The sequence below is a fragment of the Streptomyces sp. NPDC026538 genome (assembly GCF_055567535.1).
Window position 1 is genome coordinate 55,772 of record NZ_JBVHQG010000010.1, and the last position, 110,391, is coordinate 166,162.

The following is a 110,391-nucleotide window of genomic DNA, read 5'->3' on the forward strand; positions in this document are numbered from 1 at the left end:
GGACTACGACGCCACCACCGGCACCGCCGGCAAGACGATCCGTGTCGAGGACCTGAAGGCCGACATGAAGGGCGTCACCTTCACCGGCGACTACAGCTCCGCCACCGCGCGGACCGCCACCGGCACCGCGCTCATCTCCTACAGCGAGCTGCTGAAGAACGTGGACACGCAGCCCACCGACCTCGGCCTCGGCTTCACCGGCAAGGTCGCCGGTCTCGCCGACGGCGGCAACGGCAAGATCAAGGTCACCCTCGACCTCACCGTCCCCGGTGTGGACGCCCACCAGAAGGTGACCGTCCTGAGCACGGTCACCGTCAAGGACAACACCGTGCAGGTGCACGCCGACAACCTGCCCAAGCTCGCCGGGGTCAGCCTCGTCGAGGACCGGTTCCGGCAGGCCTCCGACTTCCAGCAGGCGATCAGTCAGCTTCCCGGCGGCATCCAGCTGGACAAGGTGGAGGCGGCGGCGGATGGTGTGGAGATCGGGGTGAAGGGTTCGAACGTCCGGCTGGCCGGGTAGAAGGCGCCACGGCGACGGCCGACACGGCAGCCGGAACCCGTCCATCTGTCGAGACGGCGATGTCCGTACCGTAGATATGACAACGGACGCGGCGGGGCGGCGGCTGCCCGGCCATGCCCCGGACCGCCACCCCGTCCCATAATCCGGACGATCGCGTCTCATCATGCGACATGCCGGTGACATGCCCGGTCATCCGTCCCTACGATCGAGGCCATGAAGCGTCAGGCGGATCTCACGAAGCGGCGGGCAGTCGACCTGTGCCGCGTCGCCGCCATGCTCTGTCGCCCCTTCTGACGGTGGAGGCCGCTGCCTCCGCATCCCCCTGCCCTCCCACGCCGAGGGCATCCGTGCGCGCCTGCGCGCACCCACCCGCACTCGCACGCCCCGCCGCATCTGCCCCGGAGGAGAAAGAGCATGAGCCGCAGCGACGTCCTGGTCGACGCCGACTGGGTCCAGGAGAACCTGGACAACGCCGACATCGCGATCGTGGAGGTGGACGAGGACACGTCCGCCTACGAGAAGAACCACATCCGAGGCGCCATCCGCATCGACTGGACCAAGGACCTTCAGGACCCGGTCCGCCGCGACTTCATCGACCAGGAGGGCTTCGAGAAGCTCCTGTCGGCGAAGGGCATCGCCAACGACACGCTGGTGATCCTGTACGGCGGCAACAACAACTGGTTCGCGTCCTACGCCTACTGGTACTTCAAGCTCTACGGCCACGAGAACGTCAAGCTTCTCGACGGCGGCCGCAAGAAGTGGGAGCTGGACGCCCGCGAGCTGGTCGAGGAGGTGCCCGAGCGCACCGAGACCTCCTACCAGGCGAAGCCGCAGAACACCGCGATCCGCGCCTTCCGCGACGACGTCGTGGCGGCCATCGGCTCGCAGAACCTCGTCGACGTCCGTTCCCCCGACGAGTTCTCCGGCAAGCTGCTCGCCCCGGCCCACCTGCCGCAGGAGCAGTCGCAGCGCCCGGGCCACGTCCCGTCCGCGCGGAACATCCCGTGGTCGAAGAACGCCAACGACGACGGCACCTTCAAGTCGGACGACGAGCTCAAGGAGCTCTACGCCGAGGAGCAGGTGGACCTCGCCAAGGACACCATCGCCTACTGCCGTATCGGCGAGCGCTCGGCCCTGACCTGGTTCGTCCTGCACGAGCTGCTCGGTGTCGAGAACGTCAAGAACTACGACGGCTCCTGGACCGAGTACGGCAGCCTCGTCGGCGTCCCGATCGAGCTCGGCGCCAACAAGTAGGACCCGCAGGACCCCGGCAAGTCCCCAGACCGACCTTTCAAGACCTCAACAGGAGTACGACATGTGTGGAGCGAAGGCCGGCGGCCCGGACAGCTCGACGATCAAGCCCGGTGAGACCACCATCCAGGGTCAGGTGACCCGCGACGGCGAGCCGGTGACGGGTTACGTCCGTCTCCTGGACTCGACGGGCGAGTTCACCGCGGAGGTCCCGACCTCCGCCACCGGACAGTTCCGCTTCTACGCGGCGGAGGGCACCTGGACCGTCCGCGCCCTCGTCCCCGGCGCCACCGCCGACCGCACGGTCGTCGCCCAGCAGGGCGGCCTGGCCGAGGTCGCGATCGCGGTCTGACCAGCTGGAAGCAAGGGCCGCACCTCCCGGGTCGAAGTCCGGAGGCGCGGCCCTTCGCCGTGTCCGCACACCGGACCTACCCTGGATGCATGCTGGCCCGGCGTCGTCGCGTGCCCCCTTTTTGACGCGTCTCTCGCACTGCTTCGCAGGCTTCGAGACGCTGCGTCGGCGTGAACATCAGTCGCTCCGCGACGGGCGTCCGTCGATCCCGCAGCGGGGTCGTGCTCAACCTTCCCGGCCGACCTACCCTTGACTCATGCTCGCCCGGCGTCGTCGCGTGTACTTCGTCATGATGGGGATCTGCATCGGTCTCTTCGTCCTGGCCTGGGGAGTCGTGCGTATCTGGTCCGTCCCCGCCGCCGTGGGGATGTGTGTGGTGGCCATGGTCATCCCGCCCGTCGCCGCGATGGTCGCGAACCGGCGGGGGCCCGACGACCGCTGGTGGGACGACCCCTCCGGTGACCCCAAGTCCGACGAGTGGTGGGACGAGCTGGACGGGAAGAAGCGCCCCCGGTCCTGAGGTCCGACGTGCCCGGCCTACCGGAACGCCTCGACGTTGCGCAGGGCCCACGCGGCGAAGGGCCGGGGCGGACGGCCGAGCACTCCCTCGATGTCCGGGCTGAGCCGCAGCTCGCCCGCGTTGGGTTCGCCGAGGACGGCCAGCGTCGTCGCCACCACCGGCTCCGGCATGAACGCGGCCATCCGGGCGTGCGCCGCGGCCCGGCTCAGCTCCACGAACCGCACCGGCTCGCCGAGGGCCGCGCCGATGGCCTCGGCCTGCTGCCGGGGCGTGACGGCTGCCGGCCCGTTCAACTCGTACACCTGGCCCACGTGTTCGTCCTTGCGCAGAGCCACCGCGGCGACCTCCGCGAGGTCCGCCGGATCGACCACCGGGATCCCGACGTCACCGAACGGCGCGGCGACCGTCCGTTCCGCGCGCACCGACTCCGCCCAGGCGTAGGCGTTGGACGCGAAACCGCCGGCCCTGAGGATCGTCCAGGCCAGGCCCGACCCACGCACCGCGTCCTCGACCGCCCGCATCGCTCCGCCGTGCGAGGGCGACTCCGGCCTGGTCACCACGCCCTGTGAGGAGAGCAGCACCACCCGCGCCACGCCGGCGTCCCGGGCCACCGCCAGCACGGCCGGCGCGTCGAGCCCGTGTCCGCCCGTGCCGCCGTCGTGCAGGAACAGTGCCTCGGCACCGTCGAACGCGGGCCGCAGACTCTCCGGCTCGGCCAGGTCGGCCCGCACCTGTACGACCCCTGCCGGCAGGTCCACAGGGGCGATCCCCCGCGACACGGCCGTCACCCGTTCCCCGGCCGCCGCCAGGGCCGCCACCAGCGACCGGCCCACGTTCCCGGTCGCACCCGTCACCACGATCATGCTCAACTCCCGTATTTTCCGGTGGTCTTCCGCGATGACAGCGACGCTAACAGCGCCGGTATAGTAGGTACCTAGAGGAAAGTGACTACCTCAGAGGGGTGTGGCTCATGACGACCGCGACGCGACGGCCCGCGCCCGACGCCCTGTCCGACCCCGAGCTGGCCTGCCCGGTCTCCCCGGTCGTGGACATCGTCTTCAGCCGGTGGACCACACCGATCCTCTGGTCCCTGCACACCTTCGGCCGCCAGCGGTTCGTCCAGCTGGAGCGCCGTATCAAGGGCATCACGCCGAAGGTGCTCACCCAGCGGCTGCGCCAGCTGGAGCGCGACGGCCTGGTCGTGCGCACCTACCACCCCGAGGTGCCGCCGCGCGTCGAGTACGAGATCAGCGACCTCGGCACCACCCTCGCCCCGCTCTTCGCCCACCTCGCCGACTGGGCCGGCACCCACCTCGACGACGTCGAGACGGCCCGGCAGCGCTACGACGAGGCGGGATCCCCGCGCCCCTGAAGCGCGGTCGCGGAAGCGCGGTCCCAGCAGCGCGGTTCTAGTAGACGAGCGCCTGGGCCCCCTCCGCCATCGCCTCCTGCACGAAGACCTGCGCACCCGCGATCCGTACGCCCTCGATGACGTCCTTCTCCGTGATGTCCCGGCGGGCCGCGCACTGCGTACAGAGCGTGAGCGTGCCGCCCGCCAGGATCGAGTCGACCAGGTCCGGCAGCGGAGCGGCGTGCGGCAGCTCGAACTCGGCGGCCCGCCCCGGCAGCGCGAACCACGCGGACTCGCCGGTCAGCCACATCGACACCTCGACGCCGCTGGCGACGGCCACCGCCGCCACCGTGAACGCCTGAGAGCACCGCTCCGGGGCGTCCGCCCCGGCCGTCACCTTGATCACGAGCTTCTTCGCCATACGTGCAGGGTAATCGGGCCGCGTCATGGCTGGTGCGCCGCGCGCTGATGCTGGCGCAGCAGCACGTTCGCGTCGGTGGCCGCGCTGTGGTCGTACGCGACCAGCGCGGTCTCTCTTCGATCGCAGAGGGCCGCGCACTCGGCGCAGCCGGGGACGGGCCGGGGTGGTCGGCTCAGGTCGTCGGGGGACGGCGGTACGGCCCACGTACTACGGTCGTTCGCCGCGCGTACGCCGGCGCTGATCCGCTCTCTGTCGGTAGCGGGGCGTAGCGTCGCCGGGTCGGCCTGCCACTCCCTGCCGCCGCCGACGGGACGCAGCATCGCGTACGGCCCCGACTGGTCCCGGTACTCGCCGACCTGGTCGGTGGCGGTGTCGTAGAACAGGGTTCCGGGCTCCATGGCATTTGCTCCTTTCGTCCAACATCTATACGAAATGCGTGAGTTGGACTACTCTGGGTATCGAGGCTGCTACGAGCATGGCCCGGAGGTGGCGTCGGCACGCCGATGGCGAGCGGTTCTTCCCCGTCTGGCGGCGCTAATTCCACAAATTCCATGACGTACCAGGGAGGGGTGCGGTGCCGCAGAGGCGCGTGGTGACGGGGCGTAGTCAGGAGCCCAGGCAACGGTTCGCGGAGGAGTTACGGCACCTGAGGGCCGAGCGGGGGGTGAGCCTGCGGGAGCTGGCCGAGGAACTGGGCTGGGACGCGTCCAACTTCGGCAAGATGGAGAGCGGCCGGAGCCTGGGGAGCCCGGAGATCGTCGAGGCGCTGGACCAGTACTACGGGACGCCGGGGCTGCTGCTGGCCTTGTGGGAACTGGCGGTTGGGGATCCGTCGCAGTTCAAGGAGCAGTATCGGCGGTACATGGTGCTGGAGGCCGAGGCGACGAGCCTGTGGCACTACGCCGTGAGTTCGCCGCCAGGTCTGCTCCAGACGGCCGGCTACGCCCGTGAGGTCCTCGCCGTGGGCTGGATCGAGGGTATTGAGCTGGAGCAGCAGGTGGAGGCGCGCGTAGGACGTCGCCAGCTGCTGGAGGGGAACGCTCCGCCAGCGTTCCGCGTCATCCTCTCCGAGGCCGTGCTGCATACCTCGCTGCGCGACTTGAGGGCGTGGCACGAGCAGTTGAAGCACCTGGCGGAAGCCGCCGAACGCCCGAACATCACCCTGCAGGTACTGCCGTTCAGCGCCGGACCCCACGGACTGATGAACACAGCCGTGAAATTTTTGCGGTTGCCGGATGGCCGCACGGTCGCCTACACCGAGAACGATTTGCGTGGTGAACTGGTTGAGGAAATTGCCTCGGTTGAGCTGCTGCTACGTAGGTACGATGCGATGCGCGACCTGGCACTATCACCGGCCGAGTCGCGCAAGTTCATCTTGCGGATGTTGGAGGAAGTGCCGTGCGAGTCGTCGACCTGAGTGGCGTGACGTGGCGCAAGAGCAGCTACAGCAACACGAGTGGTGGCGATTGCGTCGAGGTCTCCGACGAACTCCTGGTCTCCGCGTCCTGGCGCAAGAGCAGCTACAGCAACCAGGACGGCGGCGCCTGCCTCGAAGTCGCCGCCGACATCCCCTCCCTCGTCCCCGTCCGTGACAGCAAGGACCCTGATCGCGGCGCCCTCGTTTTCTCGGCCTCCGCCTGGTCCGCGTTCATCGATGGAGTCGCCCGCTGACGTGGCGGTAGGCCTCGATCGCCACCTGGACGAACGGCCGCAGCAACGGATTGGTGTCTCCCTCGACCCATGCCACCACCACCCGGCTCGGCTCCATGTCCACGATCGGTACCGTCACGAGCCCGGCGCCCGGCTCGTGGTCGGTCGTCGTCATGCCCACCGTGCCGTTCCACAGCACCGCCTGCCGGCATTCCTGGATCGCCCGCACCGCCGGCCCCTCCCGCACCGCCCCGCCGTTCCAGTACGACTGCCAGCGGCCGTCCGTGCCCGCCGGGAACCGGAACCACTGCCGGTCGGCGAGGTCGGCCAGCGTCAGGCTCTCCCGGCGGGCCAGCGGATCGTCGGCGCGGAGCAGCGCGCCCACCGGGTCGGCCCGCAACTCCCGTACCACGAGGCCGGTTTCGTCGAAGGGTGCGCGGGTCAGGGCGATGTCCACGAGCCCGGCGTGCAGCCCGCAGGTGGGGTCGGTGAGGTCGGTCTCGCGGATCCGGATCCCGACGCCGGGGTGACGTTCGCGGTAGGCGCGGGCCAGCCGGCGCACGCCGGGATCCGTGCTGTCGCCGAGGAGACCGACGGTGAGGGTGGTGGCGCCCGCCGCCGTGGCGACCCGTACGCGCAGCCTGTCGGCCTGGTCGAGCAGCGCCCGGGCCTCGTCGAGTAGCACGGCTCCGACGGGGGTGAGCGCGACACCGGCCGAGGACCGCTCGAAGAGCGCCGCACCGATCTCGCCCTCCAGCCCCTTGATCGCACGGCTCAGCGGGGGCTGGCTCATATGGAGCCGGGCGGCGGCCCGGCCGAAGTGGAGTTCCTCGGCGACGGCCACGAAGTAGCGCAGCGTCCGTAGCTCGATCCGCTCCATCCGCTCCATGCAGCCACGATACCGATCGGGTATCGAGGCGGCGGAACAGGTCTTGGACAGCCGTACCGCCCCGGCCGTCGAATCGAGGCATGACGACCCACGACCACCACGAACCCGCCGTATCCGTCGTCGGCCCGGACGACGGCGAGGTGCTCGTCCTCGGCACCACCCGGATGCGCGTCCTGGAGGACGGCCGTACCACCGGCCACCGTCTCGGCATCGCCGAGTCCGTGCTCGCGCCGCACACCCCCGGCCCGCCGCAGCACCGGCACGCCGGGCACGACGAGGGCTTCTACGTCGTCTCCGGCTCCGTGCGGTTCACGGTCGGGGAGGACGACCACGACGCCGGCGCCGGCACCCTGGTGATGGTGCCGCCCGGCGCCCCGCACACCTTCGCCAACGTCACCGACGAACCGGCGGTCATGCTCAGCACGTTCACGCCCGACCTGTACGTGCGGTACTTCCGGGAACTGCGGGACCTGTTCGCGACCGGAGAAGCGCCGAGCCCGCGGGCCGGTCTCGAGGTGATGAGCCGTTACGCCACCGAGCCCGCCTCATGAGCGTCGCCTACTGGATCGTCGCCGGGCTGCTCGCCCTCTTCTACCTCTACGCGGGCGGGCTGAAGGCCGTCCGGAGCCGGGAGCGGCTGCGGCCGATGATGGCGTGGGTGGACGGCATCCCGATGGCGGCCGTGCGGGCGATCGGGGCCGTGGAGCTGCTCGGCGCGATCGGCCTGCTGCTTCCGCGCCTGACCGGTGTCGCGCCGTGGTCGGCGACCGCCGCCGCGGTCGGGTTGGCCGTTCTCCAACTAGGGGCGATCAGGGTGCACTTGCGTATGGGGGACCGTCAGGTCGCCCTCAACATCACGCTGCTGCTCACGGCGGTGGCCGCTGCCTGGCTCGCGGCGGTGTCCTGATCGTGATTAATCGTTGTACAACTCAGTGAGTGGACCATGAGTCTCCTGTGGCGCGTGGATCAAGGAATCCGCGCTCCCGTTTCCCCAGGGGGACCCATTGGACGCGCCAGACACACCACCCGAGAGACCCGGAAGACGCCGTCGTACCGGCGTGCTGATCGCCACCGCCGCCGTGCTCGGCGTCGTGGCCGGCGGCTGCGTCGGCTACCTGGTCCAGGCCGACCGCGAGCCCACCGCGCTGCCGCCGCTCTCCCAGCCGTCCGTCGCGCAGGCGAAGGGAGCGGCCCCCGAGCCGCTGTCGGCCGCCCAGGACCGGAAGGTCAAGGTCGACGGCGACCTGCGCAAGCTGCTGCTGAGCAGGCCGAGCGGGGCCCGCGAGTCGCGGTACCCGGTGGGCAGCGACGGGTGGATGGACGCGCGGACGCTCGCGGAGACGTACAAGTACCCGGCCACTGCCTTCCACGACCTGGTCGGCAAGAAGGAGTTCCGCCGGGCGGCCGTCACCGAATGGCGGGAGAACGGCGACCTCAACGTCGAGATCCGGCTGGTCCAGTACCGCCAGGAGGAGACGGGCACGGAGGCCGCCGATGCGGCGGGCAACGCGTACTACTTCGCCGAACCGGCCGACGACTACGACACCGACAGCTGGCCGATCCCCGGCACGGGCGACGGCAGGGCGTACGTCCACGGAAAGCCCGACACCTCCTACGGCGTGAGCCAGTACTCCGCCGAGGCGCACGCGTGGCGCGGGGACATCGATATGGAGCTGTGGATCAACGACACGAAGCCGATCCCGAAGACGAAGGTGCTGGATCTGGCGAAGCGGCAGATGGAGCGGCTGTGACCGAGAACCCGGAAACGTCCGTGAGCCCCGAGCCGGAGGCCACGCCCGCCGCCGCGCCGGTGCCCGCCGCCGACTCGGCGCCTGTCGCCGCCCCGACGTCCGCCGAGGCGAGCGCCGCTGACGTGAGCGTCGCCGAGCCGAGTGCCGTGGAGCCCGCGCACGCGGAGACGCGGCCGCGTGACCGTCGTCGTATCGCTGTCGTCGCCGGTGTCGGTGTCCTGGCCGCCGCGGTGCTGGCCGGGGCCACCTGCACCGTCGTCGCCGTCCAGGGCGCCGATCGCGACCCCGGTGCTCCCGTCTGGAGCATGCCGAAGGCCGCCAAGGACAGCAAGGCCGCCGGCACGGGCGGCCTCCAGGGGATGCTGCTGCCGTACGGCACCGGCACGTACGGGCGGGGCCCGGACATCGCCGAGTTCGGGTCGGACGTCGCGCTGTCCGGCAAGCAGGCGACCCTGCTGCGCGAGGAGTCGATCAAGGACCTGCCGCGTTCGCAGCGGCAGGCGCTGGAGCGGCAGCTCGACCGGAACCCGGTCAAGGGCATGGCGATGCGCAGCTACTTGAACGCGTCGGAGGTACCCGGCTACGAGTACACGATGGAGATCGTGCTGGCGCGGATGGGGAACCGGCGGACAGTCCGTTCCATGGCGACCGCCCAGAAGGAGATCCTCGACGCGCTGAAGGTGTTCCGGAAGGGTCCGGAGATCAAGGGGTACAAGGACTCGACCTCCTGCTTCCTACCGCCGACGGACGTGGACGAGAAGATCGACACGATGTTCTGCACCGGCTACGTGGGCGACGTCGCGGTCACCGCCACAGCGACCGCGGCCAAGCCGCTGGACAAGGAGAGCGCGGCCGGCATGCTCCGCGCACAGCTCGACCGCATCAAGGAGCCGGGGGCGTCGGTATGACCACGGACACGAACCAGCCGGAGGTCTCCGACGACCTCGGCGACCTCGGCGACCTGGACGACCTCGCCGAGTTCCCGACCCAGCTCCCGAAGAAGGACCGCCGCGTGCTGCGGGCCGCGCTTCGCTGGGTCTGCGCCGTCGCCGTCTTCGCGGTCGCCGGGGCCGGAACGGCCTACGGCATCATCCGGGTCGACCGGACCGACGTACCCGGGCTCGGCACGCACTCCGACGGGCGCTGGACGTACCCCGCCCTCGTGCGGCCGCCGCTGCCGTCCGGGAGCCCCGGGCCGAACGACGATGCCCGTAACCCGGCCGGGACCCACTTCGCCGACCTGCGGAAACTCGTTCTGCCCGCGCCGGCGGGGGCCACCGCCGACGCGGCGCTGAAGGGGGCGGACGGCTGGCTGCCGACCGGGACGTTCCTCGCGGAGTTCACCGCGTCCGAACGCCCCGGGCTGCGCCAGAAGCTCGTCGACAACGGCCTGCGGCACATCACCGCGCGCGGCTGGACCACCCCCGACGGCACGCACACCCGGATCTACCTCCTCCAGTTCGACACGGCCGCCGTCGCCGAGGAGCTGCTCAACCACCAGCTCATGAGCTACTCCACACCGGCCTACGCACTGCGCGACGGCGACCAGTACGAGCTCGACCAGAAGTTCCCGGACCGGGCCCGGACCGACGACGTCCTGATGGTGCCGTACACGGAGCTGAAGCCGTACGGTGCCGAACAGGTCCGGCAGGCCTACCTGGCCACCGGCGACACCGTCGGCGTGATCGTCCAGTCCAGGAAGGGCCGGGCACTCGCCGTCCCCTTCCAGCAGACGGTGACCCTCCAGGGCGAACTGCTCGACTGACCTCGCCAAGAGCCCCGGGCCCCGGCCGCGTAAGCTTGGGCCCGGCTCTTGTACGTACGCCCACCCCCGCTCAAGGAGCACCCGTGGAGATCTTCTTCGAAACCCTGCTGGTCCTGGTCTGCGTCGGCGTCATCGCCTTCGCCGGACTGACCGTGAAGAAGCTGTACCAGGGCCAGCGCTGATCCTCTCCGTCTAGGAACCGCCGTCATGATCGAGATTCCGTCCGACCTGCACAAGGACCTGGTCCCGCTCGCCTTCCTGCTGGGCAAGTGGGCCGGTGCGGGCGTCCACGACTTCCCGGGCTCGGAGAAGTGCAACTTCGGCCAGGAGGCCACCTTCAGCCACGACGGGCGTGACTTCCTGGAGTACCACTCCCAGACCTGGGTGCTGGACAACGACGGGAACAAGGTCCGCCCGCTGGAGACCGAGCACGGTTTCTGGCGCATCGACGCCAACCGCAGGGTCGAGGTCACCATGACCCGCGACGACGGTGTGATCGAGATCTGGTACGGCGAGATGGCCGACAAGAAGCCCCAGATCGACCTGGTCACCGACGCCGTGGCCCGTACCGCCGCCTCCGCCCCGTACAGCGGTGGCAAGCGCCTGTACGGCTACGTCAAGAGCGACCTGATGTGGGTGGGGGAGAAGCAGACCCCCGAGGTCGAGCTCCGCCCGTACATGTCCGCGCACCTGAAGAAGGTCGTCACCCCGGAGGAAGTCGAACGCTGGGCCAAGGCCCTCCCCAGCGACATGCCGGACGACGGCATCGCCTTCTTCAAGTAGTCGCCAAGTGGTCACCGCCGAGTGGTTCTAGACTTTCTGTGTGGTGAGCACCGACTGGAAGAGCGACCTAAGGCAGCGCGGCTACCGGCTGACGCCGCAGCGGCAACTCGTGCTCGAAGCCGTGGACACCCTTGAGCACGCGACCCCCGACGCCATCCTCGGTGAGGTGAGGAGGACCGCGTCGGGGGTCAACATCTCCACGGTGTACCGGACCCTGGAGCTCCTGGAGGAGCTGGGGCTGGTCAGCCATGCCCATCTGGGGCACGGGGCGCCGACGTACCACCTCGCCGACCGGCACCATCACATCCACCTGGTCTGCCGTGACTGCGAGAACGTGATCGAGGCGGATGTGACGGTCGCCGCGGAGTTCACCGCCAAGCTGCGGCAGGAGTTCGGCTTCGAGACCGACATGAAGCACTTCGCGATCTTCGGCCGCTGCCAGGACTGCGCGCACAAGAGAACCAGGGGCGCAGCCGTCCAGACTTCAACAGCCGTCCAGACTTCAATTACCGAGTCGTAGGCTACTCATATGAAGAGCCCCCTGCTGACCCTGCCCGGCGCCGTGCCCGCCGAGGGCGTGGACGAAGGTGTCGCCGCCCACTACGGCGACCTGTTCCGCGAGCAGCGCGCCCTCGCCGACGGCGCCGGTTTCGTGGACCTCTCGCACCGCGGTGTCGTCACCGTCACCGGTGAGGACCGGCTTGCCTGGCTGCATCTCCTGCTCACCCAGCACGTCAGCGAGCTGCCCGTCGGTGAGGCCACCGAAGCGCTGGTCCTCTCCGCGCACGGCCACATCGAGCACGCGCTGTACCTGGTCGACGACGGCACGACGGTCTGGGCCCATGTGGAGCCCGGCACCGCTGAGGCGTTGATCGCCTACCTGGAGTCGATGAAGTTCTTCTACCGGGTGGAAGTCGCCGACCGGACCGGCGAGTTCGCCGTCGTGCACCTTCCGGCCGGCTCGATCGCCGAACCCCCGGACGGTGCCGTCGTACGCGAGACGGCGTACGGCCGTGATCTCTTCCTGCCCCGCGCGGACCTGGAGTCGTACGCGGAGAAGGCGGGCCCGGCGGCCGGCCTCCTCGCCTACGAGGCCCTGCGGGTGGAGAACCACCGGCCCCGTCTCGGCTTCGAGACCGACCACCGCACCATCCCGCACGAGCTGGGCTGGATCGGCACCGCGGTGCATCTGCAGAAGGGCTGCTACCGGGGCCAGGAGACCGTGGCCCGGGTCCAGAACCTCGGCAAGCCGCCCCGCCGCCTGGTCTTCCTGCACCTGGACGGCAGCGACGTGCACCTGCCGCCGCCCGGCACGGAGATCCGGCTGGCCGACGACGGCGAGGACGGCCGCAGGATCGGCGTCGTGACGACGTCGGCACGCCACCACGAACTGGGTCCGGTGGCCCTGGCGCTGGTCAAGCGAAACGTCCCGGTGGACGCCCGGCTGATCGCGGGAGACACGGCCGCGGCACAGGAAGTGATCGTCGAACCGTAGGGACCCGCAGGAGCCCGGGAGGAACCCGGGATTACCGCCAGCGCCCTGCGAGATATGCCGTTGACACTCCATAATTGGCAACGGGCAGCGACTTCCTGAACACGGTGTGCAGGTGTTCGAGCGTCGGCCGGCGTGCCCCGGGGGAGGCGCCTTGACACCGCAGGAGGAGTTCGCCGAGGCCCTGCGCGTGCGCCGGGAGGCCGCCGAACTCTCCCTCGCCGAGCTGGCCAGACGGGTCCACTACAGCAAGAGCTACCTCAGCCGGGTGGAGAACGGCCTGCGGCAACCCGGCCGGCTGCTGGCCGAGCGCTGCGACGCCGCCCTGCGGGCCGACGGCGCCCTGCTCGCCCTGCTGCCGCCCGGACCCGAGCCGTACGAGCGACGGGACGGCGGAGGGGCCGGAGGGGACCAAGGGGACCGAGGGGACGGGGCCGACCGGGCCGTGCGCCGCCCCCGTCCCGACCCGGCGCCACCCGCCCGGCCGGGCCCCAGCGGCTACGGCGCCGAGTTCGACCAGCACATCCGGCGTGGCGACACCCGCCACCTCCTCGGCGAGATGTACGAGGCGGGCCGGCACTACCAGGCCGCCTACGAGGCCGCCGGCGACGACCGGGCCCGCGCCTACGCCATGGTCCGCAGTGCCCGCCGCTGGTCGGACCCCGGCCAGGTCGACCGCGACCTGCTCTTCCGCATTGACGCCTGCCTGGCCGCGCTGGCGGACCGCGAGGACGCGCCCGCCGTGGAACTGCGCCTCCAGCTCACCGCCCACCGGGCCAAGAAGCTCGCCATGGCCATCGGCTACGACACCGCGATCACCGGCGCCGAACCCCGCACCGGCGCCCGGCTGGCCCGCCAGACCCTCGCGGAGCTGCGCGAACTCGGCCGCCGGGCTCCCGGCCGGATCGGCGACGAGGCCCGCTGCGAGGTACTGACCGAGACCCGCTGGGCCCTGTACGACTTCGCCCCGGCCCGCGAACTGCTCGCCCTGTCCAGCGAACTCCGCGACCTCGCCGTACGCTCCCACTCCACCTACTTCCAGGGCGAGGCCCTGGTCGCCCTCGCCATCGACCAGCTCCGCACCGGCCGGGTGCCCGCCGCCGAGGCGACCATCAACCTCCACCGCCAGTACGCCGCCCGGCACCGCAGCCGGCTCGCCCACTGGCAGCAGCGCACCCTGGACGCCCTGATGAGCCTGTGGCGCGGCGAGTTCGCCGCCGCCGCGGAGTGGATCCTCGGGGAGGCCGGGGAGGTGGCGGCCGCGATGGAGGGCGGGCTCTCGATGCCCGCCGACACCCTCGGCCAGACCGTCCTCGGCCAGGAGTTCTGGCTGCGGCACGAGCAGGGCCGGCTGGCCGAGCTGTTCGCCTCCCCGCGGATGTCCGGCGTCCAGCAGCGCGGATACTTTCCGGTGTGGCGGGCGGGTCTGGCCATGGCCCTGTGCGAGACCGGACGGTACGAGCAGGCCGTGGACCAGTTACGGGCGTTCGCCGCCGACACCGACGGGTTCACCCGGTTCCCGCCCAGTGGCTGGGCGCTGCCCACCGCGGCGGTCCTCGCTCAGGTCTGCGCCGAACTGGCCGAGCGCACCGACCGCCGCGGCGAACTGTCGGCGTACGTCCCGCCGCTGCGCGCCCTCCTCGACGCTCACGGCGACGAGGTGGTCCTGGCCGGCTGGCCCACCGTCCTGCTCGGCCCCGCCGCCCGCTTCAGCGCGCTGCTCGCCCTGGTCGCCGGTGAACCGGAGACGGCCCTCGGGCACCTGGGCCGGGCCGTACGCCTCGCCCAGCGCTATCCGGCCCAGATGGCCCGGCTCCGCCTCGACGAGGCCCGCGCCCGGATCCGCACCGGCTCCCCGGCCGCCCGGGACACCGCCCACGACCTGGCCAGGACCGCGCTCGGCACGGCGGAGGAACTCGGCATGGCGGGCCTGGCCCGCGACTGCCGGGAACTGCTCACATCTCCAGCAGAACGGTGAACGGCCCGTCGTTGGTCAGCGACACTCGCATCTGCGCCCCGAAACGCCCGGTGGCCACGGTCGCCCCCAGAGCCCGCAACTGCGCCACGACCTCCTCGACCAGCGGCTCGGCCACCTCGCCCGGCGCCGCCGCGTTCCATGTCGGCCGCCGTCCCTTGCGCGCATCGCCGTACAGCGTGAACTGGCTGATCACCAGCAGCGGCGCGTCGATGTCACTGCAGGACCTCTCGTCGGCCAGCATCCGGATCGACCAGAGTTTCCGGGCCAGTTGGGCCGCCTTCTCCTTGGTGTCGTCGTGGGTCACGCCCACGAGCACACACAGCCCCTCGCCCTCGATCGCGCCGACCGTCTCGCCGTCCACGACGACATCGGCGCCGTCCACCCGCTGAACCACAGCTCGCATGCGGACCATCATGCCCGGTGCCCCGGCGGCCCCCGCAGGGGGTCCATTATTGATCCTTAACCTCACATCTAGGGCCGTTCGGGGGCACTCGGTCACATTGCGGCCACTTGGGGTGGCACCATGCTTCCACACGCCGGTCGAGGGGACGGTAGAGGCGTATGAGCACACCGAGTACCGGGCGACTGAAGGTGCAGGGCACGCAGAGCGCGCAGAGCCTGCCCCGGCCGCCCGCACAACGCGGGGAGGGCATCGCCCTGCCCGCGGAGCCGCCCGAGCACGACCTGACCCGCCTGAGCCTGCCCGAACTGCGCGTCCTGCGACGGGACGCGCAACGCGACGAGGCCGACCTCAGCTACGTACGACGGCTGCTCCAGGGCCGTATCGACATCCTCCGGGCGGAACTGGCCCGCCGCTCCCCGGCGGGCGCGGCCGCCGTCGTGGACCGCCTCCCGGAGATCCTGACCGACGCCCCGGCCCGCCACCGCTCCTCGGCCCGCCACGTCACCCTGGGCACCCCGCACAACGAGGAGTACGACCGGCTGGCCGCCGACATGCTGGCAGAGGTGGAACTCTCCGACCTCCAGGCCCGCACGGACGCCGAACTGACCACGGCGATGGGCCGCCTGGTCCGCTACGAGCAGGAGGTGTCGAGCCGACGACAGCGCCTGCAACGGACCGCAGACGATTCGAGTGGGGAGATCACCAGGCGCTACCGGGAGGGCGAAGCGCAGGTGGACGATCTGCTGACGTAAGCCGCAGCGCCCCTTCAGGGGCGCGAGGAACTGCGCGATCAACCCCCACGCACCCGCGCCCGAAAATAAAACTGCACCACCCCGATCGAACACCTACCGTGCTGTCATGACCGACGCCGTCGAAATCCGCGCCGTAACCGAACCCGAGCTGGAGGACTGGCACCGGGCCCTGAACACCGGCTTCCTGCAACCGCCCACCCTCACGGCCGAGCAACTCGACGCCCGCCGAAGGCAGTTCGTACCGGGCCGACTCCTCGGCGCCTTCGACGGCTCCCGCTGTGTGGCGACGTTCCGCTCCTTCGACCAGGAGCTGACCGCCGTCGGCGGCGCGACCGTCCCCGCCGACGCCATCTCCAACGTCACGGTCACCGCCACCCACCGCCGCCGCGGCCTGCTCACCCGCATGATGAGCCAGGACCTCGCCGCGGCCAAGGAGCGCGGAGACGTGGTCGCGACCCTGATCGCCGCCGAGTACCCGATCTACGGCCGCTACGGCTTCGGCCCGGCGACCACGCTGACGGAGTGGACGGTCGAGGTCGGGCGCGCCGGTCTGGACCCCCGCTGGTCGGCTCCCGAGGACGGCGGCCGGATCGACCTCCTCGACGCCGAGGACGTCCGCAAGCTCGGCCCCGAGCTGCACGAGCGGGTCCGCCGCAGCACGCCCGGCGCGATCAGCCGCAGCGAGCTGTGGTGGCAGCTGCGCACCGGCGCGGTCCGCTTCGAATCCGACTGGAAGGAGCCGTTCCACGCGGCCTACCGGTCGGCCGACGGCGAGGTCGGGGGGATGGTGGCGTACGCGGTGGACGACACCTGGCACGGCAAGCAGCCGGACGAGACGGCCACCGTGAAGTGGCTGCTCGGCGCCACGCCCGCGGCCGAGCGTGCCCTGTGGCACTACCTGTGCTCGATCGACTGGATCACCAGGGTGAAGAGCGGCTGGCGGTCGCCGGACGACCTGCTGCCGCACTACCTCCCCGACCCGCGCGCCGCGCGGATCACCACGCAGGCGGACTGGCTGTGGGTGCGGATCCTGGACGTCATACGGGCCCTGGAGGCGCGGACGTACGACATGGCGGGTTCGCTGGTCCTTGAGGTGGTGGACCGGCAGGGGCTGGCCGGCGGCCGGTTCCGGCTGGACACCTCCCCCGAGCAGGCGTCCTGCGTCCCGACCACCGACGCCCCCGAACTCACCCTCGCCATCGCCGATCTGGCGACCGTCTGGCTCGGTGACCAGTCCGTGGCACGGCTGCACGCGCTCGGCCGGGTCCAGGAAGCGCGAGTGGGCGCCGCCCGGAAGGCCGACGCCCTGCTGCGCACGCCCGGGCGTCCTTGGTGCCCGGACATCTTCTGAGACGGTCTCCTTCCGTGCGGCGACGGTGCCTGAATCACCTTGTTCACTTGTTCAGCCGCGCTCATCCGTAGCGAGCCGTTCGAGCTTGTGAAGTTGTGGCTGTGCGGGCCTGCGTGTTCGATTGCCGGTGTTCAGTTGTCGGTGTTCAGTTGTGACTGTGCTCAGGTGCGGTGCGCTGGTCGTGCATCTCGGCGGCTGCCCTGTTGACCGGGCTCCCGGCTCCCCTCCGGAAGGGAACCCGTCGGCCAACCACCGGGAAAGTATGACCATGTTGCAGAAGTTGGTGGCCAACTCCTCTGTACTTATCTCCACTTGGACACGACTCATAACCACCTTCCCGTGAACTGCCGAAAGATGGCGGGAAGTTGTACTGTTTGTCCGTGGACCCGGAACACGTCTCCGCCAGTGGACGGGAGAGGTCACAGCGGCCTCAGACGTCACACCACGCGGTGGCCGACGTGCTGCGCACCCGGATCAGGTCAGGGGTGCTGCGGCCGGGCCAGCGCATGCCCACCCAGGCCAAGCTGGCCGACGAGTTCGGCGTCGAGCGGGGGGCCGTACGGCAGGCGCTGCGCATCCTGCAGTCGGAGCATCTGCTCACCAACGTCTCGAAGGGCGCGCCGGCGACGGTCGCCCCTGCTCCGGGCCCGGTCCGGCTCGCCGTGGGCCCGGAAGCGCCGCCGCAGCCCACCATGGTGGCCCTCGCCTCCCGGATAGAGGCGGCCTTCGCGGCCCCGGAGGTGGAGATCGACGCGCTCTGCCTGACCTCGGTCTCCCTCAACCTCGCGCTCGGCGAGCCGCTGCGGCTCATCCACGCGGGGCGTCTGGAACCGGCCAAGATCGACGTGCGGGTGCTGCTGCCGAGCCGGAACATCGACCTCGCGTTCCCGACGGCGCTGGACGCCTCGGCCGAGGACGCGGTGCACGACCGCTGGCTGGCCCAGCGCAACGCCCAGGGCCAGGTCCTCCAGGACAACCTCCAGGGCCTGCGCGCCACGCACGGCATCGACGTCAGGGTCACCTTCCGGGCCCTGCCGTTCACCCCGCCGGTCAAGCTGTACCTGCTCAACGGGGTGGAGGCGCTGTTCGCGTACTACACGCTGGGGCGCCACGAGCGGGAGATCGGCCACGAGCACCTGCAGACGTACGACGCCGAGGGCACGCGGTCGATGCTCTTCGCGTTCGAGCAGGGCGCCGGCCTGCGGGACACCGCGTTCGTGGACCAGTCCACGCGATGGTTCGACGCCCTGTGGGAGACGATCAGTTCGGAACTGCAGCTGACGGCCTAGCGCTCACCGGGCCGGTCCTCACAGCGCGGGACCGGTGATCAGCAGGGCGAGCAGGACCGCACCGACGGAGCTGACCGCGGGACTCTTGGCCTTGATCCCCACGGTGAGCAACAGCAGACCGATAATGCCGGTGGCACCGTACTTCGACTGGACCATCTGTTCGAAGCCGACGACGAAGACGGCGGAGAAGAGAGCGAGGGCGGCGGGCATGTCGGTTCCCCCATCGTCGGGAAGCAAAGCTTCCACCAACTTGACCAAGTTGGTAACCAACTCTGATTAAGTTGTTCCCAGTTGGCTATGACTTATAACCAATCTTCAAACAACTCCCGGTAGATGGATCAGAGTTGTAGCGTTTGGTCGTGACCCAGGAGAACGTGGCAGTGAACGCCGGCAGCACACCTCAGGAGATCGCCGACACCCTGCGGGAACGCATCCGCAAGGGCGACATCAAGGTCGGTGACCGCCTGCCCACCCAGGCCGAGCTGGCCGAGGAGTTCGGCGTGGAGCGGGGTGCCGTACGCCAGGCCATGCGGGTGCTGCAGGACTACGGTCTCCTCGCCAACGTCACCAAGGGCAGCCCGCCGCGCGTCGCCGAACCGGCTGTCCGGCCCCTGGGCGAGCCCCAGCCGACGATGGTCGGCCTCGGTCCCCGTATGACGGAGGCGTTCGCCGCCCCGCACGTCCGTATCGACGCCGCCTGCCTCACCGCCCAGAGCCTGCTCCCGGCGCTCGCCGAACCCCTGCGCCTGATCCACGAGGGCCGGATCCGTCCCGAGAGCATCGACGTCCGCGTCCTGCTCCCCGGCCGCGACATCAACCTCGCTTTCCCGACGGCGGTCGAGGGCGACGACGACACCGTCCACAACCGCTGGCTCGGTATGCGCAACGCCCAGGGCCAGGTCCTCCAGTACAACCTCCAGGGCCTGCGCTCCACCCACGGCATCGACGTGCGGGTCACCTTCCGGGCCCTGCCCTTCACCCCGCCGGTCAAGCTCTACCTGCTCAACGGCGCGGAGGCGCTGCTCGCGTACTACATGGTCACGCGCCGCGAGGAGCAGACCGAGTCCGGCATGCTCGACATGTACGACGCCGTGGGCTCGGAGTCCCTCCTCTTCTCCTTCGAGAAACGAGCCGGCCACCGCGACGCCGCGTTCGTGGAGCAATCGCAGAAGTGGTTCGACGCCCTCTGGGAAACCATCACCACGGACCTGACACTCTCCTAGTGACTTCTGATGCGACGCAGACTGAACGGGTGGCAACCGAGAGCGAGAACCAGGCCGAAGGGCTCGCGGAACTGATCAGAAGTGCCCGTGTGGTCCTCTGGGACTTCGACGGCCCGATCTGCCGGCTGTTCGCGGGGCACTCGGCGGAGAGCGTGGCCGACGGGCTGGTGGAGTGGCTGGCGAGCCGGGGCCTGCGCGGCCTGGTCACGGAGACCGAGCGCGACTCCCTCGACCCGCACCTCGTGCTGCGCGCCGTGGACCGCAGGCATCCCGGCAGCGACCTGGTCACCGAGTTGGAGGAACGTCTCACCAAGGAGGAGCTACGGGCCACGACGACGGCGATGCCGACGGCGTATGCGGACATCCTCATCCAGACCTGGCGAGCGCGTGGCGTCCGTATGGCGGTGACGACCAACAACTCCCCCCGGGTGGTCCGCGCCTACCTCGACGACCGCGGCCTCACCCCCTGCTTCGCCCCGCACATCTACGGCCGCACCGAGGACCTGCACCGTCTCAAGCCGGACCCGCACTGCCTCAACCGTGCCCTCAACGCGATGGGCGCCGCCCCCGCCGCGGCCCTGATGATCGGCGACTCCCCGTCGGACCTTGAGGCGGCCGAGAGCGCCGGCGTCCGCTTCCTGGGCTACGCGCGTAACGCACGGAAAGCCAAGCTTTTGACCGCGGCCGGTGCGGACCGCGTCGTCGTCTCGCTGGCGCCGCTGCTGGAACTGCTGCGGGGCTAGCCGGCAGTTCCCGCCCCTGCCGTCGGCGCCTGCGCAGCCATGCCGTCAGGGACGCCAGTAAACCGGCGGCCCAGAAGGCCAGTTGACCGAGATCGTCGATCTGCAGGTCGATCCCGAGCACCTGAACGGTCATGGCTCTCCACCCCCCCTCGCCTCACGGCTTTCCGTCAACCTCTCAAGCTGACCAGTTGACTGAGAAGTTGACTGCTTGTGGCAAAGATGCCCGTCCAACTAGATCCAGTAACCCGGAACTTGACTGACGAGTTGCCTGACTGAAAGTTGTTTGCCGGGGGGCCGGGAGCGGTACGTACGGCATGTGACCAAGCGGACGACAGGTGGCGCCGGAGCCTTTCAGCGGGTCTCGGAGGAACTCCGGGTCCGGCTCTCCGACGGCGCCTACCCCATCGACTCCTTCCTGCCGTCGCAGGAGTCGCTCGCGCGGGAGTTCGGCGTCGCCCGCGACACCGTGCAACGGGCACTGCGCGAACTGAGCAGCGAAGGCTGGATCGAGTCGGGCCGGGGCAAGCGCTCACGGGTCGTGATGCGCCAGCACATACAGTCCTCGGCCCCCCGGGCCAGTCGCTCCCGGCACCACCCGGTGACCCTCGGTCCGCTCATCGGCGAGGCCTTCGAGCAGGACGAGGTCACGCTGGACATCTACACGCTGACCTCGGAGAGCCTGGACGCCCACATCCGCATCCAGGCGGAGCGGATCCGGGCGGGCGACATCTCGCCCCGGCGGATCGCCCTGCGGATGATCCTGCCGGCCACACAGCACCCCATGCCGTACCCCCGGGCCCGGGACAACAGCGCCGATCCGCGGCTGCCGAAGCGGCTGCACACCATCACCGAGGCCCACACCGGCTCCCTGCGCGCCGTCCTCGAGGAGCTGCGCGCCGAGGAACTGGTGCGGAAGGTCGAGCTGGAGGTGCGCCGCACCGAACTCACCCCGACGTTCAAGCTCTATGTCATCAACCACGACGAGGTCCTGCACGGCTTCTACGAGCCCATCCTGCGCAAGGTCATCCTCGACGACGGCACGGAGGTCGAGTCCGTGGACGTCCTGGGCTTCGGCGCCTCCCTGACCCACCACGTCCGCGACGCGAACCCGACCTCACCCGGTTCGACCTTCGTCGCCAACACCACCAAATGGTTCGAGGCGGTCTGGACGCTACTCGCCCGGTGACCACGGCCGGAGATGATCCGGAGCAGGCCTCCGCTGCGCTAGCATGCCGAAATCGACTGAGCAACCGCTCGGGTTCGTGCGTAATGGGGAAGGTGACAGAGCCGACCTCGGGCGACCGTACCGGCCGACGGCCGTACAGCTGAGTACCCCACCACTCGTCAGGGTCACTCCACTGCCCCCCGGCTCGTGCAACACGTCAGCCGGCAATACCGTTTCCCCTACTCGATCCCCGCGAACCACGCGCGAACCACCCCGGAGCGACCAGTGGGTGCACCCTCCGTCCCCCCTGTCGTGACCGGGAGAGACACCGGCAGACCTCTCTTCGACGACGAGTACGAGGCGTTCCGGGGGCATGCGGCGGAACAAGGGCTGGCGAGCAGCGGCTTCCACAACCAGAACTACGTCCTTCCGCTGAACGAGCCGGTGGCCCGGCTGCTGCGCCGGGCGCCCGGGACCGCGGTCATCGTCCGGGTCCGCAGACCCGACGCCCTCTCCGTGGTGATCCGGACCTGGGCGAACGAGGCACGGATCCTGGGCGCGCTGCAGGGCGTGCTGCCCAACGTCCCCGAGTGCCTCTTCGAAGGGAATCGCTTCACCATCCACAGCTATGTGGAGGGAGTTCCGCTCTCCAGCGTCTGCGCCAACGGCAAGCCGGTCGACACCGTGCTGCTGAAGGCCCTGGCCCGGCTGATGGCCGGGACGACCCAGGTGCGCGGTGCCGCGCTGCCGCCGCTGCCGTCGACGTGGCCCCGGAACCACTCGGACAGCCAGGCCTTCCTGCGGACACTGGCCCGGATGGCGGATCTCCAGATCCGCCAGGCCAACGGTCCCGCGTTCGGCTGGCTGTTCGCCGCCCTGGGTATCCCCGAGGACGCCCTGCTCCGGTTCGCCGACCGGGTGCCCTGGATGACCCGGCGCCCGTACAGCCTTCTCCATGCCGACCTGCACCGGGACAACCTGATCGTGTCCCAGTCCGGCGACGCGTCCCTCACCTGCGTCGACTGGGAGCTGGCCACCTTCGGCGACCCCCTGCACGACCTCGCCACCCATCTGGTCCGCATGCAGTACCCGGCCCAGCAGCGGGAGGAGGTCGTCGAGGCCTGGACGGAGGCCATGCGGGCGGTGCGGCCGGCCGCCACCCACGGGGCCGCCAAGGACCTGCGGCACTACGTGGACTTCGAGCGCGCCCAGTCCGTCTATCCGGACGTGATGCGGGCCGCGCGGTCCCTGGAGGAGTCCTTCGACCAGCACAGCCTGGACGCTGCCACCGCGGCCGTCCGGCAGGCGCTGGAGGCGGCCGCCGGACCGCTGCGGCTGCGCACGGTGCCGGGCGACCGGGAGATCGAGCGGATCCTGTTCCGCTGGGCGGCGTCCACGCCCGCCGGCGGCCCCGCCCCGCGGGGCCGGATCACCGACGTCATCGAATGGAAGCAGGACCGGCGGGTCCCCGAGCGCCCCGACTTCCCGCACTCCGCGGTGCGGGCCGCCCTGTTCCTGGAAGGCGCGACACCGGCCGGCCAGGTCTTCAAGGGCACCGCGCACCTCAACTCGGTGATCCGGGTGCCCGGCATCGACTTCCCGGTGGTGGTCCGCCGGAAGGTGCCGCACTTCCGCCGCCTGGAGCGCAGCTACCTCAGCGAGCACGCCGTGCTGCGGGCGATCGAGCGCTCCGGGGTCGCGGTGGCGGCGCCCCGCGTGCTGGCCCTGGGGGAGACCCGGGCGCGCTACCTGTGCGCCTACTCCCGGGACCGCTTCGCCATCCACACCTACGAGGGCCCGGGCGACCTCGGCCGCAGGCCCGACCACCCCGTGCACGGCCTGCGCCCGCACGAGGCCGACGTGCTCGTCGACCAGCTGGCCGCGCTCACCGGGGTCGACTACACGCAGGTGGACCCGGTCGCGGGCGAGCTGGGCGTCTTCTACGGCTGGCTGTGCGACCAACTCGTCGCCCTGGTCGCCAGCCTCCCCAGGGAGTCCCAGCAACTGGCCCGCTTCCTCGGGCTCCCCGACGCCTCCCGGCTGCGCGAGATCCTTGCCCGGCACCGGGTGAGCGACCGCGCCCCGGCCCTGCTGCACGGCGACCTCAACCCCTGGAACCTGGTCCGCCGTGACGACACGCTCGCCCTGACCATCATCGACTGGGAGATGGCCCTGGTCGGCGACCCGCTCTACGACCTGGTCCGGCACATGCACCTGACCCCGACCCGGCCGGAGATCCGGGACCGGATGCTCCGCCGCTGGGAGCGCGGGCTGGAGTCGAGGTTCACCCGCGACTGGGAGCGGGACTGGCGGGTCTACCGCTGGATTGAGATCGTCCGCTCGGCCTACGTCGATCTGGACCGCCTGGTCACCGGGGCCGGCCTGGACGCGCCGAACGTACGGCGCGCGGTGGACTCGTACGCCATGACTCTGGCGGCCGCGACCGGTTCCCTGGGCCTGCCGGGCCGGCGCCTGGCGGACCTCGCCCGCGCCCTCGCCTGACGCCCGCTGCGTAGGCTCCCCCCATGGGTGAGATGGGCCTGCGTGAGCGCAAGAAGCGGCGGATGTACGAGGACGTGTCGGACATCGCCGTACGGCTGTTCCTGGCGAAGGGGTTCGACGCGGTGCCGGTCGCCGAGGTGGCGGCCGCGGCCGGTATCTCCAAGCCGACCCTGTTCCGGTACTTCCCGGTCAAGGAGGACCTCGTCCTGCACCGGATCGCCGACCACGAGACGGAGGCCGCGCGGCTGGTCACGGGGGCCGAGTCCCCGGTCGGCGTGCTGCGGGCCCACTTCCTGGACGGCCTGCGGCGCAACGACCCGATCACCGGGCTCAACGACCACCCCCAGGTCCTCGCCTTCCACACCCTCCTCAACAGCACGGCCACCCTCGTCGCCCGCCAGCACACCTATCTGGAACGGTCCGAGGCCGCGCTCGCCGAGGCCCTCGGCGGCACCCTGGACGCGCGGCTGGCCGCCGGCCAGATCATCGCCGTACAGCGGATCCTCGCGCAGGACAACTGGCGGCGGATCGTGGCCGGGGAGCGGGTCGAGGAGGTGCGGGAGGACGCGGTGCGGGCGGCGGAGCGGGCCTTCGGGCGGCTGGAGCGGGCACTGTCCGATAGTCCCGGTTAAAAATTTAACCGGGTTACGTTTTCTCGTCTACGCTGTTCCCATGCAGCAGGAAGTCGCCCAGCAGGAGCCCGTCCAGCGCGAACCCGACCGGCATGAACCCGACCGGCGCGAACCCGACCGGCGCGAACTCGACCGGCGCGAACCCGACCGGCGTGAACTCGGCCATCGCGAACTCACCCGCGAACGCGCCTACCACGACACCTGCCGAGCCGCCCTCGCCCGCATGGTCGAAGGCGCCGCCGACCACGTCGTCACCGGCGAGGACGTCTCCGCCTCCGGCGCCGACGCCGAGGTCCTCGGGTACCGGCTGCGCAGCCGGGCCAAGGAGATGCGCGAACTGCCCCAGGGCCCGCTGTTCTTCGGCAAGCTGGACTTCGCCTCCGGCGAGCACGCCGGGCAGAGCTACCGCATCGGCCGGCTGCGGATCAGCGCGGAGCCGACCGCCCCGCCCCTGGTCGTCGACTGGCGGGCACCCGTCTCCCGGGCCTTCTACCAGGCCGGCCCCGACGAACCGCAGGGCGTCGCGGTACGGCGCCGGTTCGGCTGGGCCCCGGGCAGCCACGGCGACTCCGCAGACCTCACCGGCTGGGAGGACGAGCGGCTGAGCGTGGGCGAGTCCGGCCCCGGCACCCTCCTGGCCCGGGAGATCGAACGGCCCCGCGTCGGCCCCATGCGGGACATCGCCGCCACCATCCAGCCCGACCAGGACGACCTGGTACGCGCCGACCTCACCGCCTCCGTCTGCGTCCAGGGCGCCCCGGGCACCGGCAAGACCGCCGTCGGCCTGCACCGCGCCGCCTACCTCCTCTACACCCACCCCCAGCGCATCCGCCGCGCCGGCCTGCTGATCCTCGGCCCCAACCGCACTTTCCTCTCCTACATCTCCGAGGTGCTGCCGGCGCTGGGCGAGACCGGCGTACGCCAGACCACCCTCCACGAGGAGATCGCCCGCCATCCGGCCACCGGCACCGACTCCGCCCGCGCCGCCGCGCTCAAGCACGACCCCCGGATGGCCGAGGTGCTGCGCCGCGCCCTGTACGCCCACGTGTCCACCGAGGCCGTCCACCCCCTCTCCCTCTCCGACGGCACCTACACCTGGCGGGTGTCCGCCGCCGCACTGACCGAGATCGTCGCGGCGGTACGGCGCGAGGAACCGCCGTACGCCGTCGGGCGCGAGCGGGTGCGGGGGCGGGCGATGCGGGCCGTACAGCTCCAGGCCGAACGGCGGGCCGGGCCGCAGCCGGCCACCTGGACCCGCCGTCTGGAACGGTCGCGGGCGATGAGCGCCTGCCTCGACACCGTCTGGCCGAAGGTCCGCCCGGAGGAGGTGCTGGCCGGACTGCTCACGGACGCCGAGGTGCTGGCGCGGGCGGCCGAGGGCCTCCTCGATCCCGACGAGCAGCAGGCGTTGCGCTGGCCCCGCCCCCCACGCTCCTACAAGTCCGCCCGCTGGTCACCCGCCGACCTGGTGCTCCTCGACGAGGTCGCCGGGCTCGTCGAACACCCCGACGGGTACGGCCATATCGTCGTCGACGAGGCCCAGGACCTGTCGCCCATGGAGTGCCGGGCGATCGCCCGCCGCGCCGTCTTCGGCTCCCTCACCGTCCTCGGCGACCTGGCCCAGGCCACCACGCCCTGGTCGGCGCGGAGCTGGGACGCCGTACTGCGCCACCTGGGCAAGCCGGACGCGACGGTCGTCCCGCTCACCACCGGGTTCCGCGTCCCGGCGGCGGTCGTGGAGCTGACGAACCGGCTGCTCGAACGGCTGGACACGGACGTGCCCCCGGCCCGGTCCTACCGCGCGGACGGGGAGCTGACCATCCGTCCGACGCGGGACGTGCGGGCCGCCACGGTCACCGCGGTACGGGAGGCTCTGGCCCGCGAGGGGTCGGTGGGCGTCCTGGCGGCGGACGCACAGGTCGCCGGCGTACGCGCCGCGCTCACCGCCGCGGGTATCGAACCGGCGGAGGCGGACCAGCTCGGCGCCAGGGTGGCCGTGGTCCCGGCGAGCCTGGTCAAGGGCCTGGAGTACGACCATGTGGTGGCGGTGGAACCGGCGGCGGTGGCGGAGGGCGAGGCACGCGGCCTGCACCGGCTGTACGTGGTGCTGACCCGGGCGGTGACGAGGCTGGACGTGGTGCACGCGAGGCCGCTGCCGTTCTGAGGGATCCTGTCCCCGATGATTCTCTTCCTGGACATCGACGGCACCCTCATCCCGTTCGGCGCCCCGGCGGGGCACCCGTACCCGGCCTACGAGACCGCCCACGCCCCCCTGAACCCGCTGGTCACCCGTATCGACCCGGCGCTGGGCCCGCGCCTGGCCGCACTCGGCTGCCAGCTCGTGTGGGCCACCACCTGGATGGACGACGCCAACGCCTGCGTCGCCCCGTGGCTGGGCCTGCCCCCGCTGCCCGTCGTGGAGTGGCCGGACGAGGACGAGCCGCCCGCCCTGCTGCACTGGAAGACGCGGCCGCTGGTGGAGTGGGCGGGTGAGCGGCCGTTCATCTGGATCGACGACGAGATCACCGAGGCCGACCGCGCCTGGGTCGCCACCCACCATCACGGCCCGGCCCTGCTCCACCGTGTCACCCACGAGTTCGGCCTGACGCCGGCGGACTTCGGCGCCCTGGAGTCCTGGCTGACGACGCACCGTTGACGCCGCACGGGTGGCGGTCCGTGGCCGGCGGCTTGGACAGCGGCCTGGAGGCGCCGGGGACGGCGCCGGCCCGGCTCAGTAGCCCCGGATGATCACCTTTTCCCGCATCAGCTCCTCCAGTTCCGCGTTCGACAGCGGATGCAGTGTGTTCAGGACGCGGCGCAGACCGGGTTCGTCGAGGGACTGACTGCTGACCTCGATCTCCGCGTCGTGGTGGCGGCGGGTGAGGGTGACGGCGAGGACGCCGCCGGGGATGCGCTCGACCGTGCGCATCCCACCGTGCGCGTCCACGCTGCAGGTCACGGCCTTTTGCGCGGGCACGGGGCACTGTGGGGTCCGGGTGAGCGCCGGCCGCACCACGAGCCCCACGTACGACAGGTCGTATCCCTCCCGGACGGAGCGGTACGCGACGCTGAAGTAGGCGGGGCCGACCTCGGCACTGGCCACCCGCATCCCTGGTGGCGGGGCGCCCAGATACAGCAGCTCCGCGTGTTCCCGGTAGCGCGCGATCTCCGCCGCCTGCCGGTGCTGATCCGCCCGCGCCGGACCGACGAAGCCCCCGTAGGCGACACCGGCCGCCAGCGCGGCCACCGCCCCCAGCCGCACCCACCGGCTCGGCACGAAGAACGCCGCGGCGACGGCGTACGGCACCCCCGTCAGCGCGACCCGGGCGCCGGCGCTTCCCAGACCGACGTCCCCGCTGTAGGCGGCGAGGCCCGCCAGAACGCCGAGGGTGCCAAGGGCGAAGACCAGGGTCGCCCAGCCGAGCCGCCCACGCCCCGAGCCGCACAGCGGCACCAGGGTCCTGGCCGGTACGCCCACCACGGCCAGCAGGCCTATCAGCAGCGGCACGCTCAAGGCGAGGACCAGCGCCGCCGCCCCGACACCGCTGCCCCAGCCCGCCAGCAGCAACCCGAAGCCGAGCGCCGGCACGGTGGCCGTCATCGCCGCCCAGACCAGGAGGAGATGCAGCGCCGTCGACGTCCCTCTGCCACTCGTCATGCCGCGGAGCCTGCCAGCCCGGGCCACGGCACACATGAGTCGTCCTACTCAGGCGGGTGGGCCCTGTCGCTCTAGGGTGTTCAGCGCGGAAATCCACGGGCCGACCCGGAGGTGCCATGTCCCCGCAGATGAAGCTGGTCGCGATAACGCTCGACTGCCCTGATCCGCCGGCTCTGGCGGCTTTCTACCAGCAGGCCACCGGCCTTGAACCGCACCCGAAGTCGGACGCCGACTTCGCGGGTCTCAACGGTGAGCACGGACTCTTCATCGGTTTTCAGCGGGTCGACGACTACCGGGCGCCGCGCTGGCCGGAGCAGACCGTTCCGCAACAGCTGCACCTCTGCTTCGACGTCGAGGATCTGGACGAGGCCGAGGCCCGGCTGCTGGAGCTGGGCGCGGGCAAGCCGGAACACCAGCCGCACGAAGCCGTCAAAGCGCGGGTTCTCACCGACCCGGTGGGCCATCCCTTCTGCATCTGCCGAAGCTGATCCCGCAGCTGCCGAGGCCGACCTCATCGAGCGCGACACGCGGACACACTTTTGCAAGCGGGTGCTTGCAATTGTTAGCGAGGATGAGGCAGGGTGGAGGTATGGCATCGCTCAACGTCGGCAATCTCGGTGAGTATCTGCGCGAACAGCGGCGCAACGCGCAGCTGTCGCTCAGGCAGCTCGCCGACGCCGCCGGGGTGTCCAATCCGTACCTGAGCCAGATCGAGCGCGGGCTGCGCAAGCCGAGCGCGGAGGTGTTGCAGCAGGTCGCGAAAGCCCTGCGGATCTCCGCCGAGACGCTGTACGTCCGCGCCGGCATCCTCGACGCCGAGCGGGATCTGAACGAGGTGGAGACCCGCGCGGTCATCCTCGCCGACCCCACCCTCGACGAGCGGCAGAAGCAGGTGCTGCTCCAGATCTACGAGTCGTTCCGCAAGGAGAACGGCTTCGGGTCGGGCGGGGAGAGCGCGAGCGCCGGCAGCGAGGCCGGCGGTGTGCGGGGCGACGGAGTGCCGCGCGACGGCAGCGGAGCCGGCAGTGACATCGGCAGCGACGCCGACAGCGGTACCGGCAGCGACGCCGGCAGCGAGACCGATCCGGGGCGGACGGCCGGATGAGCCGGCCAAGCGCGCCGACCGCCACGCCACGGACCACAAAACCCTCAGCCGAACCTGAATCCGGGAGGACCATCACCATGGCCATCACCGACGATCTGCGCAAGACCCTCAGCGACCCGACTCCGTTCTACTTCGCCGCCGGCACCGCCGACCTCGCCCTCCAGCAGGCCAGGAAGGTGCCCGGCCTGGTCGAGCAGCTGCGCGCCGAGGCCCCGGCCCGCATCGAGGCCGTCCGCAACGCGGACCCGAAGGCCGTGCAGGAGAAGGCCGCCACCCGCGCCAAGGAGGCCGGTGCCAAGGCCAAGGAGGCGCAGGCCAGCCTCCAGGCCAGGGTCAACGACTTCATCGTCTCCCTCGACGGTGACCTCAAGAAGCTCGGCGAGTCCGCCCAGGACTTCGCGCTGCGCCAGGTCGGCGTGGCCGCCGAGTACGCCGTCAAGGCCCGCGAGACCTACGAGAAGGTCGCCGAGCACGGCGAGCAGGCCGTGAAGACCTGGCGCGGCGAGGCCGCCGAGGAGATCGAGGACCTGGCCATCGCCGTCGAGGGCAAGCCCGAGCCGGTCGAGGTCAAGGCCGACGAGAAGAGGGCGGAGCAGCCGAAGGCCGCCGAGGCCAAGCCGGCCGCGGTGAAGAAGGCTCCGGTCGCCAACGCCAGTGCCAACGCCAAGAAGGCCCCGGCGCCCCGCAAGGCCACCCCGGCCAAGAAGACCACCCCGCCGGCCAAGTAACCGGCAGGTCGAAGGGACGCACGGGCCGGGCACTCCTCGGGTGTCCGGCCCGTTATCGGGGTAGCGGGATCGGCCCAGCGGGTACGGTGGCCGCGTAGGAACAAGCCGAAACGGGTGGTGGACGTTGTGCTGATGCAGGGCTTCTCAAGTTTTCTGGGGCTGCTCTACCTCGCCATGCTGGTCCTCGCCGTGGTGGCGCTGGTCATGGCCGCGCTCTTCCGGAACGACGCGTACCGGGCCGCGGACAAGCAGAACAAGGGCTTCTGGCTGATCATCCTCGGTATCGCGGTCGCGGTGAACCTGCTGGTGCCCATGCTCTTCCTCCAGCTGGCGGGCCTGGTCGCCACGATCGTCTTCTTCGTCGACGTCCGCCCGGCCCTCAGGCAGGTCTCCGGCCGCGGCTTCGGCCGCCGAGGCGGCAGCAGCAGCGACGGCCCGTACGGGCCGTACAACGGCGGGCGGTGACTCCGCGGGGGGCGCGCCCGCTGAGGCGCGCCCCCCGCGGGCACCGGTCAGGCCTGCCGGTCCAGCAACACCAGGGCGACGTCGTCCGTCAGCTCGCCGCCGTTCATCTCCCGCACCTCGTTGACCGCCGCCCGCAGCAAGGCCTCCCCGCTGAGCCCCTCGCCCAGCTGCCGGCGCACCATCTCGACCATCCCGTCCTGACCGAGCCGCTCGCCGCCCGAGCCGATGCGGCCCTCGATCAGCCCGTCGGTGTAGAGCATCAGGCTCCACTCGGCGCCCAGCTCCACCTGCATCCGCGGCCACCGAGCCCCCCGCAGCAGCCCCAGCGCCGGCCCGTTGTTGTCGTATGGCAGCAGCTCCGCCGGCCGCCCGGGGCGGGCGACCAGCGGGGCCGGGTGACCGGCCAGGCACAGCCCGGCCCGGCGCCCGTCGGGCGCTATGTCGACCGTGCAGAGCGTCGCGAAGATCTCCTCGTCGGAGCGCTCGTGCTCCAGCACCTCCTGCAGCGTGCCCAGCAGCTCGTCGCCGCACAGTCCCGCCAGGGTCAGCGCACGCCAGGCGATCCGCAGCTCCACACCGAGCGCGGCCTCGTCCGGGCCGTGGCCGCAGACGTCACCGATCATCGCGTGCACGGTCCCGTCGGGCGTGCGCACGGTGTCGTAGAAGTCACCGCCGAGCAGCGCGCGCGAGCGGCCGGGGCGGTAGCGGGCGGCGAAGCGCAGCGAGGAGCCGTCCAGGAGGGGCGTGGGCAGCAGGCCCCGCTCCAGGCGGCGGTTCTCCTGCGCCCGCATCCGCCCCTCCGCGAGCTTGCGCTCGACCGCGAGGGACCGCTTGCGCTCGACGGCGTACCGGATGGCGCGGCTCAGCAGCCGGCCGTCCAGCTCGTCCCGGAAGAGGTAGTCCTGCGCGCCGACGCGCACGGCCTCGGCGCCGCGCTCGGCGTCACCGGAGGCGGTGAGCGCGAGCACGGCGTGCCGGGGCGCGAGCTTGAGCACGTGCTTGAGCACGGCGAGCTCGTCGGCGTCGGCGCGGCCCGGCGCCGGCAGCGCCAGGTCGAGCAGGATGCAGTGGACGTCGTCGGTCAGCAGCCGCTCGGCCTCGGTGAGGTTGCGGGCGGTGCGGACGCGGATCGAGTTGCCGGACGCGTCCCGCAACTCGGGCAGGACCGGCGAGCCGGCCGGATCGTCCTCGATCAGCAGCAGGGTGAGAGTGGTGCCGCCGCTGTTCGGGGCGACGGCTTCCGTGCGGTTGGCCTCTTCCTTGAGGTGGCCGCCGCCCTGTGCGGGCATGGCGACCGGCGCCTGACCACTCTCCACGGCCGGGATGGCTCTCTGCCGCGGTACGGGTACGGGCATCGTGTTGGGTTCCTTCCCTCCCCCCGAGGGCATGGCGGGGCGAGGGACCTCGACCCACCCGACGGGGACCATAGCGGTACTGGCCGCCGCAACGGAATGGTGTGAGCCCCGTCGCTCCGTCTCAGACCCTTGGCATATGCCGCGTGCCGTAACGCAGTTGGACAAGAAGGCCGTCCGTCGGGGATGACGAAGGTCACGTGGTGCCGGGGTTTCCAAGGGTGTTGGCGTGTACTGGGTCACATGGCGCAGGTCACGAAAGGTACATCACACCCAAAGTGCCTTGCGGTGCTCAGGCGTCCGGCCGTACCACCCCGAGGATCGGCATCGTCCCGGCGCCGCCGATCGACACCGTCCGTCCCGGGCGCGGGGCTTGGATGATCGCGCCGTCGCCGACGTACATCGCGACATGGCTGGCGTCGTCGAAGTAGATGATCAGGTCGCCGGGGCGCATGTCCTTCACGTCGACGTGCTTGAGCTGCTTCCACTGCTCCTGCGAGGTGCGCGGGATCGGCCGCCCGGCGCTCGCCCAGGCCTGCGAGGTCAGCCCGGAGCAGTCGTACGAGTCCGGTCCCTCCGCGCCCCACACGTAGGGTTTGCCGATCTGGGCGGTGGCGAACTCGACCGCCTTCCTGCCCGCCGCGGACGCCTTGCTGTGGATCTCGTCGAGTATCCCGGTGTCCAGCCAGGCGGTCTGCGCCTTGTAGGCGGCCTCCCGCTCCAGCTCGGCGAGCCGCTCCTTCTGCTTCTTCTCCAGCGTCGACTGGAGCTTCTCGGCGGCGGCGATCCGCTGCGTGATCTTCTTCTTCGCGGCGGCCTTCGCCTTGCGCCCCGCCTCCAGCCTGTTCCACTGGTCGGCCGCGTCCGCCGCGTACTGCTTCAAGTCCTGCTGGGTCCGGGTCAGTTCGCTGATCAGGCCCTTGGTGGCGCGCTCGCCCTGGAGCACCCTCCCGGCTCCGTCCAGGAACTGCGAGGGGTTGTCGCTCAGCAGCAGCTTGGCGCTGTCGGGCAGCCCGCCGGTGCGGTACTGGGCGGCCGCCGCCCGGCCCGCCCGCGCCTTCAACCCGTCGAGCTTCTGCTGCCCTTTGACGATCTTCTTGGCCAGGTCGACGATCTCGGCGGACTGCTTCTCGGCGGCCTCTTCGGCGGCGTTGTACGCGTCGGTGGCGACGGCCGCGTCATGGTAGAGATCGTCCAGTTTCTCCTGTACGGCCTCAAGGTCCTTGTCGGGCGGGAGGGTCACGGAGGCGCCGGGGGAGCGGCTGGGTGACGGTGTGGGGCTCGGTGCCGCGAACGCCGTGCCGGGCGCGGCCAGTACGGTCACCGCGCAGACCACGGTCACGGCCGCTGCCAGGATCCCGCGGCGCCCACCCGCCCGGACGTCGTGCTTGTCCGGTCCCATGACCCGACCCCCCAAAACTGATTAACCATCAGTAACTTCCGACACGTGGAGGATCGTGCCATGTCACGCCGCAAATCGACAGAGGTAGTGACGGGTGGGTTCCTTCCCGGTCTCCCCCCGGGCATGACCGTCTCCCCGCCTTTGTGACGAACACCTCACCGAGATCGTTCCCGGCTGGCCGACCTCAGGCCGAGGGTGCCAAGGCCTCCCACGTCACGGTCACTTCCCCCTGCCGCCAGCGCACCGCCGAGTCCGTCACCGGCCAGTCGCCGGCCAGATCCCGCACCGTCCGGATCCACCGCTGCCGGGCGCCGTACGACGCGTAGGGCGCGGCGGCCGCCCAGGCGCGGTCGAAGTCCCGCAGGAACGCGTGCACCGGCTCGCCCGGCACATTGCGGTGGATCAGCGCCTTCGGCAGCCGCTCGGCGAGGTCCGACGGCCGTTCCAGGGAGCCGAGCCGGGTCGCGAAGGTCACCGTCCGGGGCCCCTCCGGCCCGAGCGCGACCCACACGTGCCGTCGCCCGATCTCGTCGCAGGTCCCCTCGACCAGCAGCCCGTCCGGCGCGAGCCGTGCGCACAGCCGCGCCCAGACGGCGGCGACCTCGTCCTCGTCGTACTGCCGCAGCACGTTGGCCGCGCGCACGAGCAACGGCCGCCCGGGGACCGGGATCTCGAACCCGCCGTGCCGGAAGACCAGTCCGTCCCGCTCGTACGGCTTCGCGGCGGCGACCCGGTCGGGCTCGATCTCGATCCCGACGACCCGCGCACGCGGCGCGACGGTACGCAGCCGCCCGAGCAACTCGACGGCGGTCCAGGGAGCGGCCCCGTAACCGAGGTCCACGGCCACCGGATCGACGGCGCGACGCAGCGCGGCCCCGTGCGTGGCGGCGATCCACCGGTCCATACGCCGCAGCCGATTGGGATTCGTGGTCCCGCGCGTCACCGTCCCCACGGGGCGGGAGGCGCGGGTAGTCATGGGTATGAGGGTAAGCGTGAGCGCCCCTGGAAGGGCGCGGGGCTGAGTCGATATGCGGCTCCGCCGCGTGGGCGCGACAGCCCCCACCGGCCCGCACGCACCCAACAGCCGGACCGCCCTACGCGGCTTTCCCTCGAACGGTTGAGCGGCCAGAGGTAATACCCCGGTAAAAACCCCACCCCGTGGAATGGGAATCCACGCCTCCGCGTTGCACTTCCTCGGAGGGTCCCCACACCCTCCGACTGGCATGCCCGCAACTAGGAGGACCGCCACGTGAGCCAGTACGTCAGCAGGCTCGGGCGTCGCTCTCCGGCGGCCCCCTCACGGCTTCGGCTGCACCGCAGGCCCCGCCGCGTCGCCATGCTCTCCGTGCACACCTCACCGCTCCACCAGCCCGGCACCGGCGACGCCGGCGGCATGAACGTCTACATCGTCGAGCTCGCGCAGCGCCTCGCCGCGATCAACATCGACGTCGAGATCTTCACCCGGGCCACCTCCGGCGGCCTCCCGCCGACCGTCGAACTCGCCCCCGGCGTCCTCGTCCGGCACGTCGACGCCGGCCCCTACGAGGGTCTCGCCAAGGAGGACCTCCCCGCCCAGCTGTGCGCCTTCACGCACGGCGTGATGCAGGCCTGGGCCGGCCACCGCCCCGGCTACTACGACCTCGTCCACTCGCACTACTGGCTCTCCGGCCACGTCGGCTGGCTCGCCGCCCAGCGCTGGGGCGTCCCCCTCGTGCACGCGATGCACACCATGGCCAAGGTCAAGAACGCCAGCCTGGCCGACGGCGACACCCCCGAGCCCGCCGCCCGCGTGATCGGCGAGACCCAGATCGTGTCCGCGGCCGACCGCCTGATCGCCAACACCTCCGAAGAGGCCGACGAACTCGTACGGCACTACTGCGCCGACGCCGCCAAGGTCGCCGTCGTCCACCCCGGCGTGAACCTCGAACGCTTCCGCCCCGACGACGGCCGGGCGGCCGCCCGCGCCCGCCTGGACCTCCCGCAGGACGCGCTGATCCCGCTCTTCGCGGGCCGCATCCAGCCTCTGAAGGCCCCCGACGTACTGCTCAGGGCCGTGGCCGTGCTCCTCGACGAGCGGCCCGAACTGCGCTCCCGGATCGTCGTACCGATCGTCGGCGGCCCCAGCGGCAGCGGCCTCGCCAAGCCGGAGGGCCTGCAGAAGCTGGCCGCGCGGCTCGGCGTCGCGGACGTCGTCCGCTTCCGGCCGCCGGTCGGCCAGGAGCAGCTGGCGGACTGGTTTCGGGCAGCCTCCGTGCTGGTCATGCCGTCCTACAGCGAGTCCTTCGGCCTGGTCGCGATAGAGGCGCAGGCGGCCGGTACCCCCGTCCTCGCCGCCTCGGTCGGCGGGCTGCCGGTGGCCGTACGGGACGGCGAGACCGGCTTCCTGGTGCGCGGGCACGATCCCGTCGACTACGCGCGCGTGCTGTGTCGTTTCGCCGATGATCCCTCCCTGGCGGACCGTTTCGGCAACGCCGCCGCCCGGCACGCCCAGTCGTTCGGCTGGGACACCGCGGCCGCCGCCACCGCCGACGTCTACATGGCCGCGACCCAGTCCCACCGCCGTCGCGTACGCTCGGCCCATGGGTGATGTGGACAAGGCCGCACAGGTCATCGAGGGGGCTCTGAAGGACGCCGAACTGGAGTGGGAGAGCCCCGGTCCCGGCAACTACGTCGTACAGCTGCCCGGCACCCGCAAGCTGAAGACCACCGTCTCCCTCCTGGCCGGCCGCCACTCCCTCTCCCTGAACGCGTTCGTCATCCGGCACCCCGACGAGAACGAGCCGGCCGTCCACCGCTGGCTCCTGGAGCGCAACCTCAAGCTGTACAGCGTGAGTTACGCCGTCGACCGGCTCGGTGACATCTACGTCACCGCCAGGCTCCCGCTCGCCTCCGTCACCCCCGACGAGATCGACCGCCTGCTCGGCCAGGTGCTGGAGGCGGCGGACGGCGCCTTCAACACCCTCCTGGAGCTGGGCTTCGCCGCCGCGATCCGCAAGGAGTACGCCTGGCGGGTGTCCCGGGGCGAGTCGACGCGGAATCTGGACGCGTTCACGCACCTGATCGAACGGCCCACTGACTGACTTCAGGTCCAGACCTGATTGACCCCTGCACGACTCTTTTGAGGTGACAGGGCGCCATGGCATGCTCGCGGCCGACGCAGATATGAACGTCGTTCACAACCATGAAACGTCGCCAGGAAAGCCGGCAGGAAAGTCGCCATGGGAAGGACGTACGGAATGAGCACCGCCGGAACCAACAGCGCACACCACGGCATGACGAGACGGAGCCTCCTCGCCGGCGCCACGGCGGTCGCCGCGACCGCCGTGGCGGGCACCTCCGTCCAGGCGGCGGCCGCCACCGCCCGGGCAGCGGACCCGACCGCCTCCGCGGCAGGGGCAGCCGGCGGTGAAGTCCCCTCCATCTGGCGGGAGTTCACCCGCACCCCGTTCACCCACCCGCAGATCCCGTACGTCGGCAGGGCCGGAGCGGCACGGATCCGCCGCCTTCCGGTGGTGGCCGACGTCCGCGCGTACGGCGCGGTGGCCGACGGCGTCACCGACTGCGCCCCCGCGATCAACCGTGCCATCGCCGCTGCCGCCAGGGCCGGCGGTGGCACGGTCACCATCCCGCCCGGCACCTTCCGCATCGACGGCCTGATCCACCTCGCCTACGACCACGTGGTGCTGCGCGGCGCCGGCAGCGGCCGTACGACGCTGTACGCGACGAAGAACCTCACCGAGCTGATCGGCCCGTACGGCTCCCGCTACGGCGGCACGAAGTCGGCGTGGTCCTGGGCGGGCGGCCTGATCTGGCTGGCGCCCAAGGCCCGTTGGGACTCCCTGACCGCCGCGATCAAGGCGCAGGACTGGCCGTTCGAGGGCTGGACCGGCAACAAGCGGGACGAGTGGGAGGAGCTGACCCCTCTCGCCCCCGCCCGCCGGGGCGAGTGGACGGTCACCGTCGCCGACCCGTCCCGGCTGCGCCCCGGCCTCCTGGTCCTGCTGCGCGTCTCCGACGACGCCGCCCACACCCTCCTCCAGCACATGTCGGGCGGCGGCCCCGGCCCGGCCGCGTACTACTGGGAGGACAAGACCAAGCTGCTGTCGTACGTCCCCTATGAATGGCCCGTCCGCGTCGCGGCCGTGCGCGGACACCGGGTGACGCTGGAGCGCCCCCTGCCGCTGGACCTCCGGCCCGAGTGGAACCCCCAACTCACCACCCATGTAGGTGAGCTGACCGGCTCCGGGGTGGAGGGGCTCACCCTGGACGTGATCGAGACCCCGCAGTCCACGCACCTCCTCGACAAGGGCTACAACGGGGTCGTCCTGCAGTGCGCCTACGACTGCTGGGTGGACGACGTCACGGTCCGCAACGTCGACAACGGCTTCGGTCTGGTCGCCGCCTCCGCCTGCACCCTGCGCCGCACCCGGGTCGGCGGCCGGGGCGAACACCATCCCTACTTCTGCCGCGAGGGCTCGCACGACAACCTCGTCGAGGACTTCACGGTCGAACAGCGCACGGTCCCGGCCCCCTCCGACACCCAGCTCCACGGCATCAACGTCGAGGGCCTGTCGTCGTACAACGTGTGGTCGCGCGGCGAGATGCAGATGGGCACCTTCGACTCCCACCGCGGTCTGCCCTTCGCCAACGTCCGCACCGACATCACGGTGGACAACAACGGCCGGCACGGCGGCGACGCCAACGCGGGGCCGCTGTTCGGGGCACGGTTCACCCACTGGAACGTGCGCGTGACCAACGGCCGCGCGGGCCTGATGCGCCTCGACGGCCTCGCCCCCTGGTCCGCCACGGTCGGCCTCAACGAGGTGACCGACTTCGACCAGATCGACGTACCGGACTTCACCGGGGACCTGCACGCGCGCCTTGAGCTGTACGGCACCTGGGACGCGGTGCGGCCGCGGAACCTGTACGAGGCTCAGCGCGCGCTGTCCCGGTAGCGCCCCGGGGTCACCCCCACCAGCTTCTTGAAGTGCCGGGTGAGATGGGCCTGGTCGTAGAAGCCGGTGGCGGTGGCCGTCTCGCCGGGCGGGACGCCCTCGAGCAGCAGCCGGCGGGCGCGGCCGACCCGGCGGGACATCAGGTACTGGTGCGGGGCGATGCCGTACGCACTGCTGAACGCCCGGACCAGGTGGGCCGGATGGGCGTGCAGCAGCCGTGCGGCCTCGTTCAGGGCGAGACCCTCGCCGACCCGCTCGTCGAGGAGCTCGCGCAGGGTGCCCGCGAGGGCCGGGTCGGCGGGTCTGGGTGCTGCCGTGAGCCCGGGGCGGAGCAGGTCGCGCAGCCGCTCGCCGATCAGGGTGAGCCGGCTCTCGGCCTCCAGCTCGTCACCGGGGCGGGCGAGGGAGGCGTGCAGCCGGCCGACCCGCCGCCGCAGCAGCGGGTCGCGCAGGTCGGGTTGGTCGACCGCGGCGCCGATGAGCTCGTCCCCGAGGAGGGTGCCGTCCAGGTAGACCACGCGCTTGCGGAAGCCGTCCGCGGTGGCCGGGGAGCCGTTGTGCGGCACGTGCGGGGGGAGCAGCGAGACCGTGTCGTCCGGGGTGCCGTGCTCATGCCGTTCGAGGTCGTACCGTACGGCGCCGTCGTCCACGATGAGCAGCGTCCAGGCGTCATGGACGTGCATCGGATACGCGTACTCGGTGAAGTGCGCGTGGAAGACCTCGGTGACGCCCGGGACACGGGGGCGCCAGGCGGTGACTTCCTCCGTGAGGTGCTGCCGGGCGGCCATGCAAAGAACGTACAAGACGACGCCGTACGACGATCGGCAGTCTCATTGCATGAGCACTGAACCCATCGCGCCCGTCCGTTCCGATGTCCCTGCCGCGGTCCGTCCCGACGTCCATTCCGACGTTCGTTCAGACGTTCGTTCCGACGTTCGTTTCGACACCAAGATCGCTGTCCTGCTGCGGGAGGACCTGGAGCCGTGGCAGCGCCTCAATGTCACCGCGTTCCTGGTCAGCGGCCTGGGCGCGACGGTCCCCGAGGTGATCGGGGAGCCGTACGAGGACGCCGACGGGGTGGCGTACCTGCCGATGTTCCGGCAGCCGGTACTGGTCTTCGAGGGCACGAAGGAGACGGTGACGGCGGCGCACGAGCGGGCGCTGAGCCGGGCCCTGCCCCGGGCCGTGTTCACCGCGGACCTGTTCGCCACCGGCAACGACCGCGACAACCGCGCGGCGGTCCGGGCGGTGCCGACGGCGGAGCTGGACCTGGTGGGACTCGCGGTGTACGGGCCGCGGAACGGGGTGGACAAGGTACTGAAGGGGGCGCGGATGCATCCGTGAGGGCGGATGCATCCGTTAGGGCGGATGCATCCGTTAGGGCGGATGTATGCGTGAGGGCGGATGTATGCGTAAAGGGGCCGCATATACCCGTGAGGCCGGATGTATCCGTGAGGCCGGATGTATCCGTGAAGACCGGATGTCCCGTGAACCGGGGGACTGGGCCGGTCGGAGGAATCACGCGGCGTGACCGGGTGATCTGGTCATCACACTCGCCCCATCCCCTGGCGAACGACGCATCTGACTGTCATGCGACTCATCAGATTCAGCAGCATGGTGGCGGTGGCGGTGGCGGCGGCGGTCGTCACGAGTGTGACGGGCGTGACGGGCGGACCGGCGACCGCCGTGGGCCAGGACGACGGCACCCAGGTTCCCTGTAGCGCGACGGCACTGACCACTGCCATCAGTGCGGCGTCACCGGGCGAGACGCTCTCCCTCTCCCGTGACTGCACCTACCATCTGACCTCTGTCTTTGACGGCAGCGGTGAGGGTCTGCCACCCATCGGCCAGCGCCTCACGATCCGGGGCAACGGTGCGACGATCGTCCGCGACGGAGTCGGGACCGCCTTGTTCCGGATCTTCCGTGTCACCTCCGGCGGCAACCTCCGTCTGGAGGACCTCGCCGTCCGCGGCGGGAACACCAGCACCAACGGCGGGGGCATTCTGGTCGACTCCGGCGGCAGGCTCACGCTGGTCGGTGTCGACGTGATCGACAACACCTCCTCGAGCAGCGGTGGAGGGGTGGCGGTGTCGGCGGGTGCCACGGCGGTCGTACGGCGTGGCTGGCTCGCGTTCAACAACGCCGTTAACGGTGCCGGGTTGTACAGCCGGGGAACGCTGAGCGTGGACGACTCCGAGCTCAGCCGCAATCACGCCCGGACCCTCGGCGGTGCTCTCTACCTGGACGCCGGCAACGCCTTCGTGCACGCGAGCCTCGTCAGGCGCAACACGTCGGCCAGCAGCGGTGGCGGCGTCGCCAACAGCGGCACCGCGTCGCTGGAGTTCAGCGAAAGCAAGATCGCGAACAACACGACCGCCGGTACCGCGGGTGGCGGGATCCGGAACCTGTCGAAGCTGAGGCTGGAGACGACCGAGGTCAGCGGCAACGTCGTCGGAGGCACGATGGGAGCCGGGGGCGGCATCTACAACGCCACGAGTGGCGCCGTGCTCGTCCTGAAGGGCAGCGAGGTCCTCCGCAACAGCGCGAACGGCCCCGGCAGTTCCCAGGGCGGCGGCATCTACAACGACCTCGGCTCGGTCACCCTCGACCACACCCACGTCCGCAACAACGCCTCCACGGTGGCCCCCGGCGGCGTCTACACGACCGACCAGTTCACGGTCGTCGCCTCGGACATCACCCACAACATCCCGACCAACTGCGCGGGGAGCCCCGTCGTGGTGACGGGCTGCACGAACTGAGGCGGCCGGGGCGGGTCTCGTGGGTCGGGTCTCGTGGGCTGGGCCTCGTCGGTCGGGCCTCGTGGGTCGGGTCTCGTTGGTCGGGGCGAGGACAGGGCGCGTGCCGGTCAGGCGCGCGCCTCGGCCTCGATCTCGGCCTCGATCTCGGCGTCGACCGCGTCGGCACCCGCGTCGGCATCCGCGGCGGCGTCCGCCCCTGTGATCGCGTCCTTCGTGACCGGGGTGCGCTCTTCCGGCCCGCGCTCTTCCGGCAGTCGCCGCATGAGGACGCCGTACCCGAACGCCGCCGCAGTCCCCACCACCGCGCACACGCCCCACAGCCACCGCGCCCCGAACCGGTCGATGACGACACCGGACATCAGCGGCGCGATGAGCGCGGCGGCCGACCAGGACAGCGTGTACATGCCCTGATAGCGCCCCCGTCCGTGCACCGGCGAGAGCCGCACCACCAGCCCCGTCTGGGTCGGGGCGTTGACGATCTCGGCGAGCGTCCACACGCACACGGTGAGCGCGAAGACCCCGACGGACCCGGCGAATGCGGTGAGTCCGAACCCGTACCCCGCCAGGAGGGACGAGACGACGAGCAGCGACCGCGGATCACGGTGCTCGATCACCCGCGTGACGGGAATCTGGAGTACGACGATCAGCACGCCGTTGACGGCGATGGCCATGCCGTAGTCGGCGGGCGAGAACCCGGCCTCGCCCATCGCCACCGGCAGCCCGACGGACCCCTGCTGGAAGATCAGGGCGACGAGGAAGGACAGCCCGACGACGGCCATGTACCGCCCGTCACGCACCACGGTCCCGAGGCTGACCGCGCCGTCCTTGGTGCCGCCCCCCTTGGCGGTGCGCTCCGGCCGCGACTCGGGCACCTTGGCGAAGACGAGGACGGCACAGACGGCGGTCATCCCGGCCTCGATCAGGAACCCGGCGCGGTAGCTGAACTCGGCGATGAACCCGGCCCCCATGGACGACACGGCGAACCCGAGATTGATGGCCCAGTAGTTCAGCGAGAACGCCCGCACCCGGTCCTGCGGCCGCACGATGTCGGCCATCATCGCCTGCACGGCAGGCCGGGAGGCGTTGGAGGCCATGCCGACGAGGAAGGCGACGCCGGCGATGGCGACGGGATCGTGCACGAACCCGAGCAGCGCGACGGCCCCCGCGGTGGAGCCCTGGGCGAGAAGCATGGTCGGCCGCCGCCCCAGCCGGTCGGCCATCACCCCGCCGCCGAGGGCGGAGGCGACCCCGCCCAGCCCGTGCAGGGAGGCGACAAGCCCGGCGTAGGAGGCGCTGTACCCCCGGTCCAGCGTCAGGTACAGCGCCATGAAGGTGGCGACGAAGGCGCCCAGCCGGTTGACGAGGGTGCTGGTCCACAGCCACCAGAACTCACGGGGCAGACCGGAGACGGTCTCCCGGACAGCGCGTCGCACGGCGACGGACGGCATGGCTCCCCCAGGGCAAGGCGTAAGTGCTGCTTGTGATGAACGGACCTTACTTTTGACCCGCTCAACTGAGCCACTCAATTAACAAAAGCAGTCAACTGTCCGACGTCTGGGACGGCCTCCGGGCGGCGGCGCTCCGCCCCGAACACGTGGATTACGCTCTGACCCATGGCCGACGCACCGTACAAGCTGATCCTCCTCCGCCATGGCGAGAGCGAGTGGAACGCGAAGAACCTGTTCACCGGCTGGGTGGACGTCAACCTCAACGAGAAGGGCGAGAAGGAGGCAGTCCGCGGCGGTGAACTCCTGAAGGACGCCGACCTTCTCCCGGACGTGGTCCACACCTCGCTCCAGAAGCGGGCGATCCGCACGGCACAGCTCGCCCTCGAAGCGGCCGACCGCCACTGGATCCCGGTCCACCGCAGCTGGCGCCTGAACGAGCGCCACTACGGCGCCCTCCAGGGCAAGGACAAGGCGCAGACCCTCGCGGAGTTCGGCGAGGAGCAGTTCATGCTCTGGCGCCGCTCGTACGACACCCCGCCCCCGCCGCTGGACCGCGACGCCGAGTACTCCCAGTTCGACGACCCGCGCTACGCCACGCTGCCGCCGGAGCTGCGCCCGCAGACGGAGTGCCTGAAGGACGTCGTCGTCCGCATGCTCCCGTACTGGTTCGACGGCATCGTCCCCGACCTCCTGACCGGCCGCACGGTCCTGGTCGCCGCCCACGGCAACAGCCTGCGCGCACTGGTCAAGCACCTCGACGGCATCTCGGACGCCGACATCGCGTCCCTGAACATCCCGACGGGCATCCCCCTCTTCTACGACCTCGACACGGACTTCAAGCCCCTCACTCCGGGCGGCCGCTACCTCGACCCGGAGGCAGCGGCAGCAGCGATCGAGGCAGTGAAGAACCAGGGCAAGAAGAAGTAGGTTCCGTGATCATGCCCCCGACCTGCGCATACGGCGCGGTACGGGGGCATTCTCACGGCCTGGGCCCACTACGGCGTCCAGCAGCACCGAGGCGTAGAAGTGCCTCAGCGCGTGCATTCCGTGCTCGCGGGCCGCCACGTACTTGCCGTCTTTCCCGGCATCCGGGATGAGGCCGAATTGGCGCACCTTCCACGGCCGTTGACGGCGCCGTTCGACAACGTTCCGAGCAGAGGCACAGGCTTGCCCGCCCGGCGGGTCGGTGGCGTCGCACGCTCAGTGCTGCGTACGGAGTGCTACCGCTTGCGCACCCACTGTAATCAACCTAGCTTCTCAATCAGCGAGTGCTTGCCCGCGCTTCGTTCGGTTTACGTAACTGATGGAGTCCGGAAAATTCCAGCTCGTTCCATCAAGTCCGGCTGCCAGGTTATGTGCCACCTAGCCGCTTGTACTGCCGCGCGACCGGATGCGGTCTGCATCGAGAGTCAAGGAGAAGACCATGAAGAAGACGATTCTTGTCGCGGCGTGCGTCGCAGTGGCTACAGCGTTCCCGGCAGTGCCCAGCCAGGCAGCTCAGGCCGTACTCGTTGTGGATGACAACGGAGCGCAATGCCCGGGTGCACCTTTCACCACGATCCAGGCAGCGATTACTGCGGCCTCGCCGGGAGATGAGATCAGGGTCTGCGCCGGAACATACAACGAGGTTGTCACCGTGAACAAGGCGAATTTGCGGTTGGTCGGACCGGCCGCCGCCCCCAGTGGGACAGTGTGCCGCCAGGCCGGAGCTCCGAATCCGTCTAGGCAGGCGATCATTCAGTCGGCGGATGGTTCGGGCAGTGTCCGCTTGATGGAGAACGGCATCAGGTTCTCCCGCTTCACCGTTCAGAACAATACGTCCAGTTATGGCATTGTCACGAGTGCGGCACACTCAGGCTACCAAGTACGGCAGAACGTAATCCAGGACAACGTATTCGGAGTCTATTTCAACTCCAGCGGAACAAACCTCTCCGAGGTTGAACAGAACTGTATCCGCCAGAACAATGAACCCGGCTCTGCAAGCGGCAATGGAGTCTACTCGGACGCGGGCCTGAAGAACGCGGACATCGAAAACAACACATTTTCCGGTAACGAGAACTCTGGTGTCCTTCTGGACGCACTGGCACCCGGAGGAGTCGACAATGTCAGAGTAAATAGAAACACCTCCTTGAAGGATAGAGCCTTTGCGTTCATCTTCAAGTCCAGCAACGTCTCCGTAGGGAATAACCTCATCCAGGACAACTTTGGCGCCCCCGGGATCTTCTTCGGCGACAGCAATACGAATTTGAGGATCACCTCCAACACCATTGAGAGGGGCTTCCTAGGCGTGCGGGCCAACGCCTTTGGCCTTTCGCCCAACACCAACGTCACCATCACCAGCAACATCATCAGAAATTCCAAATCAAGCACCGTCGGCCACGGCATCAGCGTGGCAGCGAACTCGCTCGGGAACTCCGTCATCTCCCGGAACGTCGCCAGCGACAACGCGGGCGACGGCATCCGCATCGATGCCGGCGGCAACGGGGGCAACACCATCGACTCCAACATCGCCCGCCGCAGCGGCATGCTCGACTGCCGCGACGCCACCAGTGGCGCCGGCACCGACGGCACGGCCAACACCTGGATTCGTAACATTGGCCCGAACGCGGCCCCTCCCGACATCTGCCGCTGATCGAACTTACAAGGCGGATGTCGCCGGTTCGAAACCGTCCGCGCCTACCAGAAAAAGGCCCCCAGCCGATCACGGCGGATTCTGGGGGCCTTTCGCCGTCCGGAGCCGACGTCAGTGCCGGGACCACGACAATGGTGCGATGCTGTCGGCCGAGCTCACCGAGGATGAATATGAGAGAACTGTCGAAAGTCTGCGTGGGACGCGCCTGGTCGAAGTCACCTACTACCCGCTGAGCTGCGGTGACGATGGCATCGAGGCCGAGGAGTGGGACTTCGGCGTGTGGCACCAGCCCACGATGGGCGTCGGCCTCGTCGCCGAGAACGGCACTCGATACTCGGCAGTGTGGGGCCACAGTTTCGGGCACTACGGCTTGGAGATCTTCCGAGAGCCGATGTCCACCCGATTGGCCATGATCGGACAGCCCGGAGGGACGCCAGCCGTGGTTGTAACTGACCATCCTTCTTGGTCAGGGCTCGTCGGGGTTTCGCTCCTGGGTGCCGACATCCTCTGGTCCGAGGGTGACGGTGAACTCCGAATGCCGGTCGCTGTCGAGCTTCGTGCGCCTGCTGCCACAGCGTGGCTTGTCGTAGGTCGGCCGGCAGCGTGGCCACCAGACGGGCGTTTCTACCTCGCTACCGACGACGTAATGGCCGTCTTCTCGCACGAGTTCGCTGGCGCCGTCGGTCTCCCTCTGGGGGGCGGGAAAGGCTGACCGCAACCAGTGGCGACTCGTGATCAGATGTTGTGTCCGTGGGCGGCTGCTCCCGAGCCGACGGCGAACGTGCCTGCTACAACCGCGAGTGGAGTACTAAGCGGCGACTGCTCCTCTTCGTGAGTGAGGTCCGGGTGACGCCGCCGGGCCCTCGCTGGGCCCTCCGAGGTCGACCGACGACGACCAACAACGACCAACAACGACCGCCCGACCGCAGGTCAGTTGAGGTGTGGACCCCTCTGACCAGGGCCGAAAAACGGGCCCCCCAGACCCAGGGCAAGAAGAAGTAACGCGGCACGATCAAGGCCCCTGCCTGCGGTTTCTCCGCTGGAAGGGGCCTTGATCGTGTGCTGGGGCCGTCAGCCGGTTGATCGGGCCGCGTTCAGTGCCTGAGGAAACTCCGGCTCCGGGTGTTCTCTCGTCTCTGCCTGGGTCCCACATCGCGGAGCGCCAGGACGGCTGCCGCCGCGTCTTCCCGGGGCACGCCGCCGAGAATCAGGGCAGGAACCTGCGTTGCCAGTCGACAGCTGCCGACAGCTCGACGGCAGGCCAGGGTATTGATCGATTGGACGGCCGTAGGCACGGCAGCCGGTGATCAGGTGGCAGCGCACTGATCGCGGCCGCCGTCTACGGCACGCCGTCGAAGAAGCCGGATTTCAGGTCCCCGATGATGGCGTCGAGCGGATGCCCACTGACGATGAACGGTCCGCTCCAGGGCGCGCTGAGTGCGAAGAGCAGCGCCAGGCTCAGGCCGACCACACTCGCAACCCCTACGATGAGCAGCGACGTTCGCAGACTGCTGCGGAAGACCAGTGCGCCGGAGTTCACGATCAAGGCCAGTCCGCTGACCACAAGCGTGACGATGTAGAGCACGGGAACTTCGCGCGAGGCGGCCGCAACGCGGGCGCGACGACTACTGGTGACACCGTCCAGGGAAGCCACCAACTCCGTCCCTGTCGGGGTTCCCACCTCGGGCCGGGCCGCCTCGGTGCGCACACTGCGCTCCAGCCGCGCGATCGCGCGAGCGGTGGCCGGGTCGTCACCGGACGCCGCTTCTGCACCCTTCCACTCCCTGGCACGCGTGGTCTGCAAGTAGTCCAGCAGTGCCGCATGGATCGGCTCCGACTGGACGTGCGGACTTGTCGCCGCCCATGCGAGGCGGGAGGTCGCGGCCGCCTCGTCGCTGACCAACCCCTCGGCTGCCCGCAGGTAGCCGGCCTCGCTGGCCAGTGAGAGTGCCGCGAAGATCGCGAAGGCAGCGCCGAGCGTCGGCATCAGGGGCGTCGCGATCTGCGGCACCCGATCCCGTTCACCGACCGGTACGAGCGCCCGGACGCCGACCCGCGCCACTGCCGCAACCAGCAAGGCAAGTAGGAGACCGCCCACAACCAGCACCACCGCCGGCAGCGAGGTCAACCAGTTCACCACATCACCTACAGCGCGTTCCCGCGAGCGCCCCACGGCGGCGGCACATCGGGCCCCGCGACCTGAAGCTCCTCGTCGATCACTCTCAATGAACGCTCCATGATCACAGGTCGAAGACCTTTGACCCTCGCGACGCCCGGCACGGCATCCCTTTTCGTTTGTCAAACAGCCGAATAAGGCTCAGTTTGTGTACGCGTTCGCTGAAGGTCGGTACGCAGTTCGGGGCCGCGGCGATGTACACCGACAACTCCAAGCTGACGGTCACTGTTTCCGCTCTCCTGCCGTGAACGGGCCGGTCGCGGGGGCCACACACGTGTCGACGACGGTCTTCTCACCGGCTGCCGAGCCCTCCAGGCACAGCCGTCCACCCTGGTCACGCAGGTCAAGGAAGAACCGCGTGGTCGCACCGGACTGCTTGAGGTCGTGGATGCGCTCGTCGACATAGCCGAGGTCGTTAAGGATCGCCCTGACCTTGGTGGGGGTGGGTTCCACCAGATCCCAGAGCGCCTGGGTGATGCGCTGCTCATGAAGGGAGCTCGCGCACCCGCGACGAGGCCGGCAGCCAACGTTCCCCACCGAGAACACCGGAGGGGCGCGTCGGAGCCCCAAGTCGGCCTCAGAACCACGATCTTCCGATTGTCGCGGGCATGCCCTGCGCATAGTGTTCTCATGCCCGATCGCCACGGGGGCGGCTAACCAAACAAAGGTGTCACATGGGCATCAGCTCACGGCGCGCATGGACCAGCGCTGCCGCAGCACTGCTTCGGGTTGGTGGAACGACACCGCGGGCCTGGTTCGCCGGATGCGCTGTGGCAGCGTCGGCGTTGCTGCTCACCTCGTGCACCTCCGAAAGCGCTGCCGACGGGGCCGCCACCCCCCGGTCGTCAACGCCCACGGTGAGCGCGTCTCAGGCCGGCGCCAAGGCACAGGAGAAGAAGCTCACCGACGAGGCCCAGACAGCCCTTGCCGCCGTTCAAGGCGGGACGATGGTTGAGGCCGGCGCGGAGCGCGTGACCGACGGTATCCACACACAGCCCACCCTGAGCCAGGGCAAGACATACAAGCTGAACCTGGTGTGCATGGGCAGCGGCAACGCGCACGTGACAATTGCACCGGCGGGCACCGGGTCGAAGGCCGAGGTGCCGTGCGATCAGTCAGTGGTGCAGCAACGGATCACCGCGCACAAGCTGCCGGTACGCATCGATGTCGATGGCGCCAAAGGAGCTACAGGTGTGATCGCCTGGCAGATCGACTCGGCCTGACCCGGTGCTCTCACCCGGGCCAACTGGGAGACCCACACGTACGTCGGCTACACCGGGACCGTTCGAACGTGCGGAACGTGGTGCGCGGCCGGCGCTGGCAGGTCTCCCTCTGGCCATCGACGAAGCCCGGTCGTCGGTTGGGTCCCGGACGGGATCTCCGGGCCGCCCCCGACAGGCCGGGGATGCAACCATTCCCTACGGAGCTGGAACCCCCGGAAGCCGGCCGCGCGGGTGTGACCCTAGCCGCGGGGACTGACAACGGGTCCTTCAGCGTGGGGGCGGGAAGCCGAGGGGGCGGTGTCGGCGCGGAGGGTTTGGCCGGGTTGCCGGATCGGCAAATGTGTTCGTGGTCCTGGTTGCGGTGCTCGCATGATCCGTGGTGAGGCGGCGAGGCCGAGACCGAGGAGGGATCATGGAGGGCACGCATCGGGTTGTCTCCGGTGGTGGACGGCGGGTTCATCTTGTCGAGCAGGGGGCCGGGCCCCTCGTACTGCTCGTGCACGGGTTTCCCGAGGGCTGGTACTCCTGGCGGCATCAGCTGCCGGTGCTGGCCGCGGCGGGATACCGGGCCGTCGCCATCGACGTGCGGGGGTACGGGCGGTCCGGCAAACCGGTCGCGCCGGACGCCTATCGGATGACCGAACTCGTCGAGGACAACGCCTTCGTGGTGCGTGCGCTCGGCGAGGAGTCGGCCGTGGTCGTCGGCCACGACTGGGGTTCCACCATCGCCGCGAACTCCGCACTGCTCAGGCCCGACGTCTTCCGGGCCGTGGGGCTGCTGAGCGTGCCGTACGCCCCGCGCGGCGGGCCCCGGCCCAGTGACGTCTTCGCGCGCATGGGCGGTGAGGAGTTCTACGTCTCGTACTTCCAGAAGGCGGGGCGGGCCGAGGCCGAGATCGAGCCCGATGTACGAGGGTGGCTCGCGGGGTTCTACGCCGCCTTCTCCGCCGACACCATGCCCGGGCCCGCCGCTCCCGACCCCCACTTCGTCGGTGCGGGCGGCACCCTGAGGGACCGGTTCCCCGTCGGCCGGCTGCCCGGATGGCTCGGCGAGCGGGACCTCGACGTCTACGCCGGGGAGTTCGAGCGCACCGGACTCGCCGGGGCGCTCAACAGGTACCGGAACATGGACCGCGACTGGGAGGACCTCGCCGCCTACGACGGTGCCCCGATCACCCAGCCCTCCCTGTTCGTGGGCGGCGGCCTGGACGCCTCCACGACCTGGCTGGCCGAGGCCATCGAGGCGTACCCGGTCACCCTCCCCGGCCTGGTCTCCTCGCATCTCCTGGACGGCTGCGGGCACTGGATCCAGCAGGAACGGCCCGACGACGTCAACCGGCTGCTCGTCGACTGGCTCACCGGCCTGCCCACCACCTGACGGCGGTAGGCCGCCCAGCCGTCGCAGACCACCAGCACGAAGGCCCACCAGCACGAACGGGCCCACCAACACGAAGGCCCCCGGCAGCACGAAGGGCCCCCGACCGGAGTCGGGGGCCCTTGGCCGTACGTCGGTTGGGTGCTCAGCCGCACTGGCAGGGGCTGCCCGACTGGCAGCCGCAGCCGCAGCCCGAGCCGCACCCGCACGCGCCGATGACCAGAAGGTTCTTGATCTCGACGGGCTGGTCGGTCTCGCGCTGCTGCGTGGGGTCGGGCGTGGTGCTGGGGGATTCGGCCATGGATCCCTCCTAGAGGTCCCTAGAGGCAGGGCGTGGTGCCCTGCCCATTTCATGCCCGTTTCACTGGGCGCATCAACGGCGCACAGTGGCGCCCGCACGCCCGACCCGCACGCCGCGAGCCCCCGGCCCGCCAGGGGAGCCGTCAGCGGAACCCTCAGGAGTTACGCCCCCTCGACACCCGTCACCGGCTGGATGTCCGGCTGCAGCTCGTCCGCGTGCTCGCCCGTGACCAGGAAGACGACGCGCTTGGCGACGGCGACCGCGTGGTCGGCGTACCGCTCGTAGTAGCGGCCGAGCAGCGTCACGTCGACGGCGGTCTCGATGCCGTGCTTCCAGCGGTCGTCCAGCAGGTGCTGGAAGATCGTGCGGTGCAGCAGGTCCATCTCGTCGTCGTCCTGCTCCAGCTGCAGGGCCAGGTCGACGTCCTTGGTGATGATCACCTCGGCGGCCTTGGCCATCAGGCGCTGCGCGAGCTGCCCCATCTCCAGGACGGTCGCGTGCAGGTCGTGGGGGATGGCGTTCCCCGGGTAGCGGAGCCGGGCCAGCTTCGCCACGTGCTGCGCCAGGTCGCCGGAGCGCTCCAGGTCGGCGGACATCCGCAGCGAGGTGACGACGATCCGCAGATCGGTCGCCACCGGCTGCTGGCGGGCCAGCAGGGCTATCGCCCGGGCCTCCAGGTCGTGGTGGAGTTCGTCCACCTTCTGATCGGCCTCGATGACACTTTCGGCCAGCTTGAGGTCGGCGTCGAGGATCGCCGTCGTGGCGCGCCCGATCGCCGATCCGACCAGCCTGGCCATGTCGACCAGGCTGTCGCCGATCGAGTCGAGTTCCTCGTGGTACGCGTCCCGCATCAGGGTTCCCTCTCGTACGTGTGTTCTAGGGCTCCGGAGGCCGGGGCCCGTGGCCGAAACCAGCTCCGAACCCCACGCTCCCATGTTCTGGTCCCCGCGCGTCCGTTTCTGCCATCGCAAATGAACCAATACTGGCTCCAAGGTGAACTCTGGGCGACGAGTGTTCGAGCTGACACCTCGCGGACTGTGGGGATGTCGTACCCCCTGCTTAACCTGTTTGCATGGACGTGAACGCGGCGGTCGCCGCAGCGGCAGCGATCGCCGGGGTGCTTACCGGTGTCATCGCCATGCTGGCGTTCCGCTGGAGCGAACGCGACCAGAAGCGACCGACCAGGACTTCTCTGCACACCGACCCCGTACTGCCCCCGGGCGTGGACACCGTACTGAGCGTGCTGCGCTCCTCGGCGGTGGTCCTCGACGAGGGCGACATCGTGGTGAAGGCGAGCTCGGCGGCGTACGCCCTCGGACTGGTGCGCGGCGGCAAACTCGCCGTCGAACCGATGCTCCAGATGGCCCGGGACACCCGGCGCGACGGCGAGATACGCCAGGTCGAGCTGGACCTGCCCCGGCGCGGCACCGGACGCGGAGAGGCGCTCGCCGTCTCCGCCCGGGTGGCGCCCCTCGGCTCCCGGCTCGTACTGCTCCTCGTCGAGGACCTCACCGAGGCCCGTAGGATCGAGGCGGTACGACGCGACTTCGTGGCGAATGTCAGCCACGAGCTCAAGACCCCGGTCGGCGCACTCTCCCTCCTCTCCGAGGCCGTCATGGACGCCTCGGACGATCCGGAGGCGGTGCAGCGCTTCGCCGGTCGTATGCAGATCGAGGCCACGCGCCTGACCAACCTGGTCCAGGAGCTCATCGATCTGTCGAGAGTGCAGAACGACGATCCGCTGGAGGACGCCGAGCCAGTCCGGGTGGACGAACTCGTCGCCGAGGCGATCGACCGGTGCCGGCACCAGGCCGGCACCAAGCAGATCACCATGGCCGCCGGCGGCACCGCCGACCTGCACGTCTGGGGCAACCGCGGTCAGCTGGCCGCCGCCCTCGGCAACCTCGTCGAGAACGCCGTGAACTACTCGCCGGCCCGCACCCGGGTCGGGATAGCCGCCCGCCGGCTCAACGCGCCCGGCGGCGACATGATCGAACTTGCCGTGACCGACCAGGGCATCGGCATCACCGACAAGGACAAGGAGCGCATCTTCGAGCGCTTCTACCGCGTCGACCCGGCTCGCTCGCGGGCCACCGGCGGTACCGGTCTCGGTCTCGCCATCGTCAAACACGTGGTCGCCTCGCACGGCGGGGAGGTCACGGTGTGGAGCGCCGAAGGTCAGGGCTCCACGTTCACCCTCAGGTTGCCGGAGGCGGGCGCGGCTCGTGACCGCGCCTCGCAGCACCCCGACCCCGACCTCGATGACGAGGCCGGCACCACCGAGTCATCCCCGTACGAACCGCTTCCCGCCCCGGAGGTCCTTCCGTGACCCGAGTGCTCGTCGTCGAGGACGAGGAGTCCTTCTCCGACGCCCTGTCGTACATGCTCCGCAAGGAGGGCTTCGAGGTCGCAGTGGCGGCCACGGGCCCCGACGGACTCGACGAGTTCGAGCGCAACGGCGCCGACCTCGTCCTCCTCGACCTGATGCTGCCCGGCCTGCCGGGCACCGAGGTCTGCCGCCAGCTGCGCGGCAGGTCCAACGTCCCCGTCATCATGGTGACGGCCAAGGACAGCGAGATCGACAAGGTTGTCGGGCTCGAAATAGGAGCCGACGACTATGTCACCAAGCCCTTCTCCTCCCGCGAGCTGGTCGCCCGTATCCGGGCCGTCCTGCGCCGTCGCGGGGAGCCGGAGGAGGTCACCCCGGCCGCCCTCGAGGCGGGTCCGGTCCGCATGGACGTCGACCGCCACGTGGTGACGGTCTCCGGCTCCAAGGTCGACCTGCCCCTCAAGGAGTTCGACCTGCTGGAGATGCTGCTGCGCAACGCGGGCCGCGTCCTCACCCGTATGCAGCTCATCGACCGGGTCTGGGGCGCCGACTACGTCGGTGACACCAAGACCCTCGACGTCCACGTGAAGCGCCTGCGCGCCAAGATCGAGCCGGACCCGGGCGCGCCCAGGTACCTGGTGACGGTCCGCGGCCTCGGTTACAAGTTCGAGCCGTAAACCGCTGACCTGGTCCTGTGACCAACGCGAGAAGGGCGGTACCCCCGAGGGGGCCGCCCTTCTCGCGTTGGCCGTACGGCCGTACGCCTGCTCAGCCCGCGTTCGTCGACTCCGACGCCGAGTCGCTCGGGGTGGCGCTCTCGGACGCCTTGTTCTTGCCCTTGGCGCTCTCGCTCGCCGTGGCGCCCGCCGCCGGGGAGGCGGAGGTCGAGGAGGAGGCGGACGAGGACGCGGAGGCCGAGGGCGACGGGACCGTGCTCGGGCCCCAGCCCGTGAAGAAGCTCTCGGCGGGCACGACGAACGCGCGCAGGCTCACATCACCCGTCCTGCTGAAGGTGAACGTGACCTTCTGCGCGTTGCCGTCCTTGACCGCCTCGCGGCTGCTGCCCAGCACCGCGGAGGCGTTGCCCTTGCCGCCCAGGATCAGCCGGCCGCCGCCCGGGATGGTCAGCGGCTGGGACTTGGTGGCGTGCAGCTCGGCGGTCTTGTTGGTGCCGGCGACGACGATCGACTGCAGTGTCTCGGGCTCGGTGCCGGTGTTGAAGATGGTCGCGGTGACCACGGCCGGGCCGGTCGAGGTGAGGTCGGGCTGGGTGATCACGGTCGCGTTCTGGACCTTGATGTCGCCGACACTCGTCGCGGCGTTGTCCGGCTTGATCTCCAGCGTCTGGGAGTTGTTGCCGGCACCGCATGCGGCGAGCGAGGCGACGGAGACGGCGATGGCGGAGGCGGCGAGGGCGCCGCGTCGAAGGCTGCTGCTCACGGCGGCGGCTACTCCTTGAACGCACGGGCAGCCCCTATAAAGCCGCCCTAAGTGTCTGTCAGCGGCCTTAGGTTACCGAGCCGTTCCCGCGTGGCCGCACCCGACCCTCCCCAAGCCCCTCGCTTCTCTTGAGCAGCTGCGCCCCCAGGGCTCCACAAGTGACTCCTCGGTCACTTTGGGGGGCGCTCGTCAGGCATTCACATAACTCGCTCGCAACACCGCGCGCAAAATTTCCGTGAAGGAATGCGCGACCGCCGGGGAAATTGATCACGTACCGTTCGGTCGGACGCCTGTGATCAATTCCGGAAACGTCTCCGATCCGACATCGGCAGCCGAACGGAGTAGCGGAAGTCGTACGCTTGGAAGCGGACATATGGGGACGTTCGGCCACTTGGGCGGCCGTCCGGAGGTGTGTGACGTACGCGTTTCACCTCGCCCGAAGAGCCGCTCCGACCTGCGAATACCTGCTTCCGGACGGCCTGCGCAGCACGTCCCTGTCGCTGTTGTCAAGCCCCGAGATATGCTCTGACCTGCGAAAACGCCATTCAGAACCGCCGGTTTCCGTGTTACCCTGGATAGCCACGGAAGGGGTACCTGTCACATGACGTTCAAGGTTGGCGACACCGTGGTCTATCCCCATCACGGGGCCGCGCTGATCGAGGCTATCGAAACTCGCCAGATCAAAGGCGTGGACAAGACCTACTTGGTGCTGAAGGTCGCCCAGGGTGACCTGACGGTACGTGTGCCAGCGGACAATGCGGAGTTCGTCGGCGTGCGTGATGTGGTCGGTCAGGACGGGTTGGACCGGGTCTTCGAGGTGCTGCGCGCGCCGTACGCCGAGGAGCCCACGAACTGGTCCCGTCGTTACAAGGCAAACCTGGAGAAGCTCGCCTCGGGCGATGTCATCAAGGTCGCGGAAGTCGTGCGTGACCTGTGGCGTCGTGAGCGTGAGCGCGGACTCTCCGCCGGTGAGAAGCGGATGCTCGCCAAGGCCCGCCAGATCCTGGTGAGCGAGCTCGCCCTCGCGGAGAACACGAACGAGGACAAGGCCGAGGCCCTGCTCGACGAGGTCCTCGCGTCCTGACGCCGTCCAGCTCGGCACACCGAAACTCCGCACACTGAATGCCGTGGTGCCCGATGACAGACTTGTCGCCGGGCGCTGCGGCATGTCCGTGCCCGGAACTCGCGCTCTGGGAACCCCGCCCCGGCGGAAACCCCCGATACTAGGCGTGCCGGGCCCGGGCTGCTGGCTCGACCAGTGTCACGGAAGGGTCCGGTCAAGGCGTCGCGCCCGGCACTTCCCAGGCCATACCCACGCCAGGCCCGCACACAAACCTGACAGGAACCGATGTCTGACGATTCGCGTCCTTCGCGTACGGAACCCCGTACGGAACTGCGTACCGCGGCCGTGATTCCCGCCGCCGGCCGGGGCGTACGGCTCGGTCCGGGCGCCCCCAAGGCGCTGCGCGCGCTGAACGGCACGCCCATGCTCATCCACGCGGTGCGCGCGCTGGCCGCCTCCCGCGCGGTCTCCCTGGTCGTCGTCGTGGCCCCGTCCGACGGCGCGCCCGAGGTCAAGTCGCTCCTCGCCGCGCACGCGCTGCCCGACCGCACCGACTTCCTCGTCGTCCCGGGCGGCGACTCCCGCCAGGAGTCCGTGAAGCTCGGCCTGGACGCACTGCCCCCCGACTACGACATCGTCCTCGTCCACGACGCGGCCCGCCCGCTGGTCCCCGTCGACACGGTCGACGGCGTGATCCAGGCGGTCCGCGACGGCGCCCCCGCGGTCGTCCCCGCCCTGCCGCTGGCCGACACGGTCAAGGAGGTCGAGCCGGCGACGGTCCAGGGCGACCCCGAGCCGGTCGTGGCCACCCCGCACCGCGCCCGTCTGCGCGCGGTCCAGACCCCCCAGGGCTTCGACCGGGCGACGCTGGTCCGCGCCCACGAGACGGTCACCGACAACGTCACCGACGACGCCAGCATGGTGGAACAGCTCGGCGAACGGGTCGTGGTCGTCCCCGGCCACGAGGAGGCCTTCAAGGTCACCCGCCCCCTCGACCTGGTCCTCGCGGAGGCGGTCCTGGCCCGCAGGAGGCTCAACGATGGCTTCTGAGCCGCCACTGCTTCCGCGGGTGGGGATCGGCACCGACATCCACGCCTTCGAGGAGGGCCGCGAGCTGTGGTGCGCCGGCCTGAAGTGGGAGGGCGAGGGCCCGGGCCTGGCCGGCCACTCGGACGCGGACGTGGTCGCGCACGCCGCGTGCAACGCGCTGTTCTCGGCGGCGGGCCTGGGCGACCTCGGTCGGCACTTCGGCACGGGGCGTCCGGAGTGGTCGGGCGCGTCGGGCGTCACGCTGTTGACCGAGGCGGCACGGATCGTCCGCGACGCCGGATTCCTGATCGGGAACATCGCCGTACAGGTCGTAGGGCCGCGCCCGAAGATCGGCAAGCGCCGCGACGAGGCGGAGAAGCTCCTTTCGGACGCGGCGGGAGCTCCGGTCTCGGTTTCGGGGGCCACGACGGACGGCCTGGGATTTCCGGGCAGGGGAGAGGGCCTTATGGCTGTCGCGACGGCGTTGGTTGTCGAACAGGGCTGACCGGTCCCACCAAGGCGCGCGGGGCGGTGTCTACTCGGCGGCTCCGCCGCGGGGCGCGACGAGCCCCCGCGCACCCGCACCCGACAACGGCGCTACCCATCCGGCGCCACGCACTACCGTCGGCCCACTACCCTAGGTCCCGTGACCATTCGCCTGTACGACACCAACGCCCGGCAGATCCGTGACTTCGCCCCGCTCGCGCCGGGCTGTGTCTCGATCTACCTCTGTGGTGCCACCGTGCAGGCGGCACCGCACATCGGCCATATCCGCTCCGGCCTGAACTTCGACATCATGCGCCGCTGGTTCGAATACCGCGGCTACGCCGTGACGTTCATCCGGAACGTCACGGACATCGACGACAAGATCATCGCCAAGTCCGCCGACCAGGGCCGTCCCTGGTGGGCGATCGGCTACGAGAACGAGCGCGCGTTCAACGACGGCTACACCGCGCTCGGCTGCCTCCCGCCGACGTACGAGCCCCGCGCGACCGGGCACGTGCCGGAGATGATCGAGATGATGCGCGGGCTGATCGAGCGCGGGCACGCTTACGAGGCCGACGGCAACGTCTACTTCGACGTGCGCTCCTACCCGGACTACCTCCAGCTCTCCAACCAGGAGCTGGACAACCTCCGCCAGCCGGAGGGCGAGGGCGAGACCGGCAAGCGGGACCAGCGGGACTTCGCGCTGTGGAAGGCCGTGAAGCCGGGCGAGCCCAGCTGGGAGACGCCGTGGGGCCGCGGCCGGCCCGGCTGGCACCTGGAGTGCTCGGCGATGGCCCACAAGTACCTCGGCGAGGCCTTCGACATCCACGGCGGCGGCCTCGACCTGATCTTCCCGCACCACGAGAACGAGATCGCCCAGGCCAAGGCCTACGGCGACGACTTCGCCCAGTACTGGGTGCACAACGCCTGGGTGACCATGAGCGGCGAGAAGATGTCGAAGTCCCTCGGGAACTCGGTCCTCGTCTCCGAGATGGTCAAGGCGTGGCGCCCGATCGTGCTCCGCTACTACCTCGGCACCCCGCACTACCGCTCGATGATCGAGTACAGCGAGGAGTCGCTGCGCGAGGCCGAGGCGGCGTTCGCCCGGATCGAGGGGTTCGTGCAGCGCGTGGTGGAGCTGGCCGGGGGAGCCGTCGAGCCCTCGTCCGAGGTCCCGCCGGCCTTCGCCGAGGCCATGGACGACGACCTGGGCGTCCCGCAGGCACTGGCCGTCGTGCACACCACCGTCCGGCAGGGCAACAGCGCGCTGGCCGCCGACGACAAGGAAGCCGCTGTCGCCCGCCTCGCCGAGGTCCGCGCCATGCTCGGCGTGCTCGGCCTCGACCCGCTCGACGCACACTGGTCCGGCGGGACCGAGAAGGGCGAAGACCTGCACGGGGTCGTCGACAGTCTCGTACGACTCGTCCTGGACCAGCGTGAGTCGGCCCGCGCCCGCAAGGACTGGGCGACCGCCGACGCCATCCGTGACCAGCTCAACCAGTCCGGTCTCTCGATCGAGGACGGCCCCCAGGGCCCCCGCTGGACCCTCAAGTCCTGACCACCGGTCAATCAAGATCGACTGTGCCGCCCGGCCCCCCGGGCGGCACACTGCATAAGACGTACAACACCGCATCAGTACGACGCCGCATGAGACGTACGTACGAAACGAAGCTTACGGAGACGGGTAACCCATGGCAGCCAACAACCGCCGCATGTCCGGCAAGAAGGGCGCGCAGATCGGCAGTGGCGGCCAGCGGCGCCGAGGCCTGGAGGGCAAGGGCCCGACCCCGCCCGCCGAGATGCGCAAGGGACACAAGAAGAACCGCATCGCCAACGCCAAGACGAAGCAGACCGTACGGCGTCCCGCGCCGCGCGGCCGGGGCGGCAAGGGCACCTCGGAGCTGGTCGTCGGCCGCAACCCGGTCGTCGAGGCGCTGCGCGAGGGCGTTCCCGCGTCCACCCTCTACGTCCAGCAGTTCATCGACAACGACGAGCGCGTCCGCGAGGCCCTCCAGCTCGCCGCCGAGCGCGGTGGCATCAACCTCATGGAGGCGCCGCGCCCCGAGCTGGACCGGATGACGAACGGCCTGAACCACCAGGGCCTGGTCCTCCAGGTCCCGCCGTACGAGTACGCGCACCCCGAGGACCTGGCGGCGGCCGCGTACGACGACGGCGAGGACCCGCTGATCGTCGCCCTGGACGGGGTCACCGACCCGCGCAACCTCGGCGCGGTCGTCCGTTCCGTCTCCGCCTTCGGCGGCCACGGCGTGGTCGTGCCCGAGCGGCGCGCGGCCGGTATGACGGCGGGCGCCTGGAAGACGTCGGCCGGCGCGGCGGCCCGCACGCCGGTGGCCCGTGCCACGAACCTCACCCGGGCCCTGGAGGCCTACAAGAAGGCCGGCATCGTGATCGTCGGCCTGGCGGCCGACGGCGAGCACACGATCGGCGACCTGGAGGCGCTCTCCGGCCCCGTCGTCATCGTCGTGGGCAGCGAGGGCAAGGGCCTGTCCCGGCTGGTCGGCGAGACCTGCGACTACCGGGTGCGGATCCCGATGCCGGGCGGCGCCGAGTCGCTCAACGCCGGTGTGGCGGCCGGGATCGTCCTCTACGAGGCGGCCCGGCGACGCGGCTGAGGCGTGGTGCGGGGTGCTCCGGCGGCGGGGCGACCTGCGGTGCGGGGTGTTCCGGCGGCGGGGCCGACCTGCGGTGCGGGGTGTTCCGGCGGCGGTACGCGGTGGCGTGCCGTCGGGGTTGAACAAACGTCCGTAACCTCACCTGTGCGGGGTAATTGCGGCGTCCTGCGCATCCTTGACGGGGTCCGGACACTTCGGGGCGGTCAAAGCAGTGTCCTAACTCCACGTCACTCGGTTAGATGAGTGTGGACACCAGAACACCCCGCACACCCACGGGGGACCGCTCGCCGGGGTTCCGCTCCGGATTCACTTCCGGGCCCGACGACGCTCCCGCGCTGAGCATGGTGAAGGTGCCGAGCGATCCGGCGCAGGTCATCGTCAACCACGCGAGTTTCCGCGTGCAGTTGGGCGTATCGACACGGCGTACCCAATCTCCCCGGGTCGCACGGCACCTGAGCGCCACCGAGAACACCGCGCGCGTCCCGGCCGCCGGCACGGCGGGCAGAGCGGGGGCGGCGCCCGGCCGTCGCCGCCCGGTCGTGTGGAGCGGCAAGTCCGCGCCGGACGACACCGGAGCCCACCGGCTGCTCCAGGCCGTTCGCGGCGGTAGCGTCCGGTACGCCGAGGAGCCCGTCGAACCGGCCGGCGCGACCCAGGTCATCCCGCGCGTCGGCGGCGGCTACGCCGACCTCGACCAGACCGTCGAGACCCCGACGGTCGGCCATCCGCGCTCCCCGGTCTCGGGCGAGACCCGGCTGCTGCCGCCCATGCGGACAGCGGGCAGCACCTACGACGAACCGGCTTACGGCGGACCGGCCTACGGCGAGCAGGCCTACGACGAGCTGGCCTACGACGAGCAGGCCTACGGCGAACGGGGCTACGCCGACGACGAGTTCGAGGACTTCGACGAGCCGCCGTCGACCAGGCGGCACGGCGACGACCCGTCCCGGCACGCCTACTACCCCGGCCGCCGGATGAACCTGGGCGTGGTCCTGCTCCCGCTGCGGATCTTCCTCGGCTTCATCTCCATCTACGCCGGCATGGGCAAGCTGTGCGACCCCGTCTACTTCGACGGCGGCAAACGCGGCTCGATGGTCACCTGGCTCAACACGCTGCATCCCTGGGACGTCGCCGAGCCGCTGCGCCAGTTCGCCCTTCAGCACCCGGTCGGCTCCGGCCTGGTCATCGCCTTCTTCCAGGTGATCGTCGGCGTGCTGACCGTCCTCGGCTGCTGGCAGCGGGTGGCCGCGGTCGTCGGCGCCCTGCTCTCCGCCGCGCTCATCGTCACCGTCAGCTGGAAGACCGTCCCGGCGTACGACGCCCCCGACATCATCTATCTCGCCGCCTGGTCGCCGCTGATCATCGCCGGCGCCCCCGTCTACTCCGTCGACGGCCGCCTCGCGGGCAGCGCCTGGCGACGCCTGGGCCCGCACTCCGACATCTGGGACCTGCGTGCCTTCGTGCTCCGCCGGGGCGCCCTGGTCACGGCCGTCACCATCGGTCTCACCCTCCTCGTGGGGTCCCTGCTGGGCGGCGCGGTCCGCGACTCCAGCCGCGTGGTGGTCCCCGGCCCCGGTGAGGCCCCCCGCAACAACCTCCCGGGCTCCCCGCTGCCGGGCGAGTCGGCCAAGCACCACAAGCAGACCCCGTCGGCCTCCACGGCCCCCTCGGGCGGCGCCACGGCGAGCCCGTCCCATGCGGCGACCACCCCGGGCGCCGACCGCAGCACGAGCGGTGCCACCACCACGACTCCCAGCCAGACCCAGGGCACCACGGGCCAGGCCCCGCCCCAGCACCACACGGCTCCCGCACCGACCACGGCCGGTCCGACCTCGGGCGGCACCGCGACCGGCGGCACGTCCTCGACGGGCGGCACGGGCAGCGGCACGGGCAGCACCGGCGGCGGCTCGACGTCCTCGGGCCAGCCGGGCCTGGTGGGCGGCCTGCTGGGCTAGTACCGCCGACTGAACGTTGAGGCCCCGCACCTGCAAGGGTGCGGGGCCTCAACGCGCCCTTCAGGGGCGCGGGGCTCCGTATCGATGTGCGGCTGTGCCGCGGGGCGTATCGATGTGCGGTTGCGCCGCGGGGCGCGACCAGCCGCAACGGACCCGCGGCCGACGGACTGCCGCCGGCCCTCTTCGGCCTACCGGCCCAGCGCGGCCAGTTCCTTCGCCGCCTCCGTCAGGTCCTTCGCCGTGTCGATCGCCCGCCAGTACGCCCCCTGCGGAATCGGGAACCCGGCCAGCCGCCGGCTCCGCGCGAGGTGCGGAAACGTCGTCCGCTCATGGTCCCCCCGTTCCGGAAGCATCTCGGCGAACTCCGGCGAGAAGACGTACACACCGGCGTTGATCTCGAACGTCGACGGCGGTGCCTCGATGAAGTCCGTGATGTGCCCGAAGCCGTCCGTCTGCACCGCGCCCCAGGGGATCCGCGGCCGGGCGAGCGCGAGCGTCGCCACCGCGTCCCGCTCCGTGTGGAAGTCGGCCATGTCGCGCAGCGAGAACCGCGTCCAGATGTCGCCGTTCGTGGCGTACCAGGGCCGGTCGGTGTGCGGCAGACGCGCGGCGGCGTACCTCAGGCCGCCGCCCCGGCCCAGCGGCTCGCTCTCCACCACGGTCGTGACGGAGAGGGGCAGGTCGGCCGAGTCCAGCCACTTCTGCAGGACGTCCGCGAGGTGGCCGCAGGAGACCACCACGTCCGTGACGCCCTCCTCGGCGAGCCAGGTCAACTGGTGGCCGATGATCGGCGTGCCCGTACCCGGGATCTCGACCATCGGCTTGGGCCGGTCATCGGTGTACGGACGAAGCCGTGAGCCCTGGCCACCGGCCAGGACCACGGCTTGAGTGGGGCGCAACGCGGCGTTCGGATGGGTCATGCCCCGAACTGTACGACGCGCCCCCGGGTCGGCTTCCCGCCGCGAGGCGGCCCTTGAGGACCCCTTACCTGCTTACCGAACGGTGTTCAGCTGTGCGCCGCCAGCACTCCGGACGCGAAGGCCGTGTCACAGACCGGCCGGGCGTACGACTGGGCGCGCGAGGCGCCGTAGATGCGTACCGCGGCCCGGCCCAGCGCACGCGCGATGGACGAGCAGTGCTGGGCCAGCGACGGGTGGCCGTTGACCGCCTGCTGGAGGTGGGTGAGGACCTGGCCCGGGTTCTTGTCCTGGAGCTCGGTCATCAACTGGTCGCGCAGGACGTCCTGGGGGGGCCGCGAGACGGCCTTGGAGGAGACGTCGGCGTCGGTCACGTCGGTCGCGGTGAGCACCGAGTTCCGCGGGCTTCCCGTCCAGTTGACGCGGGTGACGGCGAGGGTCCCGGAGAGCACCAGGACGACGGGCAGGACGAGGGCGAGAGTGCGGCCGATCCGGCGGGCAGGGCCGCCCCGATGGCCGCGTCGCGTCTGAGGGGTGGTGGAGTGCTTCACGCGTGTGAGGGTAGCGTGCGGTAATGATTTGGCGACATTTAGTCACCGGTTCGGGGGATGGAGAAGTGCCCTGTTTCGGGTACGAGGTTGACGTACACGGCTCGAAAACCACCCGCTTGCCGGGGTAAATCGGGACAACGGAAAGGGCCCCGCAGCAGGTCGCGGGGCCCTTGTCGTCAACCTGGGCAAGTTCACCCTGGTCAGAGGTTTCTCTGCTTGATCGGTCAGTCGGAGAGACGCTCGCCCGTGGAGGTCGAGAACACGTGGGTCTCGCCCGGCCGCGGCACGACGTGCAGCGTGGCGCCCTTCTCCGGGACCGCGCGGCCGCTGACGCGGACGACCAGGTCCTTGAGGTCGTCGCCGACCTTGGCGCTGCCGTAGACGTAGCCGTCGGCGCCGAGCTCCTCGACGACGTTCACGGAGACCGCGAGACCCGCCGGGGCGTCCTCGGAGTCCTTGGTGAGGGAGGCCGCGGCCTCGCCGTTGTGCTCGACGATGTCGAAGTGCTCGGGGCGGACGCCGACGGTGACCGTGCGGTCGCCCTTGTCGGCGGCGGCCTGGAGCGCCTCACGGTTGACCGGGACCACGCTGTTGCCGAACTTCACGCCGCCGTCGGTGATCGGGACCTCGACCAGGTTCATGGCGGGCGAGCCGATGAAGCCGGCGACGAAGAGGTTGGCCGGGCGGTCGTACATGTTGCGCGGCGAGTCGACCTGCTGGAGCAGACCGTCCTTGAGCACGGCGACCCGGTCGCCCATCGTCATGGCCTCGACCTGGTCGTGGGTGACGTAGACCGTGGTGATGCCGAGGCGGCGCTGGAGGGACGCGATCTGCGTACGGGTCGAGACACGGAGCTTGGCGTCCAGGTTGGACAGCGGCTCGTCCATGAGGAAGACCTGGGGCTCACGCACGATGGCGCGGCCCATCGCGACACGCTGGCGCTGACCGCCGGAGAGCGCCTTCGGCTTGCGGTCCAGGTACTCGGTGAGGTCGAGGATCTTCGCGGCCTCCTCGACCTTCTGCCGGATCTCCGCCTTGTTGACGCCGGCGATCTTGAGCGCGAAGCCCATGTTGTCGGCGACCGTCATGTGCGGGTAGAGGGCGTAGTTCTGGAACACCATGGCGATGTCCCGGTCCTTCGGCGGCAGGTGCGTGACGTCGCGGTCGCCGATGCGGATGGCGCCGGCGTTGACGTCCTCGAGTCCCGCGAGCATCCGGAGCGAGGTGGACTTGCCGCAACCGGACGGGCCGACCAGGACGAGGAACTCTCCGTCCTCGATCGCGATCTCGAGTCCGTCTACGGCGGGCTTGGTGGAACCCGGGTAGATCCGGGTCGCCTTGTCGAACGTGACAGTGGCCATGGCTCAGAGGCCCCCTTCTACCGGCAGGAACGTGCCGGACGATCCGTTGTAGGAAGGTGGTGTAGTCCACGAGAGTGAACTGGCTCAGGACCGTACCTGGCGTTCACCCCGTATGTCAGTACCTGGAGCCCTGTGAACTTCGCGGAAATTTTCGACGGGCCCCACCTGCGAGCTGGGTACACTGCACTGGCACGCATCCCAGGATGCCTGCACGCCTCCTTAGCTCAGCTGGTCAGAGCGCCGCTCTTGTAAAGCGAAGGTCGTCGGTTCGAATCCGACAGGGGGCTCCAGCAGCTCCGGCAGGGGGCTTCAGCAGCATGGACGACCTGCCGCGATGCCCGCGGCGTCAGGGCAGGGCAGCCGGGGCGGGCGCCGCGCTGTGGCCGGTGGCAAGGGCGGTTTCGCGCAGTGTGGTCCCCTCGTCCTCCGCCTTGTGTGCGATCCGGCCGGTTTCGTCGTAGCCGATCTCCGGCGTGAGTGCCGGGACGAGCACGTTTCCAGCGGTTTCCCTGTCGTCGTCACTCGGCCCAGCTGGTCGGGCGTGCCCCTTGTCGACGTACCGCGGCACAACGCGAGAAAATGGCTCAAGAGGCTGTTTCGGCAGGTGCCAGGGAGTCACGATGGCGGTCTCGGACGAACTCCTTCGAGGGGCCGCCCCTGCGGCTGTTCTGACGCTGGACGGCGCCATCCGCAGCCTCAACGCTGCGATGGCCACAGCGCTGGGCAGGCCTGCGGAGCAATGCGTGGGACGCGACTTCGGGCATATGTGGCCCGCAAGCCAGCGGATGTCGGCCGAGAGCCTCGTGGCCCACGCCGCCAGGACGAAGTCGGTCGCGATGCGGGTGCTGGACTTCCCCGGGCGAGGCGGAACACCCGTTGCCTCCTTGATCGAGGCGCAGCAGGTGAAGGATCCCGCAAGTGACGAGCAACTGGTCTGGGTGCACGCACTGGACGCGCGAAACGATCTGGCCAGCCTGCTGATCCCGTTCCGGTTGGCCACCACGGCCGCCCACCTCGGCCTGTGGATGTATTCATCCGACGAGCACCAACTGGAGTGGCTCGGTGGCGCACCCGCCCTGGCAGCGCTCTTTCCGAAGCCCACGGTGTCGCTTTCCACGACGATATCGGCAGTGCACCCTGAAGACCGGGAGGCCTTGCGAGAGCTCCTGCGCTCGGCCTCCACCCAGCAGTCCCCCTGGGTGAGGTTGCGCTACCTCGCCCAGGACGATGGCTGGCACCAACTGGTCGCCAAGACCCGTCGGATCCAGTTGGGATACGGCGGCCCCGAGCGGATCTTCGGAATTCTCCGCGACGACACCAAGCAGGAGAAGCGCAAGGAGAAGGCGCAGGCCGCACTGGCTGCCGAGCGACAGCGCGCCAAAGACATCGCCGACTTCTCCTCCGCCTTGATCACCGCAGCCACGGAGCAGGAGCTGCAGCAGGTCGCCCTGACCCGGCTCGCCGCAACCTTCGGCGCCACCGGCGCCCTGCTCGCGCTCGTCGACGAAGGCCGCCTGCGTGTCTCCACCGACGCCGGGATAGCCATGTGGGAGGTCGACGTCCTGCACGGCCTGCCGCTGGACCATCCGAGCGCCCTGCCCGTGGCGATCCGCACGGGCAAGTCGCAGTTCATCCTCGACCGGGAGGATTACATCCACCGCTGGCCACACGGGGCCGAATTTCCGCGGCTCGGCCGACTCGGCTTCGACTACGCCACGTCGATCACCCCTCTGAGCGAGGCCGGCAATCAGCCGCTCGGGGCATGGCTGGTGACCTACGGCAGCGGATACCGGCCGTCCCTGGACGAACGGACCCTCATGGGTACCCTGGCCGACCTGGCAGGCCAGGCACTGAGGCGCATCAGGTTGCAGCAGGCACGCGTCGAGCTGGCCGCGGCGCTGCAGAAGACCATGCTTCCCACACTGCCCGAACACCTCGCGGGGCTGGAGGTCGCCGCCCGCTACCGGCCAAGCCGCGACGGACTGGACATCGGCGGAGACTGGTACGACGCCTTCGTGATGCCCGACGGCGCGATCGCCCTGGAGATCGGCGACGCCCAGGGGCACGACGTGGGCGCTGCCGCGGCCATGGGCCAGGTACGCGCCTCCATGCGCACGATCGCCGCCCACGAACCGGATCCCGCAACCGTGCTGACGCGCACCAACGACCTGCTCGTCACGATGGACGTGACACGCTTCGCCAGCTGCACCTTGCTGCATATCGACCCGGACAACGGAGAGGTCACCGGCACCAGCGCCGGCCACGTGCCGTTGCTGTGCGCGCGCAAGGACGGCAGCCACAGCATCCGCGAGCTGGCGGGCGGCCCGGTCCTGGGAGTCGTGCCCGGCACCGAGTACTGCGAGGACACCTTCGCCCTGGACGAGGACAGCATGCTGGTCATGGTCACCGACGGGGTGGTCGAGGGACCGGGCCTCACGTTGGAAGCCGGACTGGAGCGAGCCGGAACACTGGCCGGCGCGGCCCTCCGCGACGGTCTGAACGCCGAGGAGACCGCCGACCGTGTCCTCGATGCCGCGGTAGCGGTAGACCACCTCGACGACGTGGCCGTGCTGGTCATCCGTCGCACATGACGGCGTCCACGTCCTCACGACCTCGGTTACCCGGCCACGGAAGTGGTCGGCCGGACCGTCTCCACGCTCCTGCCGGTTACCTGCCAGACACTCCTGGAGTGGGCGTCAACCGAGGAGTGCCGGGCCCGGGGCGGCTGGTCCGGCACCGCGACCGTCCGTCACCGCGACGATCTCCCCTGACCGTCCGGGCCTGGGCGGTCCCCCTTCTCCCCTCGTGTGCGGCGGGGTGGCGCGACGCATCCTCAGGCCCGGCAGGTGTGATCTGTCAGTCAGGCGGTGACCGTCTTTGTCGGCTTGCTGGTCGCCGTGCCGTCCTGGTGGCCCGTGCGGTGGGCCGTGACCTTCACGGTGATCTTCTTGCCCTTCTGGGCCGGCTTCAGGGTCAGCGTGGACTTGGTGGCCCCGCTGATCGCCCTGCCGTTCGCGTACCACTGGTACGCGTACGAGGTCGCCGCCGGACTCCAGGTGCCGTGCGCCGCCGTCAGCTTCTTCCCCACCTTGGCGGTGCCGCTGACCGTCGGCTGCTTGGTCGCCTTCGGCGCGACCCCCTTCGCGACCGTCACCGCGGCCGAGGTCGCCGACCCGCTCAGCCAGCCGCTCTTGGCGGCCGTCACGGTCACGGTGAGCTTCTTGCCGAGCAGGGCCGCCGGGACGGTGTACGACGCGGCGGTCGCGCCGGAGATCGCCTTGCCGTCGGCCTTCCACTGGTAGGTGTAGGAGGTCGGGGTCGCCGACCAACTGCCGTTTGCCGCCGTGACCTTGGCGGCGACCTTGGCCGTTCCGGTGATCTTCGGTGCGGCCGTGCTCGCCAGCTTGGGCTGGGTCACCGTGAAGGAGCCGCTCGGGTACTCGCAGCACGTGGTGAACACGCTGACGTTCCAGGTGCCGGCGGCCACGCCGGTCAGGTCCAGGGTGGCCGTCACGGAGCGGTTGTCGGCGGCGACCGAGTCGGCCTTCGCTGAGACGGTCCTGCCGGACAGATTCAGCCGTACCTCGGTGTTCGGGCCTAGGGCGGTGCCGGTGACCGTCACCTTGACCTTGGTGCCGCTCACGCCGGTGGCCGGGCTGATCCCGGTGACGCTCACCCTGTCGGTGCCGCACAGGGTGGACTGGCAGGCCAGCCGGGCGCTGTAGGCGGTGCCGGACGTGGTCTCGGGGAGGCCGAGCAGGAACACGGTCGGGGTGAGCGCCGTGGACGAGCCGAGCGTGGCGCAGTCGTAGCCCTCGCCGTTCTCGCCGAGGTAGCGGGTGCAGCCGTTGCGCCAGGACGTCGTGTTGTACAGCGTCGGTACGGCCTTGGCGGTCGCGCCGTTGGTGTCCTTGATGTCGGCGGAGAAACGGTCGAGGCCGGCCGTGGGCAGCACCGCGCAGACGGCGCTGTGCGCCTCGTCGAGGGTGCCGGTGACCGGGCCGTACCCGTAGGACACCGACGGGACCCTGGTGCACTCGGGTGCGGGGCCGTCGGCGGTCGCGATGCGCAGGGCGTCCAGGTGGTACTCGGGGGCGGCCTTCAGGTCGGCCGGGGTCTGGACGAGCACCTGGTGGGTGGTGGAACCGGTGACCGCGCAGGAGCTGTTGCGGTAGGAGCACTCGACCTTGCCGTCACCGCCGATCACCGCGATGTTCGCCGTGCCCAGCGCGTCCCGCACGTTGACGTGGACGACGTCGGTGGCGGCCGGGGTGGTGACCTGGACGCAGTCGACGGTGCCGGCGGCGCCGGCCGTGCCCTTCACCGAGGGGCCGCCGACCTTGGCCGCCGCGGTCTTCGTGCAGCCCGCCGAGGCGGCGGTGGCGGTGACGTCCCGGCGGGTCAGGGTGTAGGCGGCGGCCTGGTCGCGGCCGGTGACCAGCACGGTGTGGGCCTTGCCCGGGGTGAGCGAGCACACCGTCCAGCCGCTGGTGGTGGGGATGTGGTCGCAGACCTTCTTGCCGGTGGCGTCCAGCACCGAGAACCTCGCCGGTACGTCGCCGGAGGTGGCGGTCAGCTGGAGGAGCTCGGTGCCGGTGTGGGCGTCCGCCGGGATGCTCAGGCACTGGGAGAAGACGCCGTCGCCGGTGGCGATGGTGGCCTTGGCGCCGTCGGCGGCGAAGCTGCCGGCGGGCAGGACGGGGCAGTCACCCGCGGCGTCGGTGCGGTACAGGGCGAGGGCGTAGGGGCCGGTCGCGCCCTCGGCCTGGTTCTCGGTGTGCACCAGTGTCCGGTAGGGCGCGGTGCCGGTGAGTGCGCAGTTGCCGTCCGAGATCTCCTGCACGGTGCACTGGGCGGTGCCGTCCCGGTCGAGGACCTCCAGGTCGGCCTCGACACCGGAGGAGGCGAGCGGCCTGAGGACGGCGATCCGGGCGTTCTGCGAGGCGGGCAGGGTCAGGCAGTCGTACTGGCCGGGCGTGCTCAGCTCGCCCTGGCGCAGGCCGTACCCGGTCGCCGTGCAGCCCGCGTCGGAGGCGCGGTCGAGGACGACCAGGCCCTGGCGGGCGGGGCCCTCGGGGATCGCGGTGTAGGTGCCGGCCGCGGGCACCCGGCACGGGTCGGTGCCGCGGCACACGGTCCTGCCGTCCGTGCCGTAGACCTGGACGGGGCCGGTGGCGCGGTCCTCGTTCACGTAGTGGACGGTGTACAGGCCGGCCTTGTCGGTGGTGAAGGTGTAGCAGCCGCCGACGGTGAGGTCCTGCGGGTCCAGGGCGCCGTAGGGGCGGACGGGGGCGGTGGTGCAGCCCTGGGGGTCGTTCAGGCGGCGGGCGGTGACCGTGTAGTCGGCGGGAAAGCCGCCGTCCGTGGAGGCCACCTGGGAGATCACCCGGTAGGGGCCGCTGCCGGGCAGCACACAGCTGTCCTCGCCGTCCTCCGGGAAGTGCGGGCAGATCCGGGCGCCGGTCGCGTCGGTGAGCCACGCGGTGGCGCTGCCGTAGACCCTGGTGACGGCGGTGAGCCGGATGCGCTCGCCGGGCCGGGCGTCGATGCCCTGGCAGTCGACCTCGATCGGGCTCACGCTGGTGTGCGTGGTGAGCGGCTGGTCCCAGTTGGTGCCGGCGGTGTCGAAGCAGCCCGGCGTGGCCGACCCGAGTGGGACGACGGTGACCTGGGCGTCCTCCGGGTCCACCCAGCCGCTGTTGACGACCGTGAGGGTGTAGGTGCCGGCCGCGGGCACCTGGCAGCGGCCCTGCTCGGAGAACTCCTCGTCGTAGCAGTCCACCTGGGTGCCGTCCGCGGCGGACAGCTGGGTGTACGCCTCGTGGTGGCTGTCCTCCAGCGACACCATGTACAGGCCCGCCTCCGGGGCCGTCACGGTGAAGCAGGCCTTGTCCTGGGCCGGGACGGTCGCCCTGCCGACGGCGTCCCCGGGGTCACCGAACGACGCGAGGGCCAGTGGTGCGCACACCGGGTCGTCGGCGCGGGCGGACCCGGCGGCGGTGAGGGTGAGCAGCGAGGTGAGCAGGGATACGACGAGGACCGTCACGGCGGTGAGCCGCCCGGGTCTCGCCGACGGGCCGAAACCGGTGTCGGGCACGGGGTGCGCCATCAATTCCCCCCTGGAATACGAATGTTGGGGCGATGGTCGCACACAGGTGTGACACAGCCTCAACGGGTTTCCAGGGGCGCCCGCGCCCGAGGTGCGGTGCGGTGCGTCAGTGCCGCCCCGCCACCCGGTCCGCGAGCCTCGCCAGGCGGGACGACTCGGTGCTCGGGCGGCGGCGTTCGCGCTGGTCGGCGGTGCGGTAGGTGGCGTACATGCCCTGCACGCCGAGCCAGCGGAAGGGTTCCGGCTCCCACTTGCGGACCTTGTGGTTCACCCATGGCAGCTCCGTCAGGTCGGTGCGGCCGGCCTGGCCGGAGTCGAGCTGGACGAGGTCCCGCAGCGTCCGTCCCGCGAGGTTGGTGGTGGCGACACCGGAGCCGACGTATCCGCCCGCCCAGCCGAGCCCCGTGGAGCGGTCGAGGGTGACGGTCGCGCACCAGTCGCGCGGGACGCCGAGCACCCCGGACCAGGCGTGCTCGATGCCCACCCCCGCGAGCGCCGGGAAGAACCGCACCAGGATCTCGCGGAGGGCCTCGATCGTCGCCTCCTGTGTCCGGCCGTCGTTGTCCGTCCGCGACCCGAAGCGGTACGGCACCCCGCGCCCGCCGAGTGCGATCCGCCCGTCGGCCGTGCGCTGGGCGTACATGTAGGCGTGCGCCATGTCGCCGAGGGTCTGCATCCCCTGCCATCCCACCGACGCCCACTGCTCCTCGGTCAGCGGCTCGGTGGCGATCATCGAGGAGTTCATCGGCAGCCAGGTGCGCTTCTGCCCCTTCAGGTTCGCGGTGAAGCCCTCGGTGCAGCGCAGGACGTAAGGGGCGCGGACCGTGCCGTAGGGCGTGACGGCGTGCCGCGGCCGGATCTCCGTCACGGGGGTGGACTCGTGGATCCGCACCCCCAGCGCCTCCACGGCCGCCACCAGCCCCTTCACCAGCTTCACCGGGTGCAGCCGGGCCCCGTGCGGGGTCCAGGTCGAGCCGACCGCGTCGGCGACCCGGATCCGCTCCCGGGTCTCCCCGGCGCCGTACAGCTCGCGGTCCTTCTCGCCGTACGACAGCTCGTGCTCGTGGAAGGCCCTGAGGCGGGCCAACTGGGCCGGGGTGGTGGCCACTTCCAGCACGCCGCCCTTGTGTAGATCGGCGTCGACGCCCTCGGCCGCGGCGACCGCCACCACCTCGTCGACGGTCTGGTTCATGGCCCTCTGCAGCCGTACGGCGGCCTCGTGACCGTGCAGCGCGGCGTACCGGTCGCGGCCGGCGATGCCGTTGTAGAGCCAGCCGCCGTTGCGGCCGGAGGCGCCGTAGCCGCAGAACTTCTGCTCCAGGACGGTGATCCGGAGGAAGGGGGCGGCCTTCTTCAGGTAGTACGCGGTCCACAGGCCGGTGTAGCCACCGCCCACGATCACCACGTCCGCGGTGGCGTCCCCGTCGAGCGGCTCCCGTACCGCCGGGAGACCGTCGTTCGCGTACCAGAAGGAGATGCCACCGTTGACGACACTGCTTGCCGAGCTGCTCATGGGCGGACGTTAACCGTTGAGGGCGGCCAGTGTCTCCTTCGGATTCCATGCTTTTCCGCGGCCTCTGACCAGCGGATAGCAGGCGAGACCGATCAGTGTGGCGACGAAATGGCCGAGGTCGGTGAAGGTGGGCGACTCGGTCAGCGGCAGGCCGTAGACGAGCAGGACGACCGCGATGAACGGATACCGCCAGGGCGTCGCGATCCGGTACGCGAGCACCGCGATCACCCCGGCCAGCGCGTAACTCACCCCGATGTCCAGGGTGTTGACCGCGGAGTGCGGGGCGATGCCGTCATGGATGCCCTTCAGCAGCGCACCCTCGCTGATCAGGGTGGCCAGCACGTGCGCGGCCACGCACACCAGCAGCCAGCGGGCCGTACCGAGCCAGCGTTCCGCGGGTGCGTGGAAGACGGTGTAGAGGAAGGCGTACGGCACCCAGTGGCCGCCCTCGATCCACATCGCGCTGGCGACCAGTACCCGCACCGGGTTGTCCGACAGCTCGCGGATGTTGGTGGACCGCTGCCGCAGGAACTGCTGCTCGAACTCCGGTGACATGTGGTGCAGCGCGACGGTCGTCACGAAGAGAATCGCGAGCCAGACGTACGTGCCGGGGGCGCTGCGGACATACGCCCACGCCTTGCCGCCGAGACCCCGGAAAATTCGCATGAGGCGATTCATGCACGGTCGCAACGTCATGCGGGTGATTGACATTCCGGCGGGCTGATCGCGCGCGGCCCGCCCGCCCACCGCTCAGCTGACCGGTTCCGCCACCGGGGTCTGCGTCGGGGCGTCCTGCTTCGGGGGCTTCGCCGTCACCAGCAGGGCCGCGGACAGGCCTCCCAGGAGCATGATGCCGGACGCCCACCAGATGGCGGTCGTGTAGCCGTGTACGACGGATTCCGGGACCACGACGGCCCGCTGGGCGGGGCTGTGGAGGTGCGCGGCGAGGTAGGCCGCGCTGCTGCTGGTGGCGATCGTGTTGAGCAGGGCCGTACCGATGGACCCGCCGACCTGCTGCGAGGTGTTGACGGTGGCCGAGGTGACCCCGGAATCCTGCGGGGCCACGCCCGCCGTCGCGGTGGCGAAGACCGGCATGAAGGTCAGGCCCATGCCGAGGCCCATCAGCACCAGGGAGGGCAGGATCTCGGTGGGGTAGGAGGAGCTGACCGTCATCCGGGTCAGGAGCAGCAGACCGCAGGCGGCCAGCAGCGTCCCGGGGACCATGAGCATGCGCGGCGCCACCCGGTACAGCAGGCGCCCGGATATCTGGGTGGAGCCGGTGATGATCGCCAGGGTCAGCGGGAGGAAGCCGAGGCCCGCCCGGACCGGGGAGTAGCCGAGGACGACCTGGAGGTAGTAGGTCAGGAAGAGGAACAGCCCGAACAGGGCGATGGTCGCGAACGCCATCGCCAGGAAGCAGCCCGCGCGGTTGCGGTCCCTGACGATGTGCAGGGGCAGCAGGGGGTTCGGGGCCCGACTCTGCCACCAGACGAACCCGGCGACCAGGGCGACCCCGGCCGCGAACAGGCCGAGGACCAGCGGGTCGCTCCAGCCGCGCGGCTCGGCCTCGCTGAAGCCGTAGACGATCGCCACCAGTCCGCCGCAGCCCAGCAGCGCGCCGGGTACGTCGAGCCGGGCGCCGGCGCGGCCCGGGCGGTCGTGCAGCAGCGCGGAGGCGCCGAAGACGGCGAGGACGGCGATGGGCACGTTGACGTACAGGCACCAGCGCCAGTTCAGGTACTCGGTGAGCAGCCCGCCGACGATGAACCCGATGGCCGAGCCGCTGCCCGCGAGGGCGCCGTAGATGCCGAAGGCCTTGCCGCGCTCCCGAGGGTCGGTGAAGGTCGTCGTCAGCAGGCTCAGCGCGGAGGGTGCGAGGACGGCGGCGAAGACGCCCTGGAGGGCGCGGGCGTCGAAGAGCATCCCCGGGGTCTGCGCGGCGCCGCCGAACGCGGAGGCGACGGCGAAGCCGGCCAGCCCGACGACGAAGGTCCGTTTGCGGCCGACCAGGTCGGCGATCCGGCCGCCGAGCAGGAGCAGGCCGCCGAAGGCGAGTGTGTAGGCGGTGATCACCCACTGGCGGTTGCCGTCGGACATGCCGAGAGCACGCTGTGCGGAGGGGAGCGCGATGTTCACGATCGTCGCGTCGAGGACGACCATCAGCTGGGCGAGCGCGATGATCACCAGGCCCCACCAGCGGTGGGTGTCGGCCGCGTCCCTGCCGGGGTTCATGCCGGGCGTTTCACCCGTTCGGGCGCTGCTCATTCGAACAGAAGACCATCAATCTGTACGTATCGCATCCCGGGGTGTGTCAAGGCGGGCCGGCCCGGGCCCGCCTTCCGCTGTCAGGCCGGCCCGGGCCCGCCTTCCGCTGTCAGTGGCGGCCTGCAAGATGGGGGCATGGCGAGGACAGTGGCCGGTGGGACCGGCGCAGGCAGGGTGAAGGGCGCGCGGCGGCCGGAGGTACGGCTGCCCGAGCTGGAACCCTGGGGCGGCGGCGAGCTGGAGCCGGACGGGGACTACGACGGGCTGGAGTTCCGGGAGGCGGACTTCGTCGGGCAGGACGGCGCGGGCGCCCGCTTCATGGACTGCGCGCTCACGGGCTGCGCCTTCGACGAGACGGGGCTGCGCCACGCCAGGCTGCTGGACACCGTCGTCACCGGGGCGAGAGGCGTCGGCACGGACCTGGCCGAGGCCACCCTGCGCGACGTCGAGCTGGTCGACGCCCGCCTGGGCGGCACCCAGCTGCACGGTTCCGTCCTGGAGCGCGTGGTGATCCGCGGCGGCAAGATCGACTACCTCAATCTGCGCACGGCCAAGCTCAGAGACGTGGTCTTCGAGAGCTGCGTCCTGGTGGAACCGGACTTCGGCGACGCCGTCCTGGAGCGGGTGGAGTTCGTCGACTGCACCCTCAAGGAGGCCGACTTCACGGGGGTGACGATGAAGGACGTCGACCTGCGGGGCGCCGCGTCCCTGGAGATCGCCAGAGGGGTGGAGCGACTGGCGGGGGCGGTGATCAGCACGTCCCAACTGCTGGATCTGGCCCCGGTGCTGGCGGTCCAGCTGGGGATCCGCGTGGAGGGCTGAGCCCGGCGGGCCGCGGTGCTCAGTCCTGGGGTGTGGCCGCGGCCGCCTTCCGCGGGCCCAGGTGGTCGTCCGGGTCCTGGAGCCGGTCCTGCTGGGCGGCCAGCATGCGGCGGACCACCGGTTCCGGCATGCGGATCACCACCGGCCGGGGCAGGGTCAGCTCCCGCACGGCGGTACCGGTACGGCCGGGGCGCACACGGTTGCTCACCCTGGCCACCACCCGCACGTCCAGCGTGAACTGCACCAGGACCGACGCGGACTTGGGCTTGTGCAGCGGCATCGAACCCGACGCGTTCACCGCCGAGTCGGCCGCGCCCCCGCTGCCACCGGCGTTGCCCATCAGCTGGTTGAGGCGGAACTCGTCGGCGTTGAGCAGTCCGGCGCCCACCAGCCCGCGGGCCGATCTGCCGTGGTCGGCGGAGCTCAGGCCGTCCGTCTGGGTGGGCCGGGGCGCGTCCAGGTGGCTCTGCCCCACCGTCTCGAAGGTCATCTTGTCGCCGACCCCCAGTACCCGCCCGTCCCGCAGCCGCGCGTGCAGGGACGCCCGCAGGTCCTGGCCCGCCGCTCCGGTGGCGTGCACCGGCGGCAGCTCGGCCCCGGCGGAGGTCAGCAGCGGCAGCGCCGCGATCAGCCACTCGGTGGAGACGGCCTCGTTCAGGGTGTACGCGGCGGCCTGGCCCTTGGACCGGAAGCGGTCGCCGCCGCCCGCCTCCCGGACCGCGGAGGCGACCAGCTCCCGGATCTGCGGGGCGCCCTGGAAGCCGTTCACCTGCGCCTCCATCGGCAGCCGCACACCTCCGGAGCGCCAGTTGCCGAGCGCGGCCGGGCGGTCGCCCCGCGGGCCGGGGGCGGGGGCGGGGGCCACCGGCTGGTGGCGCGGCGCGGTCAGCCGGCCCAGGGCGGCCAGGTCCTTCTCCAGGACGCGGTGGGTCAGCGCCTGGCGGCCCAGGGAGACCAGCGCCACCCGGCGGTCGCCCCGGTGCAGTTCCAGGGTCGCCTCGATCGGCACCCGCATCTTCGACGACTTCGCGGTCTTCGCCTCCGCGACCGTCTTCATGCCGAGCTGGCCGCGGTCCGCCGTGCCGGAACGCCGCGAGCCGCCCGAGCCGACACCGAGCCCCGCCGCACCGCCCATGCTCTTCAGCTGCCCGGCGCCGCCGTCCGGTTTCCCGGAGCCGGCGAAGATCCCCTCCACGCCGGTCGTCGCGCCCTCGTCGTGGGAGGCGGCCTGCTGGGCGACGGCCGCGGTGATGTACTCCAGGTCCCGGCCGTCGTCCGCCGCACCTTCGTAACCGCCGTCGCCCAGGCGGTTGACCTTGAACACCGCCCAGTAGGGGGTTCTGCGGCCGTCGAACAGCTCGACGGTGACCCCGCCGTCCATGGCGCCGGAGAGCAGTCCGGCGCTGCCGTCGCGGTCCAGGACGCGCAGCAGCCGTTGCACGTTGTCGTTGCGGTCGGCCAGCTGCCGCCGGGGCAGCAGGTCGTCGGCGAGGCTCTGCTGGCCGCTCTCCGCGAGGCGGGTACGCAGCCGGGCCAGCAGCGGCACGAAGTTCGGCAGGTTCTCGATCATGCCGAAGCCGAGGGGCAGCGCGCGGTCGAAGGACGGACCGGTGGCGCGCGGCGGCGCGGACGTGGTGGAGCTGGCCGTGTCCGTCGTTCCTGTGGCGCGGACCCCTTCCCGGGCCTCGCGTTCGGCGCCCGCGCGGGAGCTCTCCGCCGGTCGCCGTTCCTGCCGGGTGGACGGCGGCGTCGCCATCGGCGCCGGTTCGGCGTCGAGCTTGAGCTGCCTGCGGATCGAGGCCGGCAGCTGCGCCTCCGTCAGCCACACCGCCGCCTCGGCCGGCAGGGTGCGGGCGGCCGTCGCCACGTAGGGGCCGCCGCCGGTGACCTTGACCTCGGCGACCATGGTGACGAGCAGGTCGCACTGGACCAGATAGAGCGGCGCCTTCTTCGGGGTGTGGGCGTTGCGCTCGACCGTGCCGGACAGCGCCGCGGACCGGGCGTCGCCCTCGCTGGTGGTGCGGCTCCCGGACAGGCCCTGGCCCAGGCGCCACTCCGGGCCGTTCTCCGAGCCGGTGGCGCCGACCTGCCAGGTGCTGGTGGTGCCCTGCCCCTCCTGGCCGGCGGCCTGGTGGCCGCCGAGCACGAAGGTCTCCGTGCCGGGACCCGCGCCCCGGTGCAGGAACTTCGGGTTGGCCAGGGTGAGCCGGGTGCCCACGGCCCCGTTCAGCGCGGCGAGCCGCCGCGGATAGCGCAGGTTCTTCACCACCCACCCGGAGGACGCGGCCTGCCGCAGCGCCGCCGTGACGGCCTGCGGGCCGAACCGCTCCTCGATGGCCAGCCGTGGCGCGAGCCCCTCCGCCGCCAGCGCGGGATCCTCGCGGACGTTCTTGTTGCGGGCGGCGGCCCGGGACAGCAGCTGGAAGGCGAGGTCCCGGACGGCCTGTCCGTCGCCGACCGTCTCCACCAGCTGCCAGTCCCGCAGTGCCTGTCCGGTGGACGGCCGGGGCACGAGCGTGGCCAGGTCGCCGATGCCCTCGGCGGTGACGGCGTGATCGGGCCGAGGGGGCTGTGCCCGCCGCCGGTCGCGCACCGCGTCCTGCCGCCGCTTGCCCTCCTCGTCGAGGGTGAACTCGGTGGGGGTGACCAGCCGTACGTCCTGCTCGTCCAGACGCAGTCCGGCAAGCCGTTTCGGCTCGGGCGCGTCCTGGCCCGGGGAGCCGGGGGTGAGGGCGCGGCCGAGCTTGCGCTGCCGGGAGGTCATGGTGACGTCGACGTCGAGGCGCAGGGCCGCCCCGAAGGTGCCGGCCTTCTCGGAGCCGTTGGTGAGGACGTCCGTCCGGGTGGTGGGGCCGGCCTGGTTGCGGCGGGTGCCGGCGCGGTGCCTCTCGTAGCGGGCCGAGCCGGTCAGCATGCCGGGGACGATCCTGGCCTGCCCGAGCACGAGACCGCCGATCGAGCGGGAACTGCCGCGTCCGCTCTGCGCGTTGCCGGTGACACCGGAGTGGCTGCGCACCAGCCAGTTGTCGGTGTCGCCGAGGTAGCCGGTCTCGCGGAGCTGCCCTGTGACCCGGAGCTGCACGTCGTGCGCGTGCAGGGTGGTCTTGCGGCGCAGCCGGACCCGGATGCCGGTCGTGGTCAGCTGGTCCTTGTTGACCCGCAGGTTGGTCTCGGACAGGGCGGCCATCAGCTCGCGGTGGTTGCGCCGCTGGAGCGCGGCCTCCTCCTTGCCCGGCGCCGAAGCCACCGCATCCGTACCGAAGGAGGGCAGGTAGCCGGCCAGCCGGGGGTCGGTCGCGAACAGCTCCTGTACGGCCCGGACCATGGGGCCGGTGTCGAGTTGGCTGAGGGTGACGCTGGAGCCCATGGCGCCGAAGGGGAGGTGCCGCTCGACGTCGACCTCGTTGCCGTTCTCGTCGGTCCGCCTGGGCTTCTCGATGAACTCCCCGGCCTCGGTGCCGGGCGGCAGCGGCAGCCCGAGTGACCGCGCCTCGTCGGCCCGCAGGCTCATCCACACCCGCATCGGGTGCCGGGCGACCCGGGTGCCGGGGCGCAGGATCATCTCGGCCGAGCGCGGTCCCGTGCCCTCCGCGGTGAACTGGACGCTCGCCAGGTAGAGCACCTTGTCGCCGCGCACCTCCGCGCCCTGGCGGCTCGACACGGTCTGCTCGGCCACCGTGAACCGTGCCTTGCGGGCCGCCGCGACCGGCATGGCCGTGGCCCGTACGACGGCGGCGTTACCGGCCGCTCCGACGCCGATGGCCGGGCCCAGGCCGCCCGTGACGGCACGCCCCTTGCCCGCGCTCTCGGTGACCGAGTGCTGGGTCTGCTGGTGGGTGCGCAGCTGGGTCCCGCCGGTGCCCCAGCCGGGCGACATGCCGGTGATCTCGGCGCGCAGGCGGTAGCTGCCGACGCTGCTGCCGTCCTTGGACGCCAGGTCCTCGCCGGTGACGCCGTCGCGCAGCAGCCGGGGCAGGTCCTCCAGGACGGTCGCCGTGGAGGTCGCCTCGTAGAGCCGGGCGCGGCCGGGTGCGCCGGGTGCGGTGAGCGAGGGGTGCAGGACGGCGGCGACGGCGTCGAAGAGCCCGCCGCCGCCCTGGTGCGGGGCCGCGCTGTCGGTCACCGCGACCGGGGCCATGGAGTCGGCGAGCGAGACGAGCCGGGCGGTGTCCGCCCGGAGGGGCTGCGGAGCGGCGGGCGCCGCGGTGCCCGCCGGGACGAGGTGTTCGGTGGGCACGCGCTGGGTGAGGGTCCCCGAGCCGTGGAAGGTCTGCGCGGGCCGCGTCGCGTGCTGGGCGCCCTGCTTCTTGATCCGTACGCCGTACCGCACCTTGCGCGGTGCCTCGACCGAGCCCTTCTCGCTGCGCAGCACCCGCGGTTCGGCCACGTTGCGCTGGCTGCGGGACTCCCGCGAGGACTGCCAGGGCTGCGCGTTCGCCAGACCGGCGCCGCCCAGCCACAGCCCAGGTACGACGGGCGCCAGCCCGAAGGCCATGCCGCCCAGGCCCTTACTGGATCCGCCGCTCGCCGTGGTCGCGACGGTGGCGGCGGTGTTGTGCTGGACGTCGACCTTGGTGTCCTTGCCCTCGGCCTCGTCCACCGCGGCGAGCGGCGCCCCGTCCGGGTCGGGCAGGGTGTTCGCGAGCAGGTCCTTGGGATGGAAGACCGGCGGCCGGTCGTCGGGGGCACGGGAGACGGTGACGGTGACGTCGAACCACTCCTTGCCGGTCTTGCCCTGGACGGTGAAGGCGCGGCCCTGCCCGTAGAACGACTCGGGGCGTCCGGCGAGCTCGGCGCCGATGCCGGCGACCGTGCCGTCGCCGTGCCCGACCACGGCGGCCACCGCGTTCCGTACGAACTCGTGCCCGGTCAGCCCGTACGCCGTGGACAGCCCGGCGGCCTGGAAGTCCATCAGGTACGGCGGCAGCACGAGCCCCGGCTCGGTGCGCTCTTCCTCGATGGGGGCCACGGGCGCCACCGGCCGGCCGCGGACCGCCGACGGCCGGGAGACGCCTTTCCCCTTCGCGTCCCGCAGCGCCTTCGTGGTGGCCGCGTTCCCCGCGGCCCCCCGGAGGGCCAGCAGCGCGTGTTCCGTGGGCCCGATGGACGTGCTGGGCCCGGCAGGCGTGGTGGTGCCGACGGGCACGGTGGAGCCGATGGGCTTGGCGGTGACCGGTGCCCGGGAGCCCTCGGGAGAGGCGTCTTTTCCGCTGTCGCCTGCCTGTCGCTGCGTCCGCACGGAGTCAACGTAAAGGCGGCCGGGTCGGGCGGAACGCCTTCCGCCGACTCCGGCCCCACTTGTCACTCCCGCCTCGGTGGGCAGTCAACTTCCGTACATCCGGAGGTCGTTCAACCGCCTGGGAAGGGCGCGCGGGAGGCGTCCGGGAAGGCGTCCGGGAGTGGGCCCGGAAGGCGTCCGGAAGGCTACGACACCCTCGGGAAGCGGGCCTGGAGTGTCCAGATCGCCGGATTGTCGGCCAGGCCCTCGTGCATGTCGGTGAGGTCGGCGATCAGATCGTGCAGGAAGTCCCGTGCCTCCCGGCGCAGTTCGGCGTGGGAGAAGGTGAGTGGAGGCTCCTCGGCCGGCATCCAGTCCGCCTCGACGTCCACCCAGCCGAAGCGACGCTCGAAGAGCATGCGGTCGGTGGACTCGGTGAAGTCGAGTTCCGCGTGCTGCGGCCGGGCGGCCCGGGACCCCGCCGGGTCGCGGTCGATCCGCTCCACGATGTCGCACAGCGCCCACGCGAAGTCGAGCACCGGGACCCATCCCCAGGCTGTGGACAGCTCCCGGTCCGCCTTGGTGTCCGCGAGGTAGACGTCCCCGCAGAACAGGTCGTGGCGCAGCGCGTGGACGTCCACCCGCCGATAGTCGGTCTGGGGCGGGTCCGGGAACCGGTTGGAGAGGGCGTAGCCGATGTCGAGCACGTCGTCGATGGTGTCATGGCGTCCTACGATCACGTGCGTGCCCCGATCCATGCCCCGGTCCGTGCCCGTTCTCCCCTCCGTCCTGCTCTGCCTCGTGCTGGCCGCGTGCGACGGCGGGGTGCACGGCACCCCGGGCGGCGCGGGCGTCCACGACCCGTACTTCCCGAAGGCGGGCAACGGCGGCTACGACGTGAGCCACTACGCCCTGGACATCGGTTACGACCCCGCCACCCGCCGCCTCACCGGCACCGCCGTGATCACCGCCCGGGCCACGCGGGACCTGTCCGCGTTCGACCTCGACCTCCGGGGGCTGCACGTCGACCAGGTCACCGTCGAGGGCAGGGAGGCCCGCTGGAACCGGGCCGGCCAGGAGCTGACCGTGCGCCCGCACGACGACCTGGACAAGGGCGAGACCTTCGGCACGACCGTGCGCTACTCGGGCCGCCCGGAGACGATCACCGACCCCGACGGCTCGAAGGAGGGCTGGCTGCGTACCGCGGACGGCGCCCTCGGCCTCGGCGAGCCGGTCGGCGCCATGGCCTGGTTCCCCGGCAACAACCACCCCTCCGACAAGGCGTCGTACGACATCACGGTCACCGTCCCCGAGGGCCTCCAGGCCGTCTCCAACGGGGAGTTGAAGAGCGAGACGACGAAGAACGGCCGTACGACCTTCGTCTGGCACACCGCCGAGCCGATGGCGAGCTACGTCGCCACGGTCGCCGTCGGCCACTACACGGTGACCCGCTCCGCCCTCTCCGACGGCCTGCCGGTGTACACGGCCGTGGACCCGACGCAGGTGAAGGCGAGCCGGGCGGTGCTGGCGAAGCTCCCCGAGATCATCGAGTGGGAGGCGTACAACTTCGGCCCCTACCCCTTCTCCTCCACCGGCGCGATCGTGGACCGCCCGGCGGACTCCGGGTACGCCCTGGAGACCCAGAACCGGCCCGTCTTCCCCGGCGCCCCGGACACCGCGACCCTCGTCCACGAACTCGCCCACCAGTGGTACGGCGACTCCGTCACCCCGAGGACCTGGCGGGACATGTGGCTCAACGAGGGCTTCGCGACCTACGCCGAGTGGCTCTGGGACGAGGACCACGGCGGCCCGAGCGCCCAGCAGACCTTCGACAAGGTCTACGCGGGCTCCGGGGACAGCGGCTTGTGGGCGTTCCCGCCCGCCGAGCCGTCGAGCGCCGCGCACATCTCGGACCCGCCCGTGTACGACCGCGGCGCGATGGTCCTGCAGAAGATCCGCCAGGCCGTCGGCGACGACGCGTTCTACGACATCATCCAGGGCTGGGCCGCCACCCACCGCCACGGCAACGCGGACACCGCCGAGTTCACCGCGTACGTCGAGAAGAAGGCCCCCGGCAAGGACTTCTCCGCCATCTGGAAGACCTGGCTGTACGGCGACGGCAAGCCGTCCCGGCCGTAGGCCCGGTCACCCCTCCGTCCTGGTCAGCTCCTTGCGCAGCACCGCACACGGCCGCCCGAGCTGCCGGTCCGGGCGATGCCCGATCACCTCGTACCCGAGGGCCGTCCAGAAGGCGAGCCCCTTCGGGTTGTTCTCCAGCACGGCGAGCCGCAGCGCGTCCCGCCCCGCCGCCCGGAACCTCTCCTCGACGCCCTCCGCGATCCGCCGCCCGTACCCCCGCGCCCGCGCCCCCGCGTCGACCATCAGCAGTCCGATCCACGGATCCGGGTCGGCCGGATCAGGGTGCCGGGCCAGCGTGATCACCACCCCGACCAGCCGCCCCTCGGCACGCGCCAGCAGCACCTCCACGTCCGGGTTCGCCAACTCGTCGGCCAGCGCACCGGCCACCTGATTCGGCCGGATGTCGTCCGGATCCGGAAAGTCCCCGCTGAGCGCCTGGAACTCCCGATCGGAGGCGTACAGCGCGGTGAGCTCGGTGAGGAGCGGGCCCGGGATGTCGTGGTCGGGGGTGAGGGGGAGCGGGGCGAGGATCATGTCGGCAACCTATCCGGCGCTACCCGCCCGGAGGCGGGTAGCGCGGCAGGCCGTCCGTCGCGATGGTCCAGTCGCCGATGGTGACGTCCTCGCCGTAGACGAAGTCCTTGCGGGTCGCGTAGCGCGGCCCGTCGGGGGTGGGGTGGATGTCGGTGAGGACGGCGCCGGTGCCGGTGCGGGGGTCGAAGACCGCGTAGACGGGGATGCCGATCAGGGGATAGTCGCGCATCTTGGAGACCCAGTCGTTGTCCGGATTGGAGCGCGAGACGATTTCCACGGCGGCGACGAGCGAGCGGGGATCGAAGGAACCGTCTCCCTCCATCTCCGCATCGCTGATCACCATCACATCGGGGCGGCGCATGACCCCCTCGGGTTCGTCCTCGACGTCGGGTTCGCCCGTATGAGCCACCAGTGTCTCGGGCATCACCTTCTCCAGCCGCTGCCGGACGCGCAGCACGGTGAGTTCGTGCGGCTTCGAGGGCGACATCATGTCGAGGACGATCCCTTCCTTGGTGATCTCGAACTTGCCGGGAAGGGTGTCGTCCGTGGAGTGCACGAAGTCCCGCATCGTCCGGTAGAGGTGGGAGGCGCCCTGCCGCGCGTTGTCCGGTGCGATGGTCATGGCGCTCGCTCCTCGTCGTCTGTGCCCAGGGGCAAGGATCGTCGCCTTCATGCTAGGTCTCCTCCGGGAGGTCGGTTCGGCAGTCACGGCAGAGTCCAGGTGCCGGGGAGCGGAAGCCTCGGTCGCAGCTGTCGCAGTTGTGGATCCGGGTGGGCACGGCTGGTGGCGGAGCCGGTGCGCGGAAGGGTGGTGGCGCGGGCAGCCGGTCCGTCAGGCGGTGGGCCAGGAGGGCGGCGGGCCTGTGGAGCGGTTCGGCCGGCAGGTCTGCGGTCAGGGCGTGCCGTACGGCGCTGGGGGCGGCGTCGCGTTCCAGCCAGGCGGCGACTCCGGGGGCCAGGTGGGCCGCCTCGACGGCCGACAGCAGCAACCGTGAGTCGTGGCGGCGGAGGGATGCGAGCAGGTCCAGGGCATTTTGGAGGAGCGCGGGGGAGGGGCAGGCCGGGCGCGGCACGGGTGGCAGGGCCTTCTTGCGGGCGGGCTTCTGCGGTGTCCCGGGTCGTGCCACGGCTTCGGATCGGCGGGCGCGGTGGCCGGGCTGGTTGCAGGAGACCGTGCGGGTGATGATCCGGCCGTCGGCGATCCGCTCGCGTTCGCGCCGCAGATAGCCCTCGGCCTCCAGCTCGTTCAGCGCGGCGGCGATACGGTCCCTGCCCTCCGGGAAGCGGGCCGCCAGGCTCTTGATGTCCACCCGGGCGCCCTTGGGAAGCGACTGGATGTGCACGCCGAAGCCGATCGCGAGCGCCGACAGGGTGGGGTGCTGGGCCAGGTGGTTGCCGATCACCACGAAGTGGGAGGTGTGGCGGGAGTTGTCGTGCATGAGGCCGCCGGACCCCCGGTTCGGGTGCTTCTTGGCGGCAACACGGGGCTCGGCGCACGAGGGCGCGCTAGGGTTTTTCGTATCCATCGGGAAGGTCGTTCTTCCTAGGTGGTCAGGCCCTCGCACTGGGATTGCCCGTCCCGGCGAGGGCCGAAGTTTTTCTGCGGTTGTCGCGCTGAGCGTAGGGCACGCAACCCGCCTCAAATCCAGCCGAGTTGGGCATATTCACTCGCGGGAGTGACTCTGCGCGACGGGCGGGAGGGGTGGGGCTTGGCGGGAGTTCTTTCTCCCCGTCGTTCCTTAGGTGGTGACGTCCCTCGCCACCGACGCCCGCGTTTCCGGGCTACGGCGACACCCCGATCTCGGCCCACACCGTCTTGCGCGGCGACAGCCCCGGTGCCACGCCCCACTTGTCGGCGAGCGCCTCCACGAGGACGAGGCCCCGGCCCGACTCGGCGTCCGGTGAGGGGGGTTGGGTGTGCGGCGTGCGGTCACCCCGGGTGTCCGCGCATCCTTGAGCCGCGGTATGGCGCCATCCGGGCGCAGGCGCTCTCACCACGTGAGTCGTCGGCCTTCATCGAGCAACTGCTCGGAGAAACATGATCCGCAAGGCCTCCGCCGACTTGACGTGGAGCCCTGGCCCCCGGCTCGCCCTGACCCCCTCCGCCTGCGCGGCCTTCGTGTCGTACGCGTCCGCGCCCGTGAAGTGAGCGGAAGCGGGGAGCCCCCGGCCGCAACCACCCGGCCAGGGGCTCCCGTACAGCGCGGCGACCGTCAGACGTTGACGCCGAAGTCCTGGGCGATGCCGACCAGGCCGGAGGCGTAGCCCTGGCCCACCGCGCGGAACTTCCACTCCGCGCCGTTGCGGTACAGCTCGCCGAAGACCATCGCGGTCTCGGTGGCCGCGTCCTCGGAGAGGTCGTAGCGCGCGATCTCGGCGCCGCCGGCCTGGTTGACGATGCGGATGTAGGCGTTGCGGACCTGGCCGAAGTTCTGCGAACGGGTCTCCGCGTCGTAGATCGAGACCGGGAAGACGATCTTGTCGATGTCGGCCGGGAGGGCCGCCAGGTTGACGTTGATCGCCTCGTCGTCGCCGGCGCCCTCACCCGTGCGGTTGTCGCCCGTGTGGACGATCGTGTTGTCCGGGGTCTGCTTGTTGTTGAAGAAGACGAAGTGGGCGTCGGAGTAGACCTTGCCCTGCGTGTTGACCGCGATCGCCGAGGCGTCGAGGTCGAAGTCCGTGCCGGTGGTGGTGCGGACGTCCCAGCCGAGGCCCACGGTGACGGCGGTCAGGCCTGGAGCCTCCTTGGTGAGCGAGACGTTGCCACCCTTGGACAGGCTTACAGCCATGGTCGGGAGTCCTTTCCCTCGTTTGCGTACGGCCGTGCGGCGTACGGGCTTGAAGCTACAGCTACCCGTATGAACGCCACGAGGGGTACCGAAGGTTCCAGCTCGCTTTACTTTCTTTGCCAAACGGGTGAGGGGCGATATTCGCGTGACGTGTGCCGGTCAGGCGCGCGACCATGGGGGCATGTCCGGTCCGTATCTCATCCGCGGCTCCGTCTCGCTCCCCGAGGCCGAGCTCAACTGGCGTTTCTCGCGGTCGTCCGGGCCAGGCGGGCAGCACGTCAACACCAGTGACTCGCAGGTGGAGCTGCGCTTCGACCTCGCGAACACGGCGGCGCTGCCGCCGGTGTGGAAGGAGCGGGCGCTGGCACGGCTGGCCGGTCGGCTCGTCGACGGCGTGGTCGTCGTACGGGCGTCCGAGCACCGCTCCCAGTGGCGCAACCGCGAGACCGCGGCGGTGCGCCTCGCGACCCTCCTCGCCGAGGCCACCGCGCCCCCGCCCAAGCCCCGCACCCCGACCCGCATCCCACGCGGCATCAACGAACGCCGGCTGCGCGAGAAGAAGCAGCGCTCGGACACCAAGCGGGGCCGCTCGGGCCGCGACTGGTCCTGACGGCCGTCTCCGGATCTGCCAGATCTTCTCCGCGGTGAGATCACCGGCATTCCGAGATCACCGGGATTCTCGGTCGCGACCGGTCGGTCGTCGCCCGGCACGGGTCATGTCTTTCACGTTCGTTCGCGATCGCATCGCGTGTATCGCGTCCCGGAACGGCCTTTCGGTCCGCGCCCGCGGAAAGCGTGTCCGAGGAAAGAGTGCCCGCGGAATTGAAAAACAGACCGCGCGGTTTCATTCCAGCTGCCGGTACCGGCCCCGGAAATACATCAGCGGTCCGCCTTCCGCGCTCGGGAGGTCGGCGGTGAGGACGCGGCCGATCACCAGGGTGTGGTCGCCTGCCGTCACCCGCTGCTCGGTGCGGCACTCCAGGGTCGCGAGGGCGCCGCCGACCAGGGGCGCGCCCGAGGCCTCGCCGCGTACGTACGGAATGTCCTCGAAGAGCAGACGGTCGCTGATGCGGCCCTTCATCGCGAAGCGGCCGGCGATGTGGCGCTGGCTCTCGGTCAGCACGGAGACCGCCCACCGTGGCTGCTCGTCGAGCAGGTCGTCCATCCGGGAGCCCTCACGCAGGCTGACCAGCACCAATGGCGGATCCAGCGAGACCGACATGAACGCGGTGGCGGTCATGCCGACGTCCTCGCCCGTCGGCGCCAGCGGGTCGTCCGGGTCCAGCGACGGCTCCTGCGCGGTCACCAGGACCACGCCCGCGGCGAGCCGGGCCAAGGCCGCCTTGAACGCTTCGTTGCTCACCCCCACAGCATGCCCGGTGGCTTCTGTGGCGGTGGGGGAGGGAGTCTTCAGCACGCCGGAAACGCTAGTGTCGGCCCCTGTGCGTCCGCATCGGCCATCGGCCCGAGCCGGGTCCTAGGACCAAGGGCGGGGTGGTGAAAGCTCGTAACGTGCATCATGTGCACACACCTACAAAGGCTGTGTTCAGTAAACGCACAGGGAAAACGCAGAAACTCCACGCAATTGCTCATGTTCTACTGTGACTTGAGTCACAAGGGGCATTAATTGTTGACCCTGTGTACCGAGTGAGCAGCGCACTGTGATTCAGTGGCTGGGAAAAGTAGCGCCGAAGCAGACCCTTGATTCGCTGCGAGGTCTCGGGGGGAGGGCGAACATGGAGACCGAGTCGGAACCCTACGTCCGTCTTGCGTCCCTGCGACAACTGCACCAGGTCATGGCCGACATGAACACGGCCCGCAGTCTGGCGGACACCCTGCAGACCGTCGCCGACGGCGTGATCACCGCCCTCGGGTTCGAGATGGCGTGCGTCAACCTCGTACGCCCCGACGGCGATCTCGTGGTCGCGGCCCTGTCCGGCAACTCCGCCGCCGAGGCCCTGATCACCGGCCGGGTCGGCTCCCGTGACTCCTGGGACCGGCGGTTGAACATGGGCGAGAAGTGGGGCGACCTCGTCTTCATACCGCACACCGAGGGCTGGGTCCTCGACGACGACGACGTCCCGCAGTGGTACACCGACGGCCCCGCGCCCCGCTTCGAGGACGAGTGGCACCCCTCGGACCGCCTCTTCGCCCCCATGTACACACCCGGCATATCGGGCAGCTCGTGCGGCGAACTGCTCGGCGTGATCTCCGTGGACCGCCCGCGCAACGGCCGGCATCCCGGCGCCTGGGGCCGCGAGGCCCTGCAGATGTACGCCTTCCAGGCCGCGATAGCCATCAGCAACGCGCGTCTACGTGCGAACATGCAGCGGGCCCTGGTCCGCCTGGAGCGCGAGCAGCAGGCCCTGCGCGCCAGCGAGGAGTCCTTCCGGCAGGCCTTCGAGTACGCCCCCTCCGGCATGGCGATAGCCGAGATGGGCGGCGACCAGCACGGCCGAATACTGCGCACCAACGACGCCCTGTGCCGCCTGCTGGGCCGCCCCGCCTCCGCGATGCGCCGCTACTCCTTCTCCGACCTGGTCCACCCCGAGGACATCGGCACCCTGCTGCGCACGTCGGCGGAGGGCGGCCGCGCGGAACTCCGCCTCGGCCGCCGCGACGGCACCTACGTCTGGGTCTCGCTCCGTAACTCCGTGGTCGCCGACGCGGCCGACGGCCCCCGCTTCCTCCTCACCCACGTCGAGGACATAGAGGAGCGCAAGCGCCGCGAGCTGCAGCTCGCCCACCGCGCCTCCCACGACTCCCTGACCGGCCTGCCGAACTCCGCCGAGCTGCGCTCGCGGCTCGCCTCCCGGCTCTGCCGGCGCGCCGACAGCGACGGCCTGGAGTCCCTGGACGCGGCCTACGGCCACCCCGCCTACGACGCCAACGGCCACGGCTTCGACTTCGCCGCGTCGACCCAGTCGTACGACGGCTTCGACCACCATGTGCACACTGTCGCCCCCGAGGACGGCCGTGACGACGGCGCCAAGGGGCTCGCGGTGCTCTTCTGCGACCTCGACGGCTTCAAGTCGATCAACGACCGGTTCGGGCACAACGCGGGCGACGCGGTCCTCATCGAGGTCGCCCGGCGGCTCAGCCGGGGGGTGCGCGACGGGGACACGGTGGCCCGCCTCGGCGGCGACGAGTTCGTGATCCTCGCCGACGGGCTCGGCAAGGCCGACGCCCAGGACCTGGCCGTACGCCTGCGCAACGAGATCATCCAGCCGATCCGCGCCGAGGGCCGGGCGGTCCGGGTGGGCGCCAGCTTCGGCATCGGGTGGGCGCACTGCGGCATGTCGGCGGACGAAGTCCTGAAATCCGCCGACGAGCGGATGTACGTAGAGAAACGATCTCGTCCCAAACAGCATCGCCGTGCCGGATGATCCCCAGGTCATAGCATTGATGCGGTCCGAGTCACCCGTTTGGGTCAGTCAGACCGGGTAGGCTCGACTCTCAATACCTGTACCGCATCCGCCCGCACCTGTTGAGGAGTACCAAGGGATGACGCCCGGCGACAACGGCGCGAGCACGCCCGAGGACGACGACCCGTTCGGCTACCTGTACGCCGACGGCCAGGCCAGAGGAGCCCAGCCGCCGTCCGGCTCCGGTGGTTACGGCTACCCGAACGCGGTCAGCAGGGTGCGCTCGGTCGGCGAACGCAGCTACGGCGGGCAGCAGGCCCCGCAGTACGGCGGCAACCAGACCATCCCGCAGCAGCAGCCCGGCTATGGCCAGCCGCCGAGCGCGGCCTACCAGGCCCCGGAGACCTTCCCGGGCGGCGCGCCGACCACCCGCCAGCAGACGCCGCCGCCGGGCCGCGGCCGGGGCCCCAACACCAAGGGCCTCCTCATCGGCGCCATCGCGGTGGTGGCGGCGGTCGTCATAGGCATCAGCGTCGCGATGATGAACGGCAACGGCGACGACGACAAGGCGAGCGGCGACGCCTCCACGTCCCCGTCCCAGTCCCAGAGCGCCTCCCCGAGCCCATCGAGCACCAGCTCGGTGTCGGCGTCGGGTGAACTGCCGAAGACTGATGCGAAGGCGCTGCGGCTGGAGGGCGGGACCACCACGGCGTCCGAGTTCAAGGGTGCCAAGGCCGACGGCGGCATCTATGTGACAGGCTTCAACCAGGTCGGGGCGAAGGTCACCTGGACCGTCGACGGCATCCAGAAGGCCGGCACCTACCGGCTGTATGTGCGCTACGGCGTCCCCGGCGCGGACGCCAACGCCACTCTGCTGGTCAACGGCGAGGCCAATTCCCAGCCGCTGAACATGAAGAACTTCGGCAACACTCCCGCAGGCAACTGGGAGAAGGGCTGGAAGACCACATGGGCCAACGTCACCCTGAACCAGGGCACCAACACGATCGCGGTTGCCTGCAACGACGGCAACCAGTGCAACGCCGTCCTGGACCAGGTCTACCTGACTAAGTAACGGCCGAGCCCCGAAACGCGTGAAGGGTTCCTGCCGCCCGGAGGGAGGCAGGAACCCTTGCAGGCGGTATTACGCCACTGTGATCCCGCCCGTCACCGTGACCTGGCCCAGCAACTCCTCGTAGGTCGGGCCGTCGAACTCGCCGGCCACCGGTGACGCCACGGTCGCCGCCGACAAGGCGAGGGCGCGGGTCAGGCGGGCCGGCCAGGAAAGGTGTTCCACCAGGCCGGAGAGCAGGCCGGCGACTGCCGAGTCGCCTGCGCCGGTCGGGTTGCCGTGAAGCGGTGTCGGAGGCGTGGCGCGCCAGCGGCCCTCCGGGGTGAGGGCCAGGAGGCCCTGCGGGCCCAGGGAGGCGACCACCGTGCGGGCGCCGCGTCGGCGGGTGTCCTGGGTGGCGCGCAACGGGTCGTGGGAGCCGGTGAGTTCGGCCAGTTCCACGGCGTTCGGCTTGACCAGGTCCGGGCGGGCGGCCACCCCGCGCCGCAGTGGCTCCCCGCTGGTGTCGAGGAGGACGGGGACACCGGCGGAACGGGCCGCTTTTATCAGTCCCGCGTACGCCCCGACCGGTACTCCCGGCGGGAGGCTGCCGCACAATGCCACCGCCGAGGTGCCGGGGAGCAACTCCTCGTAGTGGTCGAGGAAGGCGCCCCACTCGGCTGGTGCTATCTGCGGGCCCGGCTCGTTCAACTGGGTCGTGTCACCTGTCAGTTCGTCCACGACGGCGATCGTGCGGCGGGTCGGCCCGGCGACCGGGAGCAGCGCGTCCCGCACGCCCGCGGTGTCCGCGAGCCGCTCCCGTACCGCGCGCCCCGTCGCGCCGCCCGCGAAACCGGTCACCGTCGTCTCGTGCCCGAGCGCGGCGAGCACCCGGGCCACGTTCACCCCCTTGCCGCCCGGCCGTTCGGTCACGTCGGAGACGCGGTGCGAGGCGTGCGGGCGCAGTGCGCCGACCCGGTAGGTGATGTCGAGAGCGGTGTTCAGCGTGACCGTGAGGATCACCGGGCGACCTCCGTCGTGCATGCCCGTGCCGTCCGTCGGGGGTCTCGATCATGCCAAAGAGACGGCGACCGGCCTAGAGTTCAGGTCCGTCCAGGGAGGTCGCCTCGGGCTTGGTGTGGAGGATCTCGCGGGCCTGCTCCGCCGCGCGGGCGATGCTCTCGCTGACGAAGTCGAGGAAACGGGCGATGTTCTCCAGGCGGGTGGCGGCCGGGGTGCCGGGGACGAGGACGCCGACGCCCTGCCGGGCGATCTCGACGATCTTGGCGGTGGACCGGGCGCTGGCCATCATCGACTGGTACCAGATGTCGTCGTCGACGACATAGCGCTCGCGGCGGCCCTCGCCCTGTTCCCGGCGGGCGAGTCCCTGGCTCTCCAGGAACGCGATCGCCTTGGAGACGGACGCCGGGCTGACCTTCAGGCGCTCGACGAGTTCGGCCGCGGTGAGGCTGCCGGTGTCGGTGAGGGTGAGGGAGGCCATGACGCGGGCGGGCATCGTCGTCATGCCCGAAGCCATCATGACGGTGGTCAGGGTCTCCTCGTACTCCCGCACGGCCTCGGGGTCGCGTCCGTGGGCCGGCGCCGGAGCCCCGGCGACTTTGGGCGCGGGCTGCCTGCTCCGGTGGGCGCGGTGTTCGGTGGCGCGGTGGGCCAGGTCGGCGCGGTAGGCGGTGGGCCCGCCGTTGCGCATGACCTCGCGGGTGACCGTCGAGGTCGGACGGTCGAGGCGGCGGGCGATCTCGGCGTAGGCGAGGCCGTCGGCCAGTCCCAGCGCGATCTGCTGGCGTTCCTGCTGGGTGAGCCTGCCTCCCGGCATCGGCGGTCTCCTTCGTGCCTCGGCGGTCCTGCCGGTCCCAGCATAGCGTTCACTTCCAATTCATTGCAACGATCGGACCGTCGTCGTTGCGTTCATCTCTAAAGTCAATGCAACACTTTCTAGGCTGTGAGCTGCATAAACGACTGTGCAGCGCAACGAGTGTGTTGCCGAATTCGTGAACGCAACGTAGCTTTTCCTTCATCGGAAACAGCGAGTCACAGGAGAAGACGATGCAGAAGTTCGACACCACCGCCCCGGTCTCCGTCGTCCTGGAGATCCCCGCCGGACGCGTCCAGCTCATCGCCGCGGACCGCGCCGACACCACCGTCGAGGTGCTGCCCGCCAACCCCGCCAAGAGCCGGGACGTCGAGGCCGCCAAGCAGGCCACCGTCGTCTACGCCGACGGCGTCCTGCGGATCACGGCCGCGGCCTCCGGCAACCAGCTCTTCGGGCCGTCCGGATCCGTGGAGGTCACCGTCCAGCTGCCCGCCGGCTCCCGCGTCGAGGCCCGCACCAGCGGTGCCGAGCTGCGCGGTGTCGGACGCCTCGGTGACGTCGTGTTCGAAGGCGCGTACCGCCAGATCAAGATCGACGAGGCCGCGGGCGTCCGCCTCACCGCGCTCGACGGCGACGTCGAGATCGGCCGGCTGGGCGGCCCCGCGGAGATCAGCACCACCAGGGGCGACATCCGGATCACGGAGGCCGTGCGCGGCACGGTCGTGCTCCGCACCCAGGACGGCGACATCTCGGTCGGCGCCGCCGCCGGCGTCTCGGCCGCCCTGGACGCCGGAACCGGCTACGGCCGGGTCAGCAATGCCCTCAAGAACGACGGCACCGCCGAACTCGACATCCGCGCCACCACCACCCGCGGCGACATCACCGCCCGCAGCCTCTGAGGAAGCAGCACCAGGACCACCCCGGCAGGGCCCCGCCGCCGATCCACGTGCGGGGCCCGCGGGAGCCGTACCCGACACGCTCACACGATCAGGGAGCAGACATGGCGAAGAACAGCACTTCCGCGGCCGGTTCGCAGTGGACCGGCATGGTGCCGGTCGACGACACCGCCCTGGCCGTCACCGACAGCGGCGGCGGCGGAATCCCGGTGGTCTACCTCAACGGCCAGTTCGCCACGCAGGGCTACTGGCGGCGGACCGTCGCCGAACTGGGCCCGGAGTGGCGGCACATCACCTACGACGAACGGGCCCGCGGCAGGAAGTCGGGGCGCTCGGCGGACTACTCCTTCGAGGCCGCCGTCCGGGACGTCGACGCGGTTCTCGCGGCCAGAGGAGTGGAGCGGGCGCTGGTGGTGGGATGGTCCTACGGGGCGGTCGTCGGGGCGCACTGGGCGGCCCGGAACCCGGAGCGTGCCCTGGGCGCGGTCCTGGTCGACGGCGCCGCACCGCACGACTGGCTGGACGAGGCCATGGAGCAGCGGATCCGGAAGCTGTTCCGGCGGATGGGCTGGTTCATGCCGCTGCTGCGCCCGACGGGCCTGACCCCGCGGATGAACCCCGCACAGATGGCGGACTCCAACATCGAACTCGGCAGGCTCTCCCGCGCACGCGAGCTGGGACCGGTACTGGACGCCATCACCGTCCCGGTGCGGTACGTGCTCGCCTCCGGGACGTCCCTCGGCAGCAAGGGTGACGAGCAGGAGGAGATCCGCGCCAGTCTCGACCAGGTGTTTGAGCGAAAGCCGAACGTCCGGCTCAGCGCGAAGGTCGCCAGCAATCACGGCGCGATCCTGAAGAAGGACTTCCGGGCCGTCGCCGACGCGGTACGCGAGGTCGCCGCCCTCGACCCCGGCCGGCGCTGAGCACGACCAGTGGTCCGGCCCGGCCCCGCCACCGCATCCAGGTGGCGGGGCCCGCCTTTTCAGTGCAACTCGGGTTCGACCACCCACGCGCCCTGTCGCATCACGCCCTTCAGCGTGAAGTCGGCGTCCAGGACGAGCAGGTCGGCGTCCTTGCCGGGCTCCAGGGAGCCGACGCGGTCGTAACGGCCCAGCAGCCGCGCCGGGTTGACGGACAGGGCGGCGACGGCGTGCTCGACGGGGAGCTTGTCGATGGTCACCGCCCGCCGCAGCGCGCGGTCCAGCGTCAGCGTGGAGCCGGCGATGGAACCGCCGTCCACCAGCCGGGCGACCCCGTCGGCGACCTCGACCTCCAGCGGGCCCAGCAGATAGCGGCCGTCACCGCTGCCCGCCGCGTCCATGGCGTCCGTGATGAACGCGACCCGGTCCGGGCCGGCGTGGTGGAAGGCCAACTGCAGGGCGGCCGGGTGGAGATGGGTGCCGTCGTTGATCAGCTCGACGGTCACCCGCTCGTCCTCCAGGAGGGCGGCGATCGGACCGGGGGCGCGGTGGCCGATCTGCGGCATCGCGTTGAAGAGGTGGGTGGCGACCGTGGCGCCCGCGTCGATCGCCTCCAGCGTCTGCTCGTACGACGCGTCGGTGTGGCCGACGGCGGCGATCACGCCGTGCTCGGTGAGCAGCCGTACGGACTCGATGCCGCCGGGGAGTTCGGTGGCGAGCGTGACCATGCTGGCGTGGCCGCGCGCCGCGTCGACCAGCTTGCGGACCTCCGCCGGGTCCGGGTCGCGCAGCAGCGCCTCGGAGTGCGCGCCCTTGCGGCACGGGGAGATGAACGGGCCCTCGAAGTGGATGCCGGCGATCTCCCCCTGCTCGGCCAGCTCCGAGAGCAGGCCGGCCTGGCGGGCGAGGACGTCCATGTCGTCGGTGACGGTGGAGACGACGAGGGTGGTGGTGCCGTGCACGCGGTGCGTGTGGACGCCGGTGAGGACCTCCTCCGCGGTGCCGGAGCTGAAGGAGGCGCCGCCGCCGCCGTGGTTGTGGATGTCCACGAAGCCGGGCAGGAGCCAGTGGCCGGTGACGTCGATGAACTGGGCGTTTTCCGGGGCGGTGGCGGCGATTTTCGTGCCGTCGACGACCACTTGGCCCTTGTCGACGACTCCGGTCGGGAGGACTACCCGGGCGCCGTCGAGGACCAGGCCGTGCGTCCCGGGCTGCGGGTGCGTGGGGGCTGGTCGCGCAGTTCCCCGCGCCCCTTGCGGGGCGCTGTAGTGCGGCTCGTTGGCGGCCATCAGGGGGTTACCTCCGGAGTTGTCGTCGCTAGTAGGTCCTGGGCGAGCAGGCCCGCCCCCAAACAACCGGCCGTGTCTCCCAGGGCCGCCGGGACGATCGTCGGCAGCTTCTGGAAGGTCACTCGGCTCTGTACGGCCTCCCTCAGGGGGTGGAAGAGCACATCGCCCGCCTCCGCCAGGCCGCCGCCGATGATCAGGACGCGCGGGTCCAGCAGGGTGAGGGCGGTGACCAGGCCGTCGGCCAGGGCGGCCAGCGCCTCTCCCCACACCCGGACGGCGTTCGGGTCGCCGGACGTGACGGACGTCGCGCAGCCCGCCGCGTCCGCGTCCGGATCACCGGTGGCCTTCGCCCACGCCTCGCTCACCGCGGCCGCCGACGCGTACCGCTCCAGACAGCCGCGCTGCCCGCACGGACACGACACGCCCTGCGGTCGTACGACGATGTGGCCGATCTCGCCCGCGAAGCCGTGCGCGCCCGACTCCACCCGGCCGTCCAGGCCGAAGCCGCCCGCGATACCGGTGCCGAGAGCCACGAAGAAGAAGCGGTCCGCGCCCTTGCCCGCACCGAGCCGGCCCTCGGCCAGGCCGCCGGTGCGCACGTCGTGGCCGAGGGCGACCGGGATGCCGAGGCGGTCGGCGAGCAGGGCGCGCAGGGGTACGTCGCGCCAGCCGAGGTTGGCCGAGAAGACGGCGACGCCGTTCGGCTCGTCGACTATGCCGGGTACGGCGAGGCCGGCCGCGGCCGCACCCTCGCCGAAGTGCTTCTCGCCGTACGCGTACAGGTCGGCGGCGAAGTCGAGGATGGCGGCGACGACGGACTCGGGACCCCGGTCGCGGCCGGTCGCCCGGCGGTCCTGGTGGAGCAGCTCGCCGTCCGGCCCGACCAGCGCGGCCTTCATTCCGGTGCCGCCCACGTCCAGGGCGATGACATGTCTCACGGGAACAGTGTGGCCCTCCGACCCGCAAGAGGTCTAGTCCACTTGCGTGGTGTAGACCTTGTGGGTCCACATCTTGAACAGCGAGACAGTTAGACAGGGGCAGTACACGTGCGGCGGCGTAGGGCAGGAATGATCGCGGTGGTGTCCGCAACGGGCATGACAGCGGTCCTCGGTGGCTGTGGGACGACCGGATCCTCGGACGTCACCCTCAGACTCGTCGCCGCCGACTACGGAGACTCCGCCGCCAACAGCTCCCAGAAGTACTGGGACCGGCTGGCCAGGGCGTACGAGGCCAAGCACGCCGACGTGAAGGTCGACGTGACCGTCTACTCGTGGAACGACGTCGACCGCAAGGTCAAGGAGATGGTCGCCGACGGCCAGGCGCCCGACCTCGCCCAGATCGGCTCGTACGCCGACTACGCGGCCGCCGGCAAGCTGTACGAGGCCGGGGACCTGCTCTCCATCCCGGTCCAGGCCGACTTCCCCTCCCAGCTCGCCGAGGCGGGCCAGTGGAACCACGCCCAGTACGGCATACCTTTCGCCGGGTCCACGCGCGTCCTCTTCTACAACAAGACCCTCTTCAGCGAGGCCGGCATCACCCCGCCGACCACCTGGAAGGAGCTGGCGGCCGACGCCGAGGCGCTCAAGGCGCACGGGGTGAAGTACCCGTACGCGCTGCCGCTCGGCCCCGAGGAGGCGCAGGCGGAGACCATGCAGTGGCTGCTCAGCGGCGGCAGCGGCTACACCGACGACATCGGCACGTACACGATCGACTCCGCGCAGAACATCGACACCTTCAAGTGGCTCAAGGACGAGCTGGTGGGCAAGGGCCTGACCGGGCCGACGGCGCCCGGAAAGCTGAACCGCGCGACGGCGTTCGCCGCGTTCGCCGACGGCCAGGTCGGCATGCTCAACGGCCACCCCACGCTCATCAAGCAGGCCGAGAAGAAGGGCGTCAAGTTCGGCACGGTCCCGATGCCGGCCCGCGCCGGCCAGACCACCACCACCGCCTCCATGGGCGTCACCGACTGGATGGCGGCGTTCAAGCAGAACGGCCACGCGGACCAGGTCGGTGACTTCCTCGACTACGTCTACAGCGAGAAGAACGTCCTCGACTTCTCCCGCGAGTACGGCCTGCTGCCGGTCACCACGTCCGCGTCCCAGACGATGACCGACTCCCCGCAGGCCCAGGACAAGCAGCTGCTCCCCTTCCTGGAGCAGTTGCCGACCTCCGAGCTGTACCCGGCCGGAAAGACCTCCTGGGCCGCGGTCAGCGCCGACGTCAAGGCGCAGATAGGCACGGCGGTCACGTCCACGGGCGACCCGACCGCCGTACTCACCCGGCTCCAGTCCGAGGCCGCGGCGGCGGACAGCCGTACGAACACGGGCTGAGCGTTACGGTTCTCGGCATGGACCGGCAAGAACTGGGCGCACGCGAACAGGCGATCCTCGCCCTGGAACGCCGGGGCTTTCCGAGCCCCGGCGCGAAGGAACGGGCGATCCGCGAGGAACTGGACCTGGCGCCGGTGCGCTACTACCAGCTCCTCAACGCCCTGCTCGACGACGAGCGGGCGCTGGCCCATGACCCGGTGACGGTGAACAGGCTGCGGAGGGTGCGGGACGCGCGGCGAATGGATCGCTGAGGCCGGGGGGATGTGCGGGCCGGTGGGGGCCGAGCGCGCAGTTCCCCGCGCCCCTTGGGGCGCGCTGTCCCGGGCGTCGCCGATAGGGTCGCCGTATGGGTACGCATCCGACGGACAATCCTCTGCCTTCGCCTCGCACCCCCGCTGGTCGCGAAGGGCTCGAGGCCCTGCTCTCGCAGCCCCGCTCCGCGCTCGTCGGCCTCGACTTCGACGGGACGCTCGCGCCGATCGTCGCCGACCCCGAGCAGGCGCGGGCTCATCCGGACGCCGTACCGGCCCTGGCCGACCTCGCGCCGAAGGTGGCCGCCGTCGCCGTCATCACCGGCCGTCCCGTCGAGATCGCCGTCCGCTACGGCGGTTTCGCCGGCGTCCCCGGCCTGGACCACCTCGTCGTCCTCGGCCACTACGGTGCCGAACGCTGGGACGCGGCGACCGGTGAGATCACCGCGCCCCCGCCGCACCCCGGCATCGCCGCCGTCCGCGCCGAACTCCCGGCCGTCCTCGACGGCGCGGGGGTGCACGGCGCCTGGATCGAGGACAAGGGCCACGCCGTGGCCGTCCACACCCGCCGGGCCGACGACCCCCAGGCCGCCTTCGAGTCCCTCCGCGCACCCCTGACGGACCTGGCCACCCGCCACGCCCTGATCGTCGAACCGGGCCGCCTGGTCCTGGAACTGCGGCCGCCGGGCATGGACAAGGGCGTGGCGCTGCGCGAGTACGCGCGGGAGATCGGCGCGGGCGCGGTCCTCTACGCGGGCGACGACCTGGGCGACATCCCGGCCTTCGCAGCCGTGGAAAAGCTCCGCGCGGAGGGCGTCCCGGGCCTGTTGGTATGCAGCGGCAGCGAGGAGGTCACCGACCTCGCGGAGCGGGCCGACCTGGTGGTAGACGGCCCGGAGGAAGTCGTACGGCTACTGAAAACTCTGGCTGAGCTGAGCGCCCCGTAAGGGGCGCGGGGAACTGCGCGGCAAGCCCCCACCGGGCCCGCGCATGCCCCTCATTCCCGCAGTGCCCCCAACTGCTCAAGAAACCAGGCCGCCGGCGGCAACGCCGTAGCCGCCGCGGCCAGCCGCTTGCACCGCTCCGCCCGCTCCGCCCCCGGCAGACTCAGCGCCTCGTGCAGGGCGCGGGCCGTCCCTCCGATGTCATACGGGTTCACGACGATGGCGTCCTCGCCCAGCTCCTCGTACGCCCCCGCCTCCCGCGACAGCACCAGCACGCACCCCTCGTCCGAGACCACCGGGATCTCCTTGGCGACCAGGTTCATGCCGTCCCGGATCGGGTTCACCAGGGCCACGTCGGCCAGCCGGTAGGCCGCCAGCGACCTCGCGAAGTCGTCCTTCACATGCAGCACCACCGGCGTCCAACCCGCCGTCCCGTACGCCGCGTTGATGTCGTCCGCGACCCGCTGCACCTCGGCCGTGTAGTCGCGGTACACCGCGAGGTCCTGCCGCGACGGGTACGCGAACGCGACATGCACCACCCGCTCCCGCCACTCGGGGTGGTCGTCGAGCAGCTGCCGGTACGCCAGCATCCCCCGCACGATGTTCTTCGACAGCTCGGTCCGGTCCACCCGGACGATCGTCCTGCGGCCCTCCCCGATCTCCTCGCGCAGCGCCCGCATCCGCTCGTCCACGTCCGGCTCGTGGGACCGCTTCCGCAGGAACTCCGCGTCGGCCCCCAGCCCGTGCACCCCGATCCGGGTCTCCCCGGCCGTCGGGATCCCCGGGCCCAGCACCGCATGACAGCAGGCCACGAACGCGTCCGCCCACCGCCGGGTCAGGAACGCCGCGTGATCGGCGCCCAGGATCCCGCTCAGCAGCTCCGCCGCGATGTCGTCGGGGAGCAGCCGGAAGTAGTCCGGCGGTGCCCACGGGGTGTGGGAGAAATGGCCGATGCGGAGATCCGGCCGCAGCCGGCGCAGCATCCGTGGGGCCAGCGCCAGGTGGTAGTCCTGGATGACCACCACCGCGCCCTGGCCCGCCTCCTGCGCCAGCGCCTCCGCGAACGCCTGGTTGTAGGCCTGGTACGACGCCCACTGCCGCCGGAACTCCGCGTCGAAGATCGGCTCCAGCGGGGTCTGGTAGAGCATGTGGTGGACGAACCAGAGCATCGAGTTCGCGATGCCGTTGTACGCGTCCGAGAACACGTCCGGATCGATGTCGAGCATCCGGACCTGCTGTCCGCCGGTGTCCCCGGCCGGCAGCCGGCCGCCCTCGGCCCGCCGCACCGCCTCCCGGTCGCCGTCGCTCAGCGCCGCGCACACCCACACCGCGTTCGCGTCCGGCCCGATCGCCGACAGCCCCGAGACCAGCCCGCCGCCGCCGCGTCTGGCGTGCAGGGCACCGCCTTCGCCCACTACATACGAAACCGGGCCGCGGTTGGACGCGACCAGCACCTCAGCACCGCCGGTGAAAGCCATACGCCACAACCTAGCCCGGCCCGGAAACGCTCAAACGTACGGCTACGCCCGACGCGCCGCCGTATACGGCCGTACGACGAAGTCACGCCACCCGGCGCTCGGCGTACTCGGCGATCTCCGCCATCGGCGGCCGTTCCTCGGTGTCCACGGAGTAGGTGCGCGGTTCGAAGCCGTCCTCACCCCGTTCGAACTGGGTGAGGGAGGGGCGGATCAGGTGGCCGCGGGCCAGCCGCAGCTGGGCCGTGCGGTAGATCGCGGCGGACATCCGGCCGAGGGCCTGGCCGTCCTGGTGACGGTGTTTGCGGACCCCCACGTCGACCTGGGCGAGGGCGTCCAGGCCCACCAGGTGCAGGGCGTCGACCAGCATGCCCAGCTCCACGCCGTAGCCGACCGGGAAGGGGAGCTGTTCGAGGAGCGAGCGGCGGGCCGCGTACTCGCCGCCGAGCGGCTGGACGAACCCGGCCAGCTGCGGCCAGTGCATGTTCAGCAGCGGGCGGGCCATCAGTTCGGTGACCCGGCCGCCCTGTCCGGCCGATCCGGCGAGCGGGCGGTCGTACATCGCCTTGACCAGGTCCACGTCCGGGTCGGTCAGCAGCGGGCCGACGATCCCGGTGACGAAGTCGGAGGAGAAGTCACGTAGGTCGGCGTCGATGAAGCAGACGATGTCCCCGGTGGTGACGAGGAGGGAGCGCCAGAGGACCTCGCCCTTGCCGGGGACGGCGGGGATGCGCGGCAGGATCGTGTCGCGGTGCACGACCCGGGCGCCGGCCGCCGCGGCCACCGCCGCCGTACGGTCGGTGGAGCCGGAATCGACGACCACGAGCTCGTCGACGAGCGGCGCCTGCCGCATCAGGTCGTGACGGATGATCGCGACGATGTCGCCGACGGTCGCCTCCTCGTTGAGCGCGGGCAGCACCACGGAGACGGACTGCCCGGTGCGCTGCTTGGCGGCGAGTATCCGGTGCAGCGGGCGGTCGTTCATGGACCAGGAGCGGGTGGCCAGCCAGCGCTCGACTTCTTCCAGCACAGTCAGCGGCTCCTCACTGTCACGATCACACTGCGAGGTGTGATCCATCTCGCGGTTCGGACGACACTCTCAACTGTCCTGGCCTTCGGTTACAGTCTTGAACAACGCCGATGACCATCGCATGTCCTGGGGTCACCGGTCGTTGACAACCGCATACCGCTCATCCAGAGGGGCAGAGGGATACGGCCCGATGAAGCCCCGGCAACCCTCCAGTCGGTTACTCGTGGATCGCTGATCACTGTCGATCACTCGCGAGGCTCCCGGCTAGGGAAGGTGCCAAATCCGTCTCACGGCGAGATGCGTCGTGAGGAAGATGAGGAGAAAGGGCCTCGCCTCACATGGCTGTGCAGACTGCTGCGACCACCACCGACTCCACGACCGTCGATCTCGGTCCCGCCACTGCCCTGAGCTGCCGCGAGTGCGGCCACCGCGTGCCGCTCGGCCCGGTGTTCGCCTGCGAGGAGTGTTTCGGCCCGCTCGAAATCGCGTACGACTTCTCGGGCTACGACACCGAGGAGCTGCGGAAGCGGATCGAAGCGGGTCCCGCGAACATCTGGCGTTACGCGCCGCTGCTGCCCGTCCCCGCGGACGTGGCGACCAAGCCGAACATCAACCCGGGCTGGACCAAGCTCGTCCAGGCCGACAACCTGGCGAAGGAGCTGGGCGTCACCGGCGGCCTGTACGTCAAGGACGACTCCGGCAACCCGACGCACTCCTTCAAGGACCGGGTCGTCGCCCAGGCCGTCGAGGCCGCGCGCGCCTTCGGCTACACCACGCTCTCCTGCTCCTCCACCGGCAACCTGGCCGGCGCGGTCGGCGCCGCCGCCGCCCGGGCCGGCTTCCGCTCCTGCGTGTTCATCCCGCACGACCTGGAGCAGGGCAAGATCGTCATGGCCGCGATCTACGGCGGCGAGCTCGTCGGCATCGAGGGCAACTACGACGACGTGAACCGTTTCTGCTCCGAGCTGATCGGCGACTCGGCCGGCGAGGGCTGGGGCTTCGTCAACGTCAACCTGCGGCCGTACTACGCGGAGGGCTCCAAGACCCTGGCGTACGAGATCTGCGAGCAGCTCGGCTGGCGGATCCCGGACCAGCTGGTCGTCCCGATCGCCTCCGGCTCGCAGCTCACGAAGATCGACAAGGGGCTGCAGGAGCTGATCAAGCTCGGGCTCGTCGAGGACAGGCCGTACAAGATCTTCGGCGCGCAGGCCGAGGGGTGCTCACCGGTGTCGGTGGCCTACAAGGCGGGCCACGACGTGGTGCGGCCGCAGAAGCCGAACACCATCGCCAAGTCGCTGGCCATCGGCAACCCTGCCGACGGGCCGTACGTCCTGGACATCGCGCGTCGTACCGGCGGTGCGGTGGAGGACGTCACCGACGAGCAGGTCGTCGACGCGATCAAGCTGCTCGCGCGGACCGAGGGAATCTTCGCGGAGACCGCGGGCGGGGTGACGCTCGGAGTCACCAGGAAGCTCATCGAGAATGGGCTGATCGATCCGGCGAAGTCGATCGTCGTACTCAACACGGGTGATGGACTGAAGACGCTGGACGCCGTGGCGGGGACCGGGCTCACGGCGACCATTCGCCCGAATCTCGAGTCTTTCCGCGAGGCCGGGCTCGCCTGAGCCAGCTGTAAGAAACCAGGGCGTTGCCCCGATCGGAGGTTCAAACGTGAGCGTCACCGTTCGCATCCCCACCATCCTGCGCACCTACACCGGTGGTCAGGCCGAAGTCAGCGCCGAAGGCGGCACCCTCGGCGAGGTCATCTCCGACCTGGAGAAGAACCACACCGGGATCGCCGCCCGTGTTCTCGACGACGAGGGCAAGCTGCGCCGGTTCGTGAATGTGTACGTCAATGACGACGACGTGCGGTTCGAGCAGGGACTTCAGACGGCGACCCCGGACGGTGCGGGCGTCTCCATCATCCCGGCCGTGGCCGGCGGCTGACCTGCTGACAGGCTGATCGAATGACCGAACATTACCTTTGGTAACGCCGATCACCCACTGTTCATTCGATTGCCCCCTCCGTGAGAGAAGCGGAGGGGGCAATTCTGTGTGGTTGAGCGCGGTACAGTTGGGGAACGCGGTCCCGATCTCCAGGTCGGGAGCCCCGTATTCGACACCGCTGACCCGCCAAGAAGTAGCCAAAGTGTGCGGGTTATATGCGGCTTTCGCGGCTTTTATGGGGCCCGACTTGCCCTGAATTCGGCCGAATTCTTGCTATATTCCGGACCCTTCCCGTCCAGAATTCTCGTCCGATTGACCTGTTGCAGACGGCAGTTGGACAGATACATTCAGCCGCGGTCGACGCGTTCCGGCGCACGCCCCCAACCATTGGGGGGTGAGGTCTGACCCGGATCCGCGAAGTGTGGATCTGTGCAAGGGCCAGTAATAGGGGAGTTAGGCATGGCTCAGGGCACCGTCAAGTGGTTCAACGCGGAGAAGGGGTACGGCTTCATCGCGGTCGACGGTGGTGCGGATGTTTTCGTCCACTACAGTGCGATTCAGATGGACGGCTACCGCACCCTGGAGGAAGGTCAGCGGGTCGATTTCGAGATCTCGCAGGGCCAGAAGGGGCCGCAGGCGGACATGGTCCGGCTCGCGACCAGCTGAAGCACGCGCCGACTGACAGCGTCGTTCTTCTTTCATTGTCGGAGGGCTCGTATCCCATGGGGAGTCATGGGTTACGAGCCCTTTGGCATGCGCGGGACGAGTGGGCCGGCGCACCACCGCGGGCGGCCCGGCGCACCACCGCGGGGCGGCCCGGCGCGCCGCCCCGCGCGCGGCCCTGGCGCGGCCCAGTCTCCCGGAGGCGCTTGCACTCGGCATGGGCGAGTGCTAATCATTGGCGTTAGCACTCTGAAGGTGAGAGTGACAAAAATGGACCGGGTCGGTGAGGCCCGCAGGCCGGGTGGGGCAAGGAACCCACGGGTCGGCGAGCCGTCCGTCGCGGGCGCGGGCGCGGTCCGAAGACTCACCCCCAGTCCTGGAGGGACCACTTCACATGGCCAAGATCATCGCGTTCGACGAGGAGGCGCGGCGCGGCCTTGAGCGCGGTATGAACCAGCTCGCCGACGCCGTCAAGGTCACCCTCGGCCCCAAGGGCCGCAACGTCGTCCTTGAGAAGAAGTGGGGCGCCCCCACGATCACCAACGATGGTGTGTCCATCGCCAAGGAGATCGAGCTGGAGGACCCGTACGAGAAGATCGGCGCCGAGCTGGTCAAGGAAGTCGCCAAGAAGACGGACGACGTCGCCGGTGACGGTACGACCACCGCGACCGTGCTCGCCCAGGCCCTGGTCAAGGAAGGCCTGCGCAACGTGGCCGCCGGCGCCAACCCGATGGCCCTGAAGCGCGGTATCGAGAAGGCCGTCGAGGCCGTCTCCGGTGCCCTCCTGGAGCAGGCGAAGGACGTCGAGACCAAGGAGCAGATCGCCTCCACGGCCTCCATCTCCGCCGCCGACACCCAGATCGGCGAGCTCATCGCCGAGGCCATGGACAAGGTCGGCAAGGAAGGCGTCATCACCGTCGAGGAGTCCCAGACCTTCGGTCTGGAGCTGGAGCTCACCGAGGGTATGCGCTTCGACAAGGGCTACATCTCGGCGTACTTCGCCACCGACATGGAGCGTATGGAGGCGTCCCTGGACGACCCGTACATCCTGATCGCCAACTCGAAGATCGGCTCCGTCAAGGACCTGCTCCCGCTCCTGGAGAAGGTCATGCAGTCGGGCAAGCCGCTGCTGATCATCGCCGAGGACGTCGAGGGCGAGGCCCTGTCGACCCTGGTCGTCAACAAGATCCGCGGCACCTTCAAGTCCGTCGCGGTCAAGGCCCCGGGCTTCGGCGACCGCCGCAAGGCGATGCTGAACGACATCGCCATCCTCACCGGCGGCGAGGTCATCTCCGAGGAGGTCGGTCTCAAGCTGGAGAACACGACCCTCGACCTGCTGGGCCGCGCCCGCAAGGTGGTCATCACCAAGGACGAGACCACCATCGTCGACGGCGCCGGCTCCACCGAGCAGGTCCAGGGCCGGGTCAACCAGATCCGCGCCGAGATCGAGCAGTCCGACTCGGACTACGACCGCGAGAAGCTCCAGGAGCGCCTGGCCAAGCTCGCCGGTGGCGTCGCCGTCATCAAGGCCGGTGCCGCGACCGAGGTCGAGCTCAAGGAGCGCAAGCACCGCATCGAGGACGCCGTTCGCAACGCGAAGGCGGCCGTCGAGGAGGGCATCGTCGCCGGTGGTGGCGTGGCCCTGCTCCAGGCCTCCCAGGTGTTCGAGAAGCTGGAGCTCGAGGGTGACGAGGCGACCGGCGCCAACGCCGTGAAGCTCGCCCTGGAGGCCCCGCTCAAGCAGATCGCCGTCAACGGTGGTCTCGAGGGTGGCGTCGTCGTCGAGAAGGTGCGCAACCTTCAGGTCGGCCACGGCCTGAACGCCGCGACCGGCGAGTACGTCGACATGATCGCCGAGGGCATCATCGACCCGGCGAAGGTGACCCGCTCTGCCCTGCAGAACGCCGCCTCCATCGCCGCGCTGTTCCTCACCACCGAGGCCGTCATCGCCGACAAGCCGGAGAAGGCCGCCGCGGCCGCTCCGGGCGGCATGCCGGGCGGTGACATGGACTTCTGATCGACCTCCGGCCGATCGCTCGTCCTGACCGAGGGCGGCACCCCCTGTTCGACAGGGGGTGCCGCCCTCGGGCGTTTGCGCCGCTCACGGGCCAGGTACGGCACCTTCGGCGGGTACCTGAAGCGGGACGGAGAGCAGGACGTCCGGGTCCCGCTCATGGACTCCGGGGAGGCGCCCTCCGTGTCCGGAGTCACACGGCTTTCGGGTGGGGGGCGGGAATGGGTGCGTCCGGGCCGGTCGTTGCACACGTATGTGCACTCGATGCGTGTGCACATACCGTCCGGTCTACAGCACACTCACGAGGAGCCCCCCACGTGACCGTCACCACGCCCCCCGCCTCCCGCGCGGCCGAGATCCTCTCCCGTCCGATCGCCCTGAACGGGCTCACGGTCCCCAACCGGATCGTGATGGCGCCGATGACCCGCCAGTTCAGCCCGGGCGGCGTCCCCGGCGAGGACGTGGTCTCGTACTACGCCCGCCGGGCCGCCGCCGGTGTCGGCCTGATCGTCACCGAGGGCACGTACGTCGGTCACGACTCGGCGGGGCAGAGCAGCCGCGTCCCGCGGTTCCACGGCGAGGAGCAGCTGGCGGGCTGGGCGAAGGTCGCCGAGGGCGTACACGCGGCCGGCGGCACCATCGTCCCGCAGCTGTGGCACATCGGCATGGTCCGCAAGCAGGGCCAGCCGCCGTTCGCGGACGCCCCCGCCGTCGGCCCCTCCGGCATCCGCCTGGACGGCACCGAGGGCGAGGGCAAGGCGATGACCTCGCAGGACCTGGACGACGTCATCCGGGCGTTCGCCGAGGCCGCGGCCGCCGCCGAGCGGATCGGCTTCGACGGGGTCGAGCTGCACGGCGCCCACGGCTACCTCCTCGACCAGTTCCTGTGGGCGGGCACCAACCGCCGTACCGACGCCTACGGCGGCGACCCGGTCGCCCGTACCCAGTTCGCCGCCGAGATCGTGGCCGCCGTACGCGCGTCGGTCTCCCCGGAGTTCCCGGTGATCTTCCGCTATTCGCAGTGGAAGTCGGACAACTACGACGCCCGTCTCGCCGAGTCCCCGGAGGAGCTGGAGGCGATCCTCACCCCGCTGGCGGCGGCCGGTGTCGACGTCTTCCACGCCTCCACCCGGCGCTACTGGCTCCCGGAGTTCGTGGACTCCGACCTCAACCTGGCCGGCTGGACCAAGAAGCTCACCGGGAAGCCGACCATCACCGTCGGCTCGGTCGGCCTCGACGGCGACTTCATCAAGGGCTTCGCGGGCGAGGGCTCCCCGGTCCGGGGCATCGAGGACCTCCTCGACAGCCTGGAGCGCGAGGAGTACGACATGGTCGCCGTCGGCCGCGCCATCCTCCAGGACCCGGAGTGGGCGGCGAAGGTGCTGGCCGGGCGCACGGAGGAACTGAAGTCGTACGACGCGGCGGCGCTCAAGAGCCTGAGCTGAGAGCTTGAGCCGAAGGCTTGAGCTGGGAGCTTGAGCCGGGAGCTTGAGCTGGGAGCTTGAGCCGGGAGCTTGAGCCGAGAGCTTGAGCCGAGAGCTTGAGCCGAACCACCCTGTTCGCCCTCGGGCCGGCCCGCGACCGGCAGGCCGAGCCCGAGGGCGAACGCGTACGGCACGAGCGGTACCCGCGTGGCACACGGGCCGGTGATGGCCGGGGAATTCACCGGTACCGTCCGAGCATGCGGATACTCCATCTCTCCGACACCCACCTGGACCGCACCGACGCCCCCAACAAGCGTGGCGTCAACGCCACGGCGTCGCTGCGGCTGATGCTCGACGAACTCCGCCACCTCTCCGGCTTCGACGCGGTGGTCGTCACCGGCGACCTGGCCGACGACGGCGCGGTCGAGGCGTACACCGCGCTGCGCACGCTGATCGGCGCGTACGCCCAGGAACGGAACATCCCCGTCCTGTGCACCACCGGCAACCACGACGAGCGCGAGGCCTTCGCCAAGGTGCTGGGCAGCGGGCATCTGGCCGCCGACGGCACCGACCGCGCCGAGCAGGTGTTCGGCGGGGAGGAGCGGGCCGCCGTCAGCACGGTCGGCGGCTGGCGTTTCATCACCCTGGACTCGCTGGTGCCGGGCAAGGTCCACGGCCGGCTGGCCGCACCCCAGCTGGAGTGGTTGCGCGAGGTGCTGCGCACCCCGGCCGAGCACGGCACGGTCCTCGCCTTCCACCACCCGCCGTTCGCCCTGGACCTCTCGGTGACCCAGTCGGCCTTCGGACTGCGCGACCCCGGCGAGCTGGCGGCGGCGATCCGCGGCGGCGATGTGCGGATGATCCTCAACGGCCACTACCACCTGCAGCTCTTCGGCCTGCTGGAGTCGGTGCCGGTGTGGGTGACGCCGGGGGTCGTCAACCGGATCGACCTGACCGTGGCGCCCGGTGAGCGGGCGGTGCGCGGGGCGTCGGCCTCGCTGGTGGAGCTGGGCGGACCGGCCGGTCCGCTGTGCCACACCTTCCATGCGCGCGATCCGCGGGCCCATGAGACGGTGTATGAGATCGACGAGGTGCAGGCCAGGGCGTTCGTCGCCCAGTACGGCTGACGGGTTCACCCATACGGGTGAGTGGTGTTCGGCACTCGTGCGATGTGCCGGGCGTTCCACGAGTGACCGGCCGTGATGACGGCAGCGCCCCCACCGAAAGCGAGCGAGCATGACGACAAGTCAGTCTCCGGAGCCGCCCCACGCCGCCGAGGGACCGATCGTACGCACGGCGTCGGGCGCCGTGCGCGGGTTGCGGGAGGACGGGCTGGCGGTCTTCCGGGGCATACCGTTCGCCGAACCCCCGGTGGGGGAGGCGCGGTTCGCGGCACCCCGCCGGGCACGCGCCTGGGAGGGCACGCGCGAGGCGTACGCCTTCGGGCCGCCGCCCCCGCAGGATCTGGGCATCCAGGGGCGCACCGGCGTCCTGGAGGCACCCGAGGGCGACGACTGGCTGACGGTGAACGTCTGGACACCCGACCCGGACCCGGCCGCCCGCCGCCCGGTGATGGTGTGGATCTACGGCGGCGCCTACAAGCTGGGCCACTCCGGCAGCCCCGGCTACGACGCCCAGCACCTCGCACGCGACGGCGACCTGGTCGTGGTCTCCCTCAACTACCGCGTCGGCATGGAGGGTTTCGCCCAGATCGAGGGGGCGCCCGCCAACCGGGGCCTGCTGGACCAGGTGGCGGCGCTGGAGTGGGTGCGGGAGAACATCACGGCCTTCGGCGGCGACCCCGACCAGGTCACGGTCTTCGGGGAGTCGGCGGGCGGCGGGTCGGTGGCCGCGCTGCTGGCGATGCCCGGCGCGCGGGGCCTGTTCCGGCGGGCGATCGCCCAGAGTGTGCCGGGCACGTTCCTCTCCACCGAACTGGCCGGGGACATCGCCCAGGCTCTCGCGGCGGAGGCCGGCCTGCGCCCCACGCTGGCCGACCTGGCGACGACCGACCCGCGCAGGCTGCCGGACGCGGGGCAGTCGCTGGGCATCAAGATGCCGCAGTACATGGCCCGTTGGGGCCAGATCGCGCCGACGATGACACCGTTCTCCCCGGTGGTCGACGGCGAGGTGCTGCCCACCACCCCCTGGCAGGCGCTGGCCTCCGGCTCCGCCCGGGACGTGGACCTCCTGGTGGGCCACAACCGCGACGAGTACCGCCTCTTCCTGGTCATGGGCGGGATGTACGGCAAGATCACCGAGGAACAGGCAACCGGCGCCCTGCGTCTGTTCGCACCGGGCGGCGAGGCGGGGGTGCAGGCCTACCGCGAGGCCTTCCCCGAGGCGTCGCCGGACGAGCTGTACGAACGGGTGCAGACCGACTGGCTCTTCGGCATACCGTCACTGCGCCTGGCGGAGGCGCAGAGCGCGGCCGGCGGCCGGGCCCACCTGTACGAACTGACCTGGGGCGCCCCGGGCAACGGCGGGCTGCTGGGCGCCTGCCACGGCCTGGACATCCCGCTGCTGTTCGGCACGTTCGAGGCGGACCTCGCCAATCTCCTCTTCGCGGGCACGGGCGTCACCCCCGAGGCCGAGGCCCTCTCCGCCCGCTTCCGCACGGCGTGGACGGCCTTCGCGAGGACGGGAGACCCGGGCTGGCCGGAGTTCGACCTTCAGAACCGCCTCACCCAGGTACTGGACACGACACCGACGGTGACGCCGTACCCGGAGGAGCAGAGCCGAAAGCTCTGGGAGGGGCACGAGTTCACCCCCTCGCCGTTGCTCGGCTGACCGGCGGGAGCGGGGCTCAGAGGTTGCCGAGGGGTTCGATGTCCCTGTGGACCGGGGTGCCCCAGACCCGGAGCACCTCGTAGTCGGTGAACTCGTGGACGAGCCGGTAGGCCATGGCCGGCCGGGACCCGCGGCGCTGGGCATTGAGGTACAGCTCGGCCTCGCGCCGGTCGCGGCGGGGGGTGCCGCACAGCTCCCACTCCCGGCCGTTCCACGCCTCGGGCAGCCACCGCTGCTGGGCCTGCGGCCGGTCGGCCCGCACCCCGTACCGGGACATCGAGGGTTCCACGGCCGTCTCGCCCTGCACCGGCCGGGGGCCGCCCGCGTACTCCGACCGCCGGGCGGCCCGCCGCCGCGTCTCGCAGAGCAGACACAGATCCGGGGCGCTTTCGTCCACGGGCCCCTGCGGATGCTCGGCGCACCGGGTGGTGGGCGCGGCCGCGCTGACGCTCTCCTCCAGAAGGTCGAGAGCGCGCCGGAGGTCGTCCTTGACCTCGTGCAGCTTGGCGTCGGGCGTACCGGCGGTCAGCGCCTCCCCGTGCTCGCCGAGCAGACGAAGGGCACGACCCAGGGAGGTGAGCTGGGAGTGGTTCATACGGTCCAGCGTGGCACACGGCGCTGACAACACACCGGGGAGATCAGTCGGCGAACCGGT

The 110,391-nt window shown here is 70.7% G+C and carries 107 protein-coding genes, 1 tRNA gene, 1 pseudogene and 1 riboswitch (2 of these 110 only partly in view); of the genes and pseudogenes, 69 read left to right on the forward strand and 40 right to left on the reverse strand.

All coding sequences use genetic code 11. The features are described from left to right. From ACZ4N4_RS33715 to ACZ4N4_RS33735, 5 genes are all read left to right on the forward strand, one after another. Positions 1–520, forward strand: the 3' portion of a protein-coding gene (locus ACZ4N4_RS33715) for an LmeA family phospholipid-binding protein (RefSeq protein WP_467595941.1). 218 nt of this gene lie to the left of the window's left edge; the window shows 520 of its 738 coding nt (coding positions 219–738); the start codon falls outside the window, past its left edge; its stop codon occupies positions 518–520. Between the two features lie 213 nt (positions 521–733). Beyond that, entirely contained in the window at positions 734–814 is an 81-nt protein-coding gene (locus ACZ4N4_RS33720) for an Ms5788A family Cys-rich leader peptide (protein ID WP_350751515.1), read from the forward strand. Positions 815–934: 120 nt separating this feature from the next. Next, positions 935–1,774, forward strand: a complete 840-nt coding sequence (locus ACZ4N4_RS33725) for a sulfurtransferase (protein WP_453572321.1) — start codon at positions 935–937, stop codon at positions 1,772–1,774. A gap of 61 nt (positions 1,775–1,835) precedes the next feature. Then, positions 1,836–2,123, forward strand: coding sequence for a DUF1416 domain-containing protein (locus tag ACZ4N4_RS33730; protein WP_351708937.1), 288 nt, complete (start codon positions 1,836–1,838; stop codon positions 2,121–2,123). A gap of 256 nt (positions 2,124–2,379) precedes the next feature. Then, positions 2,380–2,643, forward strand: coding sequence for a DUF3099 domain-containing protein (locus ACZ4N4_RS33735; RefSeq protein WP_351328377.1), 264 nt, complete (start codon positions 2,380–2,382; stop codon positions 2,641–2,643). 17 nt (positions 2,644–2,660) lie between these two features. Here the strand turns inward: ACZ4N4_RS33735 and ACZ4N4_RS33740 are convergent, their stop codons facing one another. Further along, positions 2,661–3,506, reverse strand: coding sequence for an SDR family oxidoreductase (locus ACZ4N4_RS33740; RefSeq protein ID WP_467595946.1), 846 nt, complete (start codon positions 3,504–3,506; stop codon positions 2,661–2,663). A gap of 107 nt (positions 3,507–3,613) precedes the next feature. Here ACZ4N4_RS33740 and ACZ4N4_RS33745 point away from each other — a divergent pair, with 107 nt between their 5' ends. Next, positions 3,614–4,015, forward strand: coding sequence for a winged helix-turn-helix transcriptional regulator (locus tag ACZ4N4_RS33745; protein ID WP_365799413.1), 402 nt, complete (start codon positions 3,614–3,616; stop codon positions 4,013–4,015). A gap of 37 nt (positions 4,016–4,052) precedes the next feature. On the opposite strand, the gene ACZ4N4_RS33750 is transcribed toward ACZ4N4_RS33745, so the two are convergent. Both ACZ4N4_RS33750 and ACZ4N4_RS33755 read right to left on the reverse strand, forming a co-directional pair. Beyond that, positions 4,053–4,415, reverse strand: coding sequence for a DsrE family protein (locus tag ACZ4N4_RS33750; RefSeq protein ID WP_453572328.1), 363 nt, complete (start codon positions 4,413–4,415; stop codon positions 4,053–4,055). Between the two features lie 23 nt (positions 4,416–4,438). Beyond that, on the reverse strand, positions 4,439–4,813 hold the full coding sequence (locus ACZ4N4_RS33755) for a hypothetical protein (protein WP_467595949.1): 375 nt from the start codon (positions 4,811–4,813) through the stop codon (positions 4,439–4,441). Between the two features lie 176 nt (positions 4,814–4,989). On the opposite strand from ACZ4N4_RS33755, the gene ACZ4N4_RS33760 reads away from it, so the two are divergent. Together ACZ4N4_RS33760 and ACZ4N4_RS33765 are read left to right on the forward strand one after the other, a co-directional pair. Beyond that, positions 4,990–5,832 (forward strand): helix-turn-helix domain-containing protein, encoded by an 843-nt coding sequence (locus ACZ4N4_RS33760; protein ID WP_467595952.1) that lies wholly within the window; start codon positions 4,990–4,992, stop codon positions 5,830–5,832. Then, positions 5,814–6,086, forward strand: coding sequence for a DUF397 domain-containing protein (locus ACZ4N4_RS33765; protein ID WP_467595955.1), 273 nt, complete (start codon positions 5,814–5,816; stop codon positions 6,084–6,086). Before ACZ4N4_RS33760 ends, ACZ4N4_RS33765 begins: the two co-directional genes overlap by 19 nt. Here the strand turns inward: ACZ4N4_RS33765 and ACZ4N4_RS33770 are convergent. After that, positions 6,064–6,936 (reverse strand): LysR family transcriptional regulator, encoded by an 873-nt coding sequence (locus ACZ4N4_RS33770; protein WP_467596476.1) that lies wholly within the window; start codon positions 6,934–6,936, stop codon positions 6,064–6,066. The genes ACZ4N4_RS33765 and ACZ4N4_RS33770 overlap by 23 nt on opposite strands. Positions 6,937–7,034: 98 nt before the next feature. On the opposite strand from ACZ4N4_RS33770, the gene ACZ4N4_RS33775 reads away from it, so the two are divergent. From ACZ4N4_RS33775 to ACZ4N4_RS33815, 9 genes are all read left to right on the forward strand, one after another. Beyond that, entirely contained in the window at positions 7,035–7,505 is a 471-nt protein-coding gene (locus tag ACZ4N4_RS33775; protein ID WP_467595958.1) for a cupin domain-containing protein, read from the forward strand. Continuing rightward, on the forward strand, positions 7,502–7,861 hold the full coding sequence (locus ACZ4N4_RS33780) for a DoxX family protein (protein WP_467595961.1): 360 nt from the start codon (positions 7,502–7,504) through the stop codon (positions 7,859–7,861). Before ACZ4N4_RS33775 ends, ACZ4N4_RS33780 begins: the two co-directional genes overlap by 4 nt. A 151-nt stretch (positions 7,862–8,012) precedes the next feature. After that, entirely contained in the window at positions 8,013–8,705 is a 693-nt protein-coding gene (locus tag ACZ4N4_RS33785) for a hypothetical protein (RefSeq protein WP_453572346.1), read from the forward strand. Then, on the forward strand, positions 8,702–9,613 hold the full coding sequence (locus ACZ4N4_RS33790) for a hypothetical protein (protein WP_467595964.1): 912 nt from the start codon (positions 8,702–8,704) through the stop codon (positions 9,611–9,613). Before ACZ4N4_RS33785 ends, ACZ4N4_RS33790 begins: the two co-directional genes overlap by 4 nt. Further along, positions 9,610–10,470 carry a hypothetical protein gene (locus tag ACZ4N4_RS33795; protein WP_467595966.1) on the forward strand — a complete coding sequence of 287 codons (861 nt, stop codon included), beginning with the start codon at positions 9,610–9,612 and terminating at the stop codon, positions 10,468–10,470. The genes ACZ4N4_RS33790 and ACZ4N4_RS33795 overlap by 4 nt, the downstream gene beginning before the upstream one ends. Positions 10,471–10,677: 207 nt before the next feature. Continuing rightward, complete coding sequence (locus ACZ4N4_RS33800; protein ID WP_360496879.1) at positions 10,678–11,253, forward strand: heme-binding beta-barrel domain-containing protein; 576 nt, start codon at positions 10,678–10,680, stop codon at positions 11,251–11,253. A gap of 40 nt (positions 11,254–11,293) precedes the next feature. Then, positions 11,294–11,773: a Fur family transcriptional regulator gene (locus ACZ4N4_RS33805; protein ID WP_453572356.1), complete on the forward strand. Its 480-nt coding sequence runs from the start codon at positions 11,294–11,296 to the stop codon at positions 11,771–11,773. A gap of 9 nt (positions 11,774–11,782) precedes the next feature. Continuing rightward, complete coding sequence (ygfZ, locus tag ACZ4N4_RS33810) at positions 11,783–12,748, forward strand: CAF17-like 4Fe-4S cluster assembly/insertion protein YgfZ (protein ID WP_453572359.1); 966 nt, start codon at positions 11,783–11,785, stop codon at positions 12,746–12,748. Between the two features lie 151 nt (positions 12,749–12,899). Beyond that, complete coding sequence (locus tag ACZ4N4_RS33815; protein WP_467595970.1) at positions 12,900–14,723, forward strand: helix-turn-helix domain-containing protein; 1,824 nt, start codon at positions 12,900–12,902, stop codon at positions 14,721–14,723. Here ACZ4N4_RS33815 and dtd read toward each other — a convergent pair. Beyond that, a complete protein-coding gene (dtd, locus tag ACZ4N4_RS33820) occupies positions 14,701–15,126 on the reverse strand; it encodes a D-aminoacyl-tRNA deacylase (protein WP_450762141.1) in 426 nt (141 codons plus the stop codon). The two genes, ACZ4N4_RS33815 and dtd, sit on opposite strands and share 23 nt — an antisense overlap. A 158-nt stretch (positions 15,127–15,284) precedes the next feature. On the opposite strand from dtd, the gene ACZ4N4_RS33825 reads away from it, so the two are divergent. The 3 genes from ACZ4N4_RS33825 (at position 15,285) to ACZ4N4_RS33835 (ending at position 18,518) form a co-directional block, all read left to right on the forward strand. Continuing rightward, positions 15,285–15,878, forward strand: coding sequence for an RsiG family protein (locus ACZ4N4_RS33825; RefSeq protein ID WP_453572365.1), 594 nt, complete (start codon positions 15,285–15,287; stop codon positions 15,876–15,878). Positions 15,879–15,984: 106 nt separating this feature from the next. Continuing rightward, positions 15,985–17,229 carry a GNAT family N-acetyltransferase gene (locus tag ACZ4N4_RS33830; protein ID WP_467595973.1) on the forward strand — a complete coding sequence of 415 codons (1,245 nt, stop codon included), beginning with the start codon at positions 15,985–15,987 and terminating at the stop codon, positions 17,227–17,229. Between the two features lie 374 nt (positions 17,230–17,603). Then, positions 17,604–18,518, forward strand: coding sequence for a winged helix-turn-helix domain-containing protein (locus ACZ4N4_RS33835; RefSeq protein WP_467595976.1), 915 nt, complete (start codon positions 17,604–17,606; stop codon positions 18,516–18,518). A gap of 18 nt (positions 18,519–18,536) precedes the next feature. On the opposite strand, the gene ACZ4N4_RS33840 is transcribed toward ACZ4N4_RS33835, so the two are convergent. Beyond that, on the reverse strand, positions 18,537–18,728 hold the full coding sequence (locus ACZ4N4_RS33840; protein WP_360496857.1) for a hypothetical protein: 192 nt from the start codon (positions 18,726–18,728) through the stop codon (positions 18,537–18,539). A gap of 143 nt (positions 18,729–18,871) precedes the next feature. On the opposite strand from ACZ4N4_RS33840, the gene ACZ4N4_RS33845 reads away from it, so the two are divergent. The 7 genes from ACZ4N4_RS33845 to ACZ4N4_RS33875 all read left to right on the forward strand — a co-directional run bounded on the left by ACZ4N4_RS33845 (position 18,872) and on the right by ACZ4N4_RS33875 (position 27,439). Further along, positions 18,872–19,741, forward strand: coding sequence for a FadR/GntR family transcriptional regulator (locus ACZ4N4_RS33845; protein ID WP_467595979.1), 870 nt, complete (start codon positions 18,872–18,874; stop codon positions 19,739–19,741). Positions 19,742–19,770: 29 nt separating this feature from the next. Continuing rightward, a complete protein-coding gene (locus ACZ4N4_RS33850; RefSeq protein WP_467595982.1) occupies positions 19,771–20,484 on the forward strand; it encodes an HAD family hydrolase in 714 nt (237 codons plus the stop codon). A gap of 316 nt (positions 20,485–20,800) precedes the next feature. Further along, complete coding sequence (locus ACZ4N4_RS33855; protein WP_467595986.1) at positions 20,801–21,670, forward strand: winged helix-turn-helix domain-containing protein; 870 nt, start codon at positions 20,801–20,803, stop codon at positions 21,668–21,670. 291 nt (positions 21,671–21,961) lie between these two features. Next, on the forward strand, positions 21,962–24,151 hold the full coding sequence (locus ACZ4N4_RS33860) for a phosphotransferase (protein WP_467595989.1): 2,190 nt from the start codon (positions 21,962–21,964) through the stop codon (positions 24,149–24,151). 23 nt (positions 24,152–24,174) lie between these two features. Next, the gene (locus ACZ4N4_RS33865) at positions 24,175–24,783 is read left to right on the forward strand and encodes a TetR/AcrR family transcriptional regulator (RefSeq protein WP_467595991.1); all 609 of its coding nucleotides are present in this window, start codon (positions 24,175–24,177) and stop codon (positions 24,781–24,783) included. A gap of 40 nt (positions 24,784–24,823) precedes the next feature. Beyond that, a complete protein-coding gene (locus ACZ4N4_RS33870; RefSeq protein ID WP_467595993.1) occupies positions 24,824–26,947 on the forward strand; it encodes a HelD family protein in 2,124 nt (707 codons plus the stop codon). 15 nt (positions 26,948–26,962) lie between these two features. After that, positions 26,963–27,439 carry an HAD domain-containing protein gene (locus tag ACZ4N4_RS33875; protein WP_467595996.1) on the forward strand — a complete coding sequence of 159 codons (477 nt, stop codon included), beginning with the start codon at positions 26,963–26,965 and terminating at the stop codon, positions 27,437–27,439. A gap of 75 nt (positions 27,440–27,514) precedes the next feature. On the opposite strand, the gene ACZ4N4_RS33880 is transcribed toward ACZ4N4_RS33875, so the two are convergent. Then, positions 27,515–28,441, reverse strand: a complete 927-nt coding sequence (locus ACZ4N4_RS33880) for a hypothetical protein (RefSeq protein ID WP_467595999.1) — start codon at positions 28,439–28,441, stop codon at positions 27,515–27,517. A gap of 116 nt (positions 28,442–28,557) precedes the next feature. On the opposite strand from ACZ4N4_RS33880, the gene ACZ4N4_RS33885 reads away from it, so the two are divergent. From ACZ4N4_RS33885 to ACZ4N4_RS33900, 4 genes are all read left to right on the forward strand, one after another. Beyond that, complete coding sequence (locus tag ACZ4N4_RS33885; RefSeq protein ID WP_453572401.1) at positions 28,558–28,929, forward strand: VOC family protein; 372 nt, start codon at positions 28,558–28,560, stop codon at positions 28,927–28,929. 101 nt (positions 28,930–29,030) lie between these two features. After that, positions 29,031–29,546: a helix-turn-helix domain-containing protein gene (locus ACZ4N4_RS33890; RefSeq protein WP_467596002.1), complete on the forward strand. Its 516-nt coding sequence runs from the start codon at positions 29,031–29,033 to the stop codon at positions 29,544–29,546. A gap of 77 nt (positions 29,547–29,623) precedes the next feature. Then, positions 29,624–30,274 (forward strand): hypothetical protein, encoded by a 651-nt coding sequence (locus tag ACZ4N4_RS33895; RefSeq protein ID WP_467596005.1) that lies wholly within the window; start codon positions 29,624–29,626, stop codon positions 30,272–30,274. Positions 30,275–30,406: 132 nt separating this feature from the next. Next, positions 30,407–30,739 (forward strand): DUF2516 family protein, encoded by a 333-nt coding sequence (locus tag ACZ4N4_RS33900; protein WP_450762174.1) that lies wholly within the window; start codon positions 30,407–30,409, stop codon positions 30,737–30,739. 47 nt (positions 30,740–30,786) lie between these two features. On the opposite strand, the gene ACZ4N4_RS33905 is transcribed toward ACZ4N4_RS33900, so the two are convergent. The 3 genes from ACZ4N4_RS33905 to ACZ4N4_RS33915 form a co-directional block, all read right to left on the reverse strand. Beyond that, a complete protein-coding gene (locus ACZ4N4_RS33905; protein WP_467596008.1) occupies positions 30,787–32,094 on the reverse strand; it encodes a PP2C family protein-serine/threonine phosphatase in 1,308 nt (435 codons plus the stop codon). Between the two features lie 289 nt (positions 32,095–32,383). Next, on the reverse strand, positions 32,384–33,493 hold the full coding sequence (locus ACZ4N4_RS33910) for a C40 family peptidase (protein ID WP_467596011.1): 1,110 nt from the start codon (positions 33,491–33,493) through the stop codon (positions 32,384–32,386). 184 nt (positions 33,494–33,677) lie between these two features. Beyond that, positions 33,678–34,469 carry a class I SAM-dependent methyltransferase gene (locus ACZ4N4_RS33915; protein WP_453572414.1) on the reverse strand — a complete coding sequence of 264 codons (792 nt, stop codon included), beginning with the start codon at positions 34,467–34,469 and terminating at the stop codon, positions 33,678–33,680. Between the two features lie 273 nt (positions 34,470–34,742). Here ACZ4N4_RS33915 and mshA point away from each other — a divergent pair, with 273 nt between their 5' ends. The 3 genes from mshA to ACZ4N4_RS33930 all read left to right on the forward strand — a co-directional run bounded on the left by mshA (position 34,743) and on the right by ACZ4N4_RS33930 (position 38,448). Next, a complete protein-coding gene (gene mshA, locus ACZ4N4_RS33920) occupies positions 34,743–36,080 on the forward strand; it encodes a D-inositol-3-phosphate glycosyltransferase (RefSeq protein WP_467596015.1) in 1,338 nt (445 codons plus the stop codon). Beyond that, positions 36,073–36,573, forward strand: coding sequence for a type III secretion system chaperone family protein (locus ACZ4N4_RS33925; protein WP_453572420.1), 501 nt, complete (start codon positions 36,073–36,075; stop codon positions 36,571–36,573). The genes mshA and ACZ4N4_RS33925 overlap by 8 nt, the downstream gene beginning before the upstream one ends. Positions 36,574–36,729: 156 nt before the next feature. Continuing rightward, entirely contained in the window at positions 36,730–38,448 is a 1,719-nt protein-coding gene (locus ACZ4N4_RS33930; protein WP_467596019.1) for a glycosyl hydrolase family 28-related protein, read from the forward strand. Here the strand turns inward: ACZ4N4_RS33930 and ACZ4N4_RS33935 are convergent. Next, complete coding sequence (locus ACZ4N4_RS33935) at positions 38,427–39,236, reverse strand: helix-turn-helix transcriptional regulator (RefSeq protein WP_467596021.1); 810 nt, start codon at positions 39,234–39,236, stop codon at positions 38,427–38,429. The two genes, ACZ4N4_RS33930 and ACZ4N4_RS33935, sit on opposite strands and share 22 nt — an antisense overlap. 49 nt (positions 39,237–39,285) lie before the next feature. On the opposite strand from ACZ4N4_RS33935, the gene ACZ4N4_RS33940 reads away from it, so the two are divergent. Further along, entirely contained in the window at positions 39,286–39,792 is a 507-nt protein-coding gene (locus ACZ4N4_RS33940) for a DUF2000 family protein (RefSeq protein ID WP_467596024.1), read from the forward strand. A 246-nt stretch (positions 39,793–40,038) separates the two neighbouring features. Beyond that, complete coding sequence (locus tag ACZ4N4_RS33945; RefSeq protein ID WP_467596027.1) at positions 40,039–41,208, forward strand: hypothetical protein; 1,170 nt, start codon at positions 40,039–40,041, stop codon at positions 41,206–41,208. Between the two features lie 107 nt (positions 41,209–41,315). Here the strand turns inward: ACZ4N4_RS33945 and ACZ4N4_RS33950 are convergent, their stop codons facing one another. Further along, on the reverse strand, positions 41,316–42,656 hold the full coding sequence (locus ACZ4N4_RS33950) for an MDR family MFS transporter (RefSeq protein ID WP_467596030.1): 1,341 nt from the start codon (positions 42,654–42,656) through the stop codon (positions 41,316–41,318). Between the two features lie 165 nt (positions 42,657–42,821). Between ACZ4N4_RS33950 and ACZ4N4_RS33955 the strand changes: the two genes are divergently transcribed. The 3 genes from ACZ4N4_RS33955 (at position 42,822) to ACZ4N4_RS33965 (ending at position 46,000) form a co-directional block, all read left to right on the forward strand. Next, complete coding sequence (locus ACZ4N4_RS33955) at positions 42,822–43,583, forward strand: phosphoglyceromutase (protein ID WP_360485924.1); 762 nt, start codon at positions 42,822–42,824, stop codon at positions 43,581–43,583. 496 nt (positions 43,584–44,079) lie between these two features. Continuing rightward, positions 44,080–45,288 carry a right-handed parallel beta-helix repeat-containing protein gene (locus tag ACZ4N4_RS33960; protein ID WP_467596033.1) on the forward strand — a complete coding sequence of 403 codons (1,209 nt, stop codon included), beginning with the start codon at positions 44,080–44,082 and terminating at the stop codon, positions 45,286–45,288. Positions 45,289–45,427: 139 nt separating this feature from the next. Continuing rightward, positions 45,428–46,000 carry a hypothetical protein gene (locus ACZ4N4_RS33965; protein ID WP_467596036.1) on the forward strand — a complete coding sequence of 191 codons (573 nt, stop codon included), beginning with the start codon at positions 45,428–45,430 and terminating at the stop codon, positions 45,998–46,000. 627 nt (positions 46,001–46,627) lie between these two features. Here ACZ4N4_RS33965 and ACZ4N4_RS33970 read toward each other — a convergent pair. Continuing rightward, entirely contained in the window at positions 46,628–47,425 is a 798-nt protein-coding gene (locus ACZ4N4_RS33970; RefSeq protein ID WP_467596039.1) for a bestrophin-like domain, read from the reverse strand. 261 nt (positions 47,426–47,686) lie between these two features. After that, on the reverse strand, positions 47,687–47,917 hold the full coding sequence (locus tag ACZ4N4_RS33975; RefSeq protein WP_467596042.1) for a hypothetical protein: 231 nt from the start codon (positions 47,915–47,917) through the stop codon (positions 47,687–47,689). A gap of 221 nt (positions 47,918–48,138) precedes the next feature. Here ACZ4N4_RS33975 and ACZ4N4_RS33980 point away from each other — a divergent pair, with 221 nt between their 5' ends. Both ACZ4N4_RS33980 and ACZ4N4_RS33985 read left to right on the forward strand, forming a co-directional pair. Then, positions 48,139–48,687 carry a hypothetical protein gene (locus ACZ4N4_RS33980; RefSeq protein ID WP_467596045.1) on the forward strand — a complete coding sequence of 183 codons (549 nt, stop codon included), beginning with the start codon at positions 48,139–48,141 and terminating at the stop codon, positions 48,685–48,687. A gap of 412 nt (positions 48,688–49,099) precedes the next feature. Continuing rightward, positions 49,100–50,065 (forward strand): alpha/beta fold hydrolase, encoded by a 966-nt coding sequence (locus ACZ4N4_RS33985; protein WP_467596048.1) that lies wholly within the window; start codon positions 49,100–49,102, stop codon positions 50,063–50,065. A gap of 142 nt (positions 50,066–50,207) precedes the next feature. Here the strand turns inward: ACZ4N4_RS33985 and ACZ4N4_RS33990 are convergent, their stop codons facing one another. After that, positions 50,208–50,363: a hypothetical protein gene (locus ACZ4N4_RS33990; protein WP_450762206.1), complete on the reverse strand. Its 156-nt coding sequence runs from the start codon at positions 50,361–50,363 to the stop codon at positions 50,208–50,210. Positions 50,364–50,524: 161 nt separating this feature from the next. After that, on the reverse strand, positions 50,525–51,214 hold the full coding sequence (phoU, locus tag ACZ4N4_RS33995; protein WP_450762208.1) for a phosphate signaling complex protein PhoU: 690 nt from the start codon (positions 51,212–51,214) through the stop codon (positions 50,525–50,527). Positions 51,215–51,435: 221 nt separating this feature from the next. On the opposite strand from phoU, the gene phoR reads away from it, so the two are divergent. Beyond that, positions 51,436–52,692, forward strand: coding sequence for a two-component system sensor histidine kinase PhoR (phoR, locus tag ACZ4N4_RS34000; RefSeq protein ID WP_450762210.1), 1,257 nt, complete (start codon positions 51,436–51,438; stop codon positions 52,690–52,692). 5 nt (positions 52,693–52,697) lie between these two features. Next, the gene (phoP, locus tag ACZ4N4_RS34005) at positions 52,698–53,369 is read left to right on the forward strand and encodes a two-component system response regulator PhoP (protein ID WP_018568744.1); all 672 of its coding nucleotides are present in this window, start codon (positions 52,698–52,700) and stop codon (positions 53,367–53,369) included. A 91-nt stretch (positions 53,370–53,460) separates the two neighbouring features. Here the strand turns inward: phoP and ACZ4N4_RS34010 are convergent, their stop codons facing one another. Next, positions 53,461–54,132 (reverse strand): copper chaperone PCu(A)C domain-containing protein, encoded by a 672-nt coding sequence (locus tag ACZ4N4_RS34010; RefSeq protein WP_453572453.1) that lies wholly within the window; start codon positions 54,130–54,132, stop codon positions 53,461–53,463. Positions 54,133–54,733: 601 nt separating this feature from the next. Here ACZ4N4_RS34010 and ACZ4N4_RS34015 point away from each other — a divergent pair. The 6 genes from ACZ4N4_RS34015 to ACZ4N4_RS34040 all read left to right on the forward strand — a co-directional run bounded on the left by ACZ4N4_RS34015 (position 54,734) and on the right by ACZ4N4_RS34040 (position 61,298). Next, the gene (locus ACZ4N4_RS34015; RefSeq protein ID WP_003953493.1) at positions 54,734–55,216 is read left to right on the forward strand and encodes a CarD family transcriptional regulator; all 483 of its coding nucleotides are present in this window, start codon (positions 54,734–54,736) and stop codon (positions 55,214–55,216) included. Positions 55,217–55,480: 264 nt separating this feature from the next. Continuing rightward, positions 55,481–56,245 (forward strand): 2-C-methyl-D-erythritol 4-phosphate cytidylyltransferase, encoded by a 765-nt coding sequence (gene ispD / locus ACZ4N4_RS34020; RefSeq protein WP_467596051.1) that lies wholly within the window; start codon positions 55,481–55,483, stop codon positions 56,243–56,245. Further along, positions 56,235–56,729, forward strand: coding sequence for a 2-C-methyl-D-erythritol 2,4-cyclodiphosphate synthase (ispF, locus tag ACZ4N4_RS34025; protein ID WP_467596054.1), 495 nt, complete (start codon positions 56,235–56,237; stop codon positions 56,727–56,729). Before ispD ends, ispF begins: the two co-directional genes overlap by 11 nt. A 141-nt stretch (positions 56,730–56,870) precedes the next feature. After that, positions 56,871–58,268 (forward strand): cysteine--tRNA ligase, encoded by a 1,398-nt coding sequence (gene cysS, locus ACZ4N4_RS34030; RefSeq protein WP_453572460.1) that lies wholly within the window; start codon positions 56,871–56,873, stop codon positions 58,266–58,268. A 133-nt stretch (positions 58,269–58,401) separates the two neighbouring features. Further along, entirely contained in the window at positions 58,402–59,343 is a 942-nt protein-coding gene (gene rlmB / locus ACZ4N4_RS34035) for a 23S rRNA (guanosine(2251)-2'-O)-methyltransferase RlmB (RefSeq protein ID WP_453572463.1), read from the forward strand. A gap of 239 nt (positions 59,344–59,582) precedes the next feature. Continuing rightward, positions 59,583–61,298, forward strand: coding sequence for a DoxX family protein (locus tag ACZ4N4_RS34040; RefSeq protein ID WP_467596058.1), 1,716 nt, complete (start codon positions 59,583–59,585; stop codon positions 61,296–61,298). 188 nt (positions 61,299–61,486) lie between these two features. Here the strand turns inward: ACZ4N4_RS34040 and ACZ4N4_RS34045 are convergent, their stop codons facing one another. The 3 genes from ACZ4N4_RS34045 to ACZ4N4_RS34055 form a co-directional block, all read right to left on the reverse strand. After that, positions 61,487–62,218, reverse strand: a complete 732-nt coding sequence (locus ACZ4N4_RS34045) for a nucleotidyltransferase family protein (RefSeq protein WP_453572468.1) — start codon at positions 62,216–62,218, stop codon at positions 61,487–61,489. Positions 62,219–62,304: 86 nt separating this feature from the next. Next, on the reverse strand, positions 62,305–62,766 hold the full coding sequence (locus tag ACZ4N4_RS34050) for a hypothetical protein (RefSeq protein ID WP_453572471.1): 462 nt from the start codon (positions 62,764–62,766) through the stop codon (positions 62,305–62,307). 224 nt (positions 62,767–62,990) lie between these two features. Then, positions 62,991–64,127 (reverse strand): ABC transporter ATP-binding protein, encoded by a 1,137-nt coding sequence (locus ACZ4N4_RS34055; RefSeq protein WP_450762227.1) that lies wholly within the window; start codon positions 64,125–64,127, stop codon positions 62,991–62,993. Between the two features lie 213 nt (positions 64,128–64,340). Here ACZ4N4_RS34055 and ACZ4N4_RS34060 point away from each other — a divergent pair. Continuing rightward, positions 64,341–64,417: transfer RNA gene (locus tag ACZ4N4_RS34060), tRNA-Thr, on the forward strand. A 56-nt stretch (positions 64,418–64,473) separates the two neighbouring features. On the opposite strand, the gene ACZ4N4_RS34065 is transcribed toward ACZ4N4_RS34060, so the two are convergent. Next, positions 64,474–64,620, reverse strand: coding sequence for a hypothetical protein (locus ACZ4N4_RS34065; protein WP_467596061.1), 147 nt, complete (start codon positions 64,618–64,620; stop codon positions 64,474–64,476). Positions 64,621–64,747: 127 nt separating this feature from the next. On the opposite strand from ACZ4N4_RS34065, the gene ACZ4N4_RS34070 reads away from it, so the two are divergent. After that, a complete protein-coding gene (locus ACZ4N4_RS34070; protein ID WP_467596064.1) occupies positions 64,748–66,718 on the forward strand; it encodes a SpoIIE family protein phosphatase in 1,971 nt (656 codons plus the stop codon). Between the two features lie 269 nt (positions 66,719–66,987). Here the strand turns inward: ACZ4N4_RS34070 and ACZ4N4_RS34075 are convergent, their stop codons facing one another. The 4 genes from ACZ4N4_RS34075 to ACZ4N4_RS34090 all read right to left on the reverse strand — a co-directional run bounded on the left by ACZ4N4_RS34075 (position 66,988) and on the right by ACZ4N4_RS34090 (position 74,014). Next, entirely contained in the window at positions 66,988–70,236 is a 3,249-nt protein-coding gene (locus tag ACZ4N4_RS34075) for a Tat pathway signal protein (protein WP_467596067.1), read from the reverse strand. A gap of 106 nt (positions 70,237–70,342) precedes the next feature. Beyond that, entirely contained in the window at positions 70,343–71,749 is a 1,407-nt protein-coding gene (locus ACZ4N4_RS34080) for an NAD(P)/FAD-dependent oxidoreductase (RefSeq protein WP_467596071.1), read from the reverse strand. A 9-nt stretch (positions 71,750–71,758) separates the two neighbouring features. Then, complete coding sequence (locus tag ACZ4N4_RS34085; protein WP_467596074.1) at positions 71,759–72,415, reverse strand: rhomboid-like protein; 657 nt, start codon at positions 72,413–72,415, stop codon at positions 71,759–71,761. A gap of 84 nt (positions 72,416–72,499) precedes the next feature. After that, positions 72,500–74,014 (reverse strand): MFS transporter, encoded by a 1,515-nt coding sequence (locus ACZ4N4_RS34090; protein ID WP_467596077.1) that lies wholly within the window; start codon positions 74,012–74,014, stop codon positions 72,500–72,502. Between the two features lie 135 nt (positions 74,015–74,149). Between ACZ4N4_RS34090 and ACZ4N4_RS34095 the strand changes: the two genes are divergently transcribed. Beyond that, positions 74,150–74,836 (forward strand): pentapeptide repeat-containing protein, encoded by a 687-nt coding sequence (locus ACZ4N4_RS34095; protein WP_467596079.1) that lies wholly within the window; start codon positions 74,150–74,152, stop codon positions 74,834–74,836. Between the two features lie 19 nt (positions 74,837–74,855). On the opposite strand, the gene ACZ4N4_RS34100 is transcribed toward ACZ4N4_RS34095, so the two are convergent. Beyond that, positions 74,856–80,075, reverse strand: a complete 5,220-nt coding sequence (locus tag ACZ4N4_RS34100) for a hypothetical protein (RefSeq protein ID WP_467596082.1) — start codon at positions 80,073–80,075, stop codon at positions 74,856–74,858. A gap of 185 nt (positions 80,076–80,260) precedes the next feature. Further along, on the reverse strand, positions 80,261–80,761 hold the full coding sequence (locus tag ACZ4N4_RS34105; protein ID WP_365799989.1) for a hypothetical protein: 501 nt from the start codon (positions 80,759–80,761) through the stop codon (positions 80,261–80,263). Positions 80,762–80,810: 49 nt separating this feature from the next. Here ACZ4N4_RS34105 and ACZ4N4_RS34110 point away from each other — a divergent pair, with 49 nt between their 5' ends. Beyond that, positions 80,811–82,193, forward strand: a complete 1,383-nt coding sequence (locus ACZ4N4_RS34110; RefSeq protein WP_467596480.1) for a M1 family metallopeptidase — start codon at positions 80,811–80,813, stop codon at positions 82,191–82,193. A 6-nt stretch (positions 82,194–82,199) separates the two neighbouring features. Here the strand turns inward: ACZ4N4_RS34110 and ACZ4N4_RS34115 are convergent, their stop codons facing one another. From ACZ4N4_RS34115 to ACZ4N4_RS34125, 3 genes are read right to left on the reverse strand one after another with little or no spacing between them, the layout of a single operon-like run. Beyond that, a complete protein-coding gene (locus ACZ4N4_RS34115; RefSeq protein WP_467596084.1) occupies positions 82,200–82,727 on the reverse strand; it encodes a GNAT family N-acetyltransferase in 528 nt (175 codons plus the stop codon). Positions 82,728–82,746: 19 nt separating this feature from the next. Beyond that, on the reverse strand, positions 82,747–83,349 hold the full coding sequence (locus tag ACZ4N4_RS34120) for a Uma2 family endonuclease (RefSeq protein ID WP_467596087.1): 603 nt from the start codon (positions 83,347–83,349) through the stop codon (positions 82,747–82,749). A gap of 52 nt (positions 83,350–83,401) precedes the next feature. Continuing rightward, positions 83,402–84,253 (reverse strand): helix-turn-helix domain-containing protein, encoded by an 852-nt coding sequence (locus tag ACZ4N4_RS34125; RefSeq protein WP_467596090.1) that lies wholly within the window; start codon positions 84,251–84,253, stop codon positions 83,402–83,404. 420 nt (positions 84,254–84,673) lie between these two features. Here ACZ4N4_RS34125 and ACZ4N4_RS34130 point away from each other — a divergent pair. Continuing rightward, positions 84,674–84,769: pseudogene (locus ACZ4N4_RS34130) on the forward strand (transcriptional regulator); the annotation flags it as partial. Between the two features lie 171 nt (positions 84,770–84,940). Here ACZ4N4_RS34130 and ACZ4N4_RS34135 read toward each other — a convergent pair. Next, positions 84,941–85,516 (reverse strand): TerD family protein, encoded by a 576-nt coding sequence (locus ACZ4N4_RS34135; RefSeq protein ID WP_351484356.1) that lies wholly within the window; start codon positions 85,514–85,516, stop codon positions 84,941–84,943. A 181-nt stretch (positions 85,517–85,697) separates the two neighbouring features. Here ACZ4N4_RS34135 and arfB point away from each other — a divergent pair, with 181 nt between their 5' ends. Continuing rightward, a complete protein-coding gene (gene arfB, locus ACZ4N4_RS34140; RefSeq protein ID WP_453572507.1) occupies positions 85,698–86,126 on the forward strand; it encodes an alternative ribosome rescue aminoacyl-tRNA hydrolase ArfB in 429 nt (142 codons plus the stop codon). 234 nt (positions 86,127–86,360) lie between these two features. Here arfB and ACZ4N4_RS34145 read toward each other — a convergent pair whose 3' ends face one another. Next, a complete protein-coding gene (locus tag ACZ4N4_RS34145; protein ID WP_453572510.1) occupies positions 86,361–86,933 on the reverse strand; it encodes a flavin reductase family protein in 573 nt (190 codons plus the stop codon). Positions 86,934–87,252: 319 nt separating this feature from the next. Between ACZ4N4_RS34145 and cdgB the strand changes: the two genes are divergently transcribed. Then, the gene (cdgB, locus tag ACZ4N4_RS34150) at positions 87,253–88,902 is read left to right on the forward strand and encodes a diguanylate cyclase CdgB (RefSeq protein ID WP_453572513.1); all 1,650 of its coding nucleotides are present in this window, start codon (positions 87,253–87,255) and stop codon (positions 88,900–88,902) included. A 118-nt stretch (positions 88,903–89,020) separates the two neighbouring features. Beyond that, entirely contained in the window at positions 89,021–89,953 is a 933-nt protein-coding gene (locus ACZ4N4_RS34155) for a CBM35 domain-containing protein (protein WP_467596093.1), read from the forward strand. 69 nt (positions 89,954–90,022) lie between these two features. Here ACZ4N4_RS34155 and ACZ4N4_RS34160 read toward each other — a convergent pair whose 3' ends face one another. Further along, positions 90,023–90,952 carry a 1-phosphofructokinase family hexose kinase gene (locus ACZ4N4_RS34160; RefSeq protein ID WP_467596482.1) on the reverse strand — a complete coding sequence of 310 codons (930 nt, stop codon included), beginning with the start codon at positions 90,950–90,952 and terminating at the stop codon, positions 90,023–90,025. Between the two features lie 73 nt (positions 90,953–91,025). Further along, positions 91,026–91,766 carry a GbsR/MarR family transcriptional regulator gene (locus ACZ4N4_RS34165; protein WP_467596096.1) on the reverse strand — a complete coding sequence of 247 codons (741 nt, stop codon included), beginning with the start codon at positions 91,764–91,766 and terminating at the stop codon, positions 91,026–91,028. Positions 91,767–91,996: 230 nt separating this feature from the next. Here ACZ4N4_RS34165 and ACZ4N4_RS34170 point away from each other — a divergent pair, with 230 nt between their 5' ends. Together ACZ4N4_RS34170 and ACZ4N4_RS34175 are read left to right on the forward strand one after the other, a co-directional pair. Continuing rightward, positions 91,997–92,662 carry a DUF4097 family beta strand repeat-containing protein gene (locus ACZ4N4_RS34170; RefSeq protein ID WP_453572521.1) on the forward strand — a complete coding sequence of 222 codons (666 nt, stop codon included), beginning with the start codon at positions 91,997–91,999 and terminating at the stop codon, positions 92,660–92,662. A gap of 101 nt (positions 92,663–92,763) precedes the next feature. Then, a complete protein-coding gene (locus tag ACZ4N4_RS34175; protein WP_467596099.1) occupies positions 92,764–93,582 on the forward strand; it encodes an alpha/beta fold hydrolase in 819 nt (272 codons plus the stop codon). A gap of 59 nt (positions 93,583–93,641) precedes the next feature. On the opposite strand, the gene nagA is transcribed toward ACZ4N4_RS34175, so the two are convergent. Both nagA and ACZ4N4_RS34185 read right to left on the reverse strand, forming a co-directional pair. After that, positions 93,642–94,868 carry an N-acetylglucosamine-6-phosphate deacetylase gene (gene nagA, locus ACZ4N4_RS34180; protein WP_467596102.1) on the reverse strand — a complete coding sequence of 409 codons (1,227 nt, stop codon included), beginning with the start codon at positions 94,866–94,868 and terminating at the stop codon, positions 93,642–93,644. Continuing rightward, positions 94,868–95,806, reverse strand: a complete 939-nt coding sequence (locus ACZ4N4_RS34185) for an ROK family protein (protein ID WP_467596105.1) — start codon at positions 95,804–95,806, stop codon at positions 94,868–94,870. The genes nagA and ACZ4N4_RS34185 overlap by 1 nt, the downstream gene beginning before the upstream one ends. A gap of 108 nt (positions 95,807–95,914) precedes the next feature. On the opposite strand from ACZ4N4_RS34185, the gene ACZ4N4_RS34190 reads away from it, so the two are divergent. The 3 genes from ACZ4N4_RS34190 (at position 95,915) to otsB (ending at position 98,396) form a co-directional block, all read left to right on the forward strand. Next, entirely contained in the window at positions 95,915–97,198 is a 1,284-nt protein-coding gene (locus ACZ4N4_RS34190; RefSeq protein ID WP_467596107.1) for an ABC transporter substrate-binding protein, read from the forward strand. Between the two features lie 17 nt (positions 97,199–97,215). Further along, the gene (locus ACZ4N4_RS34195; protein WP_365799610.1) at positions 97,216–97,449 is read left to right on the forward strand and encodes a DUF3263 domain-containing protein; all 234 of its coding nucleotides are present in this window, start codon (positions 97,216–97,218) and stop codon (positions 97,447–97,449) included. A 95-nt stretch (positions 97,450–97,544) separates the two neighbouring features. Beyond that, complete coding sequence (otsB, locus tag ACZ4N4_RS34200; RefSeq protein WP_467596109.1) at positions 97,545–98,396, forward strand: trehalose-phosphatase; 852 nt, start codon at positions 97,545–97,547, stop codon at positions 98,394–98,396. A 50-nt stretch (positions 98,397–98,446) separates the two neighbouring features. Here otsB and ACZ4N4_RS34205 read toward each other — a convergent pair whose 3' ends face one another. Both ACZ4N4_RS34205 and ACZ4N4_RS34210 read right to left on the reverse strand, forming a co-directional pair. Continuing rightward, positions 98,447–99,871: an alpha,alpha-trehalose-phosphate synthase (UDP-forming) gene (locus ACZ4N4_RS34205; protein WP_453572536.1), complete on the reverse strand. Its 1,425-nt coding sequence runs from the start codon at positions 99,869–99,871 to the stop codon at positions 98,447–98,449. An 82-nt stretch (positions 99,872–99,953) separates the two neighbouring features. Continuing rightward, positions 99,954–100,898 (reverse strand): glucosyl-3-phosphoglycerate synthase, encoded by a 945-nt coding sequence (locus ACZ4N4_RS34210; protein ID WP_453572538.1) that lies wholly within the window; start codon positions 100,896–100,898, stop codon positions 99,954–99,956. Between the two features lie 157 nt (positions 100,899–101,055). Continuing rightward, a riboswitch (SAM riboswitch) is annotated at positions 101,056–101,218 on the forward strand. An 18-nt stretch (positions 101,219–101,236) separates the two neighbouring features. Between ACZ4N4_RS34210 and thrC the strand changes: the two genes are divergently transcribed. The 7 genes from thrC (at position 101,237) to ACZ4N4_RS34245 (ending at position 109,736) form a co-directional block, all read left to right on the forward strand. After that, positions 101,237–102,523, forward strand: coding sequence for a threonine synthase (thrC, locus tag ACZ4N4_RS34215; RefSeq protein WP_453572541.1), 1,287 nt, complete (start codon positions 101,237–101,239; stop codon positions 102,521–102,523). A 46-nt stretch (positions 102,524–102,569) separates the two neighbouring features. Continuing rightward, positions 102,570–102,845 carry a MoaD/ThiS family protein gene (locus tag ACZ4N4_RS34220; protein ID WP_453572543.1) on the forward strand — a complete coding sequence of 92 codons (276 nt, stop codon included), beginning with the start codon at positions 102,570–102,572 and terminating at the stop codon, positions 102,843–102,845. A gap of 459 nt (positions 102,846–103,304) precedes the next feature. Further along, entirely contained in the window at positions 103,305–103,511 is a 207-nt protein-coding gene (locus tag ACZ4N4_RS34225; RefSeq protein ID WP_019057200.1) for a cold-shock protein, read from the forward strand. A gap of 391 nt (positions 103,512–103,902) precedes the next feature. Further along, positions 103,903–105,525 (forward strand): chaperonin GroEL, encoded by a 1,623-nt coding sequence (gene groL, locus ACZ4N4_RS34230; RefSeq protein WP_351711336.1) that lies wholly within the window; start codon positions 103,903–103,905, stop codon positions 105,523–105,525. 314 nt (positions 105,526–105,839) lie between these two features. Continuing rightward, positions 105,840–106,967 carry an NADH:flavin oxidoreductase gene (locus ACZ4N4_RS34235; protein ID WP_467596114.1) on the forward strand — a complete coding sequence of 376 codons (1,128 nt, stop codon included), beginning with the start codon at positions 105,840–105,842 and terminating at the stop codon, positions 106,965–106,967. A 236-nt stretch (positions 106,968–107,203) separates the two neighbouring features. Continuing rightward, entirely contained in the window at positions 107,204–108,073 is an 870-nt protein-coding gene (locus tag ACZ4N4_RS34240; protein ID WP_467596117.1) for a metallophosphoesterase family protein, read from the forward strand. Positions 108,074–108,182: 109 nt separating this feature from the next. Further along, on the forward strand, positions 108,183–109,736 hold the full coding sequence (locus ACZ4N4_RS34245; RefSeq protein ID WP_467596119.1) for a carboxylesterase/lipase family protein: 1,554 nt from the start codon (positions 108,183–108,185) through the stop codon (positions 109,734–109,736). A gap of 16 nt (positions 109,737–109,752) precedes the next feature. On the opposite strand, the gene ACZ4N4_RS34250 is transcribed toward ACZ4N4_RS34245, so the two are convergent. After that, on the reverse strand, positions 109,753–110,331 hold the full coding sequence (locus ACZ4N4_RS34250) for a hypothetical protein (RefSeq protein ID WP_467596122.1): 579 nt from the start codon (positions 110,329–110,331) through the stop codon (positions 109,753–109,755). 43 nt (positions 110,332–110,374) lie between these two features. Beyond that, positions 110,375–110,391, reverse strand: the final stretch of a protein-coding gene (locus tag ACZ4N4_RS34255) for a helix-turn-helix domain-containing protein (protein ID WP_453572556.1). It continues 847 nt past the right edge of the window; 17 of the gene's 864 nt are visible here — the last part of the coding sequence; its start codon lies beyond the right edge, outside the window; the stop codon is at positions 110,375–110,377.

What these genes read in the sequence shown, in the direction of transcription:
- ACZ4N4_RS33720 (WP_350751515.1), top strand. Translation starts at nt 734, where the DNA reads ATGAAGCGTCAGGCGGATCTCACGAAGCGGCGGGCAGTCGACCTGTGC.
- ACZ4N4_RS33725 (WP_453572321.1), top strand. Translation starts at nt 935, where the DNA reads ATGAGCCGCAGCGACGTCCTGGTCGACGCCGACTGGGTCCAGGAGAAC.
- ACZ4N4_RS33730 (WP_351708937.1), top strand. Translation starts at nt 1,836, where the DNA reads ATGTGTGGAGCGAAGGCCGGCGGCCCGGACAGCTCGACGATCAAGCCC.
- ACZ4N4_RS33735 (WP_351328377.1), top strand. Translation starts at nt 2,380, where the DNA reads ATGCTCGCCCGGCGTCGTCGCGTGTACTTCGTCATGATGGGGATCTGC.
- ACZ4N4_RS33740 (WP_467595946.1), bottom strand. Translation starts at nt 3,506, where the DNA reads ATGATCGTGGTGACGGGTGCGACCGGGAACGTGGGCCGGTCGCTGGTG.
- ACZ4N4_RS33745 (WP_365799413.1), top strand. Translation starts at nt 3,614, where the DNA reads ATGACGACCGCGACGCGACGGCCCGCGCCCGACGCCCTGTCCGACCCC.
- ACZ4N4_RS33750 (WP_453572328.1), bottom strand. Translation starts at nt 4,415, where the DNA reads ATGGCGAAGAAGCTCGTGATCAAGGTGACGGCCGGGGCGGACGCCCCG.
- ACZ4N4_RS33755 (WP_467595949.1), bottom strand. Translation starts at nt 4,813, where the DNA reads ATGGAGCCCGGAACCCTGTTCTACGACACCGCCACCGACCAGGTCGGC.
- ACZ4N4_RS33775 (WP_467595958.1), top strand. Translation starts at nt 7,035, where the DNA reads ATGACGACCCACGACCACCACGAACCCGCCGTATCCGTCGTCGGCCCG.
- ACZ4N4_RS33780 (WP_467595961.1), top strand. Translation starts at nt 7,502, where the DNA reads ATGAGCGTCGCCTACTGGATCGTCGCCGGGCTGCTCGCCCTCTTCTAC.
- ACZ4N4_RS33795 (WP_467595966.1), top strand. Translation starts at nt 9,610, where the DNA reads ATGACCACGGACACGAACCAGCCGGAGGTCTCCGACGACCTCGGCGAC.
- ACZ4N4_RS33800 (WP_360496879.1), top strand. Translation starts at nt 10,678, where the DNA reads ATGATCGAGATTCCGTCCGACCTGCACAAGGACCTGGTCCCGCTCGCC.
- ygfZ (WP_453572359.1), top strand. Translation starts at nt 11,783, where the DNA reads ATGAAGAGCCCCCTGCTGACCCTGCCCGGCGCCGTGCCCGCCGAGGGC.
- dtd (WP_450762141.1), bottom strand. Translation starts at nt 15,126, where the DNA reads ATGCGAGCTGTGGTTCAGCGGGTGGACGGCGCCGATGTCGTCGTGGAC.
- ACZ4N4_RS33825 (WP_453572365.1), top strand. Translation starts at nt 15,285, where the DNA reads ATGAGCACACCGAGTACCGGGCGACTGAAGGTGCAGGGCACGCAGAGC.
- ACZ4N4_RS33830 (WP_467595973.1), top strand. Translation starts at nt 15,985, where the DNA reads ATGACCGACGCCGTCGAAATCCGCGCCGTAACCGAACCCGAGCTGGAG.
- ACZ4N4_RS33840 (WP_360496857.1), bottom strand. Translation starts at nt 18,728, where the DNA reads ATGCCCGCCGCCCTCGCTCTCTTCTCCGCCGTCTTCGTCGTCGGCTTC.
- ACZ4N4_RS33865 (WP_467595991.1), top strand. Translation starts at nt 24,175, where the DNA reads ATGGGTGAGATGGGCCTGCGTGAGCGCAAGAAGCGGCGGATGTACGAG.
- ACZ4N4_RS33870 (WP_467595993.1), top strand. Translation starts at nt 24,824, where the DNA reads ATGCAGCAGGAAGTCGCCCAGCAGGAGCCCGTCCAGCGCGAACCCGAC.
- ACZ4N4_RS33875 (WP_467595996.1), top strand. Translation starts at nt 26,963, where the DNA reads ATGATTCTCTTCCTGGACATCGACGGCACCCTCATCCCGTTCGGCGCC.
- ACZ4N4_RS33880 (WP_467595999.1), bottom strand. Translation starts at nt 28,441, where the DNA reads ATGACGAGTGGCAGAGGGACGTCGACGGCGCTGCATCTCCTCCTGGTC.
- ACZ4N4_RS33885 (WP_453572401.1), top strand. Translation starts at nt 28,558, where the DNA reads ATGTCCCCGCAGATGAAGCTGGTCGCGATAACGCTCGACTGCCCTGAT.
- ACZ4N4_RS33890 (WP_467596002.1), top strand. Translation starts at nt 29,031, where the DNA reads ATGGCATCGCTCAACGTCGGCAATCTCGGTGAGTATCTGCGCGAACAG.
- ACZ4N4_RS33895 (WP_467596005.1), top strand. Translation starts at nt 29,624, where the DNA reads ATGGCCATCACCGACGATCTGCGCAAGACCCTCAGCGACCCGACTCCG.
- ACZ4N4_RS33900 (WP_450762174.1), top strand. Translation starts at nt 30,407, where the DNA reads ATGCAGGGCTTCTCAAGTTTTCTGGGGCTGCTCTACCTCGCCATGCTG.
- ACZ4N4_RS33905 (WP_467596008.1), bottom strand. Translation starts at nt 32,094, where the DNA reads ATGCCCGTACCCGTACCGCGGCAGAGAGCCATCCCGGCCGTGGAGAGT.
- ACZ4N4_RS33910 (WP_467596011.1), bottom strand. Translation starts at nt 33,493, where the DNA reads ATGGGACCGGACAAGCACGACGTCCGGGCGGGTGGGCGCCGCGGGATC.
- ACZ4N4_RS33915 (WP_453572414.1), bottom strand. Translation starts at nt 34,469, where the DNA reads ATGACTACCCGCGCCTCCCGCCCCGTGGGGACGGTGACGCGCGGGACC.
- ACZ4N4_RS33925 (WP_453572420.1), top strand. Translation starts at nt 36,073, where the DNA reads ATGGGTGATGTGGACAAGGCCGCACAGGTCATCGAGGGGGCTCTGAAG.
- ACZ4N4_RS33930 (WP_467596019.1), top strand. Translation starts at nt 36,730, where the DNA reads ATGAGCACCGCCGGAACCAACAGCGCACACCACGGCATGACGAGACGG.
- ACZ4N4_RS33935 (WP_467596021.1), bottom strand. Translation starts at nt 39,236, where the DNA reads ATGGCCGCCCGGCAGCACCTCACGGAGGAAGTCACCGCCTGGCGCCCC.
- ACZ4N4_RS33940 (WP_467596024.1), top strand. Translation starts at nt 39,286, where the DNA reads ATGAGCACTGAACCCATCGCGCCCGTCCGTTCCGATGTCCCTGCCGCG.
- ACZ4N4_RS33945 (WP_467596027.1), top strand. Translation starts at nt 40,039, where the DNA reads ATGCGACTCATCAGATTCAGCAGCATGGTGGCGGTGGCGGTGGCGGCG.
- ACZ4N4_RS33950 (WP_467596030.1), bottom strand. Translation starts at nt 42,656, where the DNA reads ATGCCGTCCGTCGCCGTGCGACGCGCTGTCCGGGAGACCGTCTCCGGT.
- ACZ4N4_RS33955 (WP_360485924.1), top strand. Translation starts at nt 42,822, where the DNA reads ATGGCCGACGCACCGTACAAGCTGATCCTCCTCCGCCATGGCGAGAGC.
- ACZ4N4_RS33960 (WP_467596033.1), top strand. Translation starts at nt 44,080, where the DNA reads ATGAAGAAGACGATTCTTGTCGCGGCGTGCGTCGCAGTGGCTACAGCG.
- ACZ4N4_RS33965 (WP_467596036.1), top strand. Translation starts at nt 45,428, where the DNA reads ATGCTGTCGGCCGAGCTCACCGAGGATGAATATGAGAGAACTGTCGAA.
- ACZ4N4_RS33980 (WP_467596045.1), top strand. Translation starts at nt 48,139, where the DNA reads ATGGGCATCAGCTCACGGCGCGCATGGACCAGCGCTGCCGCAGCACTG.
- ACZ4N4_RS33985 (WP_467596048.1), top strand. Translation starts at nt 49,100, where the DNA reads ATGGAGGGCACGCATCGGGTTGTCTCCGGTGGTGGACGGCGGGTTCAT.
- ACZ4N4_RS33990 (WP_450762206.1), bottom strand. Translation starts at nt 50,363, where the DNA reads ATGGCCGAATCCCCCAGCACCACGCCCGACCCCACGCAGCAGCGCGAG.
- phoU (WP_450762208.1), bottom strand. Translation starts at nt 51,214, where the DNA reads ATGCGGGACGCGTACCACGAGGAACTCGACTCGATCGGCGACAGCCTG.
- phoR (WP_450762210.1), top strand. Translation starts at nt 51,436, where the DNA reads ATGGACGTGAACGCGGCGGTCGCCGCAGCGGCAGCGATCGCCGGGGTG.
- ACZ4N4_RS34015 (WP_003953493.1), top strand. Translation starts at nt 54,734, where the DNA reads ATGACGTTCAAGGTTGGCGACACCGTGGTCTATCCCCATCACGGGGCC.
- ispD (WP_467596051.1), top strand. Translation starts at nt 55,481, where the DNA reads ATGTCTGACGATTCGCGTCCTTCGCGTACGGAACCCCGTACGGAACTG.
- ispF (WP_467596054.1), top strand. Translation starts at nt 56,235, where the DNA reads ATGGCTTCTGAGCCGCCACTGCTTCCGCGGGTGGGGATCGGCACCGAC.
- rlmB (WP_453572463.1), top strand. Translation starts at nt 58,402, where the DNA reads ATGGCAGCCAACAACCGCCGCATGTCCGGCAAGAAGGGCGCGCAGATC.
- ACZ4N4_RS34040 (WP_467596058.1), top strand. Translation starts at nt 59,583, where the DNA reads ATGAGTGTGGACACCAGAACACCCCGCACACCCACGGGGGACCGCTCG.
- ACZ4N4_RS34045 (WP_453572468.1), bottom strand. Translation starts at nt 62,218, where the DNA reads ATGACCCATCCGAACGCCGCGTTGCGCCCCACTCAAGCCGTGGTCCTG.
- ACZ4N4_RS34055 (WP_450762227.1), bottom strand. Translation starts at nt 64,127, where the DNA reads ATGGCCACTGTCACGTTCGACAAGGCGACCCGGATCTACCCGGGTTCC.
- ACZ4N4_RS34070 (WP_467596064.1), top strand. Translation starts at nt 64,748, where the DNA reads ATGGCGGTCTCGGACGAACTCCTTCGAGGGGCCGCCCCTGCGGCTGTT.
- ACZ4N4_RS34075 (WP_467596067.1), bottom strand. Translation starts at nt 70,236, where the DNA reads ATGGCGCACCCCGTGCCCGACACCGGTTTCGGCCCGTCGGCGAGACCC.
- ACZ4N4_RS34080 (WP_467596071.1), bottom strand. Translation starts at nt 71,749, where the DNA reads ATGAGCAGCTCGGCAAGCAGTGTCGTCAACGGTGGCATCTCCTTCTGG.
- ACZ4N4_RS34085 (WP_467596074.1), bottom strand. Translation starts at nt 72,415, where the DNA reads ATGCGAATTTTCCGGGGTCTCGGCGGCAAGGCGTGGGCGTATGTCCGC.
- ACZ4N4_RS34090 (WP_467596077.1), bottom strand. Translation starts at nt 74,014, where the DNA reads ATGAGCAGCGCCCGAACGGGTGAAACGCCCGGCATGAACCCCGGCAGG.
- ACZ4N4_RS34095 (WP_467596079.1), top strand. Translation starts at nt 74,150, where the DNA reads ATGGCGAGGACAGTGGCCGGTGGGACCGGCGCAGGCAGGGTGAAGGGC.
- ACZ4N4_RS34110 (WP_467596480.1), top strand. Translation starts at nt 80,811, where the DNA reads ATGCCCCGGTCCGTGCCCGTTCTCCCCTCCGTCCTGCTCTGCCTCGTG.
- ACZ4N4_RS34115 (WP_467596084.1), bottom strand. Translation starts at nt 82,727, where the DNA reads ATGATCCTCGCCCCGCTCCCCCTCACCCCCGACCACGACATCCCGGGC.
- ACZ4N4_RS34120 (WP_467596087.1), bottom strand. Translation starts at nt 83,349, where the DNA reads ATGACCATCGCACCGGACAACGCGCGGCAGGGCGCCTCCCACCTCTAC.
- ACZ4N4_RS34125 (WP_467596090.1), bottom strand. Translation starts at nt 84,253, where the DNA reads ATGGATACGAAAAACCCTAGCGCGCCCTCGTGCGCCGAGCCCCGTGTT.
- ACZ4N4_RS34135 (WP_351484356.1), bottom strand. Translation starts at nt 85,516, where the DNA reads ATGGCTGTAAGCCTGTCCAAGGGTGGCAACGTCTCGCTCACCAAGGAG.
- arfB (WP_453572507.1), top strand. Translation starts at nt 85,698, where the DNA reads ATGTCCGGTCCGTATCTCATCCGCGGCTCCGTCTCGCTCCCCGAGGCC.
- cdgB (WP_453572513.1), top strand. Translation starts at nt 87,253, where the DNA reads ATGGAGACCGAGTCGGAACCCTACGTCCGTCTTGCGTCCCTGCGACAA.
- ACZ4N4_RS34155 (WP_467596093.1), top strand. Translation starts at nt 89,021, where the DNA reads ATGACGCCCGGCGACAACGGCGCGAGCACGCCCGAGGACGACGACCCG.
- ACZ4N4_RS34165 (WP_467596096.1), bottom strand. Translation starts at nt 91,766, where the DNA reads ATGCCGGGAGGCAGGCTCACCCAGCAGGAACGCCAGCAGATCGCGCTG.
- ACZ4N4_RS34170 (WP_453572521.1), top strand. Translation starts at nt 91,997, where the DNA reads ATGCAGAAGTTCGACACCACCGCCCCGGTCTCCGTCGTCCTGGAGATC.
- ACZ4N4_RS34175 (WP_467596099.1), top strand. Translation starts at nt 92,764, where the DNA reads ATGGCGAAGAACAGCACTTCCGCGGCCGGTTCGCAGTGGACCGGCATG.
- nagA (WP_467596102.1), bottom strand. Translation starts at nt 94,868, where the DNA reads ATGGCCGCCAACGAGCCGCACTACAGCGCCCCGCAAGGGGCGCGGGGA.
- ACZ4N4_RS34195 (WP_365799610.1), top strand. Translation starts at nt 97,216, where the DNA reads ATGGACCGGCAAGAACTGGGCGCACGCGAACAGGCGATCCTCGCCCTG.
- otsB (WP_467596109.1), top strand. Translation starts at nt 97,545, where the DNA reads ATGGGTACGCATCCGACGGACAATCCTCTGCCTTCGCCTCGCACCCCC.
- ACZ4N4_RS34205 (WP_453572536.1), bottom strand. Translation starts at nt 99,871, where the DNA reads ATGGCTTTCACCGGCGGTGCTGAGGTGCTGGTCGCGTCCAACCGCGGC.
- thrC (WP_453572541.1), top strand. Translation starts at nt 101,237, where the DNA reads ATGGCTGTGCAGACTGCTGCGACCACCACCGACTCCACGACCGTCGAT.
- ACZ4N4_RS34225 (WP_019057200.1), top strand. Translation starts at nt 103,305, where the DNA reads ATGGCTCAGGGCACCGTCAAGTGGTTCAACGCGGAGAAGGGGTACGGC.
- groL (WP_351711336.1), top strand. Translation starts at nt 103,903, where the DNA reads ATGGCCAAGATCATCGCGTTCGACGAGGAGGCGCGGCGCGGCCTTGAG.
- ACZ4N4_RS34240 (WP_467596117.1), top strand. Translation starts at nt 107,204, where the DNA reads ATGCGGATACTCCATCTCTCCGACACCCACCTGGACCGCACCGACGCC.
- ACZ4N4_RS34245 (WP_467596119.1), top strand. Translation starts at nt 108,183, where the DNA reads ATGACGACAAGTCAGTCTCCGGAGCCGCCCCACGCCGCCGAGGGACCG.
- ACZ4N4_RS34250 (WP_467596122.1), bottom strand. Translation starts at nt 110,331, where the DNA reads ATGAACCACTCCCAGCTCACCTCCCTGGGTCGTGCCCTTCGTCTGCTC.